We start from the raw sequence: 113,216 nt of genomic DNA on the forward strand, positions 1-113,216 counted from the left end.
CAGATGCACGTGTTCGAGAGCGACATGGTCTTTCATCTGCCGCTTTGTCTGCGACGGCCGGGTGAGTGGGGCATCGGCCTGAGCGATACGGTCAGGATCACGCCCGAGGGAGGCGTGGCCTTGACCGACAATGACTGGCGCCTGGTGACGCCGTGCTGATCGAGGTCATGGCGGCATTCCCGAGCGAGCGCGATCCAGAGTATTGACCTCAAGTTAAGTTGAGGAACTACATTGCAGGCTTGCAGTGCCCGTCCTTCTTCATTCGAGAGTGCCGCTATGTTCCGCTACTTCGAGAATCTGGTGAATCCGTACCCCGAGGGTGAGCCTCGGGTGCCGCCGCGCGGGCTGTTGCCCTTCATTGTGCACTTCTCCCGGCCGGTGGCCGGCCTGCTGGTGGCCATGTCGCTGGCCACTGCCCTGGTGTCGGCTACCGAGGTGGTATTCTTCCACTACATGGGCGAGCTGGTCGACTGGCTGTCCGGTGCCGAGCGTGAAGGCTTTCTCGCCGAGCATGGCTGGCGTCTTGCCGGCATGGGGCTGCTGGTCGTCGTGGGGTTGCCCTTGCTGGTGCTGTTGCAGTCGCTGCTGACCCACCAGGGCATCTTCGGCAATTATCCAATGCTTGGCCGCTGGCTTTCACATCGCCACATGCTGCGTCAGAGCATGGCGTTCTTCCAGGATGAGTTTGCCGGGCGCGTGTCCCAGAAGGTCATGCAGACGGCGCTGGCGATTCGCGAGACGGTCATGAAGCTGATGGACCTGCTGGTCTATGTCGCCGTCTATTTCACCGGCGCCATGCTGTTGCTGGGTAATGCCGAGCCGTGGCTCATGGCACCGTTGGTGGTGTGGCTGGCGGGGTATGTCGGCATCATGTGGTTCTTCGTTCCGCGTTTACGCGACGTTTCCATGGCCCAGGCCGATGCCCGTGCGCGCATGACCGGTCGAGTGGTGGACAGCTACAGCAATATCCAGACCATCAAGCTGTTCGCCGACACGCGCCGTGAGCAGGACTATGCGCGTGACGCCATGGAAACGTTCATGGTCACCGTGCACCGCCAGATGCGCCTGGCCACCCGGTTGTCGGTGAGTCTGACGCTGCTCAACTCACTACTGCTCGTCGGCGTCGCCGCGATGGCAGTGGGCGCCTGGTACCTGGAGGTCGTATCCTTGGGCGTGATCGCGGTGGCCATCGGGCTGGTGATGCGTATCCGTTTCATGTCCGACTGGATTCTCTGGGAAGTGGCGAGCCTGTTCGAGAACATCGGCACCGTGCAGGACGGCATCAATACCATTGCGCGCACGCCGGCGGTGCTGGACGCGCCGGACGCCGGCGAGCTCGAGGTGCCGAGGGGCGAGATCCGATTCGAGGCGTTGCGCTTCGGCTATGACTTGCCTGACGGCGAGGCGCGACGCGTCTTCGATGGTCTGGACCTGACCATCGCGCCGGGTGAGAAGGTGGGCCTTATCGGTCGCTCGGGGGCCGGCAAGTCGACGCTGGCCAACCTGCTGCTGCGTTTCTATGATCTGCAAGGCGGCGCGATCCGCATCGATGGCCAGGACATCGCCGAGGTGACCCAGGAGTCGCTGCGTCGCTGCATAGGCATGGTGACCCAGGATACCTCGCTGCTGCACCGTTCGGTACGCGACAATATCCGTTACGGTAGCCCGGAGGCCAGCGAGGAGGCTATCCAGCAGGCGGTGCGCCAGGCCCATGCCGACAGCTTTCTCGATGACCTGATCGACCCGCAGGGGCGCCGCGGGCTGGATGCCCATGTCGGGGAGCGTGGCGTGAAGCTGTCGGGCGGCCAGCGCCAGCGGATCGCCATCGCACGGGTACTGCTCAAGAATGCGCCGATCCTGGTGCTCGACGAGGCGACTTCGGCGCTGGATTCCGAAGTCGAGGCGGCCATTCAGGAACAGCTCTATGCGCTGATGGAGGGCAAGACGGTTATTGCCATTGCACACCGCCTGTCGACCATCGCCATGCTCGATCGCCTGGTTGTGATCGACGAGGGCAAGATCGTCGAAACCGGAAGCCATGAACAACTGCTGGCTCGCGATGGACTCTATGCCGCGCTGTGGCGACGTCAATCGGGAGGCTTCCTGGGGCTCGATGCCTCGCAGTCCGCCGAGCAGGATGATTGTCGGTCCATGGAAGAAATAACATCATGAAAAGGAGATTTCCCTCATGAAACCGTCGCATGTCGATGACCCCTTGACGCTCAAGGTCGGCCATGAAGAGCTGGTCATTCGCCGACGCTATGAAACGCTCAGCATTGCCAATGACTTTCTCATTGCCATCTGGTTTCTCGTCGGCAGTGTGCTCTTCCTTTATCCCAGCCAGGAAACCCTGGCGGTCTGGATGTTCATCATCGGCAGCTTCCAGTTTCTGGTGCGACCAGCCATTCGGCTGGCCAGCCATCTTCATCTGCGGCGTATCCCTGATAGTGAATGGCAGCAGTGAAGAGGTCGGTTTAACAGGGAGGAAGGAAGGTCGCAGGCACCCCCGCGAAAGGTATCGAGAGGGTCGGCCGTGGTCTGCAATGTCGGGCGGTTTGACGGTATCCTGACGCCTGAAGGTGGGGAAAAGGTAAAGCAGTACCATGACAATAAACAGGGATACCCTCGATGGCGTATCGGCCGGCATGTGCCTCGAGCATTATCAGGCGAGGAAAAGAGCATCGCACTCGGTCAGAAAGGTTTCATGCGGCGGCACACTCATGATGTCACTGATGTTGAGTAGCTGTGCCGGAGCGGAGAGCGGCGATGGCTTTCCCGACCCGGATGACGCCTACATACGGGGAGGTATCTTTGAATCGCCTCAGGCGATCAGATCGGTTCAGCCCGGCATGACGAAGGACCAGGTTCGGCACTTGCTGGGGAGTCCTCATTTCGCCGAAGGGCGGCTCAACGCTCAGAGGTGGGACTATCTGTTCGATCTCAGTGGCGACGCTCGCCCTGGTACCGGGATGTGCCAGTTCCAGCTGACGTTCGATGGAGCGATGCGTGTCGAGAAGACCCGATGGCGGACGGCCGAGTGCGCTGTGCGCTATTCGGCCATTCAGATCGAACCGCTCGAGAGCGATGACATGGGGCCGCGCTACCACCTGCCCGTCGTCGGGATGTTCTCGGAAGAGGGGCGCTTGACCGCTGATGGGCGCCAGGCGCTGGAGGAGTTCGCACAGATCCTGCAGCGTGATTTCCATGCCCCGATGCTGGTCATTGGCAGCTATCCCGAGCCTGGTCGCTATCGTGCTCAATGCGAGGCTGTCCAACGCTTCCTGAGGGCTCGGGATGGCGAGGCGGTCGGCCGGGTATCACTCACCTCGGAAGACATCGCCTCTTGCCGGGGACTCGATATCGACGATACCTGTCTCGATGATCAGGTCGTCATCGCCATCCAGGCGCGTTGAGGGAGGCGGTCTCCAGCGGTGGCCTAGTGTCGTTCGTCGTCGATGTCTTCGTCGAGCGGCTCCAGTTCGACAGGAAAGGTCAGCAGGAAGCGGGTGCCGACCTTCTCTGTGCTCTGGCACTCGATGGTGCCTCCATGGCGTTCCACGACCGATTTCACCAGCGACAGCCCCAGGCCGTAGCCCGCTGACAGGCTGGCGCCGGAGCTGCGTTGGTAGCTGTCGAAGATGTGTGGCAGATCCTGTTCCGGGATGCCGACTCCCTGGTCCTGGATCGAGAGGGTAATGCGTTCCGTTGAAGCCTTGGCCGTGATGGACACCCGGGTATCCGGTGGACTGTACTTGATGGCGTTATCCAGCAGGTTGAACACGGCTCTCAACAGGTAGGCGCGGTCACCTTCCATCGGGCACTCGTCCTCGATGTCGCTCTCGATGTCGATGGATCGCTGTCTCGCCGCTGGCCAAGCCTGATCGATGGCTTCCAGAACCACGTCCGACAGCAGCACAAAGCCCTGGTTCATGGCGCCAAACTCGGCCTTGGTCAGTTGCATGAAACTGTCCGTCAGCGTCAGTGCATTGCGTGCCTGCTGCGCGATGCGGTCGAGCAGCTCCGCTTCTGGCAACGGAGACGACGAAGTGCGTTGCAGCTGGGTCAGGGCCAGTATGCTGGATTGTGGCGCCTTGAGGTCGTGCGACAGGAAGCGCAAGAGGCTGGCACGTTGCTCTTCGGCCTGTCGTTCGCTGGTGACATCCACGAGCCCGACCAGCCAGCCCACTTCGAAGGCATCGGCAGCGGTCACCAGTGGCGAGACCTTGAGATGATAGTGGCGTTCGTCAGCGCCCTGATAACGCGTATCGTCGAGTGCGCCGAGTGCCTCGTTGCCTTCTTTGACCGGCCTGGCGGTGGGGTGGGTCTCCGGCGTCATGATGTCCAGTAGATCATGCACCGATGCGTCCTGGGCGATGCCGTACGATCGGAACAGCCGCTTGGCCTGGGCGCTGGAAAGAATGATCCGGCCCTGCGTATCCACCACGAGGGTCGCGATGGGCATGGAGTCGATCGAGTCGGCAATGAACTGACGAGTATTGTGCATGCGCGTGATGGCTCCCTCGAGCGAGAGGAGCCGCTGATGCAGCCTGAGCCCCCATTTTGTGCGTGCCGGGTTGGGGGCGGGCTCGGGAATGAGGCGGGGCACCGTCTCGAGCCGAGCGATTTCCTGCTGGAACCAGCGCAGGGCCGCGGCTTGGCAGCGCCAACTGATGAGAATGCATGCGGCGAGGACCGAGCACAGGCCTGCCGTGATCGGCCACCACCAGCCCATGGCCAGCAACCCCCAGGCCCCCAGTAGCATCATGACCAGAATGACCAGGGTCAACTTGGCCATATGACGAAACTTGAATGCCCAGACCAGAGCCAGGAAAAGCCATAAGGAAAGGAGGGAAAGCAGTGACGCGAGCCACTTGGGCATGTCCTGGGTGATGTTGCCTTGCATCAGGCCATCCAGCAAGTTGGCCTGAATCTCGATGCCGGGCATGCCACCTTTGGCGCCTCCGTAGGGGGTGGGGTGATGATCGCCCAGGCCCTTGGCGGTAGCGCCGACCAAGATGATGCGGTCTGCCAGCAATGAGCGGGGTACGCGGCCTTCGAGGATGTCCACATAAGAGACCTGTGGATAGTGGGAGGTCCCGCCCCGATAGGGAATGCGGATCTCATGCGCATTACCGTCATGGGACATGAAAGGGGCAAGCGTGTCGGCAGGTTCGATCCGTTCTTGCGCAATCAGGTCTTGATAGAGTCGCAACGTCAGTTGGGGAATGTGGTGTTCCCACAGGCGGATGCGGCGCACGACGCCATCGGCATCCGTTCGGATATCGATATGCCCGATGCCCCGGGCGGCGTCGCGTAGCAGGTCGGTGGGGAACAGGCCACGGAGACCCGAAGGGTCGTCTTCGGCCTCGACATGAAACATGGGCAGGAAAACATGGCCATGGCGCTCGAGGGCCTGGGCAAGACGTTGGTCATGGCGACTCTCCCATGAGGGTTCGGTGAACACGACATCGAAGAGCACGGCACTGGCACCGCTCTCGGTCAGACGATCCAGGAAGTCCGCGTGCATATCGCGTGGCCAGGGCCATTGGCCCAGGGCTTCCAAGCTGCGTCCGTCAATGGCAGCAATCAGGAGGCTGTCGTTCGGTGGGTGTGTCTGTGTCGTCAGCAGGCGATCATACACATAGGTATCGGCTAGCCAAGTGTGTTGCCCCGCCCACCAGGTGAACACGGTCAACAAGGAGCCGATCAGAAGCCAGGTACGGGTCAGATCTCTAAACAGGCTATGGCTGGCGTGCGGCACCTTGCCTCCCGGAGGCCACCACGGCGGAGTAGTCCGCGAGCTCCCCGCTCGTACCGGATACCAGCAATCGCCAGAAGAAGTCGTCTGTCGGCAGGTTGCGCAACGTAACGCCCTGACTCGTCGCGAATGATCGGTTCATGAAAGGTTCACTGAACGTGGCATCTTCGGACAACTGTAGGCGATATTCCAGGCGAGGGATACGGGTCCAGTGGAACTTGTAGCCATCGTCGATGACTTCCAGGCTCGCCTCGATCGGACGATGCAGGATCAACTGACGATCTTGGTGGCCTTCGATGCCGAGGGAGTCGAAAGCCGAGCCTCGCACGTAATAGAAGCCTTGCGGTACCGAGTCGAAAATGATGGTGGGCGAGGTGTCACGCTTATCGTGAATGATGCTTCGAAAGTTGGGGTCTCGAGCCAGTTGCACATGATAGGCCACGGCACCTTTCACCTTCGACAAGTTGATCTGCAGTGATCGGTCGAAGGGCTGGCCACCCTCCTGCACGGTCGGGGCCGGGAGCAATGCTGCCGTTTGAACGGGCGACGCCGCGCTCGAACGAGCTCCCTGGCCGGCGGGGACGCTGATGGTCTGTCCTTCATGGCTCAAGGCGACCTCGCCTGCCAGAGTACTGACGAGAGTGGCGTCATCGACATAGGTGACTCGAAAGTGGGTGCCGCGCACCCCAATGATGCTCGTCGGCGTCTCGATACGCAGCACGTCAGAGTGGTCGTGTTGCGACGGTACATTGGCTTCCAGTTCGCCGCGCTCCAGATACAGCCGTGTACCGTTGCGGCCCTGTCGCTTGACGACGATCCGGGAGTTGGAAGGCAAGACCACATCCTCTCCATGGGGCAGATGTAGAGAAACGAAGGACTCGTTCGCGGTTTCCACGATATCGCCGGGGGCGATGGTCATCCCTTTGCGCAGTGGAATGCGTTCGCCATCGTCCTCGACCAGCCAGGCGGTACCTTTCCGATGACTGACTTCAGCGGCCAGCGGGGGCAGAGAGGGTAGCTGGAGCGCCAGGCCGGGCTGCATGTGCCGGGGGGCCTCGATTTGATTGGCTTCTTGAAGGAGGGGCCACGCTTTGGCATCGCCGAGATACTCCTCGGACAAGTGCCATAGGGTATCCCCTGGTTGCACATAGTGAATCTCGCTTTGTGCTGGCTTGGTCTGGGTGCTCTCATCAGCCTGTGCTATCCCCAGTAGAAAAGTTATGCCCAGAAGTAATGAAGTCCTTTTTTTCATATTCCCTTCCTTCAAGAAGGTGAGGCGTCAGTATGCCAATTGTCAGAAGGTTATGACTTGGTAGATTTCAGGAATGGTAAGGTAACTGGTCTGGTAGCGAAATGTTTTTTGTCATTTTTTAACAAAGTTTAATCTTGTCTGGTTTTGGATGAGCAGTTGGTGAAGTGAGGTGTTCATCATGAAAAAGGGGGCGAAGTGCGGTTATAAAAGAGTTGTTTAACAAGACGGAAGCAGGGTGGTTTGTGTTATATGATGAATATCAGGGTCTTTTGATGTTGAAGCGTGGGTTTGTTGTCCAGCTTGCGGGGTTTTCTGGCAGTCATGGGTGTCGTAGGGGATTGATGGGTAAAGTGTCTTTTGCCTGGAGAGCATGTGGTGCTTGCCGTTTTGGATAGTGACGAATGAGGGGGCGATGACCGCTTTTCGGGATCTTTTGAAGACGTGTGACGCTCTTGGCTCAAGGTGTTCTAGATGTCTTTGAATTTAAGGGAAGTGGTTAAAAGTCGTTAAAAAAGGAAATGGTGTGGCCTTTATCTAATGCTTTGGTCATGTTGATTCCTGTGGAAAGATGGAAAAAGACGTGCTGCTGTACGTCGCGTCAATCGCCTGGAAGATCAGACAGACCGGCGGCGATATGGCGCTCAGGAGAGTTCGGGTGCGAGTTCCTCGAGCCTGCCTCCCGCTCTCAATCCATCCAGTGCGTGCACCGATCATTTTTATGTTATGGTGGGATAACTTTATGAAAATGGGTGTTTTTCATTTCTTCATCTTTCATGGATTAACACTCGGGCAGCCATTGCCTACCATGATGATGTCATAGGTTCGCCTATGGCCCCCTGCTCTTGCCTGGCCCCGTGCCAGGCTTTTTTTATTTTGCGTGAAATTATCTATTTTTTGGTAAAGTGTCTGGGTGTTTCAATGTGTAACGAATTGGTTATACTGTGTGATGTTCATGATGAGTGAAGAATCGTGAAGTTTACACGTGGGGAGTTGCACCTTGATATTCATAGCCATCCTTGAGGACGACCCTGTATGTCTCGATCAGCTATCGAGTCTGTTGGAAGCGGCGGCGGCGCAAAGCCGAAAGGGGTGGCGTGTCGATGGTTGGGAGAAAGGGTGGCATATTGATTGCTATCAGGACGCGAGGACTTTCATTCGCGGCATCAAGCGTCGAACCTATGACCTCGTTCTTCTCGACTGGATGCTCCCGGACCTGAGCGGTCCCGAGGTTCTGGCCTGGCTGGACGAGTACTTTCTGGTGACTCCGCCCGTCATCATGGTCACTCACCGGGATTCAGAGCGGGATGTCGTCGAGGCCCTGAAGGCTGGTGCGGAAGACTTCATCAGCAAGCCGTTTCGTTCCGAAGAGCTGGTGGCGCGCGTATTGACGACACTGCGTCGCCATCACGTGGGGAGCAAGCATCGCTACGAGCCTTTCAGCCATGGCGATCTCACCGTATATCCCAAGGAAGAGATCATCACGAGCCATGGCGAGCCCGTGAAGTTGACCTATCAGGAATATCGACTGGCACTGCTGCTGTTACGCAACCTGAATCACCCCTTAAGTCGCTCCTACCTGTATGAGACGGTCTGGGGACAGGAGGAGAGCCCCATGTCCCGGACGCTGGATGTCCATATCTATCGTCTCAGGAGGAAGTTGGGGCTGAATGCCGAGAATGGCTGGAAGCTGTCCTCCGTATATCGCTACGGGTATCGTCTTCAGAGACTGAAGGAAGATGAATGAGTCGATAAAGGCACCATGAAGTGCGTCACAATGGTCAGTTTCCGCCCTTTCGGGTTGCCAGACACCCGGATGGGAGAGGCGGCATCGGGCATCGAATGACGGGCTCTGAACCAAGGTGCACCCGGCGTGGTACTCTCGAGAGCGTGGATATATTGCGCCTGACGGCAAGGGGACGGCGAAGAAGCGGAAAGCCGCCATGCGGACGGCGTCCTCGCGCTGCGTCAGGACGATGTGAATTTGCCAAGGGAGCCAGCCATGTCGATCTGCGATGCTTTATGCCAGCAGCTCGGTATCCGTTATCCGATCATCCAGGCGCCCATGGCGGGCGTTTCCACGCCGGCACTGGCGGCGGCAGTCACCGAGGCGGGGGGATTGGGTTCGCTGGGCCTGGGAGCTTGTGGTGTGGACCGGGCCAGGGAGCAGATTCGCGCGACTCGCGAACTGACGAATGGTCCCATCAACGTCAACCTGTTCTGCCATCGCCCCGCCGACCGCGACGCTGGACGTGAAGCCGACTGGCTCGACCATCTGGCGCCGCGTTTCGCCGAGTTCAATGCCCGGCCACCAGAGGCGTTGCGGGAAGTCTACCAGAGCTTCGTCGGTCATGACGCCATGCTCGAGATGCTGCTCGAGGAGCAACCGGCGGTCGTCAGCTTCCATTTCGGGCTGCCGGGTCGCGAAGTGGTGCATCGCCTGCGCGAAGCCGGCTGCATGACGCTGGCTTGTGTGACCTCTCTCGAAGAGGCCGAGCGAGCCGAGAGCGAAGGCGTCGATGCCCTCGTTGCCCAGGGAGTCGAGGCTGGCGGGCATCGGGGAGTGTTTGATCCGGAACGCGATGACGGCATCGGCACTTTGACGCTGGTTCGGTTGCTGGTAGCGAACAGCCGCCGGCCGGTCATCGCTGCCGGTGGCATTATGGACGGTGCCGGTATCGCAGCCGCCTTGCTACTGGGAGCCTCGGCGGTTCAGCTCGGCACGGCCTTCGTGCTCTGTCCGGAATCCGCCGCCGATGCCGCCTATCGCGAGAGGTTCAAGTGCGAAGAGGCGAATCACACGCGTATTACCTCCTCCATTTCCGGGCGCCCCGCGCGCGGATTCGTCAATCGCCTGCATGAAGCTGCCGGCGACCCCGCACCGCCCGACTATCCCGTGGCGTATGATGCGGCCAAGGCGTTGCACGCGGTAGCCGGTGCCGTCGATAACCATGATTTTGCACCGCATTGGGCGGGGCAAGGGGCTCCTTTGGCCCGGGAATTGCCAGCGGCTTCCCTGATAAAGGCGTTGGTAGAAGAGTGGCGCAATGCGGCAGTATCTGATCGATCCATGGTTTGATGTGAGAGAAATGAGTCGGCCAGAATTCATGAAAGTTCATGGAAAATTGCTAGGCGGTATTCGGCCATATTGGGTATAGTTTGCAGCGCGATATCCACATTAGTGCGAGATCGTGCTTTGCCAGGGACGGCATCGTATCATCGTGTTATCCACGATGCTTGCCCCATCAATGACTCGCTGTTTGGTGTGTTGTCGATGGGGCATATTCGTGGCAGGCGAGTTGGCCTTTTCCGTATTTTTGGCTGTAATGGGTGCCTTGTTACCCATCTTTATGGGGAACAGGAGTACAGAAAGGCCCCGCCTTGAGGCGAGGCCAGAAAGATGTCATGGCGTAATGCCTGCTCTATATTCGTCAGGCTGAATCTTTCTCGTCGGATTCGATCTGTTGAACCCCGGATTGGCCCGAGTTGAGGCTATTGATCTCGATCTCCCGCGGTTTCTCCGCTTCGGGGATTTCACGCAACAGGTCAATGACCAGTAGACCGTTTTCCAGATTGGCGCCTTGCACCTCGATGTGATCCTCAAGCTTGTAGGTCAGCTTGAAGGAACTCCGGCCAATACCGTGATGCATGTAAGTCACGTTGTTATCGCTCTTCTCGTCATCCTTGACGCCGGATACCGTCAGAACGCCGTTTTCCAGCCTGATGCTGAGATCCTTTTCGGAAAAGCCGGCGACTGCCAGTACGATGCGATAATTGTTTTCTCCATGCTTCTCAATGTTGTATGGAGGGAATGTCGATGTCGAACTTCCCTCCAAGGCACGATCGAAGAGATCGCTGAATCGATCGAAGCCAATGGAGTGACGAAAGAGCGGCTCAAGTGAAAGTGCTGTGCTCATCGGTATGTCCTCCCTATCACTTGACGGGATCATATCTCGATAGTCTTGCCCACCTTTTCGGTTACCGCTCTCGAAGGAGGGCTGTCTGGCATGAGCAGATATTTGGTTGCCAATGCGGATTTCAATCCCTCTCTATATAATGTTTTTTCATCTCTTATGACGAAAGGTATTGTTGCAGTGTTTGCGGCGGGGGAACGATCTGCCTGAGGGAGGAGAACATGGCAGGAGAAAGAGAAGAAAGAGACAAGAGAACCCCTGGCGCAGGGCGACCATCTCATCGGGTCAAGGTGTTGGCAGGCCAAGCGTGTTGCCCATCTGACAGCTGACGAGACGGTAATAGAAACGGCCACCGCGATGATTCGCCAAGTGGCCGTTTCTGTTGAGATTCCTGGTGCCGGTGAGTGGACTCGAACCACCGACCTACGCATTACGAGTGCGTTGCTCTACCAACTGAGCTACACCGGCGCGCCGCGTATATTACCGGGAGGCGCGCCGGTATGCCAGGCCTGGCGTTCAATAGGCGTAATCGCGACCGGCGGCCTTGGCGCGTTCCCGTGAGCTCGGGTTCACCGACTCGCGGAAGGGCATCTCGCAGACTGTCGCGGCCACGGGCTGGCCGGGTATGTCGAGGAATTCATCGGGTAGCCAGGCGACCAGCTCGGTCCCCAACGTCGCCGAGGACACCGGTACATAGGCCATGGCGATATTGGTGCCGAGTTCCGGCGAGTACCAGGGAGAGGTGATCCAGCCACAGGGTTCGCTGCCAGCATCCGGACTGACCAGCCAGAAGTCCGGTGCATAGTCCTCGATGGGCTTGCCGTCGAGCTTCAAGCCTACCAGCTGATGGCTGAAGGGCGGCTTGCCGGCCTTGACGAGCTCCCGGGTGCGCTCGAGTGCCTCCTTGCCGATGTAGTCCGCTTCCTTGGCCTTGGGCACCATGTGCCCGAGGTTGCATTGGAAGGGATTGGTCTCGTGATCGAGATCCTGGCCATAGGACAGGATGCCGGCTGCAATGCGACGGTGGTGGGCCGGAGCGATCACCATCAGGTTGTAGGCTTCGCCGACGGTGCGAATGGCATTCCAAACGGTCTCGGCGTTCAGGGTCGAATCGTAGGCATAGACCTCATAGCCCTTCTCGCCGGAGAAGCCGGTCTGGGAAATCAGGACGTCGGCTCCCTCGATCCTGGCGGCCATCAGACCATAGTAGGGCACTTCACGCACCGCTTCGCCAACCAGGTCGGCCAACAGGTCTTCGGACTTGGGCCCCTGGACCTGGAGCGGGCTGACATCGATCTCGTCGATCTCGACATCGAAGCGCATGCCGTGATTGACGCCCCGGAACCAGTAGGCCAGGTCCGAATCGCTGATGGTGAACCAGAACTCATCGTCGGCGACACGCAGCATCACCGGGTCGTTGAGCACGCGGCCCTGCTCATCGCAGAGCACCACGTAGCGGCCCATCATCGTTGGTACTCGGGTCACGTCGCGGGTGCAGACATAGTTGCAGAAGGCTTCTGCCTCGGGGCCCCTGACGCGGATCGGCCGCTCGACGGCGACATTCCACAAGGTGACGTCGTTGACCAGCGCGCGATATTCCTCCATGGCGCCACCGTCCTCGGGGCGCACGTAGGCGCGGGGATGATACATGCGGTTGTAGACAGTAGCCTTCCAGCATCCTGCCTCCACCGAGAGGTGCCAGTAGGGCGACTTGCGTACCCGGTTGGAAAGCAGCAACTGAATGCCTGGGTCGCCGCTCTGGCGGAGGTTGACCGGCACCAGGCGCTCGCTCTGGTCGATGGACTGCTGGAAATTGATATTATGTGGCATGGTGCGGCACTCCTCGTCCTTGGCTATTGGCCCGAGAACGATGCCGAGGAGGCGCACTGCATCGCCGCCGTTCACGCCGTCCTCGACGACTCGGCCCTCGCTTTCGGAGGCCCGGGGGGGCATCCGCTCGACGGCGTCATCTGGATTGTGTCGGTCGTTGTGGATGAGGGCCGCCGATACCTTCAAGGTAGGCGTGCACGCGCCGGCCACCGTTCCAGCGGCGACGCCGGAATTTCCGGGGACGACACCCGCTGTCAGGTGGTCAGCGTGGCGTGTCGCGCAGTCGTGTCAGGCCTTCCTGGGCGCTGGAGGCCACCAGGCGGCCGTCTCGGTCATAGATGCTGCCGCGGCTGAAGCCGCGTGCGCCACCGGCCCAGGGACTATCCATGTCGTAGAGCAGCCAGTCGTTGACCTTGACGTCGTGATGGAACCACAGGGCGTGGTCGAGGCTGGCGATCTGCAGCCGGGGATCACCGAAGGTGATGTCGTGAGGCACCAGAGAGGTGGTCAGCAGGTTGAAGTCGGAGCTGTAGGCCAGCAGATAGCGGTGCAGCGCCGGGTCGTCGGGTAACTCGCCGGCCAGGCGGAACCAGAGGCGCTTGCGAGCCGGCTGGCCGGGTTCGGCACTGTCCTCGAGATGGCGGAATTCGATGGGGTGCCCCGGGAAGCGGGTCACTCGCGTGTCGTCGTTCTCGGGGGCGTCGGGAGGCGCCACCTCGGGCATGCGCGGCTGGTGGGTGATGCTCGTTTCTTCGCCGTGGAAGGAGGCGCTGCAGAAGAAGATCGGGCGGCCCTTCTGGATGGCGGTGATGCGTCGGGTGGTGAAGCTGGCACCGTCACGAACGGCGTCGACCTGATAGACCACCGGCATCTGGGCATCGCCGGGACGCAGGAAGTAGCCGTGCAAGGAGTGCACGCGGCGTTTGGCATCCACGGTATGGGTGGCGGCCGAGAGGGCTTGGCCGAGCACCTGCCCGCCAAAGAGTTGCGGCAGTCCCAGGTCCTGGCTACGGCCTCGGAAGAGATTCTCTTCCAGGGGTTCCAGGGCGAGCAGATCGACCAGGGCGTTTAGCGCGTCGGACATTCGGGGGTATCCTCCTGAGAAGGGTGTCGGCCCGCCTGTGAACACCGTCTGCGGTGGGTGCTGCCGAGCCATCATCTACATGTCGAGCAGTCTACTGGAGTCAACGGCGATGCGCAGCGATGAGTATTACATGCACCGGGCCGTGGAGCAGGCGCATCTCGCCGAGGCGGCAGGAGAGGTGCCGGTGGGAGCCGTGGTCGTGGATCCGGACGGCGACATCGTGGGGCGTGGCTTCAATGCACCGGTCTCCGGTCATGATCCCAGTGCTCATGCCGAGATTCGTGCGCTGCGCGATGCCGGCGCCAGGCTCGGCAACTATCGTCTCGATGGTTGTACGCTCTTCGTGACGTTGGAGCCCTGTCTGATGTGTACCGGGGCCATCATTCACGCGCGTCTGGCTCGGGTGGTATATGGCGCGGCCGAGCCTCGCAGCGGCATGGCGGAGTCGCGGGCCAATCTGTTTGCACAACCCTGGTACAACCATCGGGTCGAGGTGACGGGGGGCGTGCTGGCGTCTCGTATTGCCAAGCATCTCAAGGCGTTCTTTGCCGCGCGGCGGAACGCTGCCGCGCCTTGAGCAGCTCAGGTGCTGGGCGGGACGACATCGAACGCTTCGCGGCCTGCCTTCTCGGGCAGTCGAGCGTTGAGTGGGTGGAACTGTTCCTGGCTACGGTCCACGTAGGCCAGGATCTCGTGATAGCGGCGAATGTTGCGGACATAGATCACCGGCTCGCCGCCTCGCGCATACCCATGGCGGGTTTGCTCATGCCAGCCGCTTTCCTGAAGCAGCGGCAGGGAGCGGCGTACGTCCTTCCAGGCATCGGGGTCGCCGCCACGCTGGAGGGTGATGTCGCGGGCATCGTAGAGGTGTCCGAGTCCCACGTTGTAGGCCGCAAGTGCCATGTAGAGGCGGTCGTCGCCGGTGATCGACTCGGGTAAGCGCTGTTCGAGACTCCTCAGGTAACGCGCGCCCCCCTCGATGCTCTGGGCCGGGTCGAGGCGATTCTCGACGCCCAGATCGCTGGCGGTCGGGCGGGTCAGCATCATGAGGCCGCGCACGCCGGTGGGGGAGGTGGCCTCGGGATCCCAATGGGATTCCTGGTAGCCCACTGCGGCCAGCAGCTTCCAGTCAAAGCCGGTATCGCGAGCGGACTGGCGGAAGAGTGGCGCGTAGTCCGGCAGTCGCTCCTGGGCATGAGCAATGAATGTGCGCGCGCCGACGTATTCGAGATAATTGTCGCGACCGAAATAGCGCGTCTCGAGCTGCTGGAGCAGGCCGTTGTCCTGCATGTCGGCGAGGAAGCGATTGGCCTCGCGTACCAGGCCCAACCCCTGGCCGGCGGGAAAGGCCCAGGCCAGGGAAAGTGGCTTACCGAGCCGGAAGCCGTCCTCGACCTCGGGGAAGAACAGGCGATTGAGCCGGAACTGGTGCTCGAAGACCACGGCGGCATCCAGCGTGCCGCTGGCAACCTGGCTCAGTAGCGAGGCGACCTCCATGTCGTTGGCTTCCTTCCAGCTCAAGGTGGGATGCTCGGCCTGGAGTTCCCGCATGACGGTGTCGGTGCCGGTGCCGCTCAGGGTACCGATCTCCAGGCCCTGAAGATCCTCGATGTCCTGCGGCGGTGGCAGGTCGCGGCGATAGACCAGCAAGGGTTGCAGCGGCATGATCGGACGGCTGAAGATCACGCCCTCCTGCCCCGGGTCGAGGGGCAGGGCGGCGGCGCCCATATCGCCCTGATGGCGTACCGCTCCGAGCACGTCGGTCGTGTTGTGGTCGTCGTTCAGTGCCAGGCTGACGCCAAGATGATCGGCAAAGCGTCGCATCAACTCATACTCGAACCCGGTAGGTCCCTGGCGCCCCTCGTAATAGGTGGTGGGAGTGTTGCGGGTATGCACGCTGATGAAGTCCCGCTGCAGCACGTCCTGCAGATGTGGCCCCGGTTCGCTGTGGTGTCTTGCCGGCAGCAGCATGAGCAGCAGAACGACGCACAGCGTCAGGTAGCCACGCCAGTGGCGGCGGACATGGTCGAGCCAGAATGCGAGCATAACGGTGATGAGCGGCGATGAGACCCTCCACCTTACCCAGCCTCCCTTCGGCTGTCATCATTCTCGATTTCTCGCGGCCGGCGCTTTCCAGTATCATAAGGCCTCTTTGCCGCCGGCCGCGGCCTTCAGGAAACACTGGATGAACACCCACGCGGCTCAATCACGGCGTTGCGCGAGACCGGAGCCCCTTCGCTCATCTTTCGTATGCTCCGCGTTGCTCGCCCTGTGCTTGAGGTCGTGAGTCGGTTGTTCGGCGCTTCCTTCATTTTCGCTTGCTTCAGAGGCCCGAGGATATGCTCGAACTGCGCGGTGCGCCCGCTCTATCCGCTTTTCGTCACGCCAAGCTACTGGATGCCCTGCGTAGTGTGGTGCCCGATGTCGAGGCGCTCGAAGCCGACTACGTGCACTTCGTCGATCACGACGGGGAACTGGCCGATGGTGATCGACGGTTGCTCGAGCAGTTGCTGGACGACGGGTCGACGCGTGAGGCGTCGCCCGGTAGCCGAGGGCATCTTTTCCTGGTGGTGCCGCGCATCGGCACCCAGTCACCCTGGTCCTCCAAGGCCACCGACATCGCGCACAATTGCGGGCTGACGAAGGTTCGTCGTCTGGAGCGAGGCATCGCCTATCGGGTGCAGTTTGCCGGGGAGCTTTCCGAGTCGGGCTTCGAGGCCGTGACGGCGGCGCTGCATGATCGCATGACCGAGACGGTACTGTTCGACGCCTCGGATGCCGCTCGCCTGTTCGCGCATCACCAGCCGGCCCCGCTCGGCCAGGTCGATATTCTGGAGGGCGGCCGCGCGGCGTTGGCAACGGCCAACATCGAGCTTGGCCTGGCGCTCGCCGAGGACGAGATCGACTATCTGTGCGAGGCCTTCAAGGGCCTCGAGCGCAATCCGACCGACGTCGAGCTGATGATGTTCGCCCAGGCGAACTCGGAGCATTGCCGCCACAAGATCTTCAATGCCGACTGGGTCGTGGACGGTGAGGCGCAATCGCACTCGCTGTTCAAGATGATCAAGAACACCTTCGAGGCTTCGCCGGACGATATCCTCTCTGCCTACAGCGACAACGCGGCGGTCATCCGGGGCAGCGAAGCCGGGCGCTTCTTCGCGGCACCACTGACCGGCAAGGCGGCCGACCGTGCCGTCTATGGCGCACATCGGGAATCGGTGAACATCCTGATGAAGGTGGAGACCCACAACCACCCGACGGCCATCGCCCCGCACCCCGGTGCGGCGACCGGTGCCGGCGGCGAGATCCGCGACGAAGGCGCCACCGGTATCGGTGGCAAGCCCAAGGCTGGCTTGACCGGCTTTACCGTGTCCAACCTGCGCATTCCCGAGTTCGTCCAGCCCTGGGAAGCCTTCGACTACGGCAAGCCAGAGCGCATCACCAGTGCGCTGTCGATCATGCTCGAGGGGCCCATCGGTGGCGCGGCCTTCAACAACGAGTTCGGCCGCCCCAACCTGACCGGCTATTTTCGCAGCTATGAACAGGATGCTCTGGGCGCCGACGGCATCGAGCGCCGGGGCTACCACAAGCCGATCATGATCGCCGGCGGCTATGGCAACATCCGTGAAGAGCATGTCCAGAAGGGCGAGATTCCTGTCGGCGGCAAGCTGATCGTCATGGGCGGACCGGCCATGCTGATCGGCCTGGGCGGCGGTGCGGCCTCCTCGATGGCCTCCGGCGCCTCCAGCGCCGATCTGGATTTTGCCTCGGTGCAGCGCGACAACCCTGAGATGGAGCGTCGTGCCCAGGAGGTCATCGACCGCTGCTGGGCGCTGGGCGAGGACAATCCGATTCGCTTCATCCACGACGTCGGTGCCGGCGGGCTGTCCAACGCCTTGCCGGAACTGGTCAAGGACGGCGACCGGGGCGGGCGCTTCGAATTGCGCGAGGTGCCCAACGCCGAGCCTGGCATGAGCCCGCTGGAAATCTGGTGCAACGAGGCCCAGGAACGCTATGTGCTGGCCGTGGCGCCGGACGACCTCGAGACCTTCGAGGCGCTGTGTCGCCGTGAGCGTTGCCCCTACGCCGTGGTCGGCGAGGCGACCGAGGCGCATCATCTCGAGGTGCGCGATGGCCATTTCGAGACGCGGCCGGTGGATCTGCCGATGAACGTGCTGTTCGGCAAGCCGCCGAAGATGCAGCGCGAGTTCACGCGCCAGGACCGCGAATTGCCGGGCATCATGCTCGACAACCTGGACCTGCGCGAGGCCATGGACCGCGTGTTGCGATTGCCCACGGTGGCGTCCAAGAGCTTTTTGATCACCATCGGCGATCGTTCCATCACCGGCCAGGTGGCGCGCGACCAGATGGTCGGCCCCTGGCAGGTGCCGGTGGCCGATGTCGCCGTGACCACCGCGACCTTCGATACGCACGCCGGTGAAGCCATGGCCATGGGGGAACGGCCACCGGTGGCATTGATCGACCCTGCCGCCAGCGCTCGCCTGGCGGTAGCCGAGACCATCACCAACCTGGCGGCAGCGCCGATCGCCAAGCTGGGCGACATCAAGCTCTCCGCCAACTGGATGAGCGCGGCCAGCCATCCCGGCGAGAATCAGGCCCTCTTCGACGCCGTTCGGACCGTGGGCATGGAGCTGTGTCCGGCGCTGGGCATCGCCGTGCCGGTAGGCAAGGACTCCATGTCCATGCGCACCGCCTGGGAAGCCGAGAACGACAAGGGGGAGCGCGAGGAGAAGAGCGTCACCGCGCCGCTGTCGCTGATCACCACCGGTTTCGCGCCCGTCACCGATGCTCTGCGTACCCTGACCCCCGAGATCAACCTGGAGCAGGACGAGTCCGACCTCATCCTGGTCGATCTCGGCGGTGGCCGGAATCGCCTTGGCGGCTCGGCCCTGGCGCAGGTCTACGGTCAGGTCGGCGACGAATGTCCCGACCTGGACGACCCGGAAGATCTCAAGGCGTTCTTCTCGGTGATTCAGGGACTCAACGCCGACGGCAAGCTGCTGGCCTACCATGATCGCAGTGACGGTGGCCTGCTGGTCACGCTGCTGGAAATGGCCTTCGCGGCGCATGCCGGCCTGGAAATCAAGCTCGACTGGCTGATCGACGAGCCCACCGATGCCTTCAATGCGTTGTTCGCCGAGGAGCTCGGTGCGGTGATCCAGGTATCCCGCGAGCATACCGAAGAGGTGCTGGCGCAGTTCGCCGGTGCGGGCATCGAGACGTGCGGCGTCATCGCCCGGCCACGTTATGACGACCAGGTTCGCGTGACCCTGTTCGAGGAACCCTTGCTCGAGACCACGCGCCTGCTGGCGCAGCGTACCTGGAGCGAGACCAGCTACCGCATGCAGGCACTGCGCGACAATGCCGAATGTGCCAAGAACGAGTTCGACGGCTTGCTCGACGGCCGCGACCCCGGGCTCTCGGCGTCGCCCACCTTCGATGTCGATGAAGACATCACCGCGCCCTTCGTGAATACTGCGCGGCCCCCCATGGCCGTGCTGCGGGAGCAGGGCGTCAATGGACACCTGGAGATGGCCTGGGCCTTCGACCGAGCCGGTTTCGAGGCCGTCGACGTGCACATGAGCGATATCCTCGAGGGGCGGGTGAGCCTCGAGGACTTCAAGGGGCTGGTGGCCTGCGGCGGCTTCTCCTACGGGGACGTGCTCGGTGCCGGTGGTGGCTGGGCCAAGTCGATACTGTTCAACGAGCGCGCGCGCGATCAGTTCGCCGGCTTCTTCGGTCGTGATGACAGTTTCGCGCTGGGCGTCTGCAATGGCTGCCAGATGCTCTCCCAGCTCAGGGAGCTGATCCCTGGGGCCGAAGACTGGCCGCGCTTCGTGCGTAACGAGTCCGAGCAGTTCGAAGCTCGGGTCTCCATGGTCCGTGTGGAGCAGAGCGCCTCGATCCTGCTGGCCGGCATGGAGGGATCGCGACTGCCGATCGCCGTGGCCCACGGCGAAGGGCGCGCCGAGTTCCGCGACAGCGCCCACCTGCGCCGCATGCAGGGCAGCGCGCAGGTAGCCCTGCGTTATCTCGACAATCACGGGCAGGTGACCACGCGTTATCCCGCCAACCCGAATGGGTCGCCGGGCGGCATCACCGGCCTGACCACGCCGGATGGTCGTGTGACCATCATGATGCCGCATCCGGAGCGTGTGGCCAGGGCGGTGACCAACTCCTGGCGGCCGGCCGAGTGGACCCGGGATGGCGCCTGGATGCGCCTGTTCCGCAACGCCCGGCGCTGGCTGGGCTGAAGACAGGCGGCGCGTCCGTCAGGGGCCGCCATGCAAGACGCCGACGCCCGGCTGGGCGTCGGCATCTTGCCTTGTCTCGGCTCATGTCGCCTCGATTTGGCGCGGGGTCAGGAGGCGTTGTTGTCCGGGACGTCGTCCTTGTGCTTCAGATGCGATTCCACATCTTCGAGTAGACTGCGGAATTGTGCCTGAAGGCGGTCATAACGCCCGAAATCATGACCGCACTCTTCGCAATAAACGTGGTACTGCCCCTCGCGACCCGGCGGCAGGCGCTTCCAGTGGCTGCCGCATTCCGGACAATTGGGGCTGGTCTTTTGAGTGGTCATGCAAGGTTCTCCCTTAGGGCAATACGAGATGATTCATTCTCATACTACCTAGGTATCATGCCTGTATGCCCATAGGTCAAGCCATGCTCGGCCGTCTTGCTGTCGGCAGCGATGGCGGCAGGTGGCAAGATGGCGACGTTTCACCGCACGAGTGGCCCCATGAGCATCTCTTTCGCACCACGATTGCGCCCTTATCAACAGGACGCGGTAACCCGAGTGATCGAGCACTTTCGAGCCAGTCATGACCCGGCCGTGGTGGTGCTGCCCACTGGCAGCGGCAAGTCGCTGGTGATCGCCGAGCTGGCCCGTCTGGCTCGGGGCCGGGTGCTGGTGCTGGCGCATGTGCGCGAGCTGGTGGAGCAGAATCACGCCAAGTACGAGGCCTACGGGCTCGAGGCGGACATCTTCAGTGCTGGCCTCGGCAGCAAGCGGGCCGCGCGACAGGTGGTGTTCGGCTCGGTGCAGTCGGTGGTGCGCAACCTCGACGCCTTCGGTGAGCGCCTCGATGCACAGGGCGGCGAGCACGGCGCCTTTTCGTTGCTGGTGATCGATGAGTGTCATCGGGTCTCGCTGGACGAGGACTCGAGCTACCGGCGCGTGATCGACGCCCTGCGTCGCCACAACCCGCATCTCAAGATCCTCGGCTTGACCGCCACGCCGTACCGGCTGGGGCAGGGCTTCGTCTATCATCGGCACTACCATGGCATGGTGCGTGGCGACGACGATTGCTTCTTTCGCGAGTGCGTCTTCGAGCAGCCGCTGCGCCTGATGGTCAAGCAGGGCTACCTGGCCGAGCCACGGCGCGTCGACGCGGCAGTGGCCCGCTATGATTTCTCGCGGATGGCGCCGGGTGCCGGCGGGCACTTTCAGGAAGCCGAGCTCGATCGGGTGGTGGCCGGCCATCGTGCCACGCCGGCCATCGTCGCCGAGGTGGTGGCGTATGCCGCCGAACGTCAGGGCGTGATGCTGTTTGCCGCCACCGTGGCGCACGCCGAAGAAGTGTTCTGTCATCTACCGGAGGGACAGGCGGCTCTGATCACCGGTGCCACGCCGTCCGACGAACGCCAGGCCTGCATCGAGGCGTTCAAGGCGCGACGTCTCAAGTACCTGGTCAATGTGTCGGTGCTGACCACCGGTTTCGATGCACCCCATGTCGATCTGATCGCGATTCTTCGGCCCACGGAATCGGTCGGGCTCTACCAGCAGATCGTCGGGCGCGGGCTGCGGCTGGCCGAGAGCAAGCGCGATTGCCTGATCCTCGACTACGCCGGCAATCCCTGGGACCTCTATGCCCCCGAGGTAGGCAGTCCCCGGCCGGCGTCGGACACCGAGCCCGTCCAGGTCGAATGTCCCGCCTGTGGTCACGCCAATCTCTTCTGGGGGCGTCGTGATGGCGAGCTGGTCATCGAGCATTTCGGGCGTCGCTGCCAGGGATTGGTCGACGATGAGGCGGGCCGGCAGCATCAGTGCGATTTTCGCTATCGCTTCAAGGAGTGCGAGCATTGCGGCGCCGAGAACGACATTGCCGCGCGTCGCTGCCATGGCTGCCAGGCAATGCTGGTGGATGCCGACGACAAGCTGCGCGAGGCCCTGCGGCTGCGTGATGCCATGGTGCTGCGCGTGACCGGCATGCAGCTCGAAGCGACGCACAACGGGCGTGGTCTGCCGCGACTCAAGGTCGTCTACCACGACGAGGACGGTGCCACCTTGGCCGAATGGTTCGCCCTGGAGACCTCGGCCCAGCGCGGGGCCTTCGCCGCGGCCTTCCTGCGCGAGCATCTGCGCGCCCCCGGCACGCGCTGGTCGCCGAGCACGCCGGAGGAGGTGGTCGCCGAACAGCACCGCCTGCGCGCCCCGGACTTCGTGATCGGCCGCAAGGCCGGCCGCCATTGGCAAGTGCGGCGCAAGCTGTTCGACTACACTGGCCGCTACCGCCTCGCCGCCGAGGCGGGATAACGTCAGGGAGAGGTTGGATAATGCAATAAACAGGCTAACGGCTTATCATGCATGTTGCGAATTCGCTGATGGAGTAATGACGATGGCTTGGACGACCCCGGAAGTAAAAGAGATCTGCATCGCGCTGGAAATCAACGACTACATGCCCGCTGAATTCTGAGGCAGCGTTGCATATTCGAGTGCTAGGGGCGGCCGCCGGCGGCGGTCTCCCCCAGTGGAACTGCCGCTGCGAGGTATGCCGGCTGGCGTGGGCGGGCGACCCACGCGTCACGCCGCGAACCCAGTCTTCCATCGCCGTCAGCGCCGATGGCCACTCCTGGGCGTTGATCAACTGCGCGCCCGAAGTGCTGACCCAGATTCGCCAGACCCCGGCGCTCTTTCCTCAGCAAGGCAGGCGTCACACGCCCATCGCCTCGGTGCTGGTGACCAATGGCGACATCGATCACATCGGTGGCCTGCTGAGCCTGCGTGAAAGCTCTCCCTATCGCCTCTATGCCACGCCGGAAATCCATGCCGCCCTGGGCGACAGCCCGGTCTTCAACGTGCTCAACCCCGATCACGTCGAGCGCTGCGGCGTCGAACTGGAGCAGACCCTGGAGCTGGCCGAGGGGCTCGAGGCGCGGATCTTCGCCGTGCCCGGCAAGGCGGCGCTGTACCTGGAAGGCGATGACGTCGAGATCGGAGGCGAGGGCGAGGCCACTGTGGGCGTGGAGTTCCGCGTCGGTGAACGGCGGGCCTACTACATTCCCGGCTGCGCGACGCTGACCGAGCGACTGGCGGCGCGCCTTGAGGGCGCCGACCTGGTGATGTTCGACGGCACCCTGTGGCGGGACGACGAGATGATTCGCGCCGGCGTCGGCCACAAGACCGGCCAGCGGATGGGGCACATGTCGATGGCCGGTAATGACGGCAGCATGGCTGCTCTGGCGTCGTTGAACCTCGGACGGCGCGTGTTCGTCCACATCAACAACACCAACCCGGTGCTGATCGAGGGCTCCCCCGAGCGGCAAGAGGCCGAGCGGCAGGGATGGGAAATCTCCTACGATGGCATGGAGCTGGAGTGCTGATGAGTGATATCGATGCGCCGCTGCGCGAGGTGCTGAGTCCGAATGAACTTGAGGCCCGGTTGCGCGCCATCGGCGAGCAGCGCTACCACCATCGGCATCCCTTCCAGCTGATGCTGCAGAACGGCGAGCTCGACCGCCGCCAGGTGAGTGCCTGGGCGCTCAATCGCTACTACTATCAGTCGATGATCCCGCTCAAGGATGGCTCGCTGATCGGGCGTCTGGAGGAGCCGGCGCTGCGCCGCGAGTGGCGCTCCCGGCTGGAGGATCACGACGGCCACGCCGAGGGGGAAGGTGGCATCGCGCGCTGGTTGATGCTCACCGACGGCCTGGGCCTGGACCGCGAGATGGTGATCTCGACGCGCCGCATCCTGCCGGCCACGCGCTTCGCGGTGGAGGCCTACCTGCATTTCGTGCGTGAGCGCAGCCTGCTGGAAGCCATCGCCTCGTCGCTGACCGAGCTGTTCTCGCCGATGGTGATCGGCCAGCGGGTCAGCGGCATGCTCCAGCATTACGATTTCGTCTCCGCCGAGACCCTGGCTTACTTCGCGCCACGCCTGACCCAGGCGCCGCGGGACGCGGAGATGGCGCTGGACTACGTCAAGCGCCACGCGCTGCGGCTTGACCAGCAGCAGGCGGTGCTCGACGCGCTGATCTTCAAGTGCCAGGTGCTGTGGACCCAGCTCGATGCCCTGCAGCATGCCTACGTCGCGCCCGGCCAGGTGCCGCCCGGCGCCTGGGACGGCGAGACGACCGGCGGCAGGCTCCAACCCGGTAAGGCCCTATGACCGAGATTCAGGAAAGCGACATCGTCCGCATCCCGCGTGGCGTGAGGCTGCGTGAGGACAAGCAGCGTGGCGGCTGGGTGCTGCTGGCGCCCGAGCGTGTCTTCCAGCTCGACGGCATCGCCCAGGCCGTGATCGGCCACGTGGACGGCGAGCGCCGCGTCGGCGAGATCGTCGACCGCCTGTGCGAGGCCTACCAGGCACCGCGCGAGCGCATCGCCGAGGACGTGATCGCCATGTTCGCGGGCCTGGTCGAGAAGCGTGTGCTGGAGGTCGCGTGACGGCATCGCGCTCCTATGACGTCCGCCCGCCCATGGGCCTGCTGGCGGAGCTGACGCATCGCTGCCCGCTGCAGTGTCCCTACTGCTCCAACCCGGTGGCGCTGGAGCGCCGTCGGCAGGAGCTGGACACCGAGACCTGGCGGCGCGTCTTCGCCGAGGCCGCCGAGCTCGGCGTGCTGCAGGTGCATCTGTCCGGCGGCGAGCCGGCCCTGCGGCCCGACCTGCCCGAGCTGGTGGCGGCCTGCGTCGACGCCGGGCTCTATGCCAACCTGATCACCGCCGGGGTCAACCTCGACCGCGCCCGCCTGGAAGAGCTGGCGGATGCCGGGCTCGACCACGTGCAGCTGTCGCTCCAGGGCGCCACGCCCGAGGTCACCGATCACGTCGCCAACATGGCCGGCGCCCATGTGCGCAAGCTGGCCTTCGCCGCCGAGGTAACCGACCTCGGGCTGCCGCTGACCCTCAACGCGGTGATTCACCGCGCCAATCTGCATCAGATCGACGACTTCGTCGACCTGGCGCTGGAACTCGGCGCGCGACGCCTGGAGATCGCCCACGCCCAGTACTACGGTTGGGCGCTGGTCAACCGGGCTGCCCTGATGCCCACCCGGGAGCAGGTTGTGGAAGCCGTCGAACGGGTCGAGGCCGCGCGCGAGCGCCTGCAGGGCCGGCTGGTGATCGACGCCGTGGTGCCGGATTACTACGCGCGTCTACCCAAGCCGTGCATGAACGGCTGGGGGCGTCAGTCGCTCAACGTCACGCCCTCGGGCAAGGTGCTGCCGTGCCACGTGGCGGAGTCGATCCCGCACCTGGAGTTCTGGAACGTCGCCGAGCATTCGTTGGACGAGATCTGGTACGACAGCCCTGCCTTCAACGCCTACCGCGGCACCGACTGGATGCCCGATGCTTGCCAGAGCTGCGAGCGCAAGGAGATCGACTGGGGCGGTTGCCGCTGTCAGGCGCTGATGCTCACCGGCGACGCTGCCCAGATGGACCCGGTCTGCGAGCAATCGCCCTATCATGACGAGGTCCAGGCGCTGGCGGTGATCGATGCCTCGGGCAGTCCCGACTTCACCTACCGGCGCTTCGCCCGCGCGACCTGACGCCGATTCGGACGCCTCGCGACACGCGGGCGTGTTCGCTCCTCGACTGCCTTGCTAAACTGCGCGTTTTTCGCAGGCGCGCCGTAAGGCGCAGTCGAGGAGAAGGTCACGCGTGAGCGATACGCCACAGCCCGCCGATGCCGCCACCGACGCCGGTGCCGTCCAGAGCGCCGAGGTGTTGGGCCGGCTGTTCGACGAGCCGATCACTCAACTGCCGGAGGATCTCTACATCCCGCCGGAGGCGTTGCGTGTCTTTCTCGAGGCCTTCGAGGGGCCGCTGGATCTGCTGCTGTACCTGATCCGGCGCCAGAATCTGGACATCCTGGCCATCGACGTGGCGGCCATCACCCACCAGTACATCGAGTACGTGGAGCTGATGAAGGCGATGGAGATCGAGCTGGCCGGCGAGTACCTGCTGATGGCGGCGATGCTGGCCGAGATCAAGTCGCGCACCCTGTTGCCCAAGCCGCCCAAGGAAGGCGGTGACGACGAGGAAGAGGATCCGCGCGCCGAGCTGATCCGTCGCCTGCAGGAGTACGAGCGGCTCAAGAATGCCGCCGAGTCGCTGGGCGATCTGCCGCGCCAGGGGCGCGACTGGTTTCCGGCGCGAGCGGCATTGCCGCCGCTCGAGTCCCGAGTGATCCATCCGGAGGTGGAGCTCGATGAGTTGCTGGGAGCGCTGGCCGGCATACTGCGCCGGGCAGAGCTCAACCAGGCTCACCAGATCAGCCGTGAGGTGCTCTCCACCCGCGAGCGCATGCTGGCGATCATGGAGCGCTTGAGTCATGAGCACCATACGCCCTTCGAGTCGCTGTTCAGTCTCGAGGAAGGGCGAGCCGGTGTGGTCGTCACTTTCATGGCGATTCTTGAGCTGGCCAAGGAGTCCTTGATCGAGATCGTGCAGAACGCCCCGCTGTCGCCGATTCATGTCCGCGCCCGGGGCGGCCCGCAGGACGACGAGGCAGAAGAAGACGTCTACGCTGACGACGAGCCAGAAGGGGAGAGCCCCTTCGCGGATGACGACGACCAAGGGAGCCAGTCGCCATGACCGCCATGGAAATTCCCGAGGCCCTGGACGAGATCCTCGAGGCCGCGCTGCTCGCCGCCGGGGAGCCGCTCTCGCTGGAGCGGCTGGAGAGCCTGTTCGACGACCATGAGCTGCCGCCCCGACGCGCCCTGCGCGAGGCCCTGGAGCGCCTCGAGACGCGCCACGAGCGCGGCGCCATGGAGCTGCTAGAAACCGCCTCGGGCTACCAGCTGCGCATCCGGCCGCGGCTCTCGAGCTGGGTCTCGCGGCTGTGGGATGAGCGCCCCCAGCGCTATTCGCGGGCGCTGCTCGAGACCCTGGCGATGATCGCCTACCGCCAGCCGGTGACGCGGGCCGACATCGAGGAGGTGCGTGGCGTTTCGGTGAGCGGCTCCATCATGCGCACTCTGGTCGATCGAGGCTGGGTCAGGGTCGTGGGGCACCGTGATGTTCCCGGTCGACCGGCGGTCTACGCGACGACGCGGTCCTTTCTCGACGACTTTGGCCTCAAGACGCTCGACGAGCTGCCGCCGATGCACGAACTCAAGAGTTTCGGCGAGGAAGCGTCGCATCAGGAGGACGAGCCGCCACCTCCCCAGCAGGAGGTACTGGCGCAGGCGGATGAGCCCATCGATGGTCCCGAGGACGACACCGAGGCGACGGGCGAGTCCGAGAGCGGCAGTGACCGGGAATTCGAGGAGGCGACACCGGAGACGGTCGTCGCCGAGCAAGAAGAAACGCCGGCTCGATCCGGCGAGCCGTCGACCGGGATGGCCGACGAGAACGAGAGACACGCCGGGACGGCGTCCGAGCGGACGAGTCCGAGCTTCGCCGATATCGAGGCTCGGCTGTCCGAGCGTGCCCGTGGCCGCGTCGACGAGGACGCTGCTGCGGGGACGGAATCCACGACAAGTGAGACAGACGACTGATGAGTAACACCAGCGAAAAACTGCAGAAGGTCCTGGCCCGGGCGGGGCTGGGGTCGCGCCGTGAAATGGAAACCGCCATCGCCGATGGCCGGGTCAAGGTCAACGGCCAGGTGGCGACCCTGGGAGACCGGATCGAGCTGCGCGACAAGGTGGCCTTCGACGATCGTCCGGTGACCCTGCGTGGTGCCGACGACGTGCCCCGCCGGGTGATCATGTACAACAAGCCGGAAGGCGAGCTGTGCACGCGCAAGGATCCGGAAGGACGTCGTACCGTCTTCGATCGCCTGCCGCGCCTCAAGGGCGAGCGCTGGATCGCCATCGGCCGGCTGGACATCAACACCAGCGGGTTGCTGCTGTTCACCACCGACGGTGAGCTGGCCAACCGGTTGATGCATCCCGCCACCCAGATCGAGCGCGAATACGCGGTACGCGTGATGGGCGAGGTGACCATGGAGCACATCAAGTCGATGGTCGAGGGCGTGATGCTCGATGATGGTCCGGCGCGCTTCACCGATGTGCAAGAGTTCGGCGGCGAGGGCATCAATACCTGGTTCCATGTGGTCATCATGGAGGGCCGCAACCGCGAGGTGCGCCGGCTGTGGGAGTCCCAGAACCTCACCGTCAGCCGTCTCAAGCGCGTGCGCTATGGCAATATTTTCCTCGACAAGCGCGCCAAGGCGGGGGAGTGGGTCGAACTCGGCCAGGACGAGATCGACGACCTGGCCGGCCAGGCAGGGCTGCCATCGCGCAAGGTGCCGGAACTGACGCCCGATGAAAAGAATCGCTGGAGTCGTGACAAGAACAAGCGACGTCCGGTACAGGGAGTGCGCAAACCCAAGTCACCCCGGAACAGGGGGCGCTGATCCCGCAAGGCGGTGTGGCTCGGGGGCTGCGGCATGCAAGGTCGCTGTTTTTGCAGGACTCGTTGGCAAGCTGATCGCCTGACGATGAAAAAATCGCTTGCCAGCGACCGGGCCCATCCGTATTATGTGCACCCGTTCGGCAGGGGTCGTTAGCTCAGTTGGTAGAGCAGTTGGCTTTTAACCAATTGGTCGTAGGTTCGAATCCTACACGACCCACCAACCGAACCTGTGTTGGCCTCATCAGGGCCATGCCGGGTCGTTAGCTCAGTTGGTAGAGCAGTTGGCTTTTAACCAATTGGTCGTAGGTTCGAATCCTACACGACCCACCAGATATCGCGCCCCCGCCTCGTTTCGAGGCGGGGGCGTTTTCGTCTGTCGGGCTGCGGGCGTGCACGAGGCCGCCGAACCGGTCGAACTTGCAACCCGAGCGTGTCAGCGTCATTATCGAACAACGTCATTTTCATTGCACCGGCATCGCGGAGCGCGAATCGGTCGCAAGAGACGCGGGTCGACCACAGCGAGAGACGCAACGGTTGGCCCTCTGGTGTGTCGAGCCGTGCGGAGCGCACGAATCCCGGCACCTGGTGTAACGCAGGGGGATGCCCTGCCGGTCACAGTGGTAGACACGATGACGATCATGACTTCCCGTGCCGAGCTGCGCGAACAGCTGGCACGCCGCTATTGCCCCACCCGTATTCCCGCCGAGGACGAAGCGCGCGTCGAGGAGATCAAGCGACTGCTCGAGGCCAACAACGCCGTCCTGGTGGCGCATTACTATACCGACGATGCCATTCAGCAACTGGCCGAAGAGACGGGCGGCTGCGTGGCCGACTCCCTGGAGATGGCGCGCTTCGGTGCGCGTCACGAGGCCGACACCCTGGTGGTGGCCGGTGTGCGTTTCATGGGCGAGACGGCCAAGATCCTCTCGCCGGAGAAGCGCGTGCTGATGCCGACCCTGGAGGCAACCTGCTCGCTGGACGTCGGCTGTCCGGCCGACGAATTCTCGGCCTTCTGCGACGCGCATCCGGATCGCACCGTGGTGGTCTACGCCAACACCTCGGCGGCGGTGAAGGCACGTGCCGACTGGGTCGTGACATCTTCCATCGCCGTGGACGTGATCGAGCACCTGCAGGCGCGGGGCGAGAAGATCCTGTGGGCTCCGGACAAGCATCTGGGCGGCTACATCCAGCGCAAGACCGGGGCCGACATGCTGCTCTGGGACGGTGCCTGCATCGTCCACGAAGAATTCAAGGCCAAGGGTGTCGAGGACCTCAAGGGGTTGTATCCCGACGCGGCGGTGCTGGTGCATCCGGAATCGCCGTCCTCGGTGGTCGAACTGGCCGACGTCGCCGGTTCCACCTCCCAGTTGATCAAGGCCGCCAAGGAACTGCCGCAGCAGGAACTGATCGTGGCCACCGACCGAGGCATCTTCTTCAAGATGCAGCAGGCGGTACCGGAAAAGACGCTCTTCGAAGCACCCACGGCCGGCGATGGCGCTACCTGCAAGAGCTGCGCCCATTGCCCCTGGATGGCGATGAACGCCCTGGACAACCTGGCAGGCGCCCTGCGTCATGGCAGCGGCGAAATCTTCGTCGACGAGGCGTTGCGTCAGCGCGCGCTCAAGCCGCTGGAGCGGATGCTCAACTTCAACGCCTGAGGCTGACCGAGGGCGCGTCACGGCAAGCAAGGGGCCTGTGTGGGCGCCGAAGCGCCGGCCCGGCAGCAGGCCGCCGCATCTGGCATGCCTGCGCCTCTCATGCCAGAATCGGAGTCCAACCTGGACACCGAGACCGTCAGGCGGCTGTGCGCCCGCCCGAGGCGGCGTGACTGAGCAAGAGGATCCCATGCCCGAGTACCGCTCCCGAACCACCACTGCCGGCCGCAACATGGCCGGTGCCCGCGCCCTGTGGCGCGCCACCGGCATGAAGGACGATGATTTCCACAAGCCGATCATCGCCGTGGCCAATTCCTTCACCCAGTTCGTGCCGGGGCACGTGCACCTGAAGGACATGGGCCAGCTGGTGGCCCGGGAGATCGAAAAGGCCGGTGGCGTGGCCAAGGAGTTCAACACTATCGCCGTCGATGACGGTATCGCCATGGGCCACGATGGCATGCTCTATTCGCTGCCGAGCCGCGACATCATCGCCGACAGCGTCGAGTACATGGTCAATGCCCACTGTGCCGATGCCCTGGTGTGCATTTCCAACTGCGACAAGATCACGCCGGGAATGCTGATGGCCGCGATGCGCCTCAACGTGCCGGTGATCTTCGTCTCCGGCGGGCCGATGGAGGCCGGCAAGACCAAGCTGCTGGATCATGGGCTGGATCTGGTCGATGCCATGGTCATGGCTGCCGACGACTCGGTGGACGACGAGACGCTCTCCGAGGTGGAGCGTAGCGCCTGCCCGACCTGCGGTAGCTGCTCGGGCATGTTCACCGCCAACTCCATGAACTGTCTGACCGAGGCGCTGGGGCTGGCGCTGCCGGGCAATGGCACCGTGGTGGCGACCCATTCCGATCGCCGCCGGCTCTTCGAGACGGCGGGGCACCGCATCGTCGAGCTGGCCAAGCGCTACTACGAGGGTGACGAGGCGCACCTGCTGCCTCGCGCCATCGGCTCCAAGGCGGCCTTCAAGAACGCCATGACGCTCGACATCGCCATGGGCGGTTCCACCAATACCATCCTGCACCTGCTGGCTGCCGCCCAGGAGGCGGAGATCGATTTCACCATGACCGATATCGATCGCCTCTCCCGGGAGGTGCCGCAGTTGTGCAAGGTGGCGCCCAATACCCAGAAGTATCACATCGAGGACGTTCATCGCGCCGGCGGCATCATGGCCATTCTCGGCGAGCTGGACCGGGCAGGCGTGCTGGATACCCGAGTGCCCACCGTCTATGGCGACAGCTTGGCCGAGGCGCTCGAGACCTGGGATATCATGCGCTCGCCGAGTGCCGACGTGGTGGAGTTCTATCGGGCCGGCCCCGGCGGTGTGCCGACCCAGACGGCATTCTCCCAGAGCGCTCGTTGGCCGAGCCTCGATGGCGACCGGGCCACCGGCTGCATCCGTGATCTCGAGCATGCCTTTTCGAAAGAGGGCGGGCTCGCCGTGCTGCACGGCAATATCGCCCGCGATGGCTGCGTGGTGAAGACGGCCGGGGTCGACGAGTCGATCCTGGTGTTCGAGGGGCCGGCGCATGTCGTCGAGTCCCAGGACCAGGCGGTGGAGCACATCCTTGGCGGCCAGGTAAAAGAGGGCGATGTGGTGGTGATCCGCTACGAGGGCCCCAAGGGCGGCCCGGGCATGCAGGAAATGCTCTACCCGACCTCCTATCTCAAGTCGAAGGGGCTGGGCAAGGCGTGCGCCCTGCTCACCGACGGTCGCTTCTCCGGTGGTACATCGGGGCTTTCGATCGGTCACGTCTCGCCTGAAGCGGCGGCGGGAGGCGCTATCGGGCTGGTCGAGAGCGGCGATACGATTCGCATCGATATCCCGGGACGCGCCATCGACGTCCTGCTCTCCGACGAGGAGCTCGAGCGACGTCGCCAGGCTCAGCAGGCGCGCGGGCGCGATGCCTGGAAACCGACCGTCCAGCGTGTCCGCAAGGTGTCCGCGGCGCTCAAGGCCTATGCGCTGTTGGCGACATCCGCGGACAAGGGCGCGGTGCGCGACCTGACCAAGCTCGATTGAGCGCCTGGTCGCCTGGATCGGATTCCCCCGGCTAGCTTGCCGGGGCCTCATCTTCATTGTTGCTAGGACGCCTTGGTATGAAGACTCAGACCCTCAACGTTGGCCTGATCGGCTTCGGCATGGCCGGCAGAACCTTTCACGCGCCTCTGATACAGGCGGCTCCGGGCCTGGAGTTGTCCGCCGTGGTCAGTGGCGACGCGGCAAAGGTGCAGGCGGTGTATCCCGATGTGACGGTGCATGCCAGGTCCCAGGCGTTGTTCGCCGACAGGGATATCGACCTGGTGGTGATCGCCACGCCCAACGAGTCCCACTTTCCGCTGGCCAAGTCGGCATTGTCTGCCGGCAAGCACGTGGTGATCGACAAGCCCATGTCGGTGTCGCTGGCCGAGGCGCGTCAGTTGAAATCGCAAGCTGATACGGTGGATCGCTTGCTCAGCGTCTTCCACAACCGTCGCTGGGACAGTGACTTCCTGACGCTCAAGTCGCTGCTCGAGCGTGGCGAGTTGGGGCGGGTCGCGGCGCTGGAGTCCCGTTTCGATCGGTTCCGGCCCCATGTCAGCGATCGCTGGCGGGATCATCATCGCCCTGGCAGCGGCATCTGGTTCGACCTGGGGCCGCACCTGCTCGACCAGGCTCGGGAGTTGTTCGGCATGCCGCGGGCGATTCTGCTGGAGTTGTCGACCGCGCGGGACGGTGCCGAGATCGACGATGACTTCCTGGCGGTGCTGGATTATGAGGGCACGCGCGTGATCCTCGGTGCCAGTTCCCTGGTGGCCGAGCCGACACCGCGTTTTGCGGTGTATGGCACGCGAGGCAGTTTCATCAAGTATGGCCTCGATCCCCAGGAAGCCTGGCTCAAGGCCGGCGAAACGCCGGAAGTGGGCTGGGGCGAGGATGACAATCCCGGTCGGTTGACGCTCGATGAAGGGCAGGGCGATGAGGTCTCGTTGGTCAGTCATGAGTTGCCCGGCGAGGCAGGCGACTATCGAGCCTACTATGACGGCATCGCCAAGACGCTATTGAGGGGAACGCCACCGCCGGTGAGCGCCGAAGAGGCCCTGGACACGATGTCGCTGCTCGAGGCCGGGCTCGACAGCTACCGGCAGGGGCGCTGGGTCAAGCTCAAGGAAGGCAATGGCGTCCGTCGTCGATTGCTGCATGCCCAGGGGAACGGCGAGTCCGCCTGACGGGCCCTACCACAGGGCTGGGGTGGTCGACTCGGCGCGCATCTTGTCTCTGGCAATGAACAGGGCGGCGATGGCCCGCGCCTCGTGGAAGTCGTCCCTTGCCAGAAGGGAGCCGATTTCGTCGATGGCGTGGGTTTCCACGATCAAGGGCTCGGGCTCGTCGCCGGGAAGCCGCCTGGGATAGAGGTCGGTGGCGAGCATGACCTGCATGCGATGGCACATGTAATTGGGGGCCAGGGTCAGTTCCACCAGCGGCTCGAGTCGATGGGCGCCGAAGCCGCATTCCTCCATCAGCTCGCGGTTGGCGGCGGCCACGACATCCTCGCCGGGATCCACCAGTCCCTTGGGCAGCGTCAGGGCATACTCCTCGAGGCCGGCGGCGTACTCGCGAATCAGCAACACATGCTCGGGATCGGGCATGGCGACGATCATCACCGCGCCGCCGCCCCTGGCATTACCGCTCAGCCGCTCGAAGGTGCGCTCGGCGCCGTTGGCGAAGCGTAGTTCCATTTCCTCGATGTTGAACAGGCGGCTCGTGGCGACGCTGCGTCGCGACAGGACATGCGGTTTAGCGTGATGTTCGGCCATGGGGACTCCAGTCGATGAGGGCGTCGAAATGCGTCGTCAATGTCGATTGGTTACACTATCACGCCTACTACCTGCGAGACGCCATCGCGTCACCCACGAGGAGCCCATGATCGACTGGCGTGCCATTGATACCGTCCTGCTGGACATGGACGGCACTTTGCTGGACCTGCATTTCGACAGCCATTTCTGGCTCGAGCACCTGCCACGGCGCTACGTGGAGCTGCACCGCCTCGACGACGCCACCCAGGAAGAGGTTCGTGCGCGCATCATCCGCGAGCAGGGGACTCTGGACTGGTACAGCCTGGCTTACTGGCGTCGTGAGCTCGGGGTCGACATCCTGGCGCTCAAGCGCGAGGTCCAACACCTGATCGGCTTGCGCGGTGACGCCCTGGATTTCCTGACATGGCTCAAGCAGGCCCATCCACGGGTGATCCTGGCAACCAACGCCGATCGCGAGAGCCTGGCACTGAAGCTGCCGCTGACCGGTCTCGAGGATTACCTCGATGCCATCGTCTCGTCCGCCGATCTTGGTGTTCCCAAGGAAGAGCAGGCGTTCTGGTTCGCCCTTCAGGAAGTGGAACCTTTCGATCCGGCCCGCACCCTGTTCATCGACGACAACCCCTCGGTGCTGGAGAGCGCGCGCGAATTCGGCATTCGTCACCTGATGGGCATTCTGCAGCCCGACAGCCAGCGACCGGGTCGTGAGCTCGAGTCTTTCATTGCTCTGGATCGGTTCGCGGCGCTGCTGCCCGAGGACCTGCCGCCCAAGGGAGGTATTCATGGATAACGTCAGGCTCGACAAGTGGCTGTGGGCCGCGCGCTTCTTCAAGACCCGTGCGCTCGCCAAGAAAGCCATCGAAGGTGGCAAGGTGCACTATGATGGTGGCCGGGCCAAGACCAGCAAGAACGTCGAAATCGGTGCCTTGATCAAGGTGCCCCAGGGGTGGGATGTCTGGGAAGTCGAAGTGATGGCGTTGTCGGACCAGCGACGCGGTGCTCCCGAGGCTCGCCTGCTTTACCGCGAGACGGCGGAGAGCGAGGCGCGTCGAACGAAGGAGGCCGAGCGCCGACGTCAGGCCAATGAGGCCATGCAACATCCCTTCAAGCGACCCGACAAGCGCCAGCGCCGCGAGATCAAGCGCTTCATGCGCGGGGAGTAAAGACACCGCGAAGCGGGACAGAGACAAGCAAGGAGCAAACAGGGCCGAGGCAGGTGTCGTCTTCCTCCTCCTCTGATTTCTTACTACATAGTTCAGGCAGTATTCATGACCGACCAGATACAGCGTTTCCTTTTCGACAACACCAATGTGCGTGGTGAAGTCGTTTCCCTCGAGCAGGCCCATGCCGAGGTCCTCGAGCGGCACGACTATCCGCCTGCCGTCACCCGGCAGCTCGGCGAGCTTCTGGCCGCCGTAGCGCTGCTCACCGAGACCGTCAAGCTCGATGGCACCATGAGCATCGAGGTCCGGGGCAAGGGAGCCTTGTCGTTGCTGATGGCGGAATCGAATCCCGGTGGCGAGCTGCGTGCCATCGCCCAACTGGATGAGAATGCCGCGATCCCCGATGATGAGGCCGGCTTTGCCGAATTGCTTGGCGAAGGGCAGATCACCATCACCCTGGATCCCCGTGAAGGGCGACGGTATCAGGGCATCGTCACGCTGGAGCGGGATAGCCTGGCCGGATGTCTGGAAGATTACTTCAGCCGCTCCGAGCAACTGCCCACGCGACTCTGGCTGGCTGCCGATCAGCAACGCTGTGGAGGGCTGCTGCTGCAGCGCTTGCCCGATGAGTCCTTGAATCAGGACGAGGATGCCTGGGAGCGCATGGTGCATCTGGCTGCCACCGTCACGGCCGATGAACTGCTGGCGCTGGAACAGCATGACCTGCTGCATCGTCTCTTCCACGAGGAGCAGGTGCGGGTGTTCGATCCCAAGGCCTTGCGCTTTGGTTGCACCTGCTCCCGTGAGCGCATTGCGGGAGCCCTGTTGAGTCTGGGCAATGAGGAATTGCGCGATATCCTGGCCGAGCAGGGTGGCATCGCCACCCAGTGCCACTTCTGCCATACCCGCTACCAGTTCACCGTCGCCGAGGTCGAGGCGATGCTCGACGACCCGGAAGGGCCTCCGCCGACGGTTCACTGAATCAGGAGCGGCAAGTCGAACAGCGTGGATCATGAGGTGATCGGTCCTGATGTAGTAGTAAAACTACAAGAACGTCGGGCAATGTCGGCGTTTCCCGATGGCTGGGTTTTTGCCATAATGCGCGCCACTCATCCTCAAACGGGCGTCGCCGAACACGAGACGGGTAACCGCATGCGGCGTTCGAGGGATGGGCAGACACGCGTCAAGGACGCCCGGCAAACGAGAGAGAATTGGCCGCAAGGCCCAGGAACCGACATGACCACGACTCAAGCCGTTCCACAGGCTGCCAGTGCGCAGTCCGCCACCGCCCACGTCAACCTCAGCAGCGCCGAGTTGATCGAGCGTGCCGTGGCCAATGGCGAAGGCCGTCTGGCGGCCAATGGCGCACTGGTGGTGAATACCGGTCAACGTACCGGCCGCTCGCCCAAGGATCGTTTCATCGTCGAGGAGCCGTCCACCAGCGGCCAGATCGACTGGGGCAGTGTCAACCAACCCTTCGATGCCAACAGGTTCGATGCCCTCTGGGAGCGTGTCGAGGCCTATCTGGGTGCCAGCGAGCACTATGTCTCCGAGTTGCACGTGGGCAGCGATCCGGTCCACTACCTGCCGGTTCGCGTGACCACCGAGACGGCCTGGCACAACCTGTTCGGCCGCACCATGTTCGTGCGTCCCGAGCCGTACAACCCCTCGGCCAAGGACGAGTGGACCATTCTCAATGCGCCTTTCTTCGAGTGCGAGCCGGCGCGTGATGGCACCAATTCCGAAGGCTGCGTGATCATCAACTTCGCCGCGCGCCGGGTGCTGATCGCGGGCATGCGTTATGCCGGCGAGATGAAAAAGGCCATGTTTTCGGTACAGAACTTCCTGCTGCCGGCCTCCGATGTGCTGCCGATGCATTGCAGTGCCAATGTCGGCGAGGATGGCGAGACCACCTTGTTCTTCGGGCTTTCCGGAACCGGCAAGACCACCCTGTCCGCCGACCCGTCGCGTTTCCTGATCGGCGACGACGAGCACGGCTGGGGTGTGGGGACCGTCTTCAATATCGAAGGGGGATGCTATGCCAAGTGCATCGATCTCTCCGAGAAGAACGAGCCGGTAATCTGGAATGCCATCCAGTTCGGCACCGTGCTCGAGAACGTGGTCCTCGATGATCGTCGCCAGCCGGATTATGCCGACGACAGCCTGACCCAGAACTCGCGTGCCGCGTATCCGCTCGAACACGTCGAGAAGCGTGTGGCCGAGAATCGAGCCGGCGAACCCAACGCCATTGTCTTTTTGACCTGTGACATGAGTGGCGTGCTGCCGCCGGTTTCCGTGCTCTCCAAGGAAGCGGCGGCCTATCATTTCCTGTCGGGCTATACGGCCAAGGTGGGCTCTACCGAGATGGGCTCCTCCGAGGGGCTGGCGGCCACCTTCTCCACCTGCTTCGGGGCGCCGTTCTTCCCGCGCCCGGCCCGGGAATACGCCGACCTGCTGATCAAGCGCGTGGCCGAGAAGGATGCCCAGGTCTATCTGGTCAACACCGGCTGGACCGGCGGTGCCTACGGTGAGGGTGGGGCGCGTTTTTCCATCCCCACCACGCGCGCCATCATTCATGCCATTCAGTCCGGGGTGCTGCGCGATATCGAAACCAAGCGCATCGAAGGCCTCAATCTGGAGGTGCCGACGGCCGTGCCGGGCGTTGAGACCCGCCTGCTCGACCCGCGCGAGACCTGGGCTGACCGGGAGTCCTATGATCGCCATCTCAAGGAGCTGGTGTCCAAGTTCGTCGATAACTTCAAGAAGTTCGACGGCGTCAGCGAGGCCATCATCAAGGCCGGTCCCAGCCTCGACTGAGTTCCGAGGGCGACACTGAACACCGCTGCTTGCGGAGAGTCGAAAGCGGAGAGGGGCATTCCTCTCCGCTTTTTTCATCGCACCTGGGGCAGCGGGCCCTCGCGGATCACGTCCTGGAAAAGGAGTCGTGCCATGCAACGTCGTCATTTTCTCGGTCTGTTGGGGCTCGGTGGCCTGGCCGGCCTGGCTCCCGGCCTTGCCAGTGCTCGCCCCAAACTGGATCTCTCCCCGGCGCCGGGCCTCGAGACGCTCGAGCTCACCGAGGCCGAGTGGCGGGAGAAGCTCACCGATGAACAGTTCGAGATACTGCGGGAAGCGGGGACGGAGCCGGCCTTTTCCAGCCCGCTGGATCAGGAAACCCGGAAAGGCGTCTATCATTGCGCCGGTTGTGACCTGCCATTGTTCGAAAGCGGCATGAAATATGACTCCGGCACGGGCTGGCCGAGCTTCTTCACTCACATCCAGGGTCACCTGCTCACTGAGCTGGACTTTGTCCTGTTGATACCGCGTACCGAATATCACTGTGCCCGTTGCGGCGGTCATCAGGGGCATGTCTTCGAGGATGGCCCCGAGCCCACGGGACTGCGCTGGTGCAACAACGGGCTGGCCCTGACCTTTGTGCCGGCCTAGACGTGCGTGGCGAGGCTCGCGCCTCGAGCGTCGTGTGGCCGCGGAGGCGGGAGTGAGCGCTTGCCTGCAGCTTGCGTACACCCCGCGCACTCTATAGAATACTTGCGCCCGTTCGTCCAGCGAGCGGGCAACGTATATTCCGAGAACCACCTCCTTGCTTCCCCTGGGGTGCTCAACGCCTCCACCGGAAGCTGCCAAACCGCAAGGAGAATCCATGCGTCATTACGAGATCGTCTTCATGGTCCACCCGGACCAGAGCGAGCAGGTCCCGGCGATGGTCGAGCGTTATACCGGCATCGTCACCGAGAACGGCGGAACCGTGCACCGTCTCGAGGATTGGGGGCGCCGCCACATGGCCTACCCGATCAACAAGATCCACAAGGCTCACTACGTGCTGATGAACGTCGAATGCAGCGGCGAGACGCTCGAGGAAATCGAGAACATCTTCCGTTTCAACGATGCCATCATTCGCAGCCTGGTGGTGCGCTGCAAGGAAGCCATCACCGAAGCTTCACCGATGATGAAGCCGGCCGAGGACAAGCGCGCGCGTCGCGACGAAAAGCCGCGCACCGCCGAGTCCGCCTGAGCCCAACCGTCGCACGTTTGAAGGAGTCTTCACATGGCACGCTTTTTCCGTCGCCGCAAGTTTTGCCGTTTCACCGCCGAAGGCGTGAAGCAGATCGACTACAAGGATCTGGACACGCTCAAGGCCTACGTCACCGAGACCGGCAAGATCGTTCCCAGCCGTATCACCGGCACCAAGGCTCGCTACCAGCGTCAGCTGTCCACCGCCATCAAGCGGGCACGCTACCTGGCGCTGCTGCCTTACACCGATAGCCACCAGTAAGCCACCGTCACGATGCTGCCTGTCGCTCGATGGCTGATGCAGGGCTTGCCCCAAGCGACGATCGGGGCGGCCGTCAGCACCCTGGTTCCCTGGCTTTTCTGGCTGGGGGCTGCCATCGCGGCGCTGGTCACACTGCGCAGGGGGCTGTCGTCGGCCTTGCCGGTGATCGTGGCCGCCGCCCTGCCCGCAGGGTGGTGGTGGAGCCAGGGGGATGTCATTCCCCTGTCCAGCGTCCTGCTGGTGACCCTGATGGCAGTAGTGCTGCGTGCCCGGATGCGCTGGAGCGAAGCGCTTGTCATCGGTGCCCTGGGAGGGGCGCTGATGATCCAGTTGGGGATCTTCCTGCCGCCTGGCGGGGTCGAGCCCCTGCTGGAGCAACTGCGCCAGGGCGCACCGGAGATCGCGACGATGCTCGACGATCTGGCGGGGCAGGGCGTGGACACCAGGCAACTCGCCAATCTATTGATCGGCGGTGTCACCGGCCTGGTGGTGCTGCTGGTGTCGGTAGGGTGCCTGGCGCTGGCCAGAGGTTGGCAGGCCGGGCTCTATAATCCCGGCGGCTTCCGCGAGGAATTCCATGCCCTGCGGCTGGCGCCTCGTGAGCTGCTGGTGCTGTTCGGGATCGGCCTGGCTGGCGTAGTGCTCAACCTGCCCGGTCTGGGCATGCTGGTCTGGGTTCCGCTGCTGGTGGCCGGCATCGCGCTGGTACATGGTTTTATTGGATTGAAGGGAATGCATGGGGTGTGGCTGGGCATCTTCTATGTCCTGCTGATCTTCACCTGGCCCATGATTCTCATCGTGCTGCTCGTGGCCTTGCTGGATTCGTTCGTGGATTTCCGCGCACGCCTCGGCCACGGCAACTGACAAGAGGTTAACGAGATGGAAGTCATTCTGCTCGACAAGATTGGCAAGCTGGGCGGTCTGGGTGACCAGGTCAACGTCAAGCCTGGCTATGGCCGTAATTACCTGGTGCCCTACGGCCTTGCCGTGCCGGCCACCAAGGAAAACATCGAGGCCTTCGAGGCCCAGCGCGCCGAGCTCGAGGCCGAAGCGGCCGAGCGCAAGGCCGAGGCCGAGGCTCGCGCCGAACAACTCAACGACATCGAATTGTCGCTGGTTGCCAAGAGCGGTGACGAAGGCAAGCTGTTCGGTTCCATTGGTCCGCGTGATCTGGCCGAGGCGATCTCCTCTGCCGGTATCGAAGTGGCCAAGAGCGAAGTTCGCATGCCGCAGGGGCCGATTCGCCAGACCGGCGAATACGACATCGACCTGCACCTGCATGCCGAAGTCGACGCCACCGTGCGCGTGGTGGTCGTGGGCGAATAAGCCCGATCAGCGATGTCCACGCGGATGTCCAGGGGCGCGAGGGCTAACCTCGCGCCCTTTTTTGATTGCCTGTGTGCCACCACCGAGGCATGGGGTCGTCTTTCCCCTTCGGGTAGAATGGTGGCGCCGATTTCGTCAAGGGCCTCGCCGTCATGAATGAACCCCTCGAGCTCGACAAGGAAACCGCGGCGCTCAAGGTGCCGCCTCACTCGCTGGAGGCCGAGCAGTCGGTACTCGGCGGTCTGATGCTCGATAACCTCGCCTGGGACAATGTGGCCGACCGGCTCGTGGCGGATGACTTCTACCGCTACGAGCATCGCCTGATCTTCAACGTCATGGGCCAGCTTGCCGAGGAGGCTCGCCCCATGGACGTGGTGACGATGTCGGAGGCACTGGAAGGGCGCGACCAGCTGGACACCGTGGGCGGCTTGGCCTACCTGGCGGAACTGGCCCGCAACACGCCGTCGGCCAGCAACATCCGCGCCTATGCCGACATCGTTCGCGAGCGGGCCACCCTGCGCAAGCTGATCCGCGCCGCCAATCAGGTGGCGGAGAGCGCCTTCGCGCCCCAGGGGCGTCCTGCCGACGAGCTCGTCAACGAGGCCGAGCGGCTGGTCTTCCAGATCAGTGAGGAGCGGCCCAAGTCCGGTGGCCCCATCGGCATGAGCGATCTGCTGGCCAAGGCCGTGGACCGCATCGATGAGCTGTTCAACATGCAGGGTGAGATGACGGGGCTGTCCACCGGCTTCCGTGATCTCGACGACATGACGTCCGGTCTGCAGCCTTCCGATCTGGTGATCATTGCCGGACGCCCTTCGATGGGCAAGACCACCTTTGCCATGAACCTGGTCGAACATGCGGTGATCTCCAGCGACAAGCCGGTGATGGTGTTTTCCATGGAGATGCCGGCGGAGGCGTTGATGCTGAGGATGCTGTCGTCGCTCGGGCGCATCGACCAGACGCGGGTACGTACCGGCCAGCTGGAAGACGAGGACTGGCCGCGGCTTACCTCGGCAGTGAACCTGCTCAAGGACAAGCAGCTGTTCATCGACGATACGGCGGCCCTGTCGCCCAACGAGATGCGTTCGCGCGTCCGGCGAGTGGTGCGGGAGCACGGTAATCTCGCCCTGATCATGATCGACTACCTGCAGCTGATGCAGATTCCCGGATTCTCCGAGAACCGTACCGGGGAGATCTCGGAGATATCGCGCTCGCTCAAGGGCCTTGCCAAGGAGTTCGGCTGCCCGGTGGTGGCGCTCTCCCAGCTCAACCGCTCCCTGGAGCAGCGTCCCAACAAGCGCCCGGTCATGTCGGACCTGCGCGAGTCGGGCGCCATCGAGCAGGATGCCGACATCATCGGCTTCGTCTATCGTGATGAAGTCTACAATCCCGATAACCCCGACAATCAGGGGCTGGCCGAGGTCATCATCGGCAAGCAGCGTAACGGTCCCATCGGTACGGTGCACATGGCCTTCATCGGCAAGTACACGCGCTTCGAGGATCTCGCCCCCGACAGCTATGGAGGCGGCGGGTTCGGCGAGTGAGGCGCAATGCTTGAGCCGAGCAGCGAGCCCCGTATAATCCGACCCCCCAACAGCATACTGGAGGAAGACCATGGCAGGCGGATTTCGGCGCGGCAACCGTCGCCGTGCCCCGAAGCTCGAGGCGCGCGGCGAGTTGCAATCGGTGGAGCGGGAAGGGCCTTTCAAGGAATGGCTGGGGATGCCCGATCTGTACCGCTATCAACTGGTGGTGGATGGCGAGCATTACAGCTATCAGACCGAGGATGCCGAGTTGCCCGTCGAGGTCGGTGATCGAGTAGTGCTGCGCTACAAGGAAACCAAGGCCGGCAAATGGGTCGATCGCAACTCCCTGGGCAAGGCCATCGATCCCTCGGAATACCAGTAAGGGAACCCAAGGTCTCGCCATCGGTCACAGGAGCGACACGGATCGGTCATCCAGGTGTCACGTGACATCTCCAGGCTGGAGCCGATCTACCCTAGTCGACTCCCGGATGGAGGGATTCATGGACCTCAATGACCTCAGGGCCTTCGTGGCTCAGCACGACAATTTCGAAATCCGCGTGATCGGCCATGCGGGCAATCGGTTCTACCAGGTGGAACTCGAAGACGTGGAAGGGCAGCGCCACATGCTGACCTCTACCGGCAAGCCCATGCTGTTTCGCTCGCTGGACGATGTCTACCTGGAACTCAAGCGCGCCGGTGTAAACCGGGCCTATCTGGTGGAACAGGTGCCCGAGGACGAGATGATCGGTCACCGGGCCCGTTATCGGGATCCGCTGAACGCGCGCATGCCGCTGGTCTTCTGAACGGCCACCATCGACCGCCATCATTCACCCTGATATCACCTCTTTCGGCTCCGACGTTGGCGAGCCGATCTTTCCTCCCGCCATACACCTCATCGATCGACACAACGACCGTCGGGCCTTCGAGAATCGGGCCACGGCGGAGCCGCGCGTGTGGGTGACGGCACGTTCCGGTTCGCTCGCCTCGGCCAGTAACCGCTACAATTCTTGTACAAATTGAGTTGATAGTATAACTCTATTCCGCCAGTCGCCGTGCCAATGGTATCCTTGTGCTCCCATGGCCCCGCACCGCAGGAGACTTCGACATGGCACACCCCGAGGAAACGGCATCCTTGTCCCGGACACCTGAGGGGCATCCCGAACTCAAGGGGGGCAAGGTCGGCGTGGTTCTGGCCAATCTTGGCACGCCGGATGCGACCGACTACTGGTCGGTACGGCGTTACCTCAGCGAATTTCTCTCCGATCGCCGTGTCGTCGACTACTCGCCCTGGCTATGGCAACCGCTGCTGCAACTGGTGATCCTCAGCCGTCGTCCCTTCGCCTCCGGCAAGGCCTACCGTGGCATCTGGAACCGGGAAAGGGACGAGAGCCCCTTGCTGACCATCACCCGCGAACAGACTGACAAGCTCGCGACCGAACTCGGACGTCTCTATGGGGATTGGCTCGAGGTGGCATTCTGCATGCGCTACGGTAATCCTTCGACCGAAAGCGTCCTGAAGCGGTTGCAGGCCCAAGGGTGCGAGCGAATCGTGTTTTTCCCGCTGTACCCGCAGTACGGTTCGCCGACGACCGCGACGGCCAACGACCAGGCCTTCCGGGCCTTGATGAAGCTCAAGTGGCAGCCGGCCATCCGGACCGTGCCGGCCTACTTCGATCATCCGGCCTATCTCGAGGCTCTGAGTGCTTCGGTGCGCGAGGCCTATGCCGCCGCCACGTCCCGCCCGGAGGTGCTGGTGGCCTCCTATCATGGCGTTCCCAAGCGTTTTCTCGACGAAGGCGACCCCTATTACTGTCATTGTCGCAAGACCACGAGGCTGTTGCAGGAACAGCTGGGGCTGGATGACGACGCCATCGTCACCACCTTCCAGTCGAAGTTCGGGCCTGAAGAGTGGGTGGGGCCGGCTACCGTGGAGCATGTCGCCAAGCTCGCCAGGCAGGGCGTCCGGCATATCGCGGTGGTGTCGCCGGCGTTCTCCGCCGATTGCGTGGAGACTCTGGAGGAAATCGAGGAAGAGATTCGCGGCGCCTTTCTCGATGCCGGCGGCGAGACCTTTACCTATGTGCCGTGCCTCAATGCTCGTGACGACCACATTCAGGCGCTGACGGCCATCGTCGAGCGCGAACTCGCCGGCTGGCTATGAGCGCCGACGCTCCTTAAGGGGCCATCATGGCCCCTTAGTCGTGTCCCGCGTCCGGATGATGCGGCACCGGTTTCTTCCCGACTTCCTCGTCACGTAGTTCGGCCGGCTGACCCTGCGTCTTGTCAACGCGCTTGAGCTGCTGGTGCAGGCCCGTCTTGGCCAGCAGGTGCGCACTGACGGGGGCCGTGATGAAGAGGAACAAGGCGATCAGCAGTTCCTGAATAACGGGGTAGTTGTCGATGACGCCGAAGTAGAGCATCGAGGCGACCAGGATGCAGCCGATCCCCATGGTAGTGGCCTTGGTCGGCCCGTGCAGGCGCATGTAGAAGTCCCGCAGGTGAGTCATGCCCAGCGAGCCGATGAAGATGAAGGCGCCGCCGGCGATCAGAAAGAGTGATATCACGCCTTCCAGGATCACATAGATCGACATGTGATGTGCTCCTTCTATTCGATGATGTCGCCGCGCAGCAGATACTTGCACACGGCCACGGTACTGATGAAACCGAGCATGGCGATCAGCAGCGCGGCCTCGAAGTAGGTCTTGGTATTGAGCCACAGCCCCATCAGCACGATCAGCGCGATGGAGTTCACGTACATGGTGTCCAGCGCCAGGATGCGGTCCGGCATGTCGGGCCCGACCGAGAGGCGGTAGGTATTGAGCAAGATGGCGATCAACACCAGGGCCAGGCTGATCTTCAGCGCGATATCTAGCATTCGTAGATCTCCTTGAGCGGCCGCTCGTAGCGCTCACGGATTTGCTCGATGAGCGCTTCGTCATCTGCAACGTCCAGCGCGTGGATCAGCAGGGATTTGCCATCCATGCGCAGGTTGGCCGATACCGTCCCCGGCGTCAGGCTGATGGTGTTGGCCAGCAGCGTGATGGTGAAGCGCTCCTGCAGCATCAGCGGATATTCCACGAAGTGCGGGCGCGTGCGCCGCCAGGGATTGACGATCAGCCAGGCGACATGGAAGTTGGCGACGATGATGTCGCCCAGCACGCGCAGCACGAAGCGTAGCAACAGCCCGGGGCGGCGTACGCTTGGCTGAACATCCCAGAAGCGATAGGTATACAGGGGGATGACGATCGCCAGGACGCTGCCCAGCAGGATCTGGCCCGGTGATAGGCTGCGCACCATCAGCAGCCAGACGGCCAGCAGCAGCAGCGACAGCAGGGGAATGGGGAGCCAGCGGCGGGGCTTGATCATGGGGCGCCTCCATTGTCGGACAGTAACGCGCTCACCAGGGCGCCGGGATCGGCCAACTGAGCAGCGGTGGCCTGGGTATAGTCGCTGATCGGTCCGGCCAGGGCTACCAGCAGCGGCGAGGTGGCAAGCAGCAGGCTCACGCCGATCCATTGTTGGCGGGGCAGCGGCTCGCCGCCTCGTTCGCCTTCATGGCTACGCCAGAACAGCGTCGATCCCGCCCGAGAAAGAGCGATGATGGCGCACAGGCCACTGATCAGCAGAATGGGCCAGAGCCAGGGGCGCTGCCCGGCATCGGCGGCATGCAGCAGCAGCGCCTTGCCGATGGCACCGGAAAGTGGCGGCAGGCCGGCCATGGCCGCGGCGCCGAGGAAGAAGAGCCCCGCCAGGGCGCCGCCCTGGGTCAGGGGGCGGCCCTTGACGATGCGTGTGCCGGCCTTGCCGCGCTGCTGGGCGATCATTTCCGCCAGCAGGAACAGGCCGCCGGTGACCAGGGTCGTGTGCACCAGGTAGTAGAGCAGCGAGGCGGTGGCCTCGGGCGTATTCATGCCGACCCCGGCCAGCAGGGTGCCGGCAGAGACCAGGACGAGATAGGCGACCAGCAGGCGAAGATCTCTCGCGGCCAGCACGCCGATGGTGGCGGCCACCAGGGTGGCGAGTGCCATCCACCACACCCAGGGCTGCTCGAGGGCAGCGAGCTCGCCGGCCTGCTCGCCGAACACCAGAGAATAGACCCGCAGGATGGCGTAGACGCCGACCTTGGTCATGATGGCGAATAGCGCCGCCACCGGTGCCGGGGCGGCGGCATAGGCACGTGGCAGCCAGAAGTAGAGCGGCAGGATGGCGGCTTTCAGGCCGAAGACCACCAGCAGCAGCAGGGCGCCGGCGGTGACCAGCCCGTTGCGCTCGGCGGGAAGCTCGCCCAGGCGTGCGGCCATGTCGGCCATGTTGAGGGTGCCGGTGGCGCCATAGAGCACGCCCACGGCGATCAGGAACAGCGCCGAGCCGGCCAGGTTGAGCACCACATAGTGCACGGCCGACTGTATCCGCGATTTGCCTCCACCATGCAGCAGCAGGGCGTAGGAAGCCAGCAGCAGCACCTCGAAGAAGACGAAGAGGTTGAACAGGTCGCCGGTCAGGAAAGCGCCGTTGATCCCCATCAGCTGGAGCTGGAAGAGTCCGTGGAAGTTGCTGCCTTTCTCGTCGTCACCGCCGCAGGCGAAGATCACGCAACCGATCGCGAGAACCGAGGTGAGCATCACCATCAGGGCCGAGAGTCGATCCAGCACCAGCACGATGCCGAAGGGCGGCTGCCAGCCACCGAGGGCGTAGTAGGCAATCTCGCCGTCGGCGGCCCGCAGCAGCAGGGCTAGGGAGATGGCGGCGAGTGCCAGGGTGGCGGCGACGCTCGCGATGCGCTTGAAGCGCGTGCTGCCGAAGCGCGAGCGCAGCAGTACGACGCCCATGACGAGCGGCAGGACGACGGGCAGGACGATCAAATGCTGTATCACCGACGCGTCTCCTCTCGATCCTCATGCTTGCGACCATCGACATGGTCGTTGCCCATGTCGCCCCGGGCGCGCATGGCCAGGATGACCGCAAAGGCCGTCATGGCGAAGCCGATGACGATGGCGGTCAACACCAGTGCCTGGGGCAGCGGATCGGCGTAATCGCCGTCACCGTTGACGACGACGGCGCCATCGGTCGTCAGTCCGCCCATGGAGAACAGGAAGAGATTGACGGCATAGGACAGCAGGGTCAGGCCGACCACCACGGGGAAGGTTCTGCCCCGTAGTGTCAGGTAAAGGCCACAGGCGCTGAGCACGCCGGTGGTGATGGCATAGAGGCTTTCCATCAGCTCGTCTCCTCGCTGGGGGGCGCGATGTTGCTTTCCTTGCTCGGCCGGTGCGGTGTCGTCAGCTTGCCGAGGTTGGCCAGGATCATCAGGGTCGCTCCGACCACGGCCAGGTAGACGCCGAGGTCGAAGATCATGGCCGTGGCCAGTTCGAAGTCACCGATCACCGGCAGATGGAAGTGGCCGAAGGACGATGTCAGGAAGGGATGGCCGAACAGCCAGCTGCCGAGACCGGTCAGGGTGGCCAGACCGACCCCGGCGATGGCCACGGGCTGGTACTGGAAGTCCAGGCGCGCCTGCGCCCACTCCACGCCCCGGGCCATGTAGAGAAGGATCAGGGCCACGGCCGTGATGAGGCCGGCGATGAAACCGCCTCCCGGGAGATTGTGCCCGCGCAGGAAGATGAAGGCGGACACCAGCAGGGCCAGGGGCAGCAGCGCCTGGGAGATGGTGGTCAGGATCATCGGATAACGATCGGGAGACCAGAGCCGGCCCTCGGAATCGCTGTGTGGCATGAACAGGCGCAGACGATTGAGCAGCTTCAGGATCGCCAGTCCGGCGATGGCCAGCACGGTGATCTCGCCCAAGGTATCGAAGCCACGGAAGTCGACCAGGATGACGTTGACCACGTTGTGACCCCCGCCGCCGGGAACGCTGTTGTCGATGAAGAAACCGGCGATGCTGGCATTGTCCCGGGTCAGGACAGCGTAGTTGAGGCTGGCGATGACCATGCCGAGTGCCATGGCCAGCGCGCTGTCGCGAAGATTGCGCGGCATCGAGGATTCACGAGGCGTTTTCTGGGGCAGGAAGAACAGCGCCAGCATCAGCAGGATCATGGTCACCACTTCCACCGAGAGCTGGGTCAGGGCCAGGTCCGGGGCGGAGAAACGGGCAAAGGTCAACGAGACCAGCAGGCCCACCATCGACAGCATCAGCAGTGAAATCAGGCGATAGCGATGGGTGGCCACCGTGGCGATGCCACTGAACATCAGCAAGATGGCGCCGGTCAGTAGCACACCGTCGATTTCGCCGCGGGGCTGGTCACCGGCCAGGTTCGGCATCATGAACAACCCGAGGCCGGCCAGCACCACGGCGGTGAGCAGCAGCAGGCTCATGTAGCGTTGCAGGGAAGCGTTGTCGAAGCGCCCGAGCCAGGCTTCGGCGTAGCGGCCGACGCATTGCACCGAGCTCTCGAACACCAGGCGTGCATCCACTGGCTTGAAGCCCTTGAGGAAGCGCCGCAGGTGGCGGTGCCCCAGATAGGTGCCGACCCCGGCGGCCAGGGCGATCAGACTCATCAGCAGCGGCAGATTGACGCCATGCCAGATGGCCAGATGGAATTCCATGGGCTCGCCGAGTACCGCTCGGGTGGCCAGGTCGAGCAGGCCGCCGGCCAGTGGCGAGGGAAGCAGCCCCACCAGGATGCAGAGCACCGCCAGCAATTCGACCGGCGCTCGCATCAGGCGAGGGGGTTCGTGAGGCGACTTGGGCGGTGCCTCGCGAGCGGGCTTGAAGAAGACCGCATGCACCAGGCGCAGCGAGTAGGCGACCGACAGGATACCGCCCAGTGTGGCCAGTACCGGCAGCAGCCAGCTGATGCCGCCGAGCATGTCGGTGCCGGCGGCGCTGGTGAAGAACATCTCCTTGGAGATGAAGCCGTTGAGCAGGGGGACGCCCGCCATGGCTGCCGCGAGGATCGAGGTCAGCAACGCGGTGATCGGCATGGCCCTACGCAGGCCGCCGAGTCGTGAAAGGTCGCGGGTACCGGTCTCGTGATCGATGATGCCCGCGCTCATGAACAACGCTGCCTTGAAGGTAGCGTGATTGAGGATGTGAAACAGCGCGGCTAGTACCGCCATGGGCGTGCCGATTCCCAGCAGGGCCGTGATCAGGCCCAGGTGGCTGACCGTGGAAAATGCCAGGATGCCCTTGAGATCGGTCTTCATCAGCGCGAACCAGGCGCCGTAGAGCAGGGTCGTCATGCCAACCAGCGTCACGACCAGGGTCCAGAGCTCACCACCGGCGATGGCCGGGTGGAGGCGGGCCATCAGCAGAATCCCTGCCTTGACCATGGTGGCGGAGTGCAGGTAGGCCGAGACCGGTGTGGGCGCGGCCATGGCGTGAGGCAGCCAGAAATGGAAGGGGAACTGGGCCGACTTGGCGAAGGCCCCGAGCAATACCAGGCCAAGTGCCAGCGGGTAGCGCTCATCGGCCAGGATGACGTCGCCACTGGCCAGCACCTGGTTCATGTCGAAGCTGCCGACCATGTCGCCGAGCAGCAGCAGCCCGGCCAGCAGCGCCAGGCCTCCGGCGCCGGTGACCGCCAGTGCCATGCGTGCGCCCTTGCGGGCGTCACTGCGATGCGACCAGAACCCGATCAGCAGGAAGGACGACAGGCTGGTGAGTTCCCAGAACATCCACAGCAGCAGCAGGTTGTCGGCCATGGCGATCCCGACCATGGATGACATGAACAGGATCAAATAGGCGTAGAAGCGCCCGTAGGGCTCCTCGGGGGCCAGGTAGTAATGGGCATAAAGCAGGATCAGCAGGCCAATGCCCAGGATCAGCAGGTTGAAGAGCACCGACAAGCCGTCGAGCCGGAAGGCGAGTTCCAGGCCCAGGGAGGGCACCCAATCCACGGCAAAACGCAAGGTCTCGCCGTCGAGCAGGGCGGGGAGCTGTGCCAGGGTCAGCAGTAGAGCCGTGGTCGGCAATACTGCAGTGACCAGTGAGCAGAGAGGGCGTTCGAGGCGAGCGCCGAATGCCGGCACCAGTACTCCGACAAGAGGGAGCAATGCGATCCAGAGCAATGTCATCGATTGGTCATCCTGCGCGTTTGCGTTAGGCCAAGGGTACTGTCCCACCGCAGGAGGGATCGACGACAAGCGCTGAGTGGCGCGTCCGTCCCTGGGTGAACAGGCCCATCAATGGCATTTGGCCACTACTCTAACGCAAAATGGACGCGTCACGCCCCCTTCTCTGGCAAAAGGTAAAGTATCGTGCCCTCTCTTGCCTCGGGGTCTCGAGTCGCTCTAGAGTCGGGCCTGGTTTTGAGTACGCTCGGTCGGCTGGGGGTGGCGGCATGCAACTGGCGATACTGGCAGGTTTTGTGGTGGCGGGGCTGGCGCCGCTGCTCCATCGTGGCTTCGGGGCCAGGACACCCTTGTTGATGGCCATGTTGCCGGCGGCCTTCGCCGTGTGGCTTGCCAGCCTGTGGCCGGTTCTTGCCGATGGCGAGTCGCTCCTGCTGGAGTGGGCCTGGGTGCCGGGGTTGGATATCACCCTGACCTTCCTGATCGATGGCCTGTCCTGGTTGTTCGCCATGCTGATCACCGTGATCGGCACGCTGGTGCTGGTTTATGCGGGAGAGTACCTGAAGGGAGAGCGTGACCTGCCGCGCTTTCTGGTGGTGATCACCGCCTTCATGATGTCGATGCTGGGCCTGGTGCTGGCCGATAACCTGGTGGCGTTGTTCGTCTTCTGGGAACTCACCAGCATCACGTCCTACCTGTTGATCGGCTTCCATCATACCGATCCCGTGGCCCGCAAGTCGGCCCAGCAGGGGCTCTTCGTCACCGTCGGAGGCGGGCTGGCGCTGCTGGCGGGGTTCGTCATGCTCGCCCAGGCCGGCGACAGCTGGTCGCTGGCCGTGCTCAACGAGCGAGGCGGGCAGCTCACCGGTCATGAGCTCTATACGCCGATGTTGCTCTGCATCCTGATCGGCGCCTTTACCAAGTCGGCCCAGTTCCCCTTCCATTTCTGGTTGCCCAATGCCATGGCCGCGCCCACGCCGATCTCGGCCTACCTGCACTCCGCCACCATGGTCAAGGCCGGAGTCTATCTGCTGGCACGCCTGCACCCGGCACTGGGGGGAACCGAGCTCTGGGAGGTGACGCTTTCGCTGGTGGGGGCCGTGACCATGCTGACCGGTGCCTTCCTGGCCATTCGCAGCATCAATATCAAGCTGCTGCTGGCCTACTCCACGGTCATGGCGCTGGGGACGCTGACCATGCTGCTGGGGCTCGGTACCGAAGGGGCGCTGGTCGCCTTCGTCGTCTTTCTGCTGGCCCACTCGCTGTACAAGGGCGCCTTGTTCATGGTGGCCGGTATTGTCGATCACGAGACCGGGACCAAGGATGTCACGGCCATGGGCGGGTTGCGCCGCGTGATGCCGCGAACGGCAGTGGTGGCCTGCGTGGCGTCGTTGTCGCTGGCGGGCCTGCCGCCGCTGTTGGGGTTTCTCGGCAAGGAGTTGATGCTGAAATCGGTTCTCGCCGCCGATCACTATGGCGGGCTGATTCTGCTGCTGGCCTTCACTGGCGCCTTTCTGACGCTTGCGGTGGCGACCATCGTGCTACTGAAGCCGTTCTTCGGGCCGCGCGTCGAGACCCCGAAGACACCTCATGAAGCACCGGCTGGCATGCTCGTTGGGCCAGCCTTGTTGGCGGCGCTTTCCTTGCTGTTCGGCCTGGCTCCCGGCACCCTCGATACCCTGGTGGAGGTCACCGTGAACGGCCTGGGCGCCGTCGAAGCGAATGTGCACCTGGCGCTCTGGCATGGCATCAACCTGCCGCTCTTGCTGTCGATGGCGAGCCTGGTGCTGGGGCTTCTGGTCTTTCGATACTGGGATGGGGTCCGCCGGCGACTGGCCTGGCTCGATCCGCTCATCCATCGAGGTCCAGAACGCGGTTACGAGAAGCTGATGGCCGGCATGGTGTGGGTTGCCGAGTGGCAGACCCGGTGCCTCCAGAACGGCTATGTTCGCAATTATCTGGTGATGACGCTGCTGGTCCTGCTGGGGCTGGTCGGTCATGCGCTGCTCGTTCGCCACCCGCTGGATATCGAGATGTCAATCGATGCCTACTTCCACGAAGTGGTGGTGGCAGGGCTGATGATTGCCGGCGCCCTGGCGGCCTGCGTGATGCGCTCGCGACTGGCCGCCGTGGCTGCCGTGGGCATCATGGGTTTCTCCATTGCCTTGATCTTCGTGCTGTTCAGCGCCCCGGACCTGGCCATCACACAATTGCTAGTGGAGACCCTGACCGTGGTCTTGCTGGTGCTGGTGCTCTTCCGCTTGCCGCGATTTGCCACCCTGTCCGCTCCGGCGGAGCGTTGGCGTGACCTGGTGGTGGCCGGCAGTTTCGGTACGCTGATGACGCTACTGATGCTGTCGGTGCTGAACGGCGAGCGCCTGCCGCGCATCTCCGACTACATGGTGGCCAACAGTCAGCCCCTGGCCCATGGCCATAACATCGTCAATGTCATTCTGGTGGATTTCCGGGCGCTCGATACGCTGGGCGAGATGTTCGTACTGGCGCTGGCCGCGATCGGCGTCCATGCGATGTTGCGTTTCCATGCCGCCGAATACGATGCCGGCCACGGTCAGCCCGGCAGGAGGGGAAACAATGGTTAGATCCGGCACCCTGATCCTCAGTGTGGCGGCACGCCTGCTGCTGCCCCTGCAACTGTTGTTTTCCGTGTTCCTGCTGTTGCGTGGCCATGACGAGCCGGGCGGCGGTTTCATCGCTGGCCTGGTGGCGTCCGGGGCCTTCACGCTCTACTTCTTCGCCTACGGCCGCGGTGCTTTGAGCAAGATGCTCAAGGTATCGCCCCGCGATCTGGTCGCCATGGGGTTGTTGTTCGGTGTGCTCTCGACCCTGCCGGCCTGGTGGATGGGGGAGCCCTTCTTCACTTCCCAGTGGTGGACGATTCCGGTCATCGACTTCAAGGCCTCCACGCCGTTGATCTTCGATATCGGGGTCTATCTGGCGGTCGTCGGTTCGGTGCTGACGGCGATCACCGCGCTGGTCGATACGGATCATGCCGACGATTCGCGAGATTGAGGAGAGAGTCATGGAATCTCTGATGGCAGTGACGATCGGCGTGCTCTTCGCCACGGCGATCTACATGATGCTGCGCCGCTCCATCGTCAAGCTGGTGATCGGCTTGATGCTGCTTTCCAATGCCGCCAACCTGCTGATCTTCTCCATGGCGGGGATGGTGCGCGGTGCCCCGCCGCTGGTGCCGAAGGGACTATCGGCACCAGCGGGGGCCGTGGCTGACCCGCTACCACAGGCATTGGTACTCACGGCCATCGTCATTGCCTTTGGCGTCTTGTCCTTTGCTGTGGTGCTGGTACGCCGAGCCTGGGAGGTCGTGCGTGCCGATGATCTCGATCGGATGAAGGATACCGACACGTGACCCCTCAGATTGCATTGCCCATCCTGATCCCTCTGCTGGCCGGTGCCGTGTCGCTGGTGTTCTGGCGGTCCCGTGGCATGCAGCGTTTCATTGCCGTGCTCGGCACCGCTGGCTTGCTGCTCACCAGCATCTGGTTGCTGGTCTCGGTGAGTCGTGACGGCATCCTGGTGATGCAGATGGGAGACTGGCAGGCTCCCTTCGGTATCAGCCTGGTCGCCGATCTGCTGGGCGCCATCATGGTGGTGTTGACCGGGATTATCGGATTCGCGGTGGCGATGTTCTCGCTGGCCACCACGGGTCGTGGCCACGAGGCCTTCGGCTACTTTCCGCTGATGCACTTGTTGCTGGCCGGGGTGGCGGGGGCCTTTCTCACCGGCGACATTTTCAACCTCTATGTCTGGTTCGAGGTGATGCTGGTGGCTTCCTTCGCGCTGCTCACCCTGGGCAGCGAGAAGCCGCAGATGGAAGGGGCGATCAAGTACGTCACGCTCAACCTGGTGTCGTCGGTGATCTTCCTGATCGCGGTGGGGTTGCTGTACAGCATGGTCGGCACTCTCAACATGGCCGATATCGCCCAGCGACTGCCCAGGCTCGACGGCAACGGCATGGTCGATGCGCTGGCGATGATGTTTCTGGTTGCCTTCGGCATCAAGGCGGCGGCATTTCCGTTGTTCTTCTGGTTGCCGGCGGCCTACCACACGCCGCCGGTGGCGGTATCGGCACTGTTTGCCGGCCTGTTGACCAAGGTGGGTGTCTATGCCCTTTATCGGGTCTTCACGCTGATCTTCCATCATGATCCGGGCTATACCCATGAAATCCTGTTGTGGGGTGCCGGTCTGACCATGCTGTCCGGGGTGCTGGGTGCTGCGGCGCAGTTCGAGTTCCGGCGTGTCCTGTCTTTTCACATCGTCAGCCAGATCGGCTACATGATCCTGGGACTGGCCCTGTTCACGCCCTTGGCGATCATCGGTGGGGTCTTCTACATCGCGCACCACATCATCGTGAAGGCCAACCTGTTTCTGATCAGCGGTATCGTGCACCGGCTGCAAGGCAGCTATCGCCTCGAGGCATTGGGCGGTTTGTATCGTCAGCACCCGTGGCTGGCGGTGCTGTTTCTGATTTCGGCCCTGTCGCTGGCCGGGATGCCGCCCTTGTCGGGTTTTTTCGCCAAGTTCATCGTGATTCGTGCCGGCCTTGAGGCGGGCGCCTATGGCGTGACCTTCATCGCCCTGCTGGTGGGGCTGTTGACGTTGTATTCGATGGTCAAGCTCTGGTCCGAAGTGTTCTGGAAGGCCAATCCGCGCGAGGACGATGAGGCTCCAGATCAGGCCATCGGGCGCGGCGAGCTGTGGTTGATGGTGACGCCGGTGGCGGGACTGGCGCTCTGTACCCTGTTCATCGGGTTCAATGCCGGTCCGCTGTACGCCCTTGCCGAGGCCTCGGCCGGTCAGTTGCTGTCGCCGGAGCGTTACATCGAAGCCGTGCTCGGCGATGCCAGGGGAGGGGAGCGATGATCGGCGTGGTCTGGAACTTGCTGCTGGGGCTGGCCTGGGTCGTGCTGACCGGCGACTTCAGCGGCGGCAACCTGCTGGCGGGGCTGGTCTTCGGGTACCTCGTGCTGGCGCTGATCCAGCCCCAGGTGCCGGCACTGTCGGGCTATGCCCAGCGCTTGCCTCGCCTGGTGCGTTTCGTCGGCTTTTTTCTCAAGGAACTGGTGATGGCCAATTTCAAGGTGTCGTATGACATCGTCACGCCACCCTGGTACATGAAGCCGGGGGTCATCGCCATGCCGCTGGAAGCCCGGACGGAGGTCGAGATCGCCTTTGTGGCCAATCTGATCTCGTTGACGCCGGGCACCCTGAGCCTGGATGTGTCCGATGACCGCCGGGTGTTGTACATCCACGCCATGTTTCTCGATGACGAGCCGGCGCTCAGGCGTAGCCTGGCCGAGCTGGAGCGTCGAGCCCTGGCGCTGTTTCGCTAGCAAGAGAGGTTCTGCATGTCGACCGTGGTTCTGATCAGTCTGGCGGTAATGGCATTTGCACTCTGCCTGACCTTCATTCGCCTGTTTCGTGGCCCGAGTCTGCCCGACCGGGTGGTGGCCCTGGAGCTGTTTTCCTCGATTCTCGTCGGCATCATCGGGGTGGTAGCCATTGCCGCCGATGTAGCCCTGTTGCTGGATGTCGCCATCGTCGTGGCGTTGATGGGATTCATGGCGACGATCGGATTTGCGCGTTTTCTCGAGCGGGGAGGGCCGCGTGATGATTGAGTGGTTCGTCGCGGGCCTGACTCTGATCGGCGCCGCCTTCATGTGCCTGGCCGCGCTCGGCGTACTGCGGTTGCCCGATTTGCTGACCCGCATGCACGCGACGACCAAGGCGGCGACCCTTGGCGTGTCGCTGGTCATGCTGGCAGTGGCCCTGCACTTCGCCGAGGAGGCCGTGGTGGCCAGGGCCTTCGGGATCATCCTGTTCATCATGATGACCGCGCCCGTGGCGGCCCATGCCATCGGGCGTGCCGGCTATTTTGTCGGCGCACGCCTATGGGATGGCACCCTGAAGGATGAACTCAAGCCGCATTACGATCCGCTGAGTCACCGGCTGGACAGTGGGCTGGACAGCGAACGAGGCGACCAGGCCGATGTGTCGGATCGGGAAAAGTGACGAGATGGCGCGATGGGCTGGCGCCCGGTGCCCTTTGTAGGCGATGATCGGGGCCGACACCGCCAAGGAATGCGATGCCATGACGCTCAAGCTGCTCCCCCTCGCCATCTTGTGTGCTGCCCTGGTCGGCTGCCAGAGCACCCAGCCCCGGGATGCCCGGGCCGAGTCTTCCACGACCTCGGAAAACGCCGGATCGACCAGTGGGGCCTCCGTGACCGAAGCGGAGAAAGAATCCTTCGAGGCCTGGCTGGCGAACTTTCGTCGCCAGGCCCGTGCCGAGGGCATCGACGAGACGACCCTCGCGCGCGCCCTGGATGGGCTGCGCTATCAACCCCGGGTCATCGAGCTGGATGGCTCTCAGCCGGAGTTCGTGAGACCGATCTGGGAGTATCTCGACAGTGCCGTGTCGGCGTCGCGCGTCAGCAATGGGCGCGAGCGCCTGGCCGAATACCGCGATACGGCTCGTCAGATGAGCGAGCGATACGGGGTGCCCAGCGAGGTCCTGGTGGCCATCTGGGGCATCGAGAGCAGCTACGGCGACTATCTCGGTGACTTCTCGACTCTGGAAGCGCTGGCCACGCTGGCCCATGACGGCCGCCGCCGTGACTTCGCCAGAGGCGAGCTGCTTGCCGCTCTGCGCATCATCGAGGCCGGCGATATTTCCCCGGAACGCATGAAAGGCTCCTGGGCCGGTGCCATGGGGCATACCCAGTTCATTCCCTCCAGCTTCCTGGCCCATGCCGTGGACGGTGACGGTGACGGTCGCCGGGATATCTGGAGCAACATCGCCGATGTCCTGGCCTCCACGGCGAATTATCTCGACGAGGCTGGATGGCGGGAAGGCGAGCCTTGGGGGACCGAGGTGCGCCTGCCACAAGGTTTCGATTATACCCTGACTGAGCCCGATATCCGGCGTTCCAGTGCCGAGTGGGCGGCGGCCGGCGTGCGTTCCTGGGATGGCCAGCCGCTACCCGACCTTGCCTCGGCCTCGGTGATCACCCCGGCCGGTGCTCAGGGGCCGGCCTTCCTGGTTGGCCACAACTTCCGGACCATCCTGCGTTACAACAATGCCACCAGTTACGCGCTTGCGGTGGCAACGCTGAGTGACAGGATCGCCGGACGCGATGGCATTCAGGGTGACTGGCCACGCGAGCAGCCGCCCCTGAAACGCAGCGAGGTGCGCGAGATGCAACAGCGTCTCGACGATCGAGGCTTCGACGTGGGAACTCCCGACGGCATTCTGGGGCCGAATACCCGTCGTGGGCTGCGTGCCTTTCAGCGACAGATCGGTGTGACGCCCGATGGTTTCGCGACCAAGGCGTTGCTCGAGCGCCTGCGTCGCTGACACGCATGGCATGGAATAGCACGGCAAATAGATAGTACGTCGTCGTTACGATCAAGGAGAGCCCTTCATGAATGCGATGCTTCGTCCTCTGCTGTTGTCCTTGGTGTTGTGCTCCTCGTGGGCGATGGCCGCCGATGAGCAGCATGACGCGGATCAGCCGCTTGGCTGGGTGGAGAAGGTCACGCTCGAGCCCGGGAATGTGGAGATCAAGGCCAAGCTGGATAGCGGTGCGTTGACCTCGTCGCTGGATGCTCGTGACATCGAGGTCTTCGAGAAGGACGGCGAGGAGTGGGTGAGCTTCCGACTCAAGCTCGAGAACGAGGCCAATGGCGAGCGTTTCTCCGAGCGTCTGGAACGTCCGCTCTATCGCGACCTGACGGTGCGCGGTGCGGGCGGTCGGGACGAGCGGCCGGTGGTGCTGCTCGAGGTCTGCGTGGGAGATACACGCTACGAGGAGCAGTTCAGCCTGCGCAATCGCGAGGAAATGAATTACCCGATGCTGCTGGGCCGTCGCTCCATCGGCCATCTCGGCGTGCTGGATGTGCGCGAGACCTTCACCACCGAGCCGGATTGCGATACCGACTCGCCGCTGGTGGCTTTCGACCCCGACGAGGAGTGAGCCCTCGTCGGTCTTCAGGCAAGGCGTGCCAGCAGGGCGGTGACGGCGGTTTCCACCCGCAGGATGCGAGGCCCCAGGTGCACGCCTTGACACCCTGCCTCGAGGAGCTTGTCGACTTCCCAGGGAATGAAACCGCCCTCCGGGCCGACGACCAGGAGAGTCGGTTCATCGACGCCGCGTGGGCAGGCCTCCGGCATGCCGGGGTGTGCCACCAGCCCGCGGCGAGATGCCAGCAGTTCCGGCAGGTGGTCCTCGACGAAGGGGCGGAAGCCCTTGGCCAGCGTCACTTCGGGTAATCGGGTATCGCGCGCCTGCTCGAGACCGAGGACCAGGTGGCGATGGATCTTGTCTGCGCCGAGTTCTGGCGACTGCCAGTAGCTCTTTTCCACGCGACGGGTATTGAGCAGGGTCAGGGATTTCACGCCCAGGGCCGTGGCGTGCTCGAGGCTGCGTGCCAGCATGCGCGGGCGAGGCAGTGCTAGGACCAGGTGAACCGGCAAGGCTGGCGGTGGTGCTTCCCCGAGACCGCTGACATCGAACAGAGCCTCGTCGTCGCGGTGCTCGAGCAGGGTGCCGCGTCCCAGGAGACCGTTTTCGATCCCCAGTGTCAGGGTGTCGCCGACGCGCGCTCGATGCACGTCGCGGAGGTGCGCCAGTCGGCGAGGGTCGCGGACCCGGGCCAGTTGCCCGGTCTCGAGGTCCTCGGGCGAGAGCAGGATCAGGTTCATGGCGTCTCGTGATACCTTGTGGTGGATGGAAGGGACCCTGGCGGCGCTTGCCGATTTTCCCCGGGTGCCTTGCATGGTGGGTGGCGCGGTGCACAATACTTGGATGAAGGGCGATCGCCCAGTCGACAATGACAAGGAGCAGCGCCGTGCGCGTGATACGCAAGTATGCCAACCGTCGGCTCTATGATACCGAACAGAGCCGCTATGTAACCCTTGAGGACCTGCGTAGCCTGGTGCTCGACGAGGTACCTTTCCGGGTTGAGGACGCCAAGTCCGGCGAGGATCTGACGCGTACCATCCTGCTGTCGATCATCATCGAGCAGGAGCAGGCCGATGGCGAGGCTGAAGTCTTTTCCAACGACCTGCTGGCCCAGTTCATCCGGGTCTACGACATGGCCAAGCCGCTGCCCCTGGCGCGTTACCTGGAGCAGGGGACTCGCCTGATGCTGGAACAGCAGAAGCACATGCAGGACCAGTGGCAGCAGGCCATGCGGCACACGCCCATGGAGCTGATGCGCGAGCTGGCCGAGGAGAACATGCGTTTCTGGCAGCAGAATCTGGGTGGCAACCGCAACAAGCAGGACGACGACGACAACGACAAGTCGTGATCGGGCGGCGGTCGCGGCGAGTTTCTGACATAATGCCGCGACGTTTCCCCGAGGTATTGAGGTAGAGCAGCGGATGAAGGTTCTGATCATCGGCGGCGGTGGCCGCGAACACGCCCTGGCCTGGAAGGTCGCCCAGTCGGCTCGGGTCGAGTCCGTCCACGTGGCCCCGGGCAATGCCGGCACCGCCCGTGAGCCGGGGCTCGAAAACGTGGCGATCGGCGTCGACGACCTGGATGGCCTGGTGGCTTTCGCGCGCGACGAGGACATCGATTTGACGATCGTCGGCCCCGAGGCGCCGCTCGTCGACGGCGTGGTGGACCGGTTCCGTGAGGCCGGGCTGACAATCTTCGGCCCCACGGCCGGCGCGGCTCAGCTCGAAGGATCCAAGGCCTTCACCAAGGATTTTCTGGCACGCCATGCGATTCCTTCCGCCGAGTATCGCACCTTCGTCGCGGTGGAGCCGGCGCTCGACTATCTCGCCGAGAAGGGGGCTCCGATCGTCATCAAGGCCGATGGCCTGGCGGCTGGCAAGGGCGTCATCGTGGCCATGACCGAAGCCGAGGCCGAGGCGGCGATTCGCGACATGCTCGAGGACAATGCCTTCGGCGATGCTGGTGCGCGCGTGGTGATCGAGGAATTCCTCGAGGGCGAGGAGGCCAGCTTCATCGTCATGGTAGATGGCAACACGGTGCTGCCCATGGCGACCAGCCAGGACCACAAGCGTGCCCTCGATGGCGATACCGGTCCCAATACCGGCGGCATGGGCGCCTATTCGCCGGCGCCGGTGGTCACCCGCGAGGTCCATGAGCGCATCATGGCCCGGATCATCGAGCCCACGGTGCGAGGCATGGCCGAGGAAGGCCATCCCTACACCGGCTTTCTCTATGCGGGGCTGATGATCGATGCCGAAGGCAATCCCAAGGTGATCGAGTACAACTGTCGGTTCGGCGACCCCGAGACCCAGCCGATCATGATGCGCCTGACCTCGGATTTCGCCGAACTGTGCCTGGCCGGTGCCCGAGGCAAGCTCGACGGGCTTTCCTGTGACTGGGACGCGCGCGATGCCGTGGGCGTGGTGATGGCGGCCGGCGGTTATCCCGGCGAGTATCGCAAGGGCGATGTCATCACCGGTCTCGAGGCCGCCGACGCCACCGGCTGCAAGGTCTTCCATGCCGGAACCCGGTTCGGCGAGGGGAATGAGGTCGTGACCGCCGGCGGCCGAGTGCTTTGTGTGACTGCCTTGGGCAAGGGAATCTCGGCAGCCAGGGATCTGGCCTATCGCGGCCTGGCCGAGATCGACTGGCCCGATGTCGCCTATCGTCGTGATATCGCTCATCGCGCCATCGAGCGCGATGACGGCTGAGAGGCACCTGGGCGCGTGATATTCCGCTCGCAAGAACATTTCAGGAGGTCGCAACATGGAACGCGTCAGGCTCGAGTTTCCTGAAGCGGATGTGCGTCATCGCCATGGCTTGACGGTGCGTGTCACCGACATGAACTACGGGCGTCATCTCGGGCATGACGCCGTGGTGTCGCTGATGCACGAGGCGCGCGTTCAAGCCCTGGCCAGCCTGGGACTCTCCGAGGGCGACATGGAGGGCTATCTCTGCGTGGTGGCGGATCTGGCAGTGCAATATCAGGCCGAGTCACGCTGGCCGGATGCCCTGATGATCGAGACCGGCATTCCCGCGCCGTCGCGCAAGTCGATCGCCGTCTACCATCGTCTGCGCCGCGAGTCGGATGACCGCAGCGTGGCAACCGCGCGTCTCAATCTGATGTTGATTGATCCCGATACGGGACGCCCAGCGCCGGTACCCGCTACCCTGGCAGACCGTCTGATGGGGAACGACTGATGTCACGGGAGTATCCGATCATCGCTGTCACCGGCTCGTCCGGGGCGGGCACGACCACCGTGAAACGTACCTTCGAGCGCATGTTCGCCCGCGAGGATGTGCACGCGGCCTTCGTCGACGGCGATGCCTTTCATCGCTATACCCGCCAGGAACTGGCGCGCATGTTCCGCGAGGAGCCCGAGCGCAAGGACGAGCTCTCTCACTTCGCGGTGGAAGCCAACCTGCTCGACAAGCTCGAGGAGCTGTTCCTGGAGTATGGCGAAAACGGCGTCGGCACCTATCGGCATTACATCCATGCCGAAGACAAGTCGATGATCGAAGCCGGCTACCAGGTCGGGACCTTCACCGAATGGCAGTCGCTGCCCTCGGGCACCGACCTGCTGTTCTACGAAGGGCTGCACGGTGGCCTGGTCACGGCCGAGCATGACATCGCCCGACACGTCGACCTGCTGGTGGGCGTGGCGCCGACCATGAATCTGGAGTGGATCCAGAAGATTGATCGTGACATCCAGGCGCGGGGTTACACCCAGGAAGCGGTGATCGACACCATCCTGGGGCGCATGGACGATTATGTGCGCTATATCCTGCCCCAGTTCTCGCGGACCCATATCAATTTCCAGCGCGTGCCCACGGTGGATACCTCCAACCCTTTCGAGGTGCAGGACATCCCCACCGATGCCGAATCCTTCGTAGTGATCCGTTTTCGCGACCCAGCCACCGTGGATTTCCCGTATCTGCTGGCGATGATCCAGGACTCCTTCATGAGCCGCCCCCATACTCTGGTGGTGCCCGGGTCGCGTCTGTCGCTGGCCATGGAACTGATCCTGGCCCCGCTGGTGCGACACCTGCTGGCTCAGCGGCGGTTTCGTTGAGCCGGTCGGGACTGACAGCGCCCTTTTCGACCGTTACTCTCGTGGGGTAGCGTTTTCGTCGATGCCTTCCCCTGGAGCCTGACATGGACTGCCTGTTCTGCAAGATCATCAATCGCGAGATTCCCGCCGATATCGTCTACGAGGACGATGACGTTCTGGCCTTCAACGATATCGATCCCAAGGCGCCGATCCATATGCTGGTGGTGCCGAAAAAGCACATTGCGACCCTGAACGACATCGAAGAGGGCGATCTGGCCCTGGTGGGGCGCCTGCAGTACACCGCCGCGCATCTGGCCAAGGAGCAGGGGTTCGCCGACGATGGCTATCGGGTGGTGATGAACTGCAATGACCAGGGCGGCCAGACGGTCTATCATATTCATATGCACCTGATGGGCGGTCGTCGCTTCACTTGGCCGGCTGGATAGCCGGAACCCGCGCGGCGTCAGGCTGTGCTGTCGCAAGCGCTCGACGCATCGGGTGCATCTCGTAGCGCCGCCCGCAAGGCGGCGTTTCGTATTCCGGGCGCTGTGCGCGGCCAATGGCTCGGTTACAATGTCGTGACTGATCTCACGAGGGGGTGCCATGACTCGTCAATATTCCCGCGCCGACGACCTGATCCACCAGTTCGATACCGTATTGCGCACCCTGGTGCCCAGGGCAGCTCAGCCCTCGCGGCCTTCGCCTGCCGCCGACGAGATACAGGACGAGGCGCTCGACGACGAGCAGCGACGTCATGCCGCCGGGCTGATGCGCATCAATCATACCGGCGAGGTTTGTGCCCAGGCGCTCTACCAGGGACAAGGCTTGACCGCCAAGCTGCCCGAGGTACGTGGCCAGATGGAAGAGGCCGCTCAGGAGGAAGTCGATCATCTGGCCTGGTGCGATGCCCGCCTGCAGGAACTCGATGGCCGTACCAGCCTGCTGAATCCGCTGTTCTATGCTGCGTCCTTCGGTATAGGCGCCGTGGCGGGAGCCGTGGGCGATCGTGTCAGTCTGGGGTTCGTGGCTGCCACCGAGGAGCAGGTGGGGCGCCATCTCGATGAGCATATGGAAAAGTTGCCGCCTGGCGATCGTCGTTCCAGGGCGGTGCTCCGCCAGATGGCCATCGACGAGGCCCATCATGCCCATCAGGCTCTGGAAGCCGGTGGGGCGCGTTTCCCGGCGCCGGTCAAGGTCGGCATGACGCTGATGTCCAAGGTGATGACCAAGTCTGTCTACAGGCTTTGAAAGCCCCTTTGGGGCGAGCCATAAGCTCGAAGCCGAAAGAACCCTAAAAAGCGAACCCCACCCCGAGCTTGTCAGGGTGGGGTTCGCTTTTGCTTACAGCTTAAGGCTTACAGCTCCCGCGCGCCGCAGCGGGTCAGTCCAGGTTCCGCGAGTAGAAGATCTCGAGCATTTCCTTGCGTAGCCGGCCTTCGATGTCGCGCGCTTCCTCGAAGGAGATGTCGCGTCGCGAGGTGCCGAACAGGTAGTTGTCCAGCTCGAAGTCCTTGAGCAGCATCTTGGTGTGGAACATGTTTTCCTGATACACGTTGACATCGATCATCTGGTAGGCGCGCTTGGTGTCTTCGGCCAGGTAGTCCTGGATGGACGTGATGTCATGATCGATGAACAACTTGCGGCCATCCACGTCCCGGGTGAAGCCACGTACCCGGTAGTCCATGGTGACGATGTCGGAGTCGAAGCTGTGGATCAGATAGTTGAGGGCCTTCAGCGGGCTGATCTGGCCACAGGTGGAAACGTCGATGTCCAGGCGAAAGGTGCTGATGCCGTTGTCGGGATGCGATTCCGGGTAGCTGTGGACGGTGACGTGGCTCTTGTCGAGATGGGCGACCACGGTTTCGGGCAAGGGGCCGGGGCCGGGGGCCATCTGTTCGGGCGCCGCCTCTTCCAGCTCGTGCTCGGCGATCAGGATGGTCACGCTGGCGCCATGGGGCTCGTAATCCTGACGGGAGATATTGAGCACCTGGGCGCCGATGATGTTGGTGACATCCTTGAGAATCTGGGTGAGACGCTCGGCATTGTAGAGCTCATCGATGTAATCGATGTAGGCCTGCCGCTGCTCCTCGGTCTTGGCGTAGCAGATGTCGTAGATGTTGAAGCTCAGGGAGCTGGTCAGGTTATTGAACCCGTGGAGTCGGAGATTGCCGGTCACGTCCGAGCCTCCTTCGATATGGCTGATGGTGTGCATCCCGACGAACGCGCCGGAAGACGCGTGGCGATGTGAAGGCGCGTATTATGCACAGCCCTTGGTGGGCGCGCACCCGGCAAGCCATGTTTTTTTCCGTATTGCCCGGGCGTGTGCCTCACTGTTCGACGATGGTAAAGGAATGCGTCACGTCGACGCCGCCGTTGGCCAGCATGATCGAGGCGCTGCAATATTTTTCGGCGGAGAGTTCCACGGCACGCTTGACCTGCTTTTCCTTGAGTCCCTGGCCGCTGACGGTGAAGTGCACATGAATCTTGGTGAAGACACTGGGCACGCTGTCGGCGCGTTCGGCCTCGATGCTGGCCACGCAGTCCGATACCGGAGCGCGGGACTTCTCGAGGATTTCCAGGACGTCGAAGGAGGTGCAGGCGCCCATGCCCATAAGCAGCATCTCCATGGGACGCGGGCCGGTGTTGCGGCCGCCGTGGTCGGGCGGCCCGTCGATCACCACGCTATGGCCGCTGCCGGCCTCGGCGACGAACTGGCGACCGTCTGTCCATTTGACGCTGGCTTTCATGGCGCAAGGTATCCTTATTCATTCAGAAGACGAGTAGGGGGCGTCAGCATAGCAGTTGCCGGCGTTTGACTCAGCCCCGCAGGATCCGGTCCAGGGAAGCGAGTCGTTCGGGAGTGCCCACGTCGACCCACTGTCCCCGGTGATGATGGCCGGTGACTCTATCGTCGGCCATGGCGGCACGCAGCAGCGGCGCCAGGGCGAAGGAGCCCTCGTCCCGATCGGCGACCAGGGCGGGGTCGAGCTGGGCGATCCCGGCATAGGTCAGGCGCGGGCCAGGCCCTTCTCGAACGCGACCGTTTGCATCGAGCAAGAAGTCGCCATCGCGATGATGGTCCGGATTGTCGACCAGCACGAGCCGCGCCAGGTCGGTGCCCAGCGATGATGGCAGCGTGGCGGGATCGAGATCGCACCAGACATCGCCGTTGACGAGCAGGAAGGGCTCGTCGCCGAGCAGGGGCAGAGCCTGGCGAATGCCACCGCCGGTCTCCAGGGGGGTCGTTTCATGGCTCCAGGCGATGGACACACCGAAGGCGCTGCCATCGCCCAGGGCATCGACGATCTGCTCGGCGCGGTAGCTGACGTTGATCACCAGCTCCCGGATGCCGGCATGGGCAAATCGTTCCAGATGATGGACGATCAGCGGCTTGCCGCCGGCTTCCAGCAGCGGCTTGGGGCAATGGTCGGTAAGCGGACGCATGCGAGTGCCGAGCCCCGCGGCCAGGATCATCGCCTTCATGCCACGTGCTCCCAGGTGATGCCTTGGGCCGCCAGCTTGGCCAGCAGGGCCGGACGAAGGGTATCGGCGACCCAGTGCCGGAAATCGGCCAGCTCGTCCAGTTCTGCCAGGGCATCCTCCAGGTGGTCGAGAAAATGCGGTATGCGGGCGAGATAGCCCTGGCGGCTGTCTCGCAGCGTCAAGCGGCAGAAGATTCCGATGACCTTGAGAGCACGCTGCACGGCCATGCAGGCGACCCAGTGGTGAAATGACTGTGGTTCGATGCTGTCCAGGCGGCCATCGGCCACGGCTCGCTGGCGGAATGCCTCGATCCAGGCGTGGCGACGGCTTGCCGAAAATCGGCAATAGCGGCCATGCAGCAGCGAGATCAGGTCATAGCTCAAGGGGCCGGCCACGGCGTCCTGAAAATCAATCAGGCGCAGCTCGTCGTCGACCACCATCAGGTTCATGGCATCGAAGTCGCGATGCACGGTCACCACCGGCTGGGCCAGGGCGGTATCGATCAGAGACTGACGAAGCGCGGGCCAGCTTGGCGGGGTGGGCAATGCCAGCCAGCGCTCCAGGCTCCAGGTCGTGAAGAGGTCCAGTTCGCGACCCAGCAGGCTGGCGTCGTAGGCCGGCAATCCTGCCGGGTCGGCACGATTCTGCAACATGTCGAGCAATGCCAGGGCCCGGTCGTGCCAGGCCTGGGTGATCGGGGCCTCTGACGTCTCGAAGCAGTGCTGGAGGGGCGTGTCACCGAGGTCCTCGAGCTCCAGGAAACCGGCGTCCAGGTCCACGGCATAAAGGTCGGGGACCGGCAGGCCGGCGTCCGCCCAGCGGCGGGCAATGGCCACGAAGGGGGCGCTGTCTTCCTTGTCCGGCGGCGCGTCCATGAGGATACGTTGGGTGCCATCGGGAAGGACCAGCCGAAAATAGCGTCTGAAGCTGGCATCGTCGGCGGCCAGGCGCAGGTCGAGGGCGGCGGGCGCAATCCCGTGGCGTTCGGCGGCCCACGCGAGAAGGGCGGCATGGCGCGAGGTCGTGTCGGCCTCTGGCATCTTCACCTCTGTTTCGTTCGGTCCGGGACGTCCTTTGGTTGACGACCCCAAGGCGTCGCCGCATGCTGAAGCCCGATGTCGTCGGCGATGACAGGGCTCGTCGGCGGGACAGCTCGTTCTGGGGCTGTATAATACCGATTCACTCCGCCAAGGACATCGTTGAACATGGGCAATCGATCCTCCTGGACGGCCCTGGCCGGCCTTGTGACCTCGAGCATGGTGACTGCCCCGCTGTGGGCAGCGCCCCCCGAGTCATTGCCGGCCGAGCAGCTGGATTGGCACCCATGGGGCGAGGATCGCCCCGAGGGAGCCTTGTGTCGGGGATACTACCAGATGCCGTCGTATCGGCTGGCGGCGCCACCCGAAGGCAAGGTGGCAAGCGAGGCCGATGACGGTCAGTACGGCGAGGATGGTGAGACGGTCCTCAGCGGTGAAGTGGTACTGCGCCGTGGCGATACCCAGCTCGAGGCGCCGCAGGTGCGAGTGCCGGCTTCCCGCGAGCGTGTGGTGGCCGAAGGGCCGCTGGCGTTGCGTGATCACAATTTGCTGGTGCGTGGTGATGCCGCCTCCTTCTCGCTGGACAGCGAGGCGGCGAGCATCGATCAGGCACACTATGTGGCCCATGAACAGCGGTTGCGCGGCGATGCCGTGCAGTTGGCGCGTGTCGCGGAAGGGCGCTATCAGCTCACCGAGGCCAGTTTCACCACCTGTGAGCCGGGCAACGACCTGTGGCGCCTGGTGGGCAATGACATCGAGCTGGATCGGCAGAGCGGTTTCGGCACCGCGCGCCATGCTCGCCTCGAGGTCGGCGAGGTGCCGGTCTTCTACTGGCCCTGGGTCCGTTTCCCCATCGACGAGCGTCGCCAGACCGGCTTTCTGTGGCCGACACTCGGGGTTTCCGGTGACGGGCTCGATTATGCCCAGCCCTTCTACTGGAACATCGCGCCCAATCAGGACGCCACCATCACGCCTCGGGTGATCAGCGATCGTGGCCTGCTGCTCGGCGGCGAATATCGCTATTTGCTGCCCTCCGACGCGGGCACCATCGAGGGCGCCTATATTGCCGACGACCGACGTGCCGGCGATGAAGCGTCGGCCTATTCGACGCTGGAGGATGGCGATGCCCGCTGGTACCTCGATTATCGCCACGCTGGCCGCGTCGATGAGCGTACCCGCTATCAGCTGCGCTATGGCGCCGCCAGCGATGGTAACTATTTCGATGACTTCGGCCAGACGTTCGGCGACACCGACACCCAGAGCATGAAGCGCCTGGCACAGATCGAATACCGTGGCGATACCTGGCGGCTGGAGGGCAAGGCCCAGGGCTATCAGGTGCTGGACGATCCCCTGGACGAGAACGACAAGCCGTTCTACCGGTTGCCGAGCCTGACCGCCGAGGCGCGCTGGCAGCAGGATGTCGGTTTCTACGAGGAGTGGAAGGCCAACGCGACCTACTTCTGGCGTGATATCGAGGGTGATGAACAGGGCTTCTACGATTACAAGGACCGTCAGCGCCAGGTGCCGCTGCGCGAGGCGGCCAACGGGGCTCGGCTGCAATTGACGCCGGCCGTCGGCTGGCGAGGCGATACGACCTGGGGCTTTTTCGAGCCACGACTGCAGCTGCACCATACCAGCTATGAGCTGGATTATGGCGATCGTCTCACCGACCGCGACGAGAGCCTGACGCGCACGCTGCCGGTGGCTTCCGTGGATGCCGGGCTGGTCTTCGAGCGTGATCTCGAATTCGGTGGTGATGCCTTCCGCCAGACCCTGGAGCCCCGGCTCAACTATGCGTACGTGCCGGCGCGGGACCAGAGCGAGTTTCCCGACTTCGACACCTCGGAGCTGGCCTTTTCCTGGAACCAGTTATGGTCGCCCTATCGCTTCAGCGGCGGTGATCGCGTCGGTGATCTCAACCGGCTCTCCTATGGCGTGAAGAGCCGTTTTCTCGAGGACAGCAGCGGTCGTGAACGGCTTTCCTTCGGGCTGGGCCAGGCGGCCTACTTCGAGGATCGGCACATTGACATGCAAGGGAATTCCGACACTCTGCCCGAGGATCCGGATGAGCGTTATCGGGCCACTCGTCAACGCTCGCCCTGGGTGACGCAGCTCGACTGGCGGATCGACGATCATTGGCGCACTCGCTGGGAGTGGCTCTACGACGACCGCAAGAGTCGCACCGAAAGCACGGGATTCGATGTGCAATACCGGGCCGAGGCCGGGCATGTGTTGAACCTCGGCTATCGCTGGCAACTCGAAGGCTTCGAGCCCGCTGAGGATCTCGAGGACACCCGGACTTACGATCTAGAAGAGTTCTCCGCTTCCTTCGCCTACAAGGCGATGGATCGCCTGGACCTGATCGGTGGGGTACGTTACGACAACACGAATGACCGGATGCTCGAGCAACTGGCGGGTGTGCAGTGGAACGACTGCTGCTATGGTCTGCAGCTGGTGTGGCGCGAGTGGATCGATGACGAGGACACCGCCAATACCATCGAGGACGATACCACCGATCGCGGGCTCTTCTTGCGTTTCGTGTTCAAGGGCCTGGGCGGCGTCGGCGGGGAGGCCGGAGGCTTTTTCGAATCGTCGGTCCCCGGCTATCGTGGCACCGACTTCGGCCGCCCCTGATCGGTGCCTGAAACCGCGCAAGACCGCCATCTTCAGGCGTTCTCGCTACCCATCATGACGAAAGGAAGGATAGACATGCGCAGCCGACATATTGCCACCCTGACACTGGCCCTGTGCCTCGGCCTGGCGCCGGTGGGGGCCGCCATGGCCCAGGAGGCGCGTCAGCCCCTGGACCGCATCGTGGCGGTGGTCAACGAGGGCGCGATCATGAACTCCCAGCTCGAGGATCGCGTGGCACGGACCCGTGCCCAGCTGGAATCCCAGGGCATGCAGATGCCGCCGGATGACGTGCTGCGTCAGCGGGTGCTCGACCGGTTGGTCGTCGAGGAGATCCAGTTGCAGATGGCGCGGGAAGCCAATCTCAGCGTGGACGATACCGAGCTCAACCGTCAGGTGCGGGCCATCGCCCAGAACAATGGCATGACCCTGGAACAGTTCGCCGATGCCCTGGAGGCCGATGGGCTGTCGCTCGGCGTGGTGCGCGATCAGGTGCGCCGTGAACTCTTGATGCGTCAGATCCAGCAGCGCCGTGTCGGCAGCCGGGTCAGCATCTCCGAGGCCGAGGTCGAGCGTTTCATTGAACAGCAGGGGGGCGGAGTGACGGCCGAGCAGGCCCGTCAGGCGCTGTTCCAGCGCAAGGCCAACGACGAGATGGAAGCCTGGGTGCAGGAGATTCGCTCTCAGGCCTTTGTGGAAGAGCGCCTCGGATCGGAGTCGTGAGCGACACTGACCTACCCGTTCTTGCTCTGACCACCGGCGAGCCGGCCGGCATCGGCCCCGAGCTTGCGGTGGTGATGGCACGCGACATGCCGACCTCCGCGCGTGTCGTGGCGGTGGGCGACCCGGCGTTGCTCGAGGATCGCGCTCGAGCCGTCGGTTGTGACGTCACGGTTCTCGCACTCGCCCCGGGAGAGACGCCACCGGTGCCCCGCGCCGGCGTGCTGCCGGTATGGCCCGTCGCACTGAGGGCACCTTGTCGGCCTGGGGAGCTGGAGGCACGTAATGCCGCTTACGTGCTGGAGACCCTGGGCCGGGCCGTGGCCGCCTGCCAGGCTGGCGAGGCGGCGGGCATGGTCACCGCGCCCCTGCACAAGGGGGTGATCATCGAGGCGGGCCATGCCGACTTCCGGGGCCATACCGAATACCTGCGTGATGCCTGCGGTGTCGATGAGGTCGTCATGATGCTCGCCACCGATCCGGCTCTGCATGCCATGTCATCCACCTGGCATGGCGAGACAGCGCTGCGAGTCGCCCTTGCCACCACTCATCTGCCGCTTCGCGAGGTGGGCGATGCCGTGACCGGGCCTCGCCTGACGCGTATCCTGCGTATCCTCGATGCCGAACTGCGACATCGTTTCGGTGTCCTGTCGCCACGCATCCTGGTCTGCGGGCTCAATCCCCATGCCGGGGAAGGCGGGCATCTGGGGCGCGAGGAACTCGATGTCATCATCCCGACCCTGGAGGCGCTGCGTGCAGAAGGGCTGACGCTTGACGGGCCGTTACCGGCGGATACCCTGTTCACCCCGCATCATCTGGCCCGAGCCGATGCCGTCCTGGCGATGTATCATGACCAGGGCTTGCCGGTGCTCAAGTACGCTGGTTTCGGACGCGCTGCCAATATCACCCTGGGCCTGCCATGGGTTCGTACCTCGGTGGATCATGGCACGGCGTTGGATCTCGCCGGTTGCGGTTCGGCCGATCCGGGCAGCCTGATCACTGCCGTGAGCTTGGCCATCGAGATGGTGCAGCGCGGCGCGTGATGCACAGAAGATCATAGCGATAGAAGGACACCCCTGAATGTCATCCCGCCCCACGGGTCATCGCGCACGCAAGCGCTTCGGCCAGAATTTCCTGCGTGACCCCGGCATCATTTCCCGGCTGGTACGAGCCATCGGCCCCAGGCCCGGCCAGCGGCTCGTGGAAGTCGGTCCAGGTCAGGGAGCGCTGACCGAGCCCCTGCTCGAGGCGGCAGAGGGGCAACTCGAAGTGATCGAGCTGGATCGTGACCTGATACCGGGGCTGCGTGTCCAGTTCTTCGACAAGCCGGGGTTCGTCATCCACGAGGGTGATGCCCTCAAGTTCGATTTTCGTGAGCTGAGAGGCGACGGCCCCGCTCTGCGCGTGGTGGGAAACCTGCCCTACAATATTTCCACACCGCTGATCTCCCACCTGCTGGCGGCCGGCGAGGCCGTGGCGGACATGCACTTCATGCTGCAGAAGGAAGTGGTCGAGCGTCTCTCGGCCGCGCCCGGTGATGCCGAACGCGGTCGCCTCTCGGTGCTGGCTCAGTACCATTGTCATGTCGAGTCGCTGTTCACCGTGCCGCCGGAGGCCTTCGTGCCTCGTCCCAAGGTGGAATCGGCCATCGTGCGGCTCACGCCGCACGAGGTCCCGCCGCATCGCGCCCGGGACGAGGTGCTGCTGTTCGAGGTGGTGCGCGAGGCCTTTGCCCAGCGGCGCAAGACGTTGCGCAACAACCTCAAGCGGCGCCTGTCGGGCGAGGCATTGTCGGCGCTGGACATCGATCCGGGGCGTCGCCCTCAGACGCTTTCGGTGGCAGAATTCGTGCGCATCGCCGATCACCTGACGGAGGAGGGGAACTGATGGATGCCGTCCCCCAGAGCGAACAGGTGCATGTCGATGTCGAGCCAGCCTTCTGCGTCGACGAATCGGCACCCTCGGAACGACGTTATGTGTTCAGCTATACCATCACCGTGCACAATCATTCCCGGCACAGCATGCAACTGATGGCGCGTCACTGGATCATCACCCAGAGTAGTGGTCAGGTGCAGGAGGTCAGGGGCAAGGGCGTGGTCGGCCAGCAGCCGATGATCGCGCCCGGGCAGACCTTCCGCTATACCAGCCGGGCGATCCTCGATGGCCCCGTAGGGGTCATGGAGGGGGCCTTCACCTGCGTCGACACCGCCACCCAGCGGCCCTTCGAGGTGCCCGTCGCGCCCTTTCGGCTGGCCGGGCCGAACCAGGTGCATTGAGGCCGGGGCTTGAGCGCCATGGCTTGTATCGACCCGCTCATGTCATCCCCTCACCACAACAGGAGCGAGCATGTCCACCTATGCCATCGGTGACCTGCAGGGTTGCCATGCCGAATTCGTTGCCCTGCTCGAGCGCTTGTCGTTCGATCCGCGCCGTGATCGACTCTGGCTGGCTGGCGACCTGGTCAATCGTGGGCCGGCCTCGCTCGACTGCCTGCGCGAGGTCATGGCGCTGGGCGAGTGTGCTGAGGTGGTGCTGGGCAACCATGACCTGCACCTGCTGGCCGTGGCGCGAGGCGGTGCCGGGCTCAAGCGCAAGGACACCCTGGCGGCCATCCTCGAGGCGCCCGATCGCGAGGCACTGCTCGACTGGCTGCAGAGTCGTCCCTTGCTGGTGCGTCGAGGCGAGACGCTGATGACGCATGCCGGTGTGCCCCCGCATTGGGAGGCCGACCAGGCCGAGCGCCTGGCCGGCGAAGTCGAGGCTTGCCTGAGCGGCGAGCGTGCCGGGGACTTCCTCGAACGCATGTATGGCAACGAGCCATCATGCTGGCGCGAGGATCTCGAGGGCATCGAGCGCCAGCGGGTGATCGTCAATACCTTCACGCGGATGCGCTTCATCGATGCCGAGGGATGTCTCGATTTCGCCGCCAAGGAAGGGCTCGACAGCGCACCTGACGGCTTCGCGCCCTGGTTTCAGTTCGCCCGTCGCGACCGAGTGCGCCTGCTGTTCGGTCATTGGGCGGCATTGCAGGGGCATACGCCGGGCAGCCGCGTCAATGCCGAGGCTCTGGATACCGGTTGTGTCTGGGGCGGCGAGCTGACCGCACTGAATCTCGAGACCGGCGAACGCATCAGCGTGCCCGGCTGGCGCTGACATTTTCCTTCCGACGACGGAGGCTCGCATGACATCTTCTTCCTTCCAGCATCTGGATGCCGCCACCCTGAGCGGCTGGCTGGATGCGGCGCGGCCGCTGACGCTGGTCGACATTCGCGACCCGGCCAGTTTTGCCGCCGGCCATCTACCTGGCAGCCGTCATCTGGATAACGAGGGGGTACCCGCGCTGTTGGCCGAAGCCGATCGCGAGCAGCCGCTGGTGGTGGTCTGCTATCACGGCCATTCCAGCCAGCAGGCCGCCACCTGGCTGGCGGGTCAGGGCTTCGACGACGTCTACAGTCTGGATGGCGGCTTCACCGGCTGGCAGATGCAGCATCCCGAACGGGTGGTCGCCGGTGATGCCGACGAAGCCTGATCGTCGTCTCGACGGCCTCGATGTCTACCGGGTCGGTGGCGCCGTGCGCGACGCCCGGCTGGGCTGGCCGGTCACCGATGTTGATTGGGTCGTGGTCGGCGCCACGCCCGAGGCTATGCGGCAGCGCGGTTTCAAGCCGGTGGGGCGCGACTTCCCGGTCTTCCTGCATCCCGAGAGTCATGAGGAATTCGCCCTCGCGCGTACGGAGCGCAAGTCGGGGCACGGTTACACCGGCTTCGAGATCCACGCCAGTCCGTCGGTCACCCTCGAGGAGGATCTGGCGCGGCGCGACCTGACCATCAATGCCATGGCCGAGACGCCGTCGGGCGAGCTGGTCGATCCTTTCGGCGGCCGCGACGACCTGGAGGCCAGGGTGCTGCGTCATGTCTCGCCGGCATTCATCGAGGACCCACTGCGGGTGCTGCGGGTCGCCCGTTTCCTGGCACGCTATGCCGGCCTGGGCTTCGTCATTGCCGATGAGACCCTGGCGCTGATGCATCGGCTTGTGGCGAGCGGCGAGATCGCTCATCTGGTCGCCGAGCGGGTCTGGGCGGAAACCGAGAAGGCCCTGGGCGAACCCTGGCCCGATGTCTACTTTCAGACGCTTGACGACTGTGGCGCCCTGGCGGTGCTAATGCCGGAGCTGGTGGCGGATGATGCGCAGCTGGATGATGCCCTGGGGCGATTGCAGCGTCTACCGGAGGATATCGCTTCTCATGAGGCGGCACCCTGGCGTTGGGCGCGCCTGGTGGAGCATCTGGCACCAGAGAGGCGGCGCCGGCTGGCCGAGCGGTTGCGACTTCCCAAGGCGGTGAGTCGTCTGGCCGAGCAGGCGGCTTGCACGCATCGTCTGGTCCACGAGGAGGGCGCGGTCGATGGCGAGCGGGTCATGGCCTGGCTCGAGCGCATCGATGCCTGGCGGCGCAGCGAACGGGTGCCGCCGCTGATCGCGCTGGTCAGCCTGGATGACGCCGCCCTGGCCGAGGATTTGGCGCTGGCCTGGCGGCTGGCGATGCAGATCCTGCCGAAGGCGCTGGTCGATGAAGGCTACCAGGGGAAGGCGCTCGGGGAGGAACTGGCGCGACGTCGTCGTGAGGCCATCGATGAGGTGATGACGCAGGCTCGTTAGGCGCTGCCTGCGACATCGGCGAGTGCCGTTCGTCTTCGTGGCGAGCCGGGGCTCGAGGGTGACGAGGAGGCTAGTCGCGGGACAGGTCGCGTCCCTGCCAGATGAAGCTCACCGGCCAGAGGCGCTGGTCGCGGGTGTCCAGGGCGTTCCACAGGTCGCGATACCGTTCACCGTTGACCGGGTGGGGCGTGTCGGGCAACAGTTCCGCCAGTGGCTTGAGCACGAAGGCGTGGTGCAGGATCTCCGTGCGAGGCAGGCTGACGCCGTCGTGCTCGCCGCTGAGGCCGCCTACGTCGAGCAGATCGATGTCCAGGGTGCGCGGGCTGAACTTCGGACTGTCGGGGCGTCGGCCGTGGGCGACTTCCAGGCGCTTGCACCAGGCCTGCAGTTCGCCCACCGTCCAGTCGCAGTCGAACAGAGCCACCAGGTTGTAGAAGTTGCGACCGTCCTCGAAGCCTACCGGCTCGCTCTCGTAGACCTTCGAGACACGCAGGCCGTCGAAGGTCTCCGCGAGGGCATCCAGGCAGGCGCGAACGTGGTGCTCGCGTTCGATGTTGCTGCCGATGCTGACGCTGATCCGAGCCATCAGTCCGTTACCTCTCGTGTGCCGCGCTCGATGCGTACGCCCACCGCTTTGGCCGCAGGCACTGCTCCGGGCTTGCGCAGTGTCAGGCGTAGCCAGGCAATGCCATATTCGTGGCGCAGCGTCTCGGCGAGTCGTTCGGCGAAGGTTTCGACGAGCTCGAACCGGTGGCTGGCGCCGAAGTCTGCGATACGCTCGCTGATCGCCGCATAGTCGAGGGTATCCTCGACGGCATCGCGAGCCGCGGCAGGGCGGATGTCGGTGGCCATTTCCAGATCCAGCACCAGTGTCTGGGTCATGGTGCGTTCCCAGTCATAGACGCCGATCACGGTGTCGACCTTGAGTGCTTCGATCAGTACGAGGTCCATCGGAGGTCCTGGCGCTGTTGGCGGTGGAGGCGCGAGTGATTGTACGCGAGCCCGCTCGCCGACGACAGCGGGGCGCTGTTCTCGGCAGAGTGTGGCTGGCAGAATGGCTCGTTGAACCCTTCTTCGAGGCGTGGCCGTGCTGACGACACTCGAAACGACCCTGCCGCTGATGGCCCTGGGTTATCTCAGTGGCACTTGGCTCGGCGCCCTGATGGTGTGTCGCCTGGCCGGTGTGAGCGATCCCCGTCTGTCCGGCTCTTGCAATCCCGGCTTTTCCAATGTGTTGCGTCTGCATGGCACGCGCCTGGCGCTGGCGACCTTGCTGGTGGATACCGTCAAGGGCATGCCGGTGCTGGGGCTGGCACTGCTCCGGGATCTACCGCCCTGGGCGCAGGGGCTCGTGGGGCTCGGTGTCATGCTGGGCCACAGTTATCCTGTCTGGTATCGCTTTCGGGGCGGGCGGGCCGTCGCCTGCGCCTTCGGCGTGATGCTCGTGTTGACGCCCTGGGTGGCGCTTTGCTGCGCGCTGTTATGGTGCCTGCTGGCCTGGAGCGGTCGTACCGCGGCGCTTGCTTCCTTGGCCAGCGCGGCCGTGGCGCCCTTGTTCACGCTCTGGCTGGCGCCGGCCTATACCGAGGTGGTGATCGTCTTCACGCTGCTGGTGCTGATCCGGCACGCCCTCTATCTGCGGCGTTGGTCCAGTCCCGGCCGGGACGACTAGCCGCTCGCGAGCCATGGATGGGGCCGAGGCTCAAGGCTCGGCCAGGGTTTCCAGCGGCCAGCGGGGAACCGCCTGCATCTGTCCGGGTTCGTCGTGCTGGCCGGCGCGCAGGCGCTGGGCGCCGGCATAGGCGATCATGGCGCCGTTGTCGGTGCAGAACCGGCCGCGTGGATAGTACACTCTGGCGTCGCGCGTACGGGTTTCGCGCTCCAGGCGTTCGCGCAAGCGATGATTGGCGCTGACGCCGCCGGCGACGACCAGCCGCGTCAGGCCCGTGGCGTCGAGGGCGCGTCGGCACTTGATCACCAGGGTATCGACCACGGCATCCTCGAAAGCGCGTGCCACATCCGCGCGCGCCTGGTCATCGAGCGCACCGTCGGCCTCGAGCTGGCGGATGGCGGTCAGGGTATGGGTCTTCAAGCCGGAAAAGCTGAAATCCAGCCCCGGGCGATCGGTCATGGGGCGCGGGAAGCGCAGTCGGCCCGGGTCTCCCGTTTCGGCGAGCCGTGCCACCGCCGGGCCACCGGGATATGTCAGGTCGAGCATCTTGGCCGTCTTGTCGAAGGCCTCGCCGGCGGCGTCGTCCACCGATTCGCCGAGCAGCCGGTAGCGTCCGATGCCCGCGACTTCCACCAACTGGGTGTGCCCGCCGGAGACCAGCAAGGCCACGAAGGGGAAATCGGGGGGATCGTCTTCCAGCATGGGGGCGAGCAGGTGTCCCTCCATGTGATGCACGCCGAGTACCGGAATGTCGAGTGCCCGGGCCATGCCGTGGGCCGTACTGGCGCCGACCATGAGGGCGCCGACCAGTCCCGGGCCGGCGGTGTAGGCGATGGCGTCGAGGTCGCGGCGGCTGGCGCCGGCATCGTCGAGAACGCGCTGGATCAGTGGCAACAGGCGTCGGGTGTGGTCGCGGGAAGCCAGTTCGGGTACCACGCCGCCGTATTCGGCATGCATGGCGATCTGGCTGTGCAGGGCGTCGGCCGCAAGGCCTCGCTCGGTGTCAAAGAGGGCGACGCCGGTTTCGTCGCAGGAGGTCTCGATGCCCAGTACGCGCATGGTCATGGCTCGGTGGATCGGAAATGGCGGTATTCTACGCGTTTTGGGCGCAGGGCGGCAGGGGCTGGAGATCGCGAAACGGTTTGCATGGTGAGGTCACGACGACTAGAATACTGTGCGCTGCAAGACTGGGTCGTGCGCCTGGGGCTCGCTTTATTTGTTTCGCCACGCTGCGGCTCGTCCGGGCGAAGCGCGATGAATGCCCCCGAGGCGTGCGTTCAAACCGAACTCAAGTTTTCAAGGTAGGTGAGTGCTTAATGCCTTCTGTCAAAGTACGCGATAACGAGCCGTTTGACGTCGCGCTGCGTCGCTTCAAGCGTTCCTGTGAAAAAGCCGGTGTGCTTTCCGAAGTTCGCCGTCGCGAGCAGTACGAGAAGCCGACCGCGGAGCGCAAGCGCAAGGCGGCAGCCGCCGTCAAGCGTCACGCGAAGAAACTCCAGCGTGAGCGCAAGCGTTTCGAACGGCTCTATTGATCCGTACTTGGGGTGACCCTTCTCGGGTCGCCTCGGGAGGACGCCAAGCGGCCGCCAATCGGTGGCCGCTTGTTTTTGCAGTGTTCCTCTCGCCCCCTTCCTCCGCTTTCGGGATAGCCTGAATGGCCGGACAGATTCCGCAACGTTTCATCGATGACCTGCTGGCCCGCACCGATGTGGTCGAGATCGTGGGGGAGCGGGTCAAGCTCAAGAAGACGGGTCGCAATCACTCGGGGCTGTGCCCCTTTCACCAGGAGAAGTCGCCGTCGTTCACCGTCAGTGCCGACAAGCAGTTCTATCACTGCTTCGGGTGCGGCGCGCACGGTAACGCCCTGCGCTTCCTGATGGAATATGATCGCCTGCGCTTCCCCGAGGCGGTGGAGCAACTGGCCGCGCGGCTGGGGCTCGAGGTGCCTCGGGAAGGGGATGATGATCCTCGGCAGCAGGTGCGCGAGCGCAAGCGAAAGGAAGGCGTCAATCTGCTGGAACTGGCAGCGAGCTTCTTTCGCGAGCGACTGAAGATGCCGGAAGGGGAGGCGGCTCGGGCCTACCTCGACAAACGTGGCCTCTCACCCGAAGTGGTGCGGGATTTCGGCATCGGCTTCGCGCCGGCGGAGTGGGAGGCAATGCGTCGCCACCTCGGCGAGCGCGGCATCAGCGAGGCCGTCCAGATTGAATATGGTCTGCTGGTTCATCGCGAGGACAGCGGGCGGACCTATGATCGCTTTCGCGATCGGGTCATGTTTCCGATTCGAGACATTCGTGGCCGCACCGTGGCCTTCGGGGGCCGGGTGCTCGGCGATGCCAAGCCCAAGTACCTCAATTCGCCCGAAACGCCGGTGTTCCACAAGGGGCGAGAACTCTACGGTCTTTATGAGGCCCGTCAGGCCAATGCCCGGCTGGATCGTCTGGTGATCGTCGAGGGGTACATGGATGTGGTGGCACTGGCCCAGTTCGGTATTCGCAATGCGGTGGCCACGCTGGGAACGGCAACCACCGAGGATCACCTGTCGCGGCTGTTTCGAGTCGTCGATGAGGTGGTGTTCTGCTTCGATGGCGATCAGGCCGGCCGTCAGGCAGCGGATCGCGCGCTGCGTACGGCCCTGCCGATGATGATTGACGGGCGTCAGGCACGCTTTCTGTTCCTGCCCGAGGGCGAGGATCCGGACACCCTGGTGCGTCGCGAGGGGGCCAAGGCTTTCGAGGACAGGGTAACCTGCGCGAGCCCGCTTTCGGAATTCCTGTTCGAGCAGGCCTCGCAGGGGCGCGATCTGGCGCGTATCGAAGACCGCGAGCGCTATGCGAGCCAGGTGCTCGAGGCGATCGGCCTGCTGCCTGAGGGGGTGCTGAAATCCTTGTTGCTGACGGAACTCTCGCGCCGTACTGGCGTCGACCAGTCAAGCTTCGAATCTTTGATGAAGCACCACGGGGAGGCCGAGAGCGAGGCGCACGCCCCGGCCGTCGAGACAGGGGCTCCGCCGACAGTCGAGGCGCCGGCGGGGAGCGAGTCGCCAGCGAAGGATGGGTCGCTCGGGTTGATGGCCCGGGCACTGCAGTTGCTGGTGCATGAGCCGGGACTGGTCGAGCGTCTACCGGAAAGCGACGACTGGTGCGCCCATGAAGGGGAGGATGCCCGACTGTGTCGTGAAGTGGTGCGTCTGCTCAAGGCGGGGCGCTACCGCAGTGCCCAGGTGTTGCTGGCGCACTTCCATGGCACGCCGGAAGGCGAGCGCCTGGCGGAGCTGGCTCGTCGTGAGCCCCTGGTGCCAAAGGGGGTGCGCGGTGCGGAGCTGGATAACTGGGTGGCGTATTTCCAGCGCCATCATCGGAAGCGTTCACCTCAGGAAGAGTATGACACGCTGCTGGCGCGGAGCCGTGCCGGCGAACACTTGTCGCAGCAGGAGCGCCAGCGGCTGAGTGAGTTGCTGATGGAACTCAAGGGGTGAAGTCTTTCGAGCGCTTGCCGGGCTGGCGCGAAACCGCCGGCAAAAGTGGCGCGAGGGTTGAATTCTCTCCTACCATCACCACATTAGGGGCGTAACCGAACGGGACGCAACCGGACAAACTAACACACCTGAATGACCGCGCAAATACACCGAACTAGCAAAACAGTAGGCTAAACCGCTATACTGTTCGGCTTATCGAGTTTTTCTCCGCCTCAGTGCTTCAGGTGCTTCATTCTTCTTCGTCGAGATAGGGTTTCTATGGCTGGAAATGCGCAGCAGCAGTCACGTCTGAAGGAGTTGATCGCGCGCGGCAAGGAACAGGGCTTCCTGACCTATGCCGAGGTCAACGACCATCTACCCGAGGATATCGCCGACCCGGATCAGGTGGAAGACATCATCGGCATGATCAACGACATGGGTATCAATGTCGTCGAGGAAGCCCCCGACGAAGACACCCTGATGATGGCCGATCAATCCACCGACGAGTCGGCGGCCGAGGAGGCCGTGGCGGCGCTGGCGGCGGTGGAAAGCGATGTGGGCCGCACCACCGATCCGGTGCGCATGTACATGCGCGAAATGGGGACCGTGGAGCTGTTGACCCGCGAGGGCGAGATCGAGATCGCCAAGCGCATCGAGGAAGGCACTCGGGAAGTGATGTCGGCGCTGGCCTACCTTCCGGGCGCGGTGGATTCCATTCTCGAGGCCTATGACGCCACTCAGGATGAGGAGGCGCCGGGGCGTCTTTCCGACTTGTTCTCGGGCTTCATCGATCCCGACGAGGGTATTCCCGGCGTGGCCGAGGCCGATGTACCGGAACCCGAGCTCGAGCAGGGCGCCGCTGACGGTGAAGCCGCCGATGACGACGATGACGCCGAGGAAGAGGAATCCGGGGGTGGGCCGGACCCTGAAGAGGCGAAGGCACGCTTCGAGCAGATTCGCGAGCAGAACGAGGCGGCGCGTCGCGCTATCGAGGAGCATGGTCGCGATGCCAAGCAGGCTCAGGCCGAACTGGCGCGTCTCGCCGAGCTCTTCTCGCCGATCAAGCTGGTGCCCAAGCATTTCGAACGCCTGGTCGGACAGGTGCGTATCAGCGTCGAGCAGGTGCGTGCCCAGGAAAAGGCGATCATGCAGATGTGCGTCAAGAAGGCGAAGGTGCCGCGCAAGACCTTCATCAAGTCCTTCCCGGGCAATGAGTCCCGTCAGGACTGGGTGGATGCCTTCATGGCCGAGAATGCCAGGTACGCCGATCGCCTGGCGCCGCTCAAGGGCGACATCCAGCGTGCACAGCGCAAGATCGCCTTCGAGGAAGAGATGGTGGCGCTGATGGTGACCGACCTCAAGGAGGTCAACCGAAAGCTCTCCATCGGCGAGGCCAAGGCGCGTCGGGCCAAGAAGGAGATGGTCGAGGCCAACCTTCGTCTGGTGATTTCCATCGCCAAGAAGTACACCAACCGCGGTCTGCAGTTCCTGGACCTGATTCAGGAAGGCAACATCGGTCTGATGAAGGCGGTGGACAAGTTCGAGTATCGCCGCGGCTACAAGTTCTCGACCTATGCCACCTGGTGGATTCGTCAGGCGATCACGCGCTCGATTGCCGACCAGGCGCGCACCATCCGGATTCCGGTGCACATGATCGAGACCATCAACAAGCTCAACCGCGTCTCGCGCCAGATGTTGCAGGAGATGGGGCGCGAGCCGACGCCCGAGGAGCTGGGCGAGCGTCTCGAGATGCCCGAGGACAAGGTGCGCAAGGTGCTCAAGATCGCCAAGGAGCCGATCTCCATGGAGACGCCCATCGGCGACGATGACGATTCCCACCTGGGGGATTTCATCGAGGATGGCACCATGGTGCTGCCCATCGACTCGGCCACCGGCGAGGGGCTGATCGAGGCCACCCGCAATGTGCTTGGCGGCCTGACGGCCCGCGAGGCCAAGGTGTTGCGCATGCGCTTCGGTATCGACATGAACACCGATCACACCCTCGAAGAGGTCGGCAAGCAGTTCGACGTGACCCGCGAGCGGATTCGCCAGATCGAGGCCAAGGCGCTGCGCAAGCTGCGCCACCCCTCGCGTTCCGAGCCGCTGCGCTCCTTCCTCGACGAATAGCCGGCGATACGTCGACTATCCGGCTCAATGTGCGACGCCCGCGGGTTTGCCCCGCGGGCGTCGTCGTTTCGGCCTCGCCTGGAGGTTTACCGTTCGGCGGCGAGTCGGCGACGTACCAGCAGCACCAGCTCCAGCATGGCGAACAGCAGCAGGGTATAGCCGAACAGTTCAGTGACCTCTTCCGCTGCATCCTTGATGATACGCAGGTAATGATCGCCCAGGATCGCCTGCCAAAGCTCGCTGCGCCCATAGAGACGCGAGAAGGCATAGGTGGTCAGAAAGCCGGCCGCGAAGAGCCCGAAGGAGAAGGTGCCGGTGATCGACTCGAGTTCGGCCACGAAGGCGCGGCGGTGGCGGATCACCACGAACAGTACGGGAAGCACCAGCAGTGTCACCAGCGTTTGCCAGGCGCCGTCGAAGACATAGGTGTCGAGCCAGGCGTCCTGCTCGCGGATGAACGAGGCGCCGAGCAGTCCGACCAGCAGCAAGGCGACATTGGGCAGCTGGCGTTGCCAGACCCGTACGGAGAGGGCCAGCCCTGTGGCCAGTAGCAGCAAGAAGGATTGGGTCAGTTCGGTGAATCCGGATTCCGAAAACCGGACGTCGACGAACTGCTGGGCCTCCTGCATGACGCCTTCCATCAGGGCGGCAATGATCAGCAGGTAAGCCAGGGCTCTCAGGCAGGTGGCGCGAAAACTAATCCGGTCGGGAGAAATCTTGGGCATCTGTCTTCTCGCGGCGAGGTGAATCGAAGCCCGATATTATACGCATCTTGTTCTGTCGTCGCTCGGGGCTAGCGGGTGGGAAGCGGTCTTTCCGCCTCTTCCACGAGCCAGTCATGCACGGCTTTCACACGACGGTCGTCCAGGGCGCCGGCAGCGTAGACGATGCCGTAGCGCATGCCGGTGGCAACGCGTCGTTCCAGGGGGGCAATCAAGGCACCGGTGTCCAGTTCGTTGGTGATCAGTGTCTGGCGAGCGATGGCCACGCCCATGCCGGCGATGGCGGCTTCCATGGTCAGATGGTTGCGATTGAAGGTATAGCCGCGGTGCACGTTGACCGAGGGGGCCTCAATGGCCTCCAGATAGTGTTCCCATTCGCCGTAGTCGCGGCTTCCGCGCCAGGCGGTCACGTCGTGCAGCAGCGGATACCAGGCCAGATCCTCGGGGCGGCGCAGAGGTGGGCGGCCGCGCAGCAGCGAGGGTGCGCAGACCGGAAAGATGGTCTCCTCGATCAACGGGGTGATGGCCAGCCCTGGGGTCTGGCCGTCGTTGAGGTCCAGGGCGAGGTCGAAATCGCCCTCTCGCAGCGAGGTGCTGCTGTCCTCGGCGGTGACGTGAAGTTCGATATCGGGGAAGCGTGCCTGCAGTCGGGGCAGGCGAGGCATCAGCCACTTGTTGAGGAAAGAGGGGACGCTGCGCAGGCGGATGATGCCGCTCATGACCCCGCTGCGCAGCCGCTTGACCTCGAGTCCGACGGCTTGATAGGCGTCATCGACCACCGTGGCGAGTCGCCTGCCTTCCTCTGTCAGGGCAAGGCGCCGGGGTAGGCGCCGGAACAGCTTGAACCCGAGGCGATCCTCCAGCTGCTTGATCTGCTGGCTGACAGCACCCGTGGTGACGTGCAGCTCTTCTGCTGCCCGTGTGAAGGAAAGATGCCGAGCGCTGACGGCGAAGACCTTCAGCCAGGCGTGGGTCTGAGAGTTGAGAAGACGGCTCATGGTTTAGTCATACTATACTGAAAGCGAGATATTCTCGATTGCCCTAGGGAAAACGTGGCTCCAACATAAGGGTCAAACAAGGTAAATGCCACTTGGCTTTAGCCTGACTGACACAAAAGCATGAGAGAAGGCCTACGACAATCGCCTTCCACCAGACCCTGACCACCGGTTCCCCCGGTCGCGCAATGAGGCATCACCATGGCAATCAGCGTCTTCGACTTGTTCAAGATCGGTATCGGTCCATCTAGCTCCCATACGGTGGGCCCGATGCGGGCGGCCTATGACTTCGTCCAGGCGTTGCGTGGTCGAGATCTGCTCGAACGGGTGGCTCGGGTCGAGATCCATCTGCATGGCTCGCTCTCGTCCACCGGCAAGGGACATGGCACCGATCGGGCGACGATCATGGGGTTGATGGGCGAACGTCCCGATCACATCGACCCGGCGATCGTCTCGCCCTGTATCGAGGAGCTGCTGGAATCCCAGACCCTGCTGCTCGATGGGCACCTGGCGATCCCCTTCGTCTGGGCGCGCGACCTGCAGTGGCATGACGAGAGTCTGCCCTATCATCCTAATGCCATGACGCTGGTGGCTCACGGTCACTCCGATGAGCTGTACCGCAATGTCTTCTACTCGGTGGGAGGCGGCTTCGTGGTCGATCAGGGGCAGGTCGACCGGGATGAGCTGGATGCCGACACCACGGCCTTGCCCTACGATTTCAACAGTGCTGCTGAATTGCTGGCCCTGTGTCGCCTGCATGACATGCGCATCAGCGAGCTGATGATGGAGAACGAGAAGGCCTGGCGGGATGAGGCCGAGGTACGTGCCGGTCTCTGGCGCATCTGGGAGGCCATGCAGGACTGCGTCAACCAGGGATTCGCGCATGAGGGCATTCTGCCCGGTGGTCTCGAGGTCAAGCGGCGTGCAGCCGCTCTCCATCGTCGACTGTTGGCGATGGAGGATGATACCAGCCTGATCACCTCCACCTTCTCCGCCATGGACTGGGTCAATGTCTTCGCTCTGGCGGTGAACGAAGAAAATGCCGCCGGTGGCCGGATGGTGACCGCACCCACCAATGGCGCGGCAGGCATTATTCCGGCCGTGCTGCATTACTACATGAAGTTCCAGCCGGATGCCTGCGAGCGGAATGTGGTGGATTTTCTGCTGACCGCCGGTGCCGTGGGCATTCTTTGCAAGAAGAACGCCTCCATTTCCGGCGCCGAGGTCGGGTGTCAGGGCGAGGTGGGCTCAGCCTGTGCCATGGCCGCCGCCGGGCTCACCGAGGTGATGGGAGGCAGCGTCGGCCAGATCGAGAATGCCGCCGAGATCGGCCTGGAGCACAATCTGGGCCTGACCTGCGACCCGGTCGGTGGGCTGGTCCAGGTGCCCTGCATCGAGCGCAATGCCATCGCCTCGGTCAAGGCGATCAATGCCACCCAGATGGCGCTGCGCGGCGACGGTGAGCATTTTATCTCCCTGGACAAGGCAATCCGTACCATGCGCGATACCGGCGCCGATATGCAGGAGAAGTACAAGGAAACCTCCAAGGGCGGCCTGGCCGTCAATGCCATCGAATGCTGAACCGATCGTTTCCTGGGCTGTGCCTTCAGCCTTGTTGCGCGGCATCCTTCGGGTGCCGCGCTTTTTTTATGAGCCTCCCTTATGGGCTTTTCGTGCCGGTGACGGGATGGGCGTTTGGCCGAGTCGTTCTCTTGGTCGGAACGCAGTTGCACCGCTACCTCGACCGGTGTAATAACCATCGGGCAGATCTCCATGGCAAACCTGTCAGGAGAGCGCGATCGAGAGGGCACACATGATGATTATCGGGTTTGTCGCCGGCCTGGCGCTGTTGATCGTCGGCGCCGAGGTGCTGGTCAGGGGAGCGTCGCGTCTGGCGCTGCGGATGGGGATCTCGCCGTTGATCATCGGTCTGACGGTGGTGGCCTTCGGCACCAGTTCGCCGGAACTGGCGGTCAGCGTGAAGTCGGCCCTTGACGACCAGGCCGGCATTGCCATGGGCAACGTGGTGGGCAGCAACATCTTCAATGTGCTGTTCATCCTCGGTGTCGCAGCACTGATCGTGCCGCTGACGGTGGCCCCTCAGTTGATCCGCCTGGACATCCCGCTGATGATCGGCCTCTCCGGGCTGCTGCTGGTGCTGTCGCTCGATGGGCGGCTGGGGCGCGTTGATAGCCTGCTGCTGGTGGCCTGCCTGGCCGCTTACCTGCTGTTTCTGTTTCTGCACAATCGACGTGAGCCGCCGCCGCCGTCCGAAAAGGCGAACACGCCCCTGCCTCTCAATCTGTGCATGGTGCTCGGTGGGCTGGCGCTCTTGGTGCTGGGCTCGCGCTGGTTCGTGGGCGCCTCCGTCGAGATGGCGGCCAGGCTGGGGATCAGTGAGCAGGTGGTCGGGCTGACGATCGTGGCGGCAGGTACCTCGCTGCCCGAGGTGGTGACGTCGCTCATCGCCGCCCTGCGGGGTGAGCGCGACATTGCGGTGGGCAATGTCGTGGGCAGCAACATCTTCAACATCCTCGGCGTGTTGGGGCTGTCCGGATTGCTGGCGCCGTCCGGCATCGGTGTCTCGGCGGCCATGCTGGGCTTCGACATGCCGGTGATGCTCGCCGTGGCGCTCGCCTGCCTGCCGATCTGCCTGACCGGCGGCACGATCAACCGCTGGGAAGGGGGAGTGTTGCTGGGCTACTACCTGGCCTATACCGCTTATCTGGTGCTGCAGGTCGCTCATCATGACGCGTTGCAAGGCTTCGGAGCGGTGATGAGCTATTTCGTGTTGCCCATCACGGCCCTGACCCTCGTGGTGCTGGTAGTGCAGGAGCGTCGCCGTCACACCTAGGGGCGTCATGCGCTCGGCCGGCGTTGTGCCGGCAGGCTGGGCCCGAGCTCGGCGACCAGGTAATCGAGGAACTGGCGAACCTTGGGGGAGCGGTGCCGGTGGCGGGGATAGACGGCCCAGACCGCGGTATCGTCGTGTCGGTAGGCGTCGAGCACGCTGATCAATTCGCCCCGGGCCAGATGCTCGTCGACATAGTAGTCGGGCAACTGTGCAAGCCCCAATCCCTTGAGCGCGGCATCGAGCAGGGCCGGTCCGGAGTTACCGCGCCAGGGGCCATCGATGCGTATCTCGCGGCGCACGCCGTTGACGTCGAATCGCCAGTGATCACGCGTACCCACCAGGCAGCGATGGCGAGCCAGCTCGGAGAGGGCGTGGGGCTGGCCGTAATGGGTGAAGTAGTCGGGTGAGCCGACCACGTACTCGCGACGTTCGCACAGCCGGCGAGCGATCAGCGATGAGTCCTGGAGCGTGCCCATGCGGATGGCGATGTCGAAGCCTTCATCGATGATGTCGACTCGCCGGTTGGTGAAGTGCATGCGCACCTCGAGCTGAGGGTGGAAACGCATGAAGTCATGGACCAGGGGCGCCAGGTAGCGTTCACCGAAGGTGGTGGCGCAGGTGAGACCGAGCAGGCCGCTGGGGCGGGTCTGGAGCTCCTTGACCGCAGCTTCGGCTTCGCGGAAGCCATCGAACAGATGATGGCAGTGTTGGTAATAGAGGCGGCCGGCCTCGGTCAATCGAATGCGGCGTGTGGTTCGGTACAGCAGGGGGGTATCCAGCTGGTTTTCCAGTTGGCTGACCAGCCGGCTGACATGGGAGCTCGATACCCTCAGCCGTTCGGCGGCGGCGTTGAAGGCGCCCAGGCGCACGACCTCGATGAAGGCCTCGACACGGTCCCAGCGTTGCATTCCGGTGTTGCCTCTCTCGTCATTGTTGCCATGTGACAATAATGTCATGCGTTTGATGCAGTTTATACCGACGGTCTCTCTTGCCTAGACTTGGGTGATGCCAATCACCCACCGAGAGGATGGATCATGAAGTCTCGTGCCGCCGTTGCCCTGGAAGCGGGCCAGCCCCTGCAGTTGACCGAGATCGATGTCGAGGGCCCCAAGGCTGGTGAGGTGCTGGTGCGCATGGCCGCGACCAGTGTCTGCCATACCGACGCCTATACCTTGTCCGGTGCCGACCCGGAGGGCAATTTCCCCGCGGTGCTGGGTCATGAGGGTGCCGGGGTCGTCGAGGAAGTCGGCGAGGGCGTCACCAGCCTGCGCCCGGGGGACCATGTCATCCCGCTGTATACGGCCGAATGCGGCCAGTGCAAGTTCTGCCTGTCCGGCAAGACCAACCTGTGCGGCGCCGTGCGTGCCACTCAAGGCAAGGGCGTGATGCCGGATGGCACCAGCCGTTTCTCCCTGGAAGGCAAGCCGCTGCATCATTACATGGGCACGTCCACGTTCAGCGAGTACACCGTGTTACCGGAGGTGTCGCTGGCTTCGGTATCGAAGCAGGCGCCCATGGACAAGATCTGCCTGCTGGGTTGCGGGGTCACCACCGGTATCGGCGCGGTCATGAACACCGCCAAGGTGGAGCCGGGCTCGACGGTAGCGGTCTTCGGCCTGGGGGCCATCGGCCTGGCGGTGATCCAGGGCGCGGTAATGGCCAAGGCGAGCCGCATCATCGCCATCGACGTCAATCCGGAGAAGTTCCAGCTCGCCGAGCAGTTCGGTGCCACCGAATTCGTCAATCCCAAGGATTACTCGGCCTCCATTCAGGAGGTGATCGTTGACCTGACCGACGGCGGTGTCGATTACTCCTTCGAATGCATCGGCAATGTCAACGTCATGCGTTCAGCGCTGGAGTGCTGCCACAAGGGCTGGGGCGAGTCGATCATCATCGGCGTGGCCGGTGCCGGCGAGGAGATTTCCACCCGCCCGTTCCAGCTGGTGACCGGTCGCGTCTGGAAAGGCTCTGCCTTCGGTGGCGTCAAGGGGCGCACCGAACTGCCGGGTTATGTCGAGCGTTACATGAACGGCGAGATCAATATCGACGACTTCATCACTCACGACATGCCTTTCGAGGAGATCAACGAGGCCTTCGACCTGTTGCATCGAGGCGAGAGCATCCGCACCGTGCTGCATTATTGAAGCGCGTCCGTATTGAAGTGCCGATGCCGCGCACGCGGGATGTGATACGCGCGAGGCCGCGCAACCATATGAGGAGTCTCCCATGACCATGACCGAGCATCTGGAGCTGGTCTCGGCCAACCGCAGCTTCGGTGGCTGGCACAAGCGTTACCGCCATCGTTCCCGAGCGCTGGACTGCGAGATGGTGTTCGCCATCTATCTGCCGCCTCAGGCCGAAACCGAGCGTGTGCCGCTGCTGTGGTGGCTGTCGGGGCTGACGTGCACCGACGAGAACTTCATGCAGAAGGCCGGTGCCCAGCGCCTGGCCGCCGAGCTGGGTATCGCCATCGTCTGCCCTGACACGAGCCCTCGCGGCCTGGACCTGCCGGGCGAGCATGACAGTTACGACTTCGGCTCCGGTGCCGGGTTCTACGTCAATGCCACCGAGGCGCCCTGGAAGGATCACTACCGGATGTATGACTATGTGGCCGAGGAGCTGCCGTCGGTGGTGCGTCAGCATTTCCCGGTCAATGGTCGCGAGTCGATCAGTGGGCATTCCATGGGCGGGCACGGGGCCCTGATCATGGCGCTGCGTCGCCCCGGCCACTATCGCTCGGTGTCGGCGTTCGCCCCGGTCGTCAATCCGACCCAGTGTCCCTGGGGGCGAAAGGCCTTCAGCGCCTATCTGGGCGAGGATGTCAGCCGCTGGACCCAGTACGATGCCTGTGAGCTGGTGGCGCGCGGCGCCTCTCGCCAGCCGCTGTTCATCGACCAGGGCGAGGCCGATGACTTCCTGGACGAACAGCTTTGCCCCGCGCGGCTGGAGGCGGTATGCGCCGAACATGATCATCCGTTGACGCTGCGACGTCAGCCCGGCTATGACCATAGCTACTTCTTCATCGCCAGCTTCATCGATGATCACCTGCGCTATCACGCCGAACGCCTGCGCGCTTAGTACGGGCATTGTCATTCCGACCCGCGCCGGCCCGATCCTGGGCCGGCGCTTTCGTTTGGGGATGTCGTGTCGTATCCACGGGCGTCTCCCGCGTGCTCAAAACCGACACCATTGTCGCAGGATACCGGGAAAGGGGGCGCTGATAGGCAAATTTGACATGCCAGAAAACGACACAAGGATTACATTCCGGGGTGAGCTTGTCTGATCGCGACAGACGGCTCGGTCAACGGCGTCAGGCGCCTGTCGACAATAACAAGATGGTCCACGATAACCGTGCTGGAGTTTCATGATGACAACCACTGCCCAGGCCTCTCCGAAGGCCGCGCCCCAGACCCTGGGGTTTCTTCTGCTGGAGAATTTCACCCTGATCTCGCTGGCCTCGGCCATCGAGCCGCTGCGCATGGCCAACCAGCTGGCCGGTCGAGAGCTCTATCGCTGGTACACGTTGAGCCTGGATGGCAGCCCGGTGAGTGCCAGCGATGGGCTGCAGGTTACGCCGGATGCTTCCACCACGGTACCGCTGGCACTGGACACGGTGATCGTCTGCGGCGGTGTGGCCCCGCAGCGTAGTGTCCAGCGCGAGCACGTCGGCTGGCTGCAGTCCCAGGCGCGCCGCTCTCGTCGCCTGGGGTCGGTGTGCACGGGCAGTTGGGCGCTGGCCCGGGCGGGGTTGCTGGATGGCTTCGAGGCCAGCGTCCACTGGGAGTGCCTGGCTGCCATGCAGGAAGCGTTTCCCAAGGTTGCCTTGACCACCCGGTTGTTCTCCATCGATCGCGATCGGGCCACGTCCTCCGGTGGCACGGCGCCGTTGGACATGATGCTGACGCTGATCGGACGGGACCATGGGCGTGAACTGTCGGCGGGTATCTCCGAGATGTTCATCTACGACCGCGTGCGCGGCGAGCAGGACCAGCAGCGCGTGCCGCTCAAGCATGTGCTGGGTACCACCCAGCCACGGCTGCTGGAGATCGTGGCGCTGATGGAGGCGAACCTGGAAGAGCCGATCAGCCTCGATGAACTGGCCGATTACGTGAATGTCTCGCGGCGTCAGCTGGAGCGCCTGTTCCAGAAGAACCTGCATTGCTCACCCTCGCGCTACTACCTTAAACTGCGCCTGACTCGGGCTCGCCAACTGCTCAAGCAGACCCCGATGTCGATCATCGAGGTCGCTTCGGCCTGCGGTTTCGTGTCGACGCCGCACTTTTCCAAGTGCTATCGCGAGTACTTCGGTATCCCGCCGCGTGACGAACGGCTGAGCAGCAGCGCCGTGGAGCTGGTGCCCCCGGTGCGACTTGGCCAGGACGCGGCATCGATGCTGCAGTCGGCGGCCGCGTTCGAAGCCTTGCCCAATGAACCGGTCTCCGCCGCCATGACGGCCCTGGACCAGGCTCGGGGCGAGCCGACCTATGCCAGCGTGAGATTGAGAACGTGAGGGGACACACTGCCTAAATGCCTATGCACGTCAATCGCCTCTCGATAGCCGCCTTTCCTGGCGGCTATCCTTTGGGCCCGTCAGGTATGGGGGCTGGCCTTCATGACGCTCGACCATTGCGGCAGCGTTTTCCGAGAGAGACATGATGCGGGAATGGCTGCGACGGGCGGCACGCGTCCTGGGGCTCGCGCTGCTGGGGTGGGTGGGGCTGTCCGTCCTGCTGGTCCTGATGTTCCGGGTGGTGCCGGTAGCCGGCTCCATGGTGATGATCGAGCGCAAGGTGGAGGCCTGGCTCGCCGGTGAATCCCTGGATATTCGCCAGCAGTGGCGTCCCTGGCCGCAGCTTTCCGACAACGCCAAGCTGGCGGTGATCGCCGCCGAGGATCAGCGGTTTCCGGATCATCATGGCTTCGACTTCGTCGAGTTGCGGCGTGCCGTGATGGCGAGCCTGGGTGGCGATGCCCTGCGCGGTGCCAGCACGCTCAGCCAGCAGACCGCCAAGAACCTCTTTCTCTGGACCGGCCGCAACTGGGTGCGCAAGGGGCTCGAGGCGTGGTTCACCCTGCTCCTCGAGTTGCTCTGGCCCAAGGAGCGCATTCTCGAGGTCTACCTCAATATCGCCGAATGGGACAACGGCGTCTTCGGCCTGGAGGCGGCGGCGCAACACTATTTCGGGGTCTCTGCCGCCGAGTTGACGCCAGTCCAGGCCAGCCGCCTGGCGGCGATCCTTCCCAATCCCCGCGGCTGGAGCGCCTCTCGTCCCGGTGCTTACGTCCTGCAACGTAGCGACTGGATCCGTGGCCAGATGCGCAATCTGGGGCCTGCCTACCTGGATCGCCTGTGAGCTTCTCCACCTCGACACGCAAGCTGTCGCGATCACGACGCTCGTGACGTTTTTGGGATTTTCCCGGTCGCTCCCAGGCGCCGGGGCGAGGGGGGCGAGGGCTATGCTGCCGGCATGATCATGCATCAACCGGAGCCCTGTCATGACCCCTGCCGAGCTGCACCAGGACGCCATCGTCATCGATGGTCTGATCATCGCCAAGTGGAATCGCGAACTCTTCGAGGACATGCGCAAGGGCGGGCTGACCGCTGCCAATTGCACCGTCTCCGTCTGGGAGGGATTCCAGGCCACCGTCAACAATATCGTCGCGACCAACGCCCTGCTGGCCGAGTCCAGTGACCTGGTCCGTCCCGTGCGTACCACGGCGGACATCACTCGAGCCAAGGAAGAAGGCAAGACCGGCATCATCTACGGATTCCAGAATGCCCATGCCTTCGAGGACCAGATCGGCTACGTCGAGGTCTTCAAGCGTCTCGGCGTCGGCATCGTGCAGATGTGCTACAACACCCAGAATCTGGTGGGGACCGGCTGCTACGAGCGCGACGGCGGCCTGTCCGGGTTCGGTCGCGAGATCGTCGCTGAAATGAACCGCGTGGGCATCATGTGCGACCTCTCCCATGTCGGCGAGAAGACCTCCACCGAAGTCATCGAGGCCTCCGAGAAACCGGTCTGCTACTCCCACTGCCTGCCGTCCGGGCTCAAGGACCATCCGCGCAACAAGTCCGACCAGGAACTGAAGTTCATCGCTGACCATGGCGGTTTCGTCGGCGTGACCATGTTCACTCCCTTCCTGCGGGCGGGTGTCGACGCCACTATCGACGACTATGTCGAGGCCATCGAGTACGTGATGAACATCGTCGGTGAGGACGCCATCGGCATCGGCACCGACTTCACCCAGGGCCAGGACCATAATTTCTTCGAGTGGCTGACCCACGACAAGGGCTATGCCCGTCGCCTGACCCGCTTCGGCGAGATCATCAATCCCGAAGGCATTCGTACCATCGGCGAGTTCGGCAACCTCACCGAGGCGTTGCTGCGACGCGGCTTCAGCGAGCCCCAGGTACGCAAGATCATGGGGGAGAACTGGGTGCGCGTGCTCAAGGACGTCTGGGGTGAGTGAGACGCCGGCGACAGCCGCAAGCGCTCATGCTACCTGAAGCCCTACCACAATAATCAGCAAGTTTGAGGAACAACACCGTGACCAAGATGGCTCCTGAACTGCCCATTGAGGTGGATGCCGAGACCGGCGTCTGGACCACCGATGCGTTGCCGATGCTCTACGTGCCGCGCCACTTCTTCATCAACAATCATGTGGCCGTCGAAGAAGCGCTCGGTGTCGAGACCTATGCCGACATTCTCTATCACGCCGGCTACAAGAGCGCCTGGCACTGGTGCGAGAAGGAAGCGGAGCTGCATGGTCTGAAGGATGAGGCGGTCTTCGAGCACTACATGACGCGTCTTTCCCAGCGTGGCTGGGGCCGGTTCATCACCGAGCACATCGACCTCGAGGCTGGTACCTGCCGGGTACGTCTTGAGCATAGCGCCTTTGTCTACCAACTGGGCAAGGTCGGGCGCCGGGTCGAGTACATGTTCACCGGGTGGTTCGCCGGTGCCATGGACCAGATCCTCGCCGCACGGGGCAGTCAGCTGCGCACCATCGCGGAACAAACCCAGAGCGCCGCTGAAGAGGGCTGTGACGTTGGCTACTTCGTCACCGTGCCGCGCGATACCCGGGATCAAGGCTGAGGAGAGAGACCATGGCGTTCGATGCGATGTTCCAGCCGATCCAGATCGGCAACCTGACCATTCGTAACCGGGTGGTGAGCACCGCCCATGCCGAAGTCCATGCCACCGATGGCGGCATGACCACGGAACGTTACGTCAAGTACTACGAAGAGAAGGCCAAGGGCGGCTGTGGCCTGTGCATCTGTGGCGGCTCCTCGCCGGTGTCGATCGATAGTCCCCAGGCCTGGTGGAGTTCGGTGAATCTCGCCACCGATCGGATCATTCCGCACTTCCAGAACTTGTCGGAAGCCGTGCACAAGCACGGCGGCAAGATCATGATCCAGATCACCCACATGGGGCGTCGTTCGCGCTGGGATGGCTTCGACTGGCCGCACCTGCTGTCGCCGTCGGGCATCCGCGAACCCGTTCACCGCTCGACCTGCAAGACCATTGAAGAAGAAGATATCTGGCGCATCGTCGGCGATTTCGCCCAGGCCGCGCGTCGTGCCAAGGAAGGCGGGCTGGATGGTGTCGAGCTTTCCGCCGTCCACCAGCACTTGATGGACCAGTTCTGGAGCCCCCGGGTCAACAAGCGTACCGACCAATGGGGCGGCAGCTTCGAGAACCGCATGCGCTTCGGCATGGAGGTGCTCAAGGCCGTTCGCGAGGAAGTGGGTGACGATTTCGTGGTGGGCATGCGCATCTGTGGTGACGAGTTCCATCCGGACGGCCTGTCCCACGAGGACATGAAGCAGATCGCCGCCTACTACGATGCCACAGGCCAGGTCGACTTCTTCGGCGTGGTCGGCTCCGGCTGCGATACGCACGATACCCTGGCCAACGTGATCCCCAACATGTCCTATCCGCCGGAGCCCTTCCTGCACCTGGCGGCGGGCATCAAGGAGGTGGTCAAGGTCCCGGTGATCCACGCCCAGAACATCAAGGATCCCAATCAGGCCAATCGGATCCTCGAGGGCGGGCATGTCGATCTGGTGGGCATGACCCGGGCGCATATCGCCGATCCGCACCTCATCGCCAAGATCAAGATGGACCAGGTCGATCAGATCAAGCAGTGCGTGGGCGCCAACTACTGCATCGATCGTCAGTATCAGGGCCTGGATGTGTTGTGCATCCAGAATGCCGCCACCTCCCGCGAGTATCTGGGAATGCCGCACGAGATCGAGGTCACGGAAGGGCCCAAGCGTCGCGTGGTCGTGGTGGGCGGTGGTCCCGGTGGCATGGAAGCGGCTCGTGTCGCCGCCGAGCGTGGGCACGAGGTGACGCTGTTCGAAGCCGCCGAGCAGCTCGGTGGCCAGATCACCATCGCTGCCAAGGCACCGCAGCGCGATCAGATCGCCGGTATCACCCGCTGGTATCAACTCGAGCTGGCGCGGCTGGGCGTCGATCAGCGCCTGGGGACGCGGGCCGACGAGGCCACCATCCTCGATTTGCGCCCGGACGTCGTGGTGCTGGCCACGGGGGGACGTCCCTTCCTCGATCAGCACGAGGAGTGGGGCTACGACGAAGATCCCGACAAGAGTCTGGTGGTCAGTACCTGGGATGTTCTCGAAGGCCGCGTCGAGCCGGGCAAGAACGTCTTGATCTACGACACCATCTGCGAATTTTCCGGCGTCTCGGCGGCGGACTATCTGGCCGACAAGGGGGCCAAGGTCGAGATCGTCACCGACGATATCAAGCCGGGTTCCGCGGTGGGTGGCACCACCTTCCCGACCTACTATCGTAGCCTCTACGAGAAGGAGGTGATCATGTCCTCCGACCTGGGGCTCCACAAGGTCTACCGCGAGGGCGAATCGCTGGTGGCGGTACTCGAGAACGAGTATACCGGTGCCCAGGAAGAGCGCGTGGTCGATCAGGTCGTGGTGGAGAACGGCGTGCGCCCCGATGAGACGCTCTACTATGCCCTCAAGCCCCAGTCGCGCAACAAGGGTCAGGTGGACCTCGAAGCGCTCTACGCCGCTCAGCCACAACCCTGCCTGTCGGAGGGAGGTGACGGATTGTTGCTGTTCCGCTTGGGAGACTGCACTTCGCCGCGCAATACGCATGCGGCGATCTACGATGCCCTGCGTCTCTGCAAGGACTTCTGAGGAAAGCTGTTGCACTGGCCAGGCGTTGTCGAAGGTCGGCTGTCAGGCTCATGGGCTTCCGGCCCACGCCGCTGACTCGCTGGCCTTCGCCTGGCCTGGCCGTTGCCCATGACGCTTTCCCGCCCATCGAGGCGAATGTGTCAGGCGCTTTCTTTACCTGCGTCGGAACGCATCGATAACAACTCCATGTTCGTGAGGTGAGACGAGATGCTCGATATCCTCCTGCCGATCCTGATCGCCGCCGCGCTGGCACTGGCGGCGATCGGTGCCGCGCGGCGCGTGCGCCTGTGGCGCCAGGGGCGGCCCGCTCGGGTCGACTTGCTCAAGGGACTCGCCGCCATGCCGCGTCGTTACCTGGTGGATCTGCACCATGTCGTGGCGCGGGACAAGGTGATGTCCAATACCCATGTGGCCACCGCCGGCGGTTTCGTTGCCGCCGCCGTGCTGATGATCCTGGTCCACGGGCTGGGACTGGCCGAAGGGGTGCTCGGTTGGTTGTTGCTGTTGGCCAGCGCCACCATGTTCGTCGGCAGCCTCTTCGTGGCGCGCCGTCGTCTGAACCCGCCGGCTCGCCTTTCCCGTGGCCCTTGGATGCGCTTGCCCAAGAGCCTGATGGTCTTCTCGTTGAGCGTGTTCGTCATCACCCTGCCCAGTGTCGGCCTGCTGCCCGAAGGCCTGTTGGCTGGCGCGGGGGGCGTTATCTTGACCCTTCTGCTGGCGCTGCTGGTGACCTGGGGGCTTGCCGAGATGCTGGTCGGCATGGGTTGGGGCGGCCCGATGAAGCATGCCTTTGCCGGAGCGCTGCATCTGGCCTTCCACCGTCGGCCCGAACGCTTTTCCACCCGGCGAGGGGGCGAAGGACGCTCGACCGGTCTCAAGGCTCTGAACCTCGAGGACCCGGAAGCACCACTCGGTGTCGAGAAGCCCGCCGATTTCACCTGGAACCAGTTGCTGGGGTTCGATGCCTGCGTGCAATGCGGGCGTTGCGAGGCAGTGTGCCCGGCCTTCGCTGCCGGCCAGCCGCTCAACCCCAAGAAGCTGATCCAGGACATGGTGGTGGGCCTGGCCGGTGGCAGCGACGCCGGATATGCCGGCAGCCCCTATCCTGACCGTCCCGTGGGTGAGCATCACGGCTCGCCCCATGGCCCCATCGTGGCTCGGGAAGGCAAAGCGCTGGTCGACGCCGAAACGCTGTGGTCCTGTACCACCTGTCGGGCCTGCGTTGAGGAATGTCCGATGATGATCGAGCACGTCGATGCCATCGTCGACATGCGGCGCTTTCTGACGCTGGAACACGGCCAGACCCCCGGCAAGGGGGCCGAAGTGCTCGACAACTTGATCGCCACCGACAACCCTGGCGGCTTCGACCCCGGCGCCCGGATGCATTGGGCTGCCGACCTCGAGCTGCCGCTGATGTCCCAGCGTGGAGAAGCCGACGTGCTGCTGTGGCTGGGTGACGGTGCCTATGACATGCGCAACCAGCGGACCCTGCGTGCCCTGATCAAGGTGCTGCGTGCTGCCGGCGTCGATTTCGCGGTGCTGGGCGACGAAGAACGCGACAGCGGTGACGTGGCGCGACGGCTGGGCGATGAGGCGACCTTCCAGTCGCTGGCCCGCCGCAACATTGCCACGCTGTCGAAGTATCGTTTCGATCGCATCATTACCTGCGACCCGCACAGCTTTCATGTTCTGGGCAACGAGTACGGCGAACTGGGTGGCGACTATGACGTTTTCCATCACAGCACCTTCATCGCCGAGCTGTATGACGCCGGGCGCCTGACCTTCCGAGCATGGAAAGGGGGGCGTGTGACCTATCACGATCCCTGCTATCTGGGGCGCTACAACGGCGAATTCGAGGCGCCGCGCAATGTGCTCAAGGCGCTGGGCATCGAGGTGGCCGAGATGCAACGTTCTGGCTTCCGCTCGCGCTGTTGCGGCGGTGGCGGCGGCGCGCCGATTACCGATGTGCCGGGCAAGCAGCGAATTCCCGACATGCGCATGGGCGATGTCCAGGAAACAGGTGCCGATCTGGTCGCCGTCGGCTGTCCGCAATGCACGGCCATGCTGGAAGGCGTGGTCGACAGCGACGCCGAGGTCCGCGATATTGCCGAGCTGGTGGCGGACGCGCTGGTCGACAGTACGCCCTCCAGCACGCCTGGACCGGCGTCGACCCGGCAGCCGTTGGCTGAGGAGGTGGCGTGATGAGTGAGATCAAACGGCGCGACCCGCGCAAGGAATGGATTGCCCGCAATCGTCTGCATCCGCAGCACCTGGAAGTTCTGGCGGAACTGGGCCAGGGGGCGGCCAGCGAATGGATGGGGCCGAACGGTGTGCTTCGGCGCAACCCTCATGCGATAGGCTTCATCGGCCCCAATGGTATCAAGCGAATCGATCGCAGCGGGGCGCAGCAGGGCGTGGCCGGTGCCGGGGCCGCGACGTCGACCGTGGTCCAGAAGCCACTGGTCGAGATCGACGAGCCGGCCTTCTCGGTACTGGTGGTGCCGGACATGGCCGGCGGCCGCCTGAGCGGCCATGACCGGGATCTGCTCGGTCTGGCTCGCCGTCTTGCCGATGCGGACCCGGAGGATCAGGGCGCCGTCGTGGCCGTCATTTTCGGTCCCCACAAGGAGACGAGCTTTGGCGAGGCGGGCATCGATCGCCTGCTGCATCTCGACTCGCCGGACGTGGCGGGCTATGCGCCCGAGGCGCGATTGGGGGCCCTGGCAGTGGTCGAGCAGGCCTGGGCGCCGCGGCATTGGCTGTTGCCGGACTCCAAGCTGGGCGGCGGCGAGATGGGACGACGCCTGGCGGCGCGTCTCGGCGAGCGGCCGGCAACAGGAGTCTGGCAAGTCGAGGCGGATACCGAAGTGCCGTCGGGATGGCGTTGTACGGCGCGGGGAGCGGCGGAGTCGGTAGATATCCAGCGCCCCCTGCCACGGGTCGCGCTGGCCCTGGCCGAGTGTGCCGAGCCGGTCAGCGAGACGCGACATGCCGCCGCTGAACTGGCCTTGCCCCAGCCATTGCCATCGATGCTGTCGCGTATCGAGGATCTCGGCCAGGTGCCCGTCGATCCATCCGGCGTCGCCCTGTCCGAGGCCGAGTTCATCCTGTCTGCCGGTAACGGCGTCAAGGACTGGGAAGGCTTTCATCACGCCGCCGAGGTGCTGGGGGCGACCGAAGGGGCGTCCCGGGTGGCGGTGGACGATGGCTTCATGGCGCGCGACCGTCAGGTGGGCGCCACCGGCACCTGGGTGACGGCTCGGGTCTATGTGGCCGTGGGCATCAGTGGTGCCATCCAGCACCTGCAGGGCATCCAGACGTGCGAGAAGGTCGTGGCGATCAACATGGACCCGGGGTGCGACATGATCAAGCGCGCCGATCTGGCGGTGATCGGCGACTCGGCCCGGATACTCGAGGCCTTGGTCAGCCTGGTGGAACAAGCGCGAGAGGAGAAACGCGATGCAGCCTGACACCACCATGACGCCGGCGCTGGAAGTGACGGTGCTGGTTTCCATCGGGCGTCATCCGGTGACCGGCCGGGCGAGGCGTGCCGATCAAGATGCCCGGGGCGTTGAGCTGGCGCGGTCGCTGGCGGACGCTGAAGTGAGCCTGCTGCATGCCGGTGAACTGGCAGAGGCGAGTGAGCCAGCGTTGCGTGGCTACCTGGGCATGGGCTTCTCCGAACTCTCGTTGCTCGAGCAGCCGGAGGGCGCCGATGTGCTGCCTGCGCTTGCCGAAACCCTGGACGCGGCCATGCCACAGCTGGTGATTACCGGCGAGCGCGCCGAGCGGGGAGAAGGGTCGGGATTGTTGCCCTACCTGCTGGCCGAGCGTCTCGGATGGCCCCTGGTAAGTGGCTTGGCGGCGGTGGAAAGCGTCGAGAATGGTGTGGCGACCCTGCTGCAAGCCCTGCCGCGCGGGCAGCGGCGGCGTCTCAAGGTGCGCCTGCCGGCTATCGTCACCGTCGACGGCGCGGCTCCCGCGCCTCGCCAGAGCGCTTATGGACCGGCGCGCCGTGGCACCTTCGAGACGATCGCGGGCCCGGTCAGTCGCGACGAGGCATGGGCTGAATGGCAGGTGCAGCCCGCCCGCAAGCGCCCCAAGCGCCTGAAGATCGTCAAGGCAGCCTCGGCGCGGGATCGCTTCAAGGCTGCCGCGGCCAAGGCCGAAGGCGGGGGCGGTCAGGTACTGACAGATGTCACGCCGGAACAGGGGGCCGAGGCAATTCTGAAGCTGCTGCGCGAGGAAGAGGTTCTGCGTTGACACGCCAGCCCGTGAGGCGCTTGAACGAAACGCAAACGGCGGCCTGAGAGGGCCGCCGTTTTTGCGTTCCGAGGTCGGGCGAGCTTCGATATCAGATCTGGGCCATGGCGTCGGTGAAGCCCATCAGCGAGATATCCAGGTCCATGCGCTGACCGTTCGGTGCGATCAGGCTCAGGGTTGCCGTGGTGCCGCCACGCAGGCCTTGCAGCAGCGAGGGCTGGAGGGGTACGTCGGCACGGCAGCCTTGTTGCTGGCAGACCTGATAGGGGAACTGCACCGGTTCGCCGTTATCGACGCTGAGTTGCAGGCCCGGCGCCAGGCGGACGCCCAGCGGCATCAGGAAGGTCATCACGGGCGTATCGGCTTGAGGCGGGTTGGCGATGACCACGCGCATCAACGGCTGGTCGCTGTCGGCATTGGTGATGATCTGGTTCATGGTGCAGGGCCCCTGGCTGGCATCCTGCGGGCAGATCACTTCCCAATCCTGGTACTGCTCGGTAGTGACGTTGGCATTGCCCGTCGGTTGTTGCTGGGCGAAGGCCTGCGGCGCGAAGGCCAGCAGTGAAAGCAGCGCGACGAGACAGAGGCGTGGCGCGAGGCGGTCAAACATATTCGACAATCTCCTGTAGGTGGCAGCGAGTCCATATCGCTGGGGTAGTTCAACATGACTATCACCTCCGTGGCGAATGCGCCAGGAGGCAATGTCGGTGGCTTTCCGTATCGGGCCGATTCGATGCCCGTGCCGTGACCGGAAACGCACCACTCATCATCCCGAGACACTTTGTAAATCAATGCCCCGTGCCGGGCAACCAGCGTATCGTGAACGGGGCGAAAACGTCGGCCGAGTGGCGTCGAGACATTCGATGGCGTCGCTGGCGACAATGGCCTCTGGATGGCTTGACGGTGGTGTGCGTCGAATGATCGAAGGAAGAGGCCGGGATAGGGGCGTCCCCATCGCGGCATGCGCTTGCCTCTCGGCCTGCAGGGCCGTCCCGGGCAGGTGGCCGACGCTGTGTCATGACGGATGTCTCGTTTTGACATGGCGGTGACTCGCTGGGAACAGTGCGCTTCCGTGGAGGGGCTATGGTCGAGAGGCGGAGCTTCCGCCTCTCACCACAAGCCGAAGGAAGATAACCATGAGCACAGCCAACCGCGGTGTCGTCTACAAGGGTCCAGGGCAAGTCGCTGTCGAGTCGATTCCCTACCCGGAACTTGCGCTTGGCAACCGCAAATGCCAGCACGGCGTGATTCTCAAGGTCGTGACCACCAACATCTGTGGCAGTGATCAGCATATGGTACGAGGCCGCACCACGGCCCCCGAGGGGCTGGTTCTCGGCCACGAAATCACCGGAATCGTCATTGAAACCGGCCGCGATGTCGAGTTCCTCAAGCCGGGCGATATGGTCTCGGTACCCTTCAATATCGCCTGTGGTCGCTGCCGTAACTGCAAGGAAGGCCAGACCGGTATCTGTCTCAACGTCAATCCGGCCCGTCCCGGTGCTGCCTACGGTTATGTCGACATGGGCGGTTGGGTCGGTGGCCAGACCGACTACGTCATGGTGCCCTATGCGGATTTCAACCTGCTGAAATTCCCGGATGCCGATCAGGCGATGGAGAAGATCCGTGACCTGACGTTGCTGTCCGATATCTTCCCCACTGGCTTCCATGGCTGCGTCACTGCTGGCGTTGGCCCGGGCAGCACTGTCTACATCGCCGGCGCCGGTCCGGTTGGTCTGGCCGCGGCGGTATCCGCACAGCTGCTGGGCGCGGCCTGCGTCATCGTCGGCGACATGATCGAGGAGCGTCTGGCACAGGCCCGTAGCTTCGGCTGCGAGACCATCGACCTGACCCAGGATGGCGACATGGCCGACAAGATCGAGGTGATCCTGGGCGAGCGCGAGGTCGATGCCTTCGTCGACTGCGTCGGTTTCGAGGCCCACGCCTGTGGCTGCAACCACGGCAAGGAAGCGCCCGCGGCCGTGCTGAACTCCGCCATGTCGCTGACGCGTGCCGGCGGAAAGATCGGCATTCCGGGCCTGTATGTGACCGAAGATCCCGGCGCCGCTGACGAAGCCGCCAAGCAAGGCTCCTTGAGCATGCGCTTCGGCCAGGGTTGGGCGAAGTCCCATTCCTTCCATACCGGTCAGTGCCCGGTCATGAAATATCACCGTCCGTTGATGCAGGCGATCCTGTTCGACAAGGTCAAGATCGCTGATGCGGTCAATGTTCAGATGATCACCCTGGATGAGGCGCCCAAGGGGTATGCCGACTTCGACGGTGGCGCGGCGAAGAAATTCGTCATGGATCCTCATGGCAGCGTCGCTGCCTGAGACACAGTCGACGACATGATGGCTCGACGAGGTCCATCCGGTTTCCCGGGTGGACCTCTTTTGGCATTGCCAGTCCTGCGGGGCGATGCCAGTCTTCGTCAAGAGCAAGCGTCACGTGCATCGCGGCCCAGCGTCACGCCGGGATACGTCGATGCGGCGATGGCCGAAGGGAGGATGATGCGATGATGATCGTTGAGCTGATCGATGGGGACGATTTCCGCGACCGGCTGGTTGAGTTGGGAGTGCGCATCCCTGAACACGCCTGTCCCGAGACCTGTGCACGAATGGCGTTGCGCAAGCATATGGACGTGGGGGTGCCTGGACTCCAGGACCTGGTGCGCGAAATGATGGGCAAGACGGATGTGTTGCTGCCCTCGGTGAGGGCGGCCATCGAGCGCTTTTTGCTGCCCGGGTTGCGTTGATTCGACCCTGAATGCCGCCGGCCCCGTAAGGGGCCGGCGATATCGTCAGATAGATGGCGGTCATCCTTCGGCCAGGGCCAGGTGGGAGGTGTAGCCGAGGTTTTCCAGCATGCGTTCGCTGTACCAGTCGACGAAGTCGATCACGCCGAATTCGAACGTCTCGGAGTAGGGGCCCGGTTCGTAGGCGGAGGAGTTGATGCCGCGCTGGTTCTCCTCGGCGAGACGACGATCCTGGTCGTTGGTAGCGTCCCAGACGCGGCGCATCCGCTCGGGATCGTAATCGACGCCCTCGACGGCATCCTTATGCACCAGCCACTTGGTGGTCACCATGGTTTTTTGCGGTCCCAGCGGGAGGACGCGGAAGACCACGGCGTGATCCCCCATGAAATGGTTCCAGGAATTGGGCAGGTGGAGGATGCGTAACACGCCGAGGTCGGGGCTTGGCACATTTCCCATCAGCTTCTTGCAGGCCTGCTTGCCATCCATGGTCATCGAGACGGTACCGTCCAGCAGCGGCGTGCGGGTCAGGCGGTTGCGTCGGCCCAACCGCTTGAGCTGCCAGGGCACGCCCATGGCTTGCCATTCCCCTTGCTTGCGCGCCACCAGTTCCTTGTAGGCCGGTGTGGCGCGAGGGTCCTCGCTGTCGTCGAATTCCTGCAGGGAGTTGAGCAGTTCCGGGTGCGCGCCGTTGCAGTGGTAGCACTCCCGGTTGTTCTCGATCACCAGTTTCCAGTTGGCCTGCTCGACGATGCTGGATTCCACGGCCACCTTGACGTTGTCCATGTCATAGGGGGCGAGATAATGCTCCAGGGACTCCAGCAGCTCGTCGATGGCCGGAGGCTGTTCGGCCAGGCTGATGAAGATGTAGCCGCCGGCGGTCCTGACGTGCACGGGCTTCAAGCCGTAGGCGGAAAGATCGAAATCCTCGCCCATGTCGGTGCCGGCGAACAGCAGCCGCCCGTCGAGTTCATAGGTCCACTGGTGGTAGGGGCAGACCAGCTTGGCGACCTTGCCGCTCTCCTTCAGGCACAGCCGCGAACCACGGTGCCGGCAGACATTGTGGAAGGCATGTATCTCGCCGTTGTTGCCGCGCACGATGACAACCGGATTGTCCCCGATCTCCAGGGTGATGAAGTTGCCCTTGGAGGGAAGCTCGCAGGTCAGGCCGGCGAACAGCCATTCCTTCGAGAAGATCTCCTGGATATCCAACTGGAACAACCGTTCGTCGTTGTAGAACGGCTGTGGCAACGAGAAGCGGCGATGGCGCTGCGTCAACATCTCAGCCGCGGCATCGCGGGCCGTGGCCAGGGGGTCATCCAGACGGGCAAAGGACAGGGAATCCATGAAGCACTTCCTCATTGCAGGGTCACTCGCGTGACCTCGGGATTGTAGGTTGGGGGAGCCGGTCAGGGTCGTGTGGGCCGCGCGACGGTGTAGGTCGTGGCGGATTGGCAGCGAGTGTGGAACAGCGTCAGAAGCGGGGGTTGTCTGCCGACGACGCGAGTCGATGCAGTTGCGACGCCAGATGTAAGAAAAATTGGTATCTCTGGATGCCATGGATATGCCTGTGTCGCTGACAGGCAAGCCGACAAGCGAGGGGCTGCGCAGAATTCGCTCAACGGCAGGCGGGCACCGCGGTCGGACACCTCCATGCTGCAGCCTAGGCGACGCGACGATGACAATGAACTTTCTTAACCCCGTCACCACCCAGACCTGGACCAATGGCCGCCATCTGGTGCGTTGCGTCAAGGTGATCCAGGAGACCTGGGATACCCGTACCTTCTGTTTCATGGCCGAACAGCCGGTCATGTTCTTCTTCAAGCCGGGGCAGTTCGTCACCCTGGAACTGGAGATCAATGGCGAGCCGATCATGCGCTCCTACACCATTTCCAGTTCCCCGTCGGTTCCCTACAGCTTCTCGATCACCGTCAAGCGCATGCCGGGCGGCGTGGTGTCCAACTGGCTGCACGACAACCTGAGCATCAACGACGAACTGGCGGTGCATGGGCCGGTCGGCAACTTCAACATCATCGACTATCCGACCGACAAGATACTGATGCTTTCCGGTGGTGTCGGCATCACGCCGTTGATGTCCATGGTGCGCTGGCTGTTCGATACCAATGCCGCCGTCGATCTGCAGTTCGTGCACAGCGCGCGTACGCCCAAGGATCTGATCTTTCATCGTGAACTGGAGCACATCTTCTCGCGGATTCCCGAGTTCAAGCTGCATATCGTCTGCGAGCGGGGTGACGAGCTGGGCGAGGCCTGGTCGGGGTTCCGTGGTTACCTGAATCAGGCGATGCTCGAGCTGATGGCGCCGGACTTCATGGACCGGGAGATCTTCTGCTGTGGTCCCACGCCTTACATGAATGCCGTCAAGCAGTTGCTGAAGGCCAACGGCTTCAACATGGACCACTACCATGAGGAGTCCTTTGGCGCCACGCCGATGGACGTCCAGGAAGAAGTCATCGAGAACGTCGAGCAGGCCGAGGCCGAGGCGGAAGAAGTCGATGCCGCCGATCTGGTCACCGTGGAGTTCAGCTCCACCGGCAAGAGTGTCAAGATTCTGCCCAGCGAGACCGTGCATGCCGCTGCCTCCAAGCTCGGCCTGCACATTCCCAAGGCATGTGGCATGGGAATCTGTGGCACATGTCGAGTGGGGCTGTCCTCCGGCCAGGTGGATATGGAGCACAATGGCGGCATCACCGAAGAGGACATCGAGGAGGGCTACATTCTCTCCTGCTGCAGCAAGCCGTTGGGCGATGTCGTGGTGGACTTCTGAGACGACTGCCCTGCCGGGGTTTGCGTCATTGTTCAACGACCGGGAGACTGAAGCGCTCCCGGTCGTTCCGTTCGAGAGGCCCTCATGACCGATTCCCTTGCGCCACCGCTTTCCGTCGGCTTCGTGCTGTTGCGTCGTTTCACCATGCTGCCCTTCGCGGCCTTCGTTGATTGCCTGCGTCTGGCGGCGGACGAAGGCGACCGCAGTCGGCAGCTACGCTGCCATTGGGTGTTCATGACCAGCGCGGGACAGGATGCCATTTCCAGTTGCGGGGCGGCGATCACGCCCTGTACAGCCTTTCGCGAGCCGACGGAGTTCGACTACATCGTGACCATCGGTGGCGTGCAGGACGAGCATGATGATGTGGACGAGACGGCGATTGCCTACCTGCGTCGGGCGGCTCGTGCGGGCGTGCCGCTCATCGGCGTCTGCACCGGAGTCTTTGCGCTGATCAAGGCGGGCGTGATGGGCGGGCGGCGCTGTTGTGTCAGTTGGTACCACCATGGCGACCTGACACGGCGCTTCCCCGATATCGAGCCGGTGGCGGATCGGCTGTTCGTCGACGACGGCAATCGGCTGACATGCGCCGGCGGCACCGCCGCCGCCGATCTGGCGGCCTATCTGGTGGAGCGCCACCTGGGCAAGGCCTGGGCCATGAAGAGCTTGCATATCATGCTCATCGACGAGGTGCGTCGCGGTGATCATCCCCAGCCGCAACCAGTGGTCTTCGACAAGGTGGAGGATCGCGTGGTGCGACGCGCCATCGGTATCATCGAACAGCATCTCGGCGAGGTGATCACGGTGGATGAGCTGGCTCGTCGGGTAGGAACGTCGCGCCGCAATATCGAACGCAAGTTCCGCGACGAGCTCGGTGTCGGTCCGCAGAAGTTCGCTCGAGACCTGCGTCTGCGCTATGGCCTCTGGTTGCTGCACTATACCGCCAAGAGCGTGACCGAGATCGGTGAGCGCTGCGGTTTCTCCGACACGGCGCACTTTTCCCGCCACTTTCGTGATGCCTTCGGTGCCACGCCTTCCACGGTGCGCAAGACGGCCTCGGGACGCGAAGCGATCCAGGTCGATCCCTTCTTCCTGCATATTGAATCACGCCCTGCCCAGGAGGCGTGACAGCGAACCGCGAGGGTGTGCCTCGGGGGAGTTGGTCTCCGTGGAGTGGTGGAGATATTCAATCTTTTGGCGAGAAAAATATCTCCCTGAACAGTATGTTGCGCGGCCAGTCGTGAATATGGCGTTAAAGTTGTCGCATACGTTCAATCGCTGAGCGTCCGGGTTGGCTATTAATGAGGCAACGGAGAACGGATCGCGGCCGGGTGTCTCGGTCGACGATGACGGTGTCGCTTCCAGAATACCTGGCGATCCACTTTTTCTTAACGTTGTGAAGTCAACCCTCAGGTGATGCCATGAACGACAACAACCTTACCCAGACCGATCCGCAGATCGCCGCCGCCATTGCTGACGAAGTGGCGCGACAGGAAGCCCACATCGAGCTCATCGCCTCGGAGAACTATGCCAGTCCGCAGGTCATGGCCGCTCAGGGCACTCATCTGACCAACAAGTATGCCGAGGGATATCCCGGCAAGCGCTACTATGGTGGCTGCGAGCACGTCGATGTGGTCGAGCGCCTGGCTATCGAGCGGGCCTGTGCGCTGTTCGGCGCCGATTACGCCAACGTCCAGCCGCACTCTGGTGCCCAGGCCAACGCAGCGGCCTTCATGGCGCTGGTCTCGCCGGGTGACACCGTGCTGGGCATGAGCCTGGCTCACGGCGGTCACCTGACCCATGGGGCGGCGCCGAACTTCTCCGGCAAGCACTACAACGCCGTGCAGTACGGCCTGAATCCCGAGACCGGCGAGATCGACTACGAGGAAGTCGAGCGCCTGGCGCACGAACACCAGCCCAAGCTGATCATCGCCGGCTTCTCGGCCTATTCCCGGGTGATCAACTGGCGCCGCTTCCGCGATATCGCCGATGCCGTTGGCGCCTGGCTGCTGGTCGACATGGCGCACGTCGCGGGTCTGGTGGCCGCCGGTCATTATCCGAGCCCGTTGCCCCATGCGCATGTGGTGACCACCACCACCCACAAGACCCTGCGGGGGCCGCGTGGTGGCTTGATCCTCTCCGCCAGCGGCGACGAGGCACTCTACAAGAAGCTCAACGGCGCGGTCTTCCCCGGCCAGCAGGGCGGTCCGCTGATGCATGTCATCGCCGCCAAGGCGGTGGCCTTCCGCGAGGCCATGAGCCAGGACTTCGTGCGTTATCAGGCGCGGGTCATCGACAACGCCCGCGCCATGGCCGAAGTGTTCGTCGAGCGCGGCTGTGATGTGGTATCCGGCGGCACTGACGACCACCTCTTCCTGGTATCGCTGATCAAGCTCGGCGTGACCGGCAAGGACGCGGATGCCGCCCTGGGTCGTGCCAATATCACGGTCAACAAGAACGCGGTTCCCAATGATCCCCAGAGCCCCTTCGTGACCTCGGGGCTGCGCATCGGCACCCCGGCGGTGACCACGCGTGGCTTCGATCAAGCGGATTGCGTGGCCCTGGCCGGCTGGATCTGCGACATCCTCGATGTGCTGGCCAAGGAAGAGGACACCACCGAGATCGAAGCCGAGGTGCGCGGCAAGGTCGCCGAGCTGTGTGCTCGTCATCCGGTCTACGGTGCGCCTCGGGAAAGCCAAGCCGACGCCGCCTCCATCGCGTGACGCCCTTCCCGCCCGCCAGGGCGGGAATCCAGTAGGAGAGATCCCAATGCAACGTTATTCAGGCTTCGGGCTGGTCAAGCACGCACTGAGCCATCACGAGAACTGGCAGCGCCAGTGGCGCAACCCTACTCCCAAGAAGGCGTACGATGTGATCATCGTCGGTGGGGGTGGCCATGGCCTGGGCACGGCCTATTATCTGGCCAAGGAATTCGGCATCCGCAATGTGGCGGTGATCGAGAAAGGCTGGCTGGGTGGCGGCAACACGGCGCGCAACACCACCATCGTGCGTTCCAACTACCTGTGGGATGAAGCCGCCGCGCTCTACGAACATTCGATGAAGCGCTGGGAAGGGCTGTCCCAGGACCTCAACTACAACGTCATGTTTTCGCAGCGCGGCGTGCTCAATCTCGGGCATACCCTGCAGGACATGCGCGACATTCAGCGCCGGGTCAACGCCAATCGCCTGAACGGCATCGACGGCGAGGTGCTCGATGCCAAGGGCGTGCAGGAACTGGTGCCGATCATGGATTGCTCCAAGAACGCCCGGTATCCAGTGATGGGGGCATCATGGCAGCCCCGCGCCGGGGTGGCGCGTCACGATGCCGTGGCCTGGGGCTATGCCCGCGGTGCCGATGCGCTCGGCGTGGACATCCTGCAGCAGACCGAGGTTACCGGCTTCAAGATTCGCGATGGCCAGGTCTACGGCGTGCATACCAATCGCGGTGACATCGAGGCCAAGACCGTCGGTTGCGTGGCCGCCGGCAACTCCGGGGTACTGGCGAAGATGGCCGGGCTCAAGCTGCCGCTGGAGTCGCATCCACTGCAGGCGCTGGTGTCCGAACCGCTCAAGCCGGTGCTCGACACCGTGGTGATGTCCAACCATGTGCATGGCTATATCAGCCAGTCGGACAAGGGCGACCTGGTCATCGGTGCCGGCATCGATGGCTACAACGGTTATGGCCAGCGCGGCAGTTATCCGACCGTGGAGCATACCCTGCAGGCCATCGTCGAGATGTTCCCGATCTTCTCCCGGGTACGCATGAACCGGCAGTGGGGCGGCATCGTCGATACCTGTCCCGATGCGTGCCCGATCATCTCCAAGACCAAGGTGAAAGGGCTCTACTTCAACTGCGGCTGGGGAACGGGAGGCTTCAAGGCCACGCCGGGTTCAGCCCATGTGTTCGCCGCCAGCCTCGCCAAGGGAGAGATGCACCCGCTCGCCGCACCGTTCTCCATCGACCGCTTCAATACCGGGGCATTGATCGATGAGCACGGCGCTGCCGGCGTGGCCCACTAGGCGCTGACGAAAAGGGTCCGTGTCCGACGACTGTCGTTCAGCACCAGTGAGCGCAGAACAACCATTTTGCTTTCATCCTGAGTGATGGAGGAAAAGACATGTTTTATATCTATTGCCCGTATTGCGGCGAGCACCGGGAAGAAGAAGAGTTTCACCCCAAGGGTGAGGCGCATATCGTGCGGCCGGAAGATCCGGAATCCTGCAGTGACGAGGAGTGGGGCGATTACCTGTTCTTCCGCAACAATCCGCGCGGTATCCACCATGAAATGTGGGTCCACGCCGTGGGTTGCCGCAAGTTCTTCAATATCACCCGCAACACGGCAACCTACGAAATCCTCGAGACCTACCGGATGGGCGAGGCGCCGTCCATCACGGCCGAATCCCGTGATGGTCAGGCATCGACCGGTGCCCAGGCCGAGACCTCAACCGCCCAGATGCAGGAAGGAGTTCGAGCATGAGCCAGCCCAATCGTCTCGCCCGGGGCGGGCGTCTCGACCGCTCCCGTGAGCTGAGCTTCACCTTCAACGGCAAGACCTATCGGGGGCATCCCGGCGATACCCTGGCCTCGGCGCTGCTGGCCAATGGCGTGGACATCGTCAACCGCAGCTTCAAGTATTCCCGGCCCCGGGGCATCGTCGCCGCCGGCGCCGAGGAGCCCAATGCGGTGGTCCAGCTCGGCTCGACCGAAGCGGCCCAGGTGCCCAACGTGCGTGCCACGCAACAGGCGCTCTTCGATGGCCTGGAGGCACGCAGCACCAACGGCTGGCCCAATGTGCAGCGCGACCTGATGGGCGTGATCGGCAAGCTGGGCGGCCAGTTCATGCCGCCGGGGTTCTACTACAAGACCTTCATGGCGCCGGCCTCGATGTGGATGACCTACGAGAAGTACATCCGCAAGAGTGCCGGGCTCGGACGAAGCCCGATGGAGAAGGACCCGGACATCTATGATCACTTCAATCGCCACTGCGATGTGCTGGTGATCGGCGCCGGTCCAGCCGGGCTTTCGGCGGCGCTGGCGGCCGGTCGCAGCGGTGCGCTCGTGATCCTGGCCGACGAGCAGGAAGAAATGGGCGGCTCGTTGCTCGACTCCCGCGAGTTGCTTGATGAGCGGCCGGCGGATCAGTGGGTGGCCGAGGCTGTCGAAGAACTCGCCGGGCTCGACAACGTCCTGCTGCTGCCGCGCACCACGGCCAACGGTTATCACGATCACAACTTCGTGACCCTCCATGAGCGGCGTACCGAACATCTGGGCGAGACAGCTCCCCAAAAAGGCGGTCGTCGTCAGGTGCGTTCACGCCTGCATCGCGTCCGGGCGGGACAGGTGGTGCTGGCCACGGGTGCCCACGAGCGGCCCTTGGTCTATGGCAACAATGATGTGCCGGGGAATCTCCAGGCCGGTGCAGTCTCGACCTACATTCGTCGCTACGGGGTGGTGCCGGGCAACAAGCTGGTGCTGTCCACCAGTAACGATCACGCGTATCGCGCCGCACTCGACTGGGCGGAAAGCGGACGCGAGGTCGTGGCCATCGCCGATGCGCGTGCCGAGCCCAGCGGGGAGCTGGTCGAGCAGGCTCGCGCCAAGGGTATTCGCATCATCCCCGGCGCGGCGGTGCTCGAGGCCCGAGGCCAGAGCCGCGTGACCGGCGCCCGTGTGGCTCGGGTGGATCTCGAAGGCTTCCGCGTGGCCGGCGAAGCCGAGACCCTCGACTGCGACACCATCGCCAGCTCCGGCGGCTACAGCCCGGTGATCCATCTGGCATCGCATACCGGTGCCCGGCCCACTTGGCGCGAGGACATCCTCGGGTTCGTGCCCAACCTGGTGAACGGCGTACAGGCCGCGGGGGGCGCTCGGGGAGTCTATCCCACGGCGGAAGTGTTGGCCGATGGCTGGGCCGTCGGTGGTCAGGCGGCCGTGGCGACTGGCTTTGACGCCGTCGAGGCGAGTCTGCCGCAGGTCGCGGCGCGCCAGGAAGGCAAGCCGGTGGCGCTCTATCAGGTGCCTCACGAAAAGCCGACCCTGCGTGGGCCGAAGCAGTTCGTCGACCTGCAGAACGACGTGACAGCGGCCGCCATCGAGGTGGCGACCCGAGAGGGCTTCGAGTCCATCGAGCATGTCAAGCGCTACACTGCGATGGGCTTCGGCACCGACCAGGGCAAGCTCGGCAACATCAATGGCATGGCCATCGCCGCGCGCTTCCTGGGGCGTTCGATCCCGGAGGTCGGCACCACGGTGTTCCGTCCCAACTACACGCCGGTGACCTTCGGGGCCGTGGTCGGGCGCCATTGCCGCGAGTTGTTCGATCCCGAGCGCTATACCGCCATGCACCAGTGGCATGTGGAACATGGCGCGGAGTTCGAGGATGTCGGTCAGTGGAAGCGCCCCTGGTACTTCCCCCGCCGGGTCGAGGGCCGCATGGAAAGCATGCGCGAGGCGGTGGCTCGGGAGTGCCGTGCAGTGCGTGAGAAGGTCGGTATCCTCGATGCCTCGACGCTCGGCAAGATCGACATCCAGGGCCCGGATGCCCGTGAGTTCCTGGGACGGGTCTATACCAACAAGTGGGCCAAGCTGGCTCCGGGGCGGGTGCGTTACGGCCTGATGTGCAAGGACGACGGCATGGTGATGGACGATGGCACCACCAGCTGTCTGGGCGAGAACCACTTCCTGATGACCACCAGCACCGGTGGTGCGGCGGCCGTACTGGAATGGCTGGAGCTCTGGCATCAGACCGAATGGCCCGAACTCGAGGTCTACTTCAACTCGGTGACCGACCATTGGGCGACCATGACCGTGACCGGCCCGGAAGCGCGCAAGCTGCTGGCCGAGATCACCGATATCGATCTCGATCGCGAGGCCTTCAAGTTCATGGACTGGCGCGAGGGCCGGGTGGCCGATGTGCCGGCGCGGGTATTCCGCATCTCCTTCACCGGCGAGCTGGCCTACGAGATCAACGTCCAGGCCAACTATGCGCTGCATGTCTGGGAGACCTTGTTCGCCCATGGCGAGAAGTACGAGCTGACGCCCTATGGCACGGAAACCATGCACGTGCTGCGGGCCGAGAAGGGCTTCATCATCGCCGGTCAGGACACCGACGGCTCCGTGACGCCCGAGGACTTGGGCATGCACTGGGCGATCGGTTACGACAAGCCGTTCTCTTGGATCGGCAAGCGGGCCCTGACGCGGCCGGACACCGCGCGCACCGACCGCAAGCAGTTGGTGGGACTCAAACCCCGTGATCCCAAGGTGGTGCTGGAAGAGGGGGCGCAGATCGTCTTCGATCCTGACCATGCGATCCCCATGCCCATGAAGGGGCATGTGACCTCCAGCTACTACAGCCCGACCCTGGACAGCGGCTTCGCCCTGGCCGTGGTCAAGGGCGGTCAGCAGCGGATGGGCGAGACCGTCTATCTACCGATGGCCGACGGCCAGGTCCACGAAGCCGAGATCGTCAGCCCGATCTTCGTCGATCCCAAGGGAGAGCGCCAGAATGTCTAACATTGTTGATGACAAGGTCAAAACCTTCGATACCCGCACCGAGGCCAAGGTGCCGGTAGAGTCGCCGCT

108 protein-coding genes and 3 tRNA genes (2 of these 111 cut by a window edge) are annotated in these 113,216 nt (G+C 63.7%); 83 read left to right on the forward strand and 28 right to left on the reverse strand.

Annotated features, from left to right (window positions below):
- The 4 genes from HSDC_RS06475 to HSDC_RS06490 form a co-directional block, all read left to right on the forward strand.
- On the forward strand, nt 1-159 hold the 3' end of the coding sequence (locus HSDC_RS06475; protein WP_064699134.1) for a M24 family metallopeptidase. The gene continues 1,029 nt to the left of window position 1, outside the view; 159 of the gene's 1,188 nt are visible here — the last part of the coding sequence; its start codon lies off the left edge, out of view; its stop codon occupies nt 157-159.
- A gap of 117 nt (nt 160-276) precedes the next feature.
- The gene (locus HSDC_RS06480) at nt 277-2,172 is read left to right on the forward strand and encodes an ABC transporter ATP-binding protein (protein ID WP_064699135.1); all 1,896 of its coding nucleotides are present in this window, start codon (nt 277-279) and stop codon (nt 2,170-2,172) included.
- 16 nt (nt 2,173-2,188) lie between these two features.
- Nucleotides 2,189-2,464: a YrhK family protein gene (locus tag HSDC_RS06485; RefSeq protein WP_064699136.1), complete on the forward strand. Its 276-nt coding sequence runs from the start codon at nt 2,189-2,191 to the stop codon at nt 2,462-2,464.
- A gap of 256 nt (nt 2,465-2,720) precedes the next feature.
- The gene (locus tag HSDC_RS06490) at nt 2,721-3,413 is read left to right on the forward strand and encodes an outer membrane protein assembly factor BamE (RefSeq protein ID WP_170862770.1); all 693 of its coding nucleotides are present in this window, start codon (nt 2,721-2,723) and stop codon (nt 3,411-3,413) included.
- Nucleotides 3,414-3,436: 23 nt separating this feature from the next.
- Here the strand turns inward: HSDC_RS06490 and HSDC_RS06495 are convergent, their stop codons facing one another.
- Together HSDC_RS06495 and HSDC_RS06500 are read right to left on the reverse strand one after the other, a co-directional pair.
- Complete coding sequence (locus HSDC_RS06495) at nt 3,437-5,761, reverse strand: CHASE2 domain-containing protein (RefSeq protein ID WP_082919972.1); 2,325 nt, start codon at nt 5,759-5,761, stop codon at nt 3,437-3,439.
- Nucleotides 5,742-7,010, reverse strand: coding sequence for a FecR domain-containing protein (locus HSDC_RS06500; protein ID WP_082919973.1), 1,269 nt, complete (start codon nt 7,008-7,010; stop codon nt 5,742-5,744). Before HSDC_RS06500 ends, HSDC_RS06495 begins: the two co-directional genes overlap by 20 nt.
- 982 nt (nt 7,011-7,992) lie before the next feature.
- Here HSDC_RS06500 and HSDC_RS06510 point away from each other — a divergent pair.
- Both HSDC_RS06510 and HSDC_RS06515 read left to right on the forward strand, forming a co-directional pair.
- Nucleotides 7,993-8,754, forward strand: a complete 762-nt coding sequence (locus tag HSDC_RS06510; protein WP_244534447.1) for a response regulator transcription factor — start codon at nt 7,993-7,995, stop codon at nt 8,752-8,754.
- 255 nt (nt 8,755-9,009) lie between these two features.
- On the forward strand, nt 9,010-10,086 hold the full coding sequence (locus HSDC_RS06515; RefSeq protein ID WP_064699140.1) for an NAD(P)H-dependent flavin oxidoreductase: 1,077 nt from the start codon (nt 9,010-9,012) through the stop codon (nt 10,084-10,086).
- A 352-nt stretch (nt 10,087-10,438) separates the two neighbouring features.
- Here the strand turns inward: HSDC_RS06515 and HSDC_RS06520 are convergent, their stop codons facing one another.
- The 4 genes from HSDC_RS06520 to HSDC_RS06535 form a co-directional block, all read right to left on the reverse strand.
- Nucleotides 10,439-10,924, reverse strand: coding sequence for an Hsp20 family protein (locus HSDC_RS06520; RefSeq protein ID WP_064699141.1), 486 nt, complete (start codon nt 10,922-10,924; stop codon nt 10,439-10,441).
- A gap of 389 nt (nt 10,925-11,313) precedes the next feature.
- Nucleotides 11,314-11,389: transfer RNA gene (locus HSDC_RS06525), tRNA-Thr, on the reverse strand.
- 48 nt (nt 11,390-11,437) lie between these two features.
- Nucleotides 11,438-12,751 (reverse strand): glycine cleavage T C-terminal barrel domain-containing protein, encoded by a 1,314-nt coding sequence (locus HSDC_RS06530; RefSeq protein ID WP_064699355.1) that lies wholly within the window; start codon nt 12,749-12,751, stop codon nt 11,438-11,440.
- Between the two features lie 262 nt (nt 12,752-13,013).
- Nucleotides 13,014-13,835, reverse strand: coding sequence for an acyl-CoA thioesterase (locus HSDC_RS06535; protein WP_064699142.1), 822 nt, complete (start codon nt 13,833-13,835; stop codon nt 13,014-13,016).
- Between the two features lie 109 nt (nt 13,836-13,944).
- Here HSDC_RS06535 and tadA point away from each other — a divergent pair, with 109 nt between their 5' ends.
- Entirely contained in the window at nt 13,945-14,412 is a 468-nt protein-coding gene (gene tadA / locus HSDC_RS06540; RefSeq protein WP_064699143.1) for a tRNA adenosine(34) deaminase TadA, read from the forward strand.
- 5 nt (nt 14,413-14,417) lie between these two features.
- Here the strand turns inward: tadA and mltF are convergent, their stop codons facing one another.
- On the reverse strand, nt 14,418-15,881 hold the full coding sequence (gene mltF, locus HSDC_RS06545) for a membrane-bound lytic murein transglycosylase MltF (protein ID WP_064699144.1): 1,464 nt from the start codon (nt 15,879-15,881) through the stop codon (nt 14,418-14,420).
- Between the two features lie 293 nt (nt 15,882-16,174).
- Here mltF and purL point away from each other — a divergent pair, with 293 nt between their 5' ends.
- Nucleotides 16,175-20,110, forward strand: a complete 3,936-nt coding sequence (purL, locus tag HSDC_RS06550) for a phosphoribosylformylglycinamidine synthase (protein ID WP_064699145.1) — start codon at nt 16,175-16,177, stop codon at nt 20,108-20,110.
- A gap of 107 nt (nt 20,111-20,217) precedes the next feature.
- Here the strand turns inward: purL and HSDC_RS06555 are convergent, their stop codons facing one another.
- Complete coding sequence (locus HSDC_RS06555) at nt 20,218-20,436, reverse strand: hypothetical protein (RefSeq protein WP_064699146.1); 219 nt, start codon at nt 20,434-20,436, stop codon at nt 20,218-20,220.
- A 159-nt stretch (nt 20,437-20,595) separates the two neighbouring features.
- Here HSDC_RS06555 and radD point away from each other — a divergent pair, with 159 nt between their 5' ends.
- The 14 genes from radD (at nt 20,596) to HSDC_RS06625 (ending at nt 33,320) form a co-directional block, all read left to right on the forward strand.
- Complete coding sequence (gene radD, locus HSDC_RS06560; RefSeq protein WP_064699147.1) at nt 20,596-22,392, forward strand: DNA repair helicase RadD; 1,797 nt, start codon at nt 20,596-20,598, stop codon at nt 22,390-22,392.
- An 82-nt stretch (nt 22,393-22,474) separates the two neighbouring features.
- Complete coding sequence (gene pqqA / locus HSDC_RS17085) at nt 22,475-22,552, forward strand: pyrroloquinoline quinone precursor peptide PqqA (RefSeq protein ID WP_367888820.1); 78 nt, start codon at nt 22,475-22,477, stop codon at nt 22,550-22,552.
- A 7-nt stretch (nt 22,553-22,559) separates the two neighbouring features.
- Complete coding sequence (gene pqqB / locus HSDC_RS06570) at nt 22,560-23,459, forward strand: pyrroloquinoline quinone biosynthesis protein PqqB (RefSeq protein WP_064699149.1); 900 nt, start codon at nt 22,560-22,562, stop codon at nt 23,457-23,459.
- A complete protein-coding gene (pqqC, locus tag HSDC_RS06575; RefSeq protein ID WP_064699150.1) occupies nt 23,459-24,244 on the forward strand; it encodes a pyrroloquinoline-quinone synthase PqqC in 786 nt (261 codons plus the stop codon). Before pqqB ends, pqqC begins: the two co-directional genes overlap by 1 nt.
- Nucleotides 24,241-24,522 (forward strand): pyrroloquinoline quinone biosynthesis peptide chaperone PqqD, encoded by a 282-nt coding sequence (gene pqqD / locus HSDC_RS06580; RefSeq protein WP_064699151.1) that lies wholly within the window; start codon nt 24,241-24,243, stop codon nt 24,520-24,522. Before pqqC ends, pqqD begins: the two co-directional genes overlap by 4 nt.
- A complete protein-coding gene (gene pqqE, locus HSDC_RS06585) occupies nt 24,519-25,625 on the forward strand; it encodes a pyrroloquinoline quinone biosynthesis protein PqqE (RefSeq protein WP_073292121.1) in 1,107 nt (368 codons plus the stop codon). Before pqqD ends, pqqE begins: the two co-directional genes overlap by 4 nt.
- 112 nt (nt 25,626-25,737) lie before the next feature.
- Nucleotides 25,738-26,673: a segregation and condensation protein A gene (locus tag HSDC_RS06590; protein WP_064699152.1), complete on the forward strand. Its 936-nt coding sequence runs from the start codon at nt 25,738-25,740 to the stop codon at nt 26,671-26,673.
- Nucleotides 26,670-27,581 (forward strand): SMC-Scp complex subunit ScpB, encoded by a 912-nt coding sequence (scpB, locus tag HSDC_RS06595; protein WP_064699153.1) that lies wholly within the window; start codon nt 26,670-26,672, stop codon nt 27,579-27,581. Before HSDC_RS06590 ends, scpB begins: the two co-directional genes overlap by 4 nt.
- Nucleotides 27,581-28,444 carry a 23S rRNA pseudouridine(2605) synthase RluB gene (rluB, locus tag HSDC_RS06600; RefSeq protein ID WP_064699154.1) on the forward strand — a complete coding sequence of 288 codons (864 nt, stop codon included), beginning with the start codon at nt 27,581-27,583 and terminating at the stop codon, nt 28,442-28,444. The genes scpB and rluB overlap by 1 nt, the downstream gene beginning before the upstream one ends.
- A gap of 143 nt (nt 28,445-28,587) precedes the next feature.
- Nucleotides 28,588-28,663 (forward strand) — tRNA-Lys (locus tag HSDC_RS06605).
- A 34-nt stretch (nt 28,664-28,697) separates the two neighbouring features.
- A tRNA-Lys gene (locus tag HSDC_RS06610) sits at nt 28,698-28,773 on the forward strand.
- 308 nt (nt 28,774-29,081) lie between these two features.
- Nucleotides 29,082-30,101, forward strand: coding sequence for a quinolinate synthase NadA (gene nadA, locus HSDC_RS06615; RefSeq protein ID WP_073292123.1), 1,020 nt, complete (start codon nt 29,082-29,084; stop codon nt 30,099-30,101).
- A 187-nt stretch (nt 30,102-30,288) separates the two neighbouring features.
- On the forward strand, nt 30,289-32,133 hold the full coding sequence (ilvD, locus tag HSDC_RS06620; RefSeq protein WP_064699156.1) for a dihydroxy-acid dehydratase: 1,845 nt from the start codon (nt 30,289-30,291) through the stop codon (nt 32,131-32,133).
- Nucleotides 32,134-32,210: 77 nt separating this feature from the next.
- A complete protein-coding gene (locus tag HSDC_RS06625) occupies nt 32,211-33,320 on the forward strand; it encodes an oxidoreductase (protein WP_064699157.1) in 1,110 nt (369 codons plus the stop codon).
- A gap of 6 nt (nt 33,321-33,326) precedes the next feature.
- Here HSDC_RS06625 and nudE read toward each other — a convergent pair whose 3' ends face one another.
- Complete coding sequence (gene nudE, locus HSDC_RS06630) at nt 33,327-33,908, reverse strand: ADP compounds hydrolase NudE (RefSeq protein WP_064699158.1); 582 nt, start codon at nt 33,906-33,908, stop codon at nt 33,327-33,329.
- Nucleotides 33,909-34,014: 106 nt separating this feature from the next.
- Here nudE and yrfG point away from each other — a divergent pair, with 106 nt between their 5' ends.
- The 13 genes from yrfG (at nt 34,015) to hemH (ending at nt 44,375) form a co-directional block, all read left to right on the forward strand.
- Nucleotides 34,015-34,695 (forward strand): GMP/IMP nucleotidase, encoded by a 681-nt coding sequence (gene yrfG, locus HSDC_RS06635; protein WP_064699159.1) that lies wholly within the window; start codon nt 34,015-34,017, stop codon nt 34,693-34,695.
- Nucleotides 34,688-35,068 carry an RNA-binding S4 domain-containing protein gene (locus HSDC_RS06640; protein WP_064699160.1) on the forward strand — a complete coding sequence of 127 codons (381 nt, stop codon included), beginning with the start codon at nt 34,688-34,690 and terminating at the stop codon, nt 35,066-35,068. Before yrfG ends, HSDC_RS06640 begins: the two co-directional genes overlap by 8 nt.
- A 105-nt stretch (nt 35,069-35,173) precedes the next feature.
- Nucleotides 35,174-36,049: an Hsp33 family molecular chaperone HslO gene (hslO, locus tag HSDC_RS06645; RefSeq protein WP_064699161.1), complete on the forward strand. Its 876-nt coding sequence runs from the start codon at nt 35,174-35,176 to the stop codon at nt 36,047-36,049.
- A 255-nt stretch (nt 36,050-36,304) separates the two neighbouring features.
- Entirely contained in the window at nt 36,305-37,885 is a 1,581-nt protein-coding gene (locus tag HSDC_RS06650) for a phosphoenolpyruvate carboxykinase (RefSeq protein WP_064699162.1), read from the forward strand.
- Nucleotides 37,886-38,017: 132 nt separating this feature from the next.
- Nucleotides 38,018-38,515: a peptide-methionine (R)-S-oxide reductase MsrB gene (msrB, locus tag HSDC_RS06655; protein ID WP_064699163.1), complete on the forward strand. Its 498-nt coding sequence runs from the start codon at nt 38,018-38,020 to the stop codon at nt 38,513-38,515.
- Nucleotides 38,516-38,729: 214 nt separating this feature from the next.
- Nucleotides 38,730-39,101 carry a 30S ribosomal protein S6 gene (rpsF, locus tag HSDC_RS06660; protein ID WP_013333282.1) on the forward strand — a complete coding sequence of 124 codons (372 nt, stop codon included), beginning with the start codon at nt 38,730-38,732 and terminating at the stop codon, nt 39,099-39,101.
- Nucleotides 39,102-39,134: 33 nt separating this feature from the next.
- On the forward strand, nt 39,135-39,362 hold the full coding sequence (gene rpsR / locus HSDC_RS06665; protein ID WP_013333281.1) for a 30S ribosomal protein S18: 228 nt from the start codon (nt 39,135-39,137) through the stop codon (nt 39,360-39,362).
- 12 nt (nt 39,363-39,374) lie between these two features.
- The gene (locus HSDC_RS06670) at nt 39,375-40,226 is read left to right on the forward strand and encodes a hypothetical protein (RefSeq protein WP_064699164.1); all 852 of its coding nucleotides are present in this window, start codon (nt 39,375-39,377) and stop codon (nt 40,224-40,226) included.
- A 15-nt stretch (nt 40,227-40,241) separates the two neighbouring features.
- On the forward strand, nt 40,242-40,688 hold the full coding sequence (gene rplI / locus HSDC_RS06675; RefSeq protein ID WP_064699165.1) for a 50S ribosomal protein L9: 447 nt from the start codon (nt 40,242-40,244) through the stop codon (nt 40,686-40,688).
- Between the two features lie 152 nt (nt 40,689-40,840).
- On the forward strand, nt 40,841-42,232 hold the full coding sequence (dnaB, locus tag HSDC_RS06680) for a replicative DNA helicase (protein ID WP_064699166.1): 1,392 nt from the start codon (nt 40,841-40,843) through the stop codon (nt 42,230-42,232).
- Between the two features lie 70 nt (nt 42,233-42,302).
- Nucleotides 42,303-42,596, forward strand: a complete 294-nt coding sequence (locus HSDC_RS06685; RefSeq protein WP_064699167.1) for a hypothetical protein — start codon at nt 42,303-42,305, stop codon at nt 42,594-42,596.
- 118 nt (nt 42,597-42,714) lie between these two features.
- A complete protein-coding gene (locus HSDC_RS06690) occupies nt 42,715-43,017 on the forward strand; it encodes a DUF6482 family protein (protein ID WP_064699168.1) in 303 nt (100 codons plus the stop codon).
- Nucleotides 43,018-43,319: 302 nt separating this feature from the next.
- A complete protein-coding gene (gene hemH, locus HSDC_RS06695) occupies nt 43,320-44,375 on the forward strand; it encodes a ferrochelatase (protein ID WP_064699169.1) in 1,056 nt (351 codons plus the stop codon).
- Nucleotides 44,376-44,409: 34 nt separating this feature from the next.
- Here hemH and HSDC_RS06700 read toward each other — a convergent pair whose 3' ends face one another.
- From HSDC_RS06700 to HSDC_RS06725, 6 genes are read right to left on the reverse strand one after another with little or no spacing between them, the layout of a single operon-like run.
- On the reverse strand, nt 44,410-44,805 hold the full coding sequence (locus tag HSDC_RS06700; RefSeq protein ID WP_170825749.1) for a Na+/H+ antiporter subunit G: 396 nt from the start codon (nt 44,803-44,805) through the stop codon (nt 44,410-44,412).
- Between the two features lie 14 nt (nt 44,806-44,819).
- The gene (locus HSDC_RS06705) at nt 44,820-45,089 is read right to left on the reverse strand and encodes a K+/H+ antiporter subunit F (RefSeq protein WP_064699170.1); all 270 of its coding nucleotides are present in this window, start codon (nt 45,087-45,089) and stop codon (nt 44,820-44,822) included.
- Nucleotides 45,083-45,580, reverse strand: a complete 498-nt coding sequence (locus tag HSDC_RS06710) for a Na+/H+ antiporter subunit E (protein WP_064699171.1) — start codon at nt 45,578-45,580, stop codon at nt 45,083-45,085. The genes HSDC_RS06705 and HSDC_RS06710 overlap by 7 nt, the downstream gene beginning before the upstream one ends.
- Complete coding sequence (locus HSDC_RS06715; protein WP_064699172.1) at nt 45,577-47,088, reverse strand: monovalent cation/H+ antiporter subunit D; 1,512 nt, start codon at nt 47,086-47,088, stop codon at nt 45,577-45,579. The genes HSDC_RS06710 and HSDC_RS06715 overlap by 4 nt, the downstream gene beginning before the upstream one ends.
- Nucleotides 47,085-47,432: a Na+/H+ antiporter subunit C gene (locus tag HSDC_RS06720; protein ID WP_064699173.1), complete on the reverse strand. Its 348-nt coding sequence runs from the start codon at nt 47,430-47,432 to the stop codon at nt 47,085-47,087. The genes HSDC_RS06715 and HSDC_RS06720 overlap by 4 nt, the downstream gene beginning before the upstream one ends.
- Nucleotides 47,432-50,248 (reverse strand): monovalent cation/H+ antiporter subunit A, encoded by a 2,817-nt coding sequence (locus HSDC_RS06725; protein ID WP_064699174.1) that lies wholly within the window; start codon nt 50,246-50,248, stop codon nt 47,432-47,434. The genes HSDC_RS06720 and HSDC_RS06725 overlap by 1 nt, the downstream gene beginning before the upstream one ends.
- 266 nt (nt 50,249-50,514) lie before the next feature.
- On the opposite strand from HSDC_RS06725, the gene HSDC_RS06730 reads away from it, so the two are divergent.
- The 9 genes from HSDC_RS06730 (at nt 50,515) to rloA3 (ending at nt 58,260) form a co-directional block, all read left to right on the forward strand.
- Nucleotides 50,515-52,845, forward strand: coding sequence for a putative monovalent cation/H+ antiporter subunit A (locus HSDC_RS06730; RefSeq protein WP_064699175.1), 2,331 nt, complete (start codon nt 50,515-50,517; stop codon nt 52,843-52,845).
- On the forward strand, nt 52,838-53,275 hold the full coding sequence (locus HSDC_RS06735; protein WP_064699176.1) for a Na+/H+ antiporter subunit B: 438 nt from the start codon (nt 52,838-52,840) through the stop codon (nt 53,273-53,275). The genes HSDC_RS06730 and HSDC_RS06735 overlap by 8 nt, the downstream gene beginning before the upstream one ends.
- 10 nt (nt 53,276-53,285) lie before the next feature.
- Nucleotides 53,286-53,633, forward strand: coding sequence for a Na+/H+ antiporter subunit C (locus tag HSDC_RS06740; protein ID WP_064699177.1), 348 nt, complete (start codon nt 53,286-53,288; stop codon nt 53,631-53,633).
- Entirely contained in the window at nt 53,630-55,147 is a 1,518-nt protein-coding gene (locus HSDC_RS06745) for a Na+/H+ antiporter subunit D (RefSeq protein ID WP_064699178.1), read from the forward strand. Before HSDC_RS06740 ends, HSDC_RS06745 begins: the two co-directional genes overlap by 4 nt.
- Entirely contained in the window at nt 55,144-55,617 is a 474-nt protein-coding gene (locus HSDC_RS06750; protein ID WP_064699179.1) for a Na+/H+ antiporter subunit E, read from the forward strand. The genes HSDC_RS06745 and HSDC_RS06750 overlap by 4 nt, the downstream gene beginning before the upstream one ends.
- A 15-nt stretch (nt 55,618-55,632) precedes the next feature.
- Nucleotides 55,633-55,902, forward strand: coding sequence for an MrpF/PhaF family protein (locus tag HSDC_RS06755; RefSeq protein ID WP_064699180.1), 270 nt, complete (start codon nt 55,633-55,635; stop codon nt 55,900-55,902).
- Entirely contained in the window at nt 55,895-56,296 is a 402-nt protein-coding gene (mnhG, locus tag HSDC_RS06760) for a monovalent cation/H(+) antiporter subunit G (RefSeq protein WP_064699181.1), read from the forward strand. Before HSDC_RS06755 ends, mnhG begins: the two co-directional genes overlap by 8 nt.
- Nucleotides 56,297-56,375: 79 nt before the next feature.
- Nucleotides 56,376-57,641 (forward strand): lytic murein transglycosylase, encoded by a 1,266-nt coding sequence (locus HSDC_RS06765; RefSeq protein WP_064699358.1) that lies wholly within the window; start codon nt 56,376-56,378, stop codon nt 57,639-57,641.
- A 67-nt stretch (nt 57,642-57,708) separates the two neighbouring features.
- Nucleotides 57,709-58,260 (forward strand): retropepsin-like aspartic peptidase RloA3, encoded by a 552-nt coding sequence (gene rloA3 / locus HSDC_RS06770; protein ID WP_064699182.1) that lies wholly within the window; start codon nt 57,709-57,711, stop codon nt 58,258-58,260.
- 14 nt (nt 58,261-58,274) lie between these two features.
- On the opposite strand, the gene HSDC_RS06775 is transcribed toward rloA3, so the two are convergent.
- A complete protein-coding gene (locus HSDC_RS06775) occupies nt 58,275-58,988 on the reverse strand; it encodes a 16S rRNA (uracil(1498)-N(3))-methyltransferase (protein WP_064699183.1) in 714 nt (237 codons plus the stop codon).
- A 146-nt stretch (nt 58,989-59,134) separates the two neighbouring features.
- Between HSDC_RS06775 and phaR the strand changes: the two genes are divergently transcribed.
- The 6 genes from phaR (at nt 59,135) to coq7 (ending at nt 63,548) form a co-directional block, all read left to right on the forward strand.
- Nucleotides 59,135-59,596 (forward strand): polyhydroxyalkanoate synthesis repressor PhaR, encoded by a 462-nt coding sequence (gene phaR, locus HSDC_RS06780; protein WP_064699184.1) that lies wholly within the window; start codon nt 59,135-59,137, stop codon nt 59,594-59,596.
- Between the two features lie 73 nt (nt 59,597-59,669).
- Nucleotides 59,670-60,959 (forward strand): phosphoribosylamine--glycine ligase, encoded by a 1,290-nt coding sequence (gene purD, locus HSDC_RS06785; RefSeq protein ID WP_064699185.1) that lies wholly within the window; start codon nt 59,670-59,672, stop codon nt 60,957-60,959.
- A gap of 55 nt (nt 60,960-61,014) precedes the next feature.
- Complete coding sequence (locus HSDC_RS06790; RefSeq protein ID WP_064699186.1) at nt 61,015-61,449, forward strand: acyl-CoA thioesterase; 435 nt, start codon at nt 61,015-61,017, stop codon at nt 61,447-61,449.
- Nucleotides 61,449-62,321 (forward strand): phosphoribulokinase, encoded by an 873-nt coding sequence (locus HSDC_RS06795; RefSeq protein WP_013333256.1) that lies wholly within the window; start codon nt 61,449-61,451, stop codon nt 62,319-62,321. The genes HSDC_RS06790 and HSDC_RS06795 overlap by 1 nt, the downstream gene beginning before the upstream one ends.
- 83 nt (nt 62,322-62,404) lie before the next feature.
- A complete protein-coding gene (locus tag HSDC_RS06800; RefSeq protein ID WP_064699187.1) occupies nt 62,405-62,746 on the forward strand; it encodes a histidine triad nucleotide-binding protein in 342 nt (113 codons plus the stop codon).
- A 157-nt stretch (nt 62,747-62,903) separates the two neighbouring features.
- Nucleotides 62,904-63,548 carry a 2-polyprenyl-3-methyl-6-methoxy-1,4-benzoquinone monooxygenase gene (gene coq7 / locus HSDC_RS06805; RefSeq protein WP_064699188.1) on the forward strand — a complete coding sequence of 215 codons (645 nt, stop codon included), beginning with the start codon at nt 62,904-62,906 and terminating at the stop codon, nt 63,546-63,548.
- 133 nt (nt 63,549-63,681) lie between these two features.
- Here the strand turns inward: coq7 and speD are convergent, their stop codons facing one another.
- From speD to HSDC_RS06825, 4 genes are all read right to left on the reverse strand, one after another.
- Complete coding sequence (gene speD, locus HSDC_RS06810) at nt 63,682-64,476, reverse strand: adenosylmethionine decarboxylase (RefSeq protein ID WP_064699189.1); 795 nt, start codon at nt 64,474-64,476, stop codon at nt 63,682-63,684.
- 151 nt (nt 64,477-64,627) lie between these two features.
- A complete protein-coding gene (locus HSDC_RS06815) occupies nt 64,628-65,047 on the reverse strand; it encodes an OsmC family protein (protein WP_064699190.1) in 420 nt (139 codons plus the stop codon).
- Nucleotides 65,048-65,117: 70 nt separating this feature from the next.
- Nucleotides 65,118-65,783 (reverse strand): N-acetylmuramate alpha-1-phosphate uridylyltransferase MurU, encoded by a 666-nt coding sequence (murU, locus tag HSDC_RS06820; protein WP_064699191.1) that lies wholly within the window; start codon nt 65,781-65,783, stop codon nt 65,118-65,120.
- Nucleotides 65,780-66,823, reverse strand: coding sequence for an aminoglycoside phosphotransferase family protein (locus HSDC_RS06825; RefSeq protein WP_064699359.1), 1,044 nt, complete (start codon nt 66,821-66,823; stop codon nt 65,780-65,782). Before HSDC_RS06825 ends, murU begins: the two co-directional genes overlap by 4 nt.
- Before the next feature lie 165 nt (nt 66,824-66,988).
- Here HSDC_RS06825 and HSDC_RS06830 point away from each other — a divergent pair, with 165 nt between their 5' ends.
- The 8 genes from HSDC_RS06830 to HSDC_RS06865 all read left to right on the forward strand — a co-directional run bounded on the left by HSDC_RS06830 (nt 66,989) and on the right by HSDC_RS06865 (nt 74,829).
- Nucleotides 66,989-69,454 carry an LPS-assembly protein LptD gene (locus HSDC_RS06830; protein WP_064699192.1) on the forward strand — a complete coding sequence of 822 codons (2,466 nt, stop codon included), beginning with the start codon at nt 66,989-66,991 and terminating at the stop codon, nt 69,452-69,454.
- A 75-nt stretch (nt 69,455-69,529) separates the two neighbouring features.
- Entirely contained in the window at nt 69,530-70,174 is a 645-nt protein-coding gene (locus HSDC_RS06835) for a SurA N-terminal domain-containing protein (RefSeq protein WP_064699193.1), read from the forward strand.
- Nucleotides 70,171-71,214, forward strand: coding sequence for a 4-hydroxythreonine-4-phosphate dehydrogenase PdxA (gene pdxA, locus HSDC_RS06840; protein WP_064699194.1), 1,044 nt, complete (start codon nt 70,171-70,173; stop codon nt 71,212-71,214). The genes HSDC_RS06835 and pdxA overlap by 4 nt, the downstream gene beginning before the upstream one ends.
- A gap of 37 nt (nt 71,215-71,251) precedes the next feature.
- Complete coding sequence (gene rsmA, locus HSDC_RS06845; RefSeq protein ID WP_064699195.1) at nt 71,252-72,058, forward strand: 16S rRNA (adenine(1518)-N(6)/adenine(1519)-N(6))-dimethyltransferase RsmA; 807 nt, start codon at nt 71,252-71,254, stop codon at nt 72,056-72,058.
- A complete protein-coding gene (gene apaG, locus HSDC_RS06850) occupies nt 72,058-72,447 on the forward strand; it encodes a Co2+/Mg2+ efflux facilitator ApaG/CorD (protein ID WP_064699196.1) in 390 nt (129 codons plus the stop codon). Before rsmA ends, apaG begins: the two co-directional genes overlap by 1 nt.
- A 70-nt stretch (nt 72,448-72,517) precedes the next feature.
- Entirely contained in the window at nt 72,518-73,324 is an 807-nt protein-coding gene (locus tag HSDC_RS06855) for a symmetrical bis(5'-nucleosyl)-tetraphosphatase (RefSeq protein ID WP_064699197.1), read from the forward strand.
- A 28-nt stretch (nt 73,325-73,352) separates the two neighbouring features.
- Entirely contained in the window at nt 73,353-73,700 is a 348-nt protein-coding gene (glpE, locus tag HSDC_RS06860) for a thiosulfate sulfurtransferase GlpE (protein WP_064699198.1), read from the forward strand.
- Nucleotides 73,684-74,829, forward strand: a complete 1,146-nt coding sequence (locus tag HSDC_RS06865) for a tRNA nucleotidyltransferase/poly(A) polymerase-related protein (protein ID WP_064699199.1) — start codon at nt 73,684-73,686, stop codon at nt 74,827-74,829. Before glpE ends, HSDC_RS06865 begins: the two co-directional genes overlap by 17 nt.
- A gap of 70 nt (nt 74,830-74,899) precedes the next feature.
- On the opposite strand, the gene folK is transcribed toward HSDC_RS06865, so the two are convergent.
- Both folK and folB read right to left on the reverse strand, forming a co-directional pair.
- On the reverse strand, nt 74,900-75,415 hold the full coding sequence (gene folK / locus HSDC_RS06870) for a 2-amino-4-hydroxy-6-hydroxymethyldihydropteridine diphosphokinase (RefSeq protein WP_064699200.1): 516 nt from the start codon (nt 75,413-75,415) through the stop codon (nt 74,900-74,902).
- Entirely contained in the window at nt 75,415-75,780 is a 366-nt protein-coding gene (folB, locus tag HSDC_RS06875) for a dihydroneopterin aldolase (RefSeq protein ID WP_064699201.1), read from the reverse strand. Before folB ends, folK begins: the two co-directional genes overlap by 1 nt.
- Nucleotides 75,781-75,916: 136 nt before the next feature.
- Here folB and HSDC_RS06880 point away from each other — a divergent pair, with 136 nt between their 5' ends.
- Complete coding sequence (locus tag HSDC_RS06880) at nt 75,917-76,501, forward strand: glycerol-3-phosphate acyltransferase (RefSeq protein ID WP_425292853.1); 585 nt, start codon at nt 75,917-75,919, stop codon at nt 76,499-76,501.
- A 30-nt stretch (nt 76,502-76,531) separates the two neighbouring features.
- On the opposite strand, the gene tsaD is transcribed toward HSDC_RS06880, so the two are convergent.
- Entirely contained in the window at nt 76,532-77,560 is a 1,029-nt protein-coding gene (gene tsaD / locus HSDC_RS06885) for a tRNA (adenosine(37)-N6)-threonylcarbamoyltransferase complex transferase subunit TsaD (RefSeq protein WP_064699202.1), read from the reverse strand.
- Between the two features lie 257 nt (nt 77,561-77,817).
- Here tsaD and rpsU point away from each other — a divergent pair, with 257 nt between their 5' ends.
- From rpsU to rpoD, 3 genes are all read left to right on the forward strand, one after another.
- Complete coding sequence (rpsU, locus tag HSDC_RS06890) at nt 77,818-78,033, forward strand: 30S ribosomal protein S21 (RefSeq protein ID WP_013333229.1); 216 nt, start codon at nt 77,818-77,820, stop codon at nt 78,031-78,033.
- Nucleotides 78,034-78,155: 122 nt separating this feature from the next.
- Nucleotides 78,156-79,979, forward strand: coding sequence for a DNA primase (dnaG, locus tag HSDC_RS06895; RefSeq protein ID WP_064699203.1), 1,824 nt, complete (start codon nt 78,156-78,158; stop codon nt 79,977-79,979).
- Between the two features lie 258 nt (nt 79,980-80,237).
- On the forward strand, nt 80,238-82,085 hold the full coding sequence (gene rpoD, locus HSDC_RS06900; protein ID WP_064699204.1) for an RNA polymerase sigma factor RpoD: 1,848 nt from the start codon (nt 80,238-80,240) through the stop codon (nt 82,083-82,085).
- An 86-nt stretch (nt 82,086-82,171) separates the two neighbouring features.
- Here the strand turns inward: rpoD and HSDC_RS06905 are convergent, their stop codons facing one another.
- Complete coding sequence (locus HSDC_RS06905; RefSeq protein ID WP_064699205.1) at nt 82,172-82,810, reverse strand: hypothetical protein; 639 nt, start codon at nt 82,808-82,810, stop codon at nt 82,172-82,174.
- Nucleotides 82,811-82,878: 68 nt separating this feature from the next.
- Entirely contained in the window at nt 82,879-83,805 is a 927-nt protein-coding gene (locus HSDC_RS06910) for a LysR substrate-binding domain-containing protein (protein ID WP_064699206.1), read from the reverse strand.
- Between the two features lie 198 nt (nt 83,806-84,003).
- Here HSDC_RS06910 and HSDC_RS06915 point away from each other — a divergent pair, with 198 nt between their 5' ends.
- Complete coding sequence (locus HSDC_RS06915) at nt 84,004-85,383, forward strand: L-serine ammonia-lyase (protein WP_064699207.1); 1,380 nt, start codon at nt 84,004-84,006, stop codon at nt 85,381-85,383.
- A 232-nt stretch (nt 85,384-85,615) separates the two neighbouring features.
- Nucleotides 85,616-86,656: a calcium/sodium antiporter gene (locus HSDC_RS06920; protein WP_064699208.1), complete on the forward strand. Its 1,041-nt coding sequence runs from the start codon at nt 85,616-85,618 to the stop codon at nt 86,654-86,656.
- 5 nt (nt 86,657-86,661) lie between these two features.
- Here the strand turns inward: HSDC_RS06920 and HSDC_RS06925 are convergent, their stop codons facing one another.
- Nucleotides 86,662-87,564, reverse strand: a complete 903-nt coding sequence (locus tag HSDC_RS06925) for a LysR family transcriptional regulator (protein WP_064699209.1) — start codon at nt 87,562-87,564, stop codon at nt 86,662-86,664.
- A 126-nt stretch (nt 87,565-87,690) separates the two neighbouring features.
- Here HSDC_RS06925 and HSDC_RS06930 point away from each other — a divergent pair, with 126 nt between their 5' ends.
- The 10 genes from HSDC_RS06930 to etfB all read left to right on the forward strand — a co-directional run bounded on the left by HSDC_RS06930 (nt 87,691) and on the right by etfB (nt 100,103).
- A complete protein-coding gene (locus HSDC_RS06930) occupies nt 87,691-88,800 on the forward strand; it encodes an S-(hydroxymethyl)glutathione dehydrogenase/class III alcohol dehydrogenase (RefSeq protein ID WP_064699210.1) in 1,110 nt (369 codons plus the stop codon).
- Nucleotides 88,801-88,882: 82 nt separating this feature from the next.
- Nucleotides 88,883-89,734 carry an S-formylglutathione hydrolase gene (gene fghA, locus HSDC_RS06935; RefSeq protein ID WP_064699211.1) on the forward strand — a complete coding sequence of 284 codons (852 nt, stop codon included), beginning with the start codon at nt 88,883-88,885 and terminating at the stop codon, nt 89,732-89,734.
- 289 nt (nt 89,735-90,023) lie between these two features.
- Nucleotides 90,024-91,166, forward strand: coding sequence for a choline metabolism transcriptional regulator GbdR (gbdR, locus tag HSDC_RS06940; RefSeq protein WP_122983335.1), 1,143 nt, complete (start codon nt 90,024-90,026; stop codon nt 91,164-91,166).
- 142 nt (nt 91,167-91,308) lie between these two features.
- A complete protein-coding gene (gene mtgA / locus HSDC_RS06945; RefSeq protein WP_064699213.1) occupies nt 91,309-92,010 on the forward strand; it encodes a monofunctional biosynthetic peptidoglycan transglycosylase in 702 nt (233 codons plus the stop codon).
- Between the two features lie 142 nt (nt 92,011-92,152).
- The gene (locus HSDC_RS06950; RefSeq protein WP_064699214.1) at nt 92,153-93,130 is read left to right on the forward strand and encodes a dipeptidase; all 978 of its coding nucleotides are present in this window, start codon (nt 92,153-92,155) and stop codon (nt 93,128-93,130) included.
- Nucleotides 93,131-93,207: 77 nt separating this feature from the next.
- Nucleotides 93,208-93,756: a DUF5943 domain-containing protein gene (locus tag HSDC_RS06955; RefSeq protein ID WP_064699215.1), complete on the forward strand. Its 549-nt coding sequence runs from the start codon at nt 93,208-93,210 to the stop codon at nt 93,754-93,756.
- Nucleotides 93,757-93,767: 11 nt separating this feature from the next.
- Nucleotides 93,768-95,840 (forward strand): dimethylglycine demethylation protein DgcA, encoded by a 2,073-nt coding sequence (dgcA, locus tag HSDC_RS06960; protein WP_064699216.1) that lies wholly within the window; start codon nt 93,768-93,770, stop codon nt 95,838-95,840.
- A gap of 207 nt (nt 95,841-96,047) precedes the next feature.
- On the forward strand, nt 96,048-98,042 hold the full coding sequence (locus tag HSDC_RS06965) for a (Fe-S)-binding protein (RefSeq protein WP_064699217.1): 1,995 nt from the start codon (nt 96,048-96,050) through the stop codon (nt 98,040-98,042).
- A complete protein-coding gene (gene etfA / locus HSDC_RS06970; protein ID WP_064699218.1) occupies nt 98,042-99,310 on the forward strand; it encodes an electron transfer flavoprotein subunit alpha in 1,269 nt (422 codons plus the stop codon). The genes HSDC_RS06965 and etfA overlap by 1 nt, the downstream gene beginning before the upstream one ends.
- Nucleotides 99,300-100,103 carry an electron transfer flavoprotein subunit beta gene (gene etfB, locus HSDC_RS06975; RefSeq protein WP_064699219.1) on the forward strand — a complete coding sequence of 268 codons (804 nt, stop codon included), beginning with the start codon at nt 99,300-99,302 and terminating at the stop codon, nt 100,101-100,103. Before etfA ends, etfB begins: the two co-directional genes overlap by 11 nt.
- A 91-nt stretch (nt 100,104-100,194) precedes the next feature.
- Here the strand turns inward: etfB and HSDC_RS06980 are convergent, their stop codons facing one another.
- Entirely contained in the window at nt 100,195-100,713 is a 519-nt protein-coding gene (locus HSDC_RS06980; protein ID WP_064699220.1) for an invasion associated locus B family protein, read from the reverse strand.
- 526 nt (nt 100,714-101,239) lie between these two features.
- Between HSDC_RS06980 and fdhA the strand changes: the two genes are divergently transcribed.
- Both fdhA and HSDC_RS06990 read left to right on the forward strand, forming a co-directional pair.
- A complete protein-coding gene (gene fdhA / locus HSDC_RS06985) occupies nt 101,240-102,433 on the forward strand; it encodes a formaldehyde dehydrogenase, glutathione-independent (protein WP_064699221.1) in 1,194 nt (397 codons plus the stop codon).
- Between the two features lie 182 nt (nt 102,434-102,615).
- Nucleotides 102,616-102,855, forward strand: a complete 240-nt coding sequence (locus tag HSDC_RS06990) for a hypothetical protein (protein ID WP_064699222.1) — start codon at nt 102,616-102,618, stop codon at nt 102,853-102,855.
- A gap of 60 nt (nt 102,856-102,915) precedes the next feature.
- Here HSDC_RS06990 and gbca read toward each other — a convergent pair whose 3' ends face one another.
- Complete coding sequence (gene gbca / locus HSDC_RS06995; RefSeq protein ID WP_064699223.1) at nt 102,916-104,199, reverse strand: glycine betaine monooxygenase oxygenase subunit; 1,284 nt, start codon at nt 104,197-104,199, stop codon at nt 102,916-102,918.
- Nucleotides 104,200-104,530: 331 nt separating this feature from the next.
- Here gbca and gbcB point away from each other — a divergent pair, with 331 nt between their 5' ends.
- The 7 genes from gbcB to HSDC_RS07030 all read left to right on the forward strand — a co-directional run.
- Entirely contained in the window at nt 104,531-105,637 is a 1,107-nt protein-coding gene (gene gbcB / locus HSDC_RS07000; protein WP_064699224.1) for a glycine betaine monooxygenase reductase subunit, read from the forward strand.
- A gap of 84 nt (nt 105,638-105,721) precedes the next feature.
- Nucleotides 105,722-106,762, forward strand: coding sequence for a GlxA family transcriptional regulator (locus HSDC_RS07005; protein WP_064699225.1), 1,041 nt, complete (start codon nt 105,722-105,724; stop codon nt 106,760-106,762).
- Nucleotides 106,763-107,055: 293 nt separating this feature from the next.
- Nucleotides 107,056-108,357: a serine hydroxymethyltransferase gene (glyA, locus tag HSDC_RS07010; RefSeq protein ID WP_064699226.1), complete on the forward strand. Its 1,302-nt coding sequence runs from the start codon at nt 107,056-107,058 to the stop codon at nt 108,355-108,357.
- A gap of 46 nt (nt 108,358-108,403) precedes the next feature.
- A complete protein-coding gene (locus tag HSDC_RS07015; protein ID WP_064699227.1) occupies nt 108,404-109,654 on the forward strand; it encodes a sarcosine oxidase subunit beta family protein in 1,251 nt (416 codons plus the stop codon).
- 98 nt (nt 109,655-109,752) lie between these two features.
- A complete protein-coding gene (locus tag HSDC_RS07020) occupies nt 109,753-110,112 on the forward strand; it encodes a sarcosine oxidase subunit delta (protein ID WP_064699228.1) in 360 nt (119 codons plus the stop codon).
- Nucleotides 110,109-113,147 (forward strand): sarcosine oxidase subunit alpha family protein, encoded by a 3,039-nt coding sequence (locus HSDC_RS07025; protein ID WP_064699229.1) that lies wholly within the window; start codon nt 110,109-110,111, stop codon nt 113,145-113,147. The genes HSDC_RS07020 and HSDC_RS07025 overlap by 4 nt, the downstream gene beginning before the upstream one ends.
- On the forward strand, nt 113,140-113,216 hold the start of the coding sequence (locus HSDC_RS07030) for a sarcosine oxidase subunit gamma (protein ID WP_064699230.1). 574 nt of this gene lie beyond the right edge of the window; only the first 77 of its 651 coding nucleotides appear in the window; its start codon is at nt 113,140-113,142; the stop codon falls past the right edge of the window. The genes HSDC_RS07025 and HSDC_RS07030 overlap by 8 nt, the downstream gene beginning before the upstream one ends.

The sequence above is a fragment of the Halomonas caseinilytica genome, from assembly GCF_001662285.1.
In the GTDB taxonomy this organism is placed as follows: Bacteria; Pseudomonadota; Gammaproteobacteria; order Pseudomonadales; family Halomonadaceae; genus Halomonas; species Halomonas caseinilytica.

Excerpts from the sequence above, each read along its gene's own strand:
- scpB (WP_064699153.1), top strand. The coding sequence starts at position 26,670 with ATGACCGCCATGGAAATTCCCGAGGCCCTGGACGAGATCCTCGAGGCC.
- HSDC_RS06980 (WP_064699220.1), bottom strand. The coding sequence starts at position 100,713 with ATGTTTGACCGCCTCGCGCCACGCCTCTGTCTCGTCGCGCTGCTTTCA.
- HSDC_RS06915 (WP_064699207.1), top strand. The coding sequence starts at position 84,004 with ATGGCAATCAGCGTCTTCGACTTGTTCAAGATCGGTATCGGTCCATCT.
- dnaB (WP_064699166.1), top strand. The coding sequence starts at position 40,841 with ATGAATGAACCCCTCGAGCTCGACAAGGAAACCGCGGCGCTCAAGGTG.
- HSDC_RS06990 (WP_064699222.1), top strand. The coding sequence starts at position 102,616 with ATGATGATCGTTGAGCTGATCGATGGGGACGATTTCCGCGACCGGCTG.
- yrfG (WP_064699159.1), top strand. The coding sequence starts at position 34,015 with ATGATCGACTGGCGTGCCATTGATACCGTCCTGCTGGACATGGACGGC.
- HSDC_RS06830 (WP_064699192.1), top strand. The coding sequence starts at position 66,989 with ATGGGCAATCGATCCTCCTGGACGGCCCTGGCCGGCCTTGTGACCTCG.
- HSDC_RS06855 (WP_064699197.1), top strand. The coding sequence starts at position 72,518 with ATGTCCACCTATGCCATCGGTGACCTGCAGGGTTGCCATGCCGAATTC.
- HSDC_RS06800 (WP_064699187.1), top strand. The coding sequence starts at position 62,405 with ATGGACTGCCTGTTCTGCAAGATCATCAATCGCGAGATTCCCGCCGAT.
- HSDC_RS06625 (WP_064699157.1), top strand. The coding sequence starts at position 32,211 with ATGAAGACTCAGACCCTCAACGTTGGCCTGATCGGCTTCGGCATGGCC.
- HSDC_RS06905 (WP_064699205.1), bottom strand. The coding sequence starts at position 82,810 with ATGCCCAAGATTTCTCCCGACCGGATTAGTTTTCGCGCCACCTGCCTG.
- msrB (WP_064699163.1), top strand. The coding sequence starts at position 38,018 with ATGCAACGTCGTCATTTTCTCGGTCTGTTGGGGCTCGGTGGCCTGGCC.
- radD (WP_064699147.1), top strand. The coding sequence starts at position 20,596 with ATGAGCATCTCTTTCGCACCACGATTGCGCCCTTATCAACAGGACGCG.
- HSDC_RS06530 (WP_064699355.1), bottom strand. The coding sequence starts at position 12,751 with ATGCCACATAATATCAATTTCCAGCAGTCCATCGACCAGAGCGAGCGC.
- pqqA (WP_367888820.1), top strand. The coding sequence starts at position 22,475 with ATGGCTTGGACGACCCCGGAAGTAAAAGAGATCTGCATCGCGCTGGAA.
- tsaD (WP_064699202.1), bottom strand. The coding sequence starts at position 77,560 with ATGCGCGTACTGGGCATCGAGACCTCCTGCGACGAAACCGGCGTCGCC.
- HSDC_RS06920 (WP_064699208.1), top strand. The coding sequence starts at position 85,616 with ATGATGATTATCGGGTTTGTCGCCGGCCTGGCGCTGTTGATCGTCGGC.
- HSDC_RS06490 (WP_170862770.1), top strand. The coding sequence starts at position 2,721 with ATGATGTCACTGATGTTGAGTAGCTGTGCCGGAGCGGAGAGCGGCGAT.
- HSDC_RS06735 (WP_064699176.1), top strand. The coding sequence starts at position 52,838 with ATGGTTAGATCCGGCACCCTGATCCTCAGTGTGGCGGCACGCCTGCTG.
- purD (WP_064699185.1), top strand. The coding sequence starts at position 59,670 with ATGAAGGTTCTGATCATCGGCGGCGGTGGCCGCGAACACGCCCTGGCC.
- HSDC_RS06690 (WP_064699168.1), top strand. The coding sequence starts at position 42,715 with ATGGACCTCAATGACCTCAGGGCCTTCGTGGCTCAGCACGACAATTTC.
- rsmA (WP_064699195.1), top strand. The coding sequence starts at position 71,252 with ATGTCATCCCGCCCCACGGGTCATCGCGCACGCAAGCGCTTCGGCCAG.
- HSDC_RS06925 (WP_064699209.1), bottom strand. The coding sequence starts at position 87,564 with ATGCAACGCTGGGACCGTGTCGAGGCCTTCATCGAGGTCGTGCGCCTG.
- HSDC_RS06825 (WP_064699359.1), bottom strand. The coding sequence starts at position 66,823 with ATGCCAGAGGCCGACACGACCTCGCGCCATGCCGCCCTTCTCGCGTGG.
- hemH (WP_064699169.1), top strand. The coding sequence starts at position 43,320 with ATGGCACACCCCGAGGAAACGGCATCCTTGTCCCGGACACCTGAGGGG.
- HSDC_RS06765 (WP_064699358.1), top strand. The coding sequence starts at position 56,376 with ATGACGCTCAAGCTGCTCCCCCTCGCCATCTTGTGTGCTGCCCTGGTC.
- HSDC_RS06725 (WP_064699174.1), bottom strand. The coding sequence starts at position 50,248 with ATGACATTGCTCTGGATCGCATTGCTCCCTCTTGTCGGAGTACTGGTG.
- HSDC_RS06515 (WP_064699140.1), top strand. The coding sequence starts at position 9,010 with ATGTCGATCTGCGATGCTTTATGCCAGCAGCTCGGTATCCGTTATCCG.
- HSDC_RS06750 (WP_064699179.1), top strand. The coding sequence starts at position 55,144 with ATGATCGGCGTGGTCTGGAACTTGCTGCTGGGGCTGGCCTGGGTCGTG.
- HSDC_RS07025 (WP_064699229.1), top strand. The coding sequence starts at position 110,109 with ATGAGCCAGCCCAATCGTCTCGCCCGGGGCGGGCGTCTCGACCGCTCC.
- gbca (WP_064699223.1), bottom strand. The coding sequence starts at position 104,199 with ATGGATTCCCTGTCCTTTGCCCGTCTGGATGACCCCCTGGCCACGGCC.
- hslO (WP_064699161.1), top strand. The coding sequence starts at position 35,174 with ATGACCGACCAGATACAGCGTTTCCTTTTCGACAACACCAATGTGCGT.
- HSDC_RS06650 (WP_064699162.1), top strand. The coding sequence starts at position 36,305 with ATGACCACGACTCAAGCCGTTCCACAGGCTGCCAGTGCGCAGTCCGCC.
- purL (WP_064699145.1), top strand. The coding sequence starts at position 16,175 with ATGCTCGAACTGCGCGGTGCGCCCGCTCTATCCGCTTTTCGTCACGCC.
- HSDC_RS06520 (WP_064699141.1), bottom strand. The coding sequence starts at position 10,924 with ATGAGCACAGCACTTTCACTTGAGCCGCTCTTTCGTCACTCCATTGGC.
- mltF (WP_064699144.1), bottom strand. The coding sequence starts at position 15,881 with ATGCTCGCATTCTGGCTCGACCATGTCCGCCGCCACTGGCGTGGCTAC.
- HSDC_RS06755 (WP_064699180.1), top strand. The coding sequence starts at position 55,633 with ATGTCGACCGTGGTTCTGATCAGTCTGGCGGTAATGGCATTTGCACTC.
- rpsF (WP_013333282.1), top strand. The coding sequence starts at position 38,730 with ATGCGTCATTACGAGATCGTCTTCATGGTCCACCCGGACCAGAGCGAG.
- rloA3 (WP_064699182.1), top strand. The coding sequence starts at position 57,709 with ATGAATGCGATGCTTCGTCCTCTGCTGTTGTCCTTGGTGTTGTGCTCC.
- coq7 (WP_064699188.1), top strand. The coding sequence starts at position 62,904 with ATGACTCGTCAATATTCCCGCGCCGACGACCTGATCCACCAGTTCGAT.
- HSDC_RS06965 (WP_064699217.1), top strand. The coding sequence starts at position 96,048 with ATGCTCGATATCCTCCTGCCGATCCTGATCGCCGCCGCGCTGGCACTG.
- rplI (WP_064699165.1), top strand. The coding sequence starts at position 40,242 with ATGGAAGTCATTCTGCTCGACAAGATTGGCAAGCTGGGCGGTCTGGGT.
- folK (WP_064699200.1), bottom strand. The coding sequence starts at position 75,415 with ATGGCTCGGATCAGCGTCAGCATCGGCAGCAACATCGAACGCGAGCAC.
- fdhA (WP_064699221.1), top strand. The coding sequence starts at position 101,240 with ATGAGCACAGCCAACCGCGGTGTCGTCTACAAGGGTCCAGGGCAAGTC.
- pqqC (WP_064699150.1), top strand. The coding sequence starts at position 23,459 with ATGAGTGATATCGATGCGCCGCTGCGCGAGGTGCTGAGTCCGAATGAA.
- murU (WP_064699191.1), bottom strand. The coding sequence starts at position 65,783 with ATGAAGGCGATGATCCTGGCCGCGGGGCTCGGCACTCGCATGCGTCCG.
- HSDC_RS07015 (WP_064699227.1), top strand. The coding sequence starts at position 108,404 with ATGCAACGTTATTCAGGCTTCGGGCTGGTCAAGCACGCACTGAGCCAT.
- HSDC_RS06485 (WP_064699136.1), top strand. The coding sequence starts at position 2,189 with ATGAAACCGTCGCATGTCGATGACCCCTTGACGCTCAAGGTCGGCCAT.
- HSDC_RS06705 (WP_064699170.1), bottom strand. The coding sequence starts at position 45,089 with ATGCTAGATATCGCGCTGAAGATCAGCCTGGCCCTGGTGTTGATCGCC.
- mtgA (WP_064699213.1), top strand. The coding sequence starts at position 91,309 with ATGATGCGGGAATGGCTGCGACGGGCGGCACGCGTCCTGGGGCTCGCG.
- glyA (WP_064699226.1), top strand. The coding sequence starts at position 107,056 with ATGAACGACAACAACCTTACCCAGACCGATCCGCAGATCGCCGCCGCC.
- nudE (WP_064699158.1), bottom strand. The coding sequence starts at position 33,908 with ATGGCCGAACATCACGCTAAACCGCATGTCCTGTCGCGACGCAGCGTC.
- gbcB (WP_064699224.1), top strand. The coding sequence starts at position 104,531 with ATGACAATGAACTTTCTTAACCCCGTCACCACCCAGACCTGGACCAAT.
- HSDC_RS06535 (WP_064699142.1), bottom strand. The coding sequence starts at position 13,835 with ATGTCCGACGCGCTAAACGCCCTGGTCGATCTGCTCGCCCTGGAACCC.
- apaG (WP_064699196.1), top strand. The coding sequence starts at position 72,058 with ATGGATGCCGTCCCCCAGAGCGAACAGGTGCATGTCGATGTCGAGCCA.
- rpsU (WP_013333229.1), top strand. The coding sequence starts at position 77,818 with ATGCCTTCTGTCAAAGTACGCGATAACGAGCCGTTTGACGTCGCGCTG.
- HSDC_RS06700 (WP_170825749.1), bottom strand. The coding sequence starts at position 44,805 with ATGTCGATCTATGTGATCCTGGAAGGCGTGATATCACTCTTTCTGATC.
- HSDC_RS06730 (WP_064699175.1), top strand. The coding sequence starts at position 50,515 with ATGCAACTGGCGATACTGGCAGGTTTTGTGGTGGCGGGGCTGGCGCCG.
- rpsR (WP_013333281.1), top strand. The coding sequence starts at position 39,135 with ATGGCACGCTTTTTCCGTCGCCGCAAGTTTTGCCGTTTCACCGCCGAA.
- HSDC_RS06740 (WP_064699177.1), top strand. The coding sequence starts at position 53,286 with ATGGAATCTCTGATGGCAGTGACGATCGGCGTGCTCTTCGCCACGGCG.
- HSDC_RS06500 (WP_082919973.1), bottom strand. The coding sequence starts at position 7,010 with ATGAAAAAAAGGACTTCATTACTTCTGGGCATAACTTTTCTACTGGGG.
- HSDC_RS06775 (WP_064699183.1), bottom strand. The coding sequence starts at position 58,988 with ATGAACCTGATCCTGCTCTCGCCCGAGGACCTCGAGACCGGGCAACTG.
- HSDC_RS06795 (WP_013333256.1), top strand. The coding sequence starts at position 61,449 with ATGTCACGGGAGTATCCGATCATCGCTGTCACCGGCTCGTCCGGGGCG.
- dnaG (WP_064699203.1), top strand. The coding sequence starts at position 78,156 with ATGGCCGGACAGATTCCGCAACGTTTCATCGATGACCTGCTGGCCCGC.
- HSDC_RS06815 (WP_064699190.1), bottom strand. The coding sequence starts at position 65,047 with ATGAAAGCCAGCGTCAAATGGACAGACGGTCGCCAGTTCGTCGCCGAG.
- pqqD (WP_064699151.1), top strand. The coding sequence starts at position 24,241 with ATGACCGAGATTCAGGAAAGCGACATCGTCCGCATCCCGCGTGGCGTG.
- HSDC_RS06910 (WP_064699206.1), bottom strand. The coding sequence starts at position 83,805 with ATGAGCCGTCTTCTCAACTCTCAGACCCACGCCTGGCTGAAGGTCTTC.
- HSDC_RS06835 (WP_064699193.1), top strand. The coding sequence starts at position 69,530 with ATGCGCAGCCGACATATTGCCACCCTGACACTGGCCCTGTGCCTCGGC.
- HSDC_RS06710 (WP_064699171.1), bottom strand. The coding sequence starts at position 45,580 with ATGATCAAGCCCCGCCGCTGGCTCCCCATTCCCCTGCTGTCGCTGCTG.
- fghA (WP_064699211.1), top strand. The coding sequence starts at position 88,883 with ATGACCATGACCGAGCATCTGGAGCTGGTCTCGGCCAACCGCAGCTTC.
- gbdR (WP_122983335.1), top strand. The coding sequence starts at position 90,024 with ATGACAACCACTGCCCAGGCCTCTCCGAAGGCCGCGCCCCAGACCCTG.
- mnhG (WP_064699181.1), top strand. The coding sequence starts at position 55,895 with ATGATTGAGTGGTTCGTCGCGGGCCTGACTCTGATCGGCGCCGCCTTC.
- etfB (WP_064699219.1), top strand. The coding sequence starts at position 99,300 with ATGCAGCCTGACACCACCATGACGCCGGCGCTGGAAGTGACGGTGCTG.
- dgcA (WP_064699216.1), top strand. The coding sequence starts at position 93,768 with ATGGCGTTCGATGCGATGTTCCAGCCGATCCAGATCGGCAACCTGACC.
- nadA (WP_073292123.1), top strand. The coding sequence starts at position 29,082 with ATGACTTCCCGTGCCGAGCTGCGCGAACAGCTGGCACGCCGCTATTGC.
- HSDC_RS06790 (WP_064699186.1), top strand. The coding sequence starts at position 61,015 with ATGGAACGCGTCAGGCTCGAGTTTCCTGAAGCGGATGTGCGTCATCGC.
- glpE (WP_064699198.1), top strand. The coding sequence starts at position 73,353 with ATGACATCTTCTTCCTTCCAGCATCTGGATGCCGCCACCCTGAGCGGC.
- folB (WP_064699201.1), bottom strand. The coding sequence starts at position 75,780 with ATGGACCTCGTACTGATCGAAGCACTCAAGGTCGACACCGTGATCGGC.
- HSDC_RS06720 (WP_064699173.1), bottom strand. The coding sequence starts at position 47,432 with ATGGAAAGCCTCTATGCCATCACCACCGGCGTGCTCAGCGCCTGTGGC.
- etfA (WP_064699218.1), top strand. The coding sequence starts at position 98,042 with ATGAGTGAGATCAAACGGCGCGACCCGCGCAAGGAATGGATTGCCCGC.
- HSDC_RS06480 (WP_064699135.1), top strand. The coding sequence starts at position 277 with ATGTTCCGCTACTTCGAGAATCTGGTGAATCCGTACCCCGAGGGTGAG.
- HSDC_RS06640 (WP_064699160.1), top strand. The coding sequence starts at position 34,688 with ATGGATAACGTCAGGCTCGACAAGTGGCTGTGGGCCGCGCGCTTCTTC.
- HSDC_RS06555 (WP_064699146.1), bottom strand. The coding sequence starts at position 20,436 with ATGACCACTCAAAAGACCAGCCCCAATTGTCCGGAATGCGGCAGCCAC.
- ilvD (WP_064699156.1), top strand. The coding sequence starts at position 30,289 with ATGCCCGAGTACCGCTCCCGAACCACCACTGCCGGCCGCAACATGGCC.
- HSDC_RS07005 (WP_064699225.1), top strand. The coding sequence starts at position 105,722 with ATGACCGATTCCCTTGCGCCACCGCTTTCCGTCGGCTTCGTGCTGTTG.
- HSDC_RS06950 (WP_064699214.1), top strand. The coding sequence starts at position 92,153 with ATGACCCCTGCCGAGCTGCACCAGGACGCCATCGTCATCGATGGTCTG.
- rpoD (WP_064699204.1), top strand. The coding sequence starts at position 80,238 with ATGGCTGGAAATGCGCAGCAGCAGTCACGTCTGAAGGAGTTGATCGCG.
- HSDC_RS06685 (WP_064699167.1), top strand. The coding sequence starts at position 42,303 with ATGGCAGGCGGATTTCGGCGCGGCAACCGTCGCCGTGCCCCGAAGCTC.
- HSDC_RS06865 (WP_064699199.1), top strand. The coding sequence starts at position 73,684 with ATGCCGACGAAGCCTGATCGTCGTCTCGACGGCCTCGATGTCTACCGG.
- rluB (WP_064699154.1), top strand. The coding sequence starts at position 27,581 with ATGAGTAACACCAGCGAAAAACTGCAGAAGGTCCTGGCCCGGGCGGGG.
- HSDC_RS06670 (WP_064699164.1), top strand. The coding sequence starts at position 39,375 with ATGCTGCCTGTCGCTCGATGGCTGATGCAGGGCTTGCCCCAAGCGACG.
- tadA (WP_064699143.1), top strand. The coding sequence starts at position 13,945 with ATGCGCAGCGATGAGTATTACATGCACCGGGCCGTGGAGCAGGCGCAT.
- HSDC_RS07020 (WP_064699228.1), top strand. The coding sequence starts at position 109,753 with ATGTTTTATATCTATTGCCCGTATTGCGGCGAGCACCGGGAAGAAGAA.
- HSDC_RS06930 (WP_064699210.1), top strand. The coding sequence starts at position 87,691 with ATGAAGTCTCGTGCCGCCGTTGCCCTGGAAGCGGGCCAGCCCCTGCAG.